Origin of the sequence: Bradyrhizobium sp., from assembly GCF_022844465.1 — a bacterium.
Taxonomy (GTDB): domain Bacteria; phylum Pseudomonadota; class Alphaproteobacteria; order Rhizobiales; family Xanthobacteraceae; genus Bradyrhizobium.
In genome coordinates, this window is the sequence record NZ_JALHLP010000002.1 from 224,846 (window position 1) to 337,062 (window position 112,217).

Genomic DNA, 112,217 nt, shown 5'->3' on the forward strand with positions numbered 1-112,217 from the left:
GGCCGCGCGCAGGCCTGGGGCGCCGGCGTGACGCAGCTCGAGAGCGCCGATACCACGCACATGACCGCGGCCGACGCGTTCGGCAACGTGGTCGCGACCACGCAGACCATCAACAATCTGTTCGGCGCCAGGATACTGATTCCGGGCCTTGGCACGGTGCCGAACAATTACATGAACCTGTATGATCCGCGTCCCGGACACGCGCTGTCGCTGGCGCCGGGCAAACGCGTCACCACCTCGATGTCGCCTGTCATGGCGCTGCGCGGCGGCAAGCTCGTCTATGCGCTCGGTCTGCCCGGCGGAAAGCGGATCTTTCCAAGCGCGATGCAGGCGCTGATCAATTTGATCGATCACGGTATGAGCCTGCAGGAGGCGGTGGAGGCGCCGCGGGTCTGGACCGAGGGCAACGCGCTCGAGGTCGAACTGGCGGTGCCGGAAAGCGTCCGCGCCAGGCTCGCCGCGATCGGCCACACCGTGCAGGCGGTGCCGACGGTCGCAGGGGGCATGAATGCGATCCAGTTTCATGCGGATGGGACGATGTCGGGCGCGGCCTGCTGGCGCGCCGACGGCACCCCGATCGGAATCGCCGGCGGCCTGGCGCGCGCCGGCGTGAGGTTCGGGTTGAGCTAGCTGCATCAAAGACGGTCATACCCGCGAAAGCGGGTATCCAGTACGCCACGGCCTATGGATATTGCCGCGAACGTCCCTGGAATACAGCGCCGGGTCGTGCCTACTTCCGCACGCAGATCACACGAACCACCGATGCTCTTGCGTCCGTCGATGCGCCTGACGTCTTGACGTCATGGGCTTTGAGGAAATTGCGCACGGTGTCTGCCGTCACCAGGACGGCCTGGGTCGCCGATCCCGTGTTCGCCGGCCCGGCCATTTGCGCCGGCTTCAGCAGCGCGACGCCGGCGAACTTGCCGTCGCCGTCGAGCGCGGCAGAACCGGAGAAGCCGGGCGTCGGCGCCGGCGAAAGCGCCACATCTTTGCCGCCGTCGAACTGGGCCACCGACGCCTTGACGCTGCTGACCGCGGCGCCGCCGCCCTGGCTCAGCGGATCGGCAATGCCGGTAAGGTCGAGCGCGGTTTTCGCGGCGTTGGTGGCGAGGTTGAGCGCCTTCAGCCCGCGTGCGCCATAGATGCGCAACAGCGCGAGTTCATGCGCCTTGTCCTCGGCGACGCGATCCGCGTTGCCAAAGCCTGCGATCGCGACCGCGAGGCAGCCGTCGGTGATCTGGCGGTCGGCAATGATCGCGCCGTCGTCGCTGACCACGATCCCGGTGCCGTATTCCACGGCCTTGCGTGGCGGCGGCCCCGCGGTTTGCACGGCAGCCGCAAACGGGTTGAACGCGCTCGACATCGCGATCACCACCGGCCCCACGGCAGTCTCGACCGCCGGGTCGTAGAGGATGGTGAGGATGCGAACCTCGTCGCCCCTGAGGGCGCCGCGCAGGTAGAACTTCTTCAGGCCCTGCAGACCGGACAGCACGAAGAAGTCGGGCTTGACCACGGTGTAGTCGATGCGGCGCCCGGCCTCCTTCTTCTCGCGCTCGGCGATCCCTGCCGTCGTGGCGTTGCTCTCCTTGCGCCGCTCCAACACGATCTGGACCGTTCCGGTCGCAGACGTCCATCTGGCGCCTTTGGCGTCGCTGGTCTGCTGCGGCGCCAGTTTGGTGGGGATGCCGAGCCGCGCGCCGCTGCCGGAGTCGGTGACGATCTTCCAGCCGACGCTCTCCTGCTTTCGCTTCGCGGTGTCGGCGAGCACCCCGCGCTCCTGCGGATTGAGCACGCCGGTTGGCTTGGCGCCGCGTCCTTTCTGGAATTCCTTGATGGCGGCGACCATGCGCGCGCTGGCGTCGCCCGTGATCGCGCCGTTGTACAGGCCGACCCAGGCGAGGTCCGACTGCAGCGCCAGTCGTTCGGCCTGGCCCATCGTATTCGCCGTTTCCTCCGGCTTTTGCAGCGCGGGACGGGCCGGCGCCGCCGGCTGCGCGGAGGCTCCCGCCACCGCCGCCACTACGCCTGCCATCACCAATGTTGCCGAAATCAGCGATCTCATGACATATCCAGCAGGATGCAGGCGTGGAATGGCGAAGGGGTCATTGACGTGCGCCCAATCAAGCACATCTGCTTGGTCGGCGACAGCCGCGCCCCGGTTCAGGGAATCTCGTTATCCCTCATCCTGAGGAGCCGCGAAGCGGCGTCTCGAAGGATGGCCGCGGGCGCGATCGGGGCCGCAGGGTTCGAGACGCGCGTTCCGCGCTCCTCACCATGAAGGTTTGATAGGGTGATGTCGGGGGAGAAAGAATTGCGACTATGCTGACGGTCGACGAACTTGAACGCTACGCCCGCCATATCGTGCTGCGCGAGGTCGGCGGCCCCGGCCAGGCCGCGCTGAAGCAGGCGTCGGTGCTGGTGGTCGGCGCCGGCGGCCTCGGCGCGCCGGCTCTGATGTATCTGGCGGCCGCCGGCGTCGGCACGCTCGGCGCCGTGGATGACGACATCGTCTCGCTGTCCAATCTGCAGCGCCAGATCATTCATGCAACGCCCGACATCGGACGGCGCAAGGTTGACAGCGCGGCCGAGCGGATTGGCGCGCTCAATCCCCACGTTCAATTCCAGACGCATGCGGTTCGCGTGGGCGCCACGAACGTGATGTCGCTGATCGCCGACTACGATCTCGTGCTCGACGGCTCCGACAATTTCGAAACCCGCTACCTGGTTTCCGACGCTTGTTTCTTCGCCGGCAAGCCGCTGATCTCGGCGGCGCTGGGCCAGTTCGACGGATCTCTGACCACGATTCGCGCCCATGAGCGTGGCGACGACGGCAAGTTCAATCCGACCTATCGCTGCCTGTTCCCCGAACCGCCGCCGCCGGGCACCGTGCCGGCCTGCGCCGAGGCCGGCGTGATGGGTGCGCTGGCGGGCATCCTGGGCTCGATGATGGCGCTGGAGGCGATCCGCGAAATCGTCGGCTTCGGCGAGAGTCTGGTCGGGCGGCTGGTGATGGTGGACGCCCGCGCGATGCGGTTCGAGACCTTGCGCTATGCGCGCGACCCGGCCAACCCGCTCAATGGCGATGCGCCCACGATCACCGATTTGAGCGGCTATGCGGCGTAGGGTCCCCCGCGTGGTTGCCCCCACCCCGGCCCTCCCCCGCAAGCGGGAGAGGGAGTCGTCCAGCGTTTGCGGGACGGACTGAACTTCAACCGCCAAACAAATCAGGCGATCGAGCGCAGCGGACGCCACGCGACGTGCTGCTCTCCCTCTCCCGCTTGCGGGGGAGGGTCGGGGTGGGGGTCTCGCCACGAGGGCAATCGCCGATAACAGGACGAGCTTTTTCCGCTCGCCCTCACCGCTTCTCGCTGTCCATGTGCGCCAGCAGCGCGTCCGGATAGCGCTTGCCGTCTCGCGCTCACAGCATGCTGGGCAGCACGCGGTCCGGCGGCTTGTGATTGTCGAGGAAGGTGCGGATGTTGATGATGACCTTCTCGCCCATCTCGACACGGCCTTCGATGGTGGCCGAGCCCATATGCGGCAGCAGCGTCGCCTTGCCGGCCCTGGCGAGGCGCACCAGCTTCGGGTTGACCGCGGGCTCGTGCTCGTAGACGTCGAGGCCGGCGCCGCCGATGTCGCCGCTCTCGATCAGCTTGATCAGCATGTCCTCGTCGATCACTTCGCCGCGGGCGGTGTTGACGATGTAGGCGTCTTTCCGAATGAGCTTGAGCCGCCGCGCCGATAGCAGATGGTAGGTCGCGGGCGTATGCGGACAATTCACCGAGATGATGTCCATCCGCGTCAGCATCTGGTCGAGGCTTTCCCAATAGGTCGCGCCCAGTTCTTCGGCGATGACAGGGGCCACCGGACGGCGGTTGTGGTAGTGGATCTGCAGGCCAAACGCGCGCGCCCGGCGCGCGACGGCTTGGCCGATGCGTCCCATGCCGATGATTCCGAGGCGCTTGCCGCCGATGCGATGGCCGAGCATCCAGGTCGGCGACCAGCCCGGCCAGTTCTTGCCTTCGGTCAGGATCGTCGCGCCCTCGATCAGCCGGCGCGGCACCGCAAGAATCAGCGCCATGGTCATGTCGGCGGTGTCTTCGGTCAAGACCTTCGGCGTATTGGTGACAGTGATGCCGCGCGCATGCGCAGCCGCAACGTCGATATTGTCGACGCCATTGCCGAAATTGGCGATCAGACGCAGCCTGCAGTCGGGATGCTTGAGGATGTCCTCGCTGATCACGTCGGTGACCGTCGGCACCAGCACGTCGGCGGTACGCGCGGCGTGGGCAATCTGCTCCGGCGTCATCGGCGTATCGTCAAGATTAAGCCTTGCGTCGAACAGCTCGCGCATCCGGGTCTCGATCGAGTCCGGCAGCTTGCGGGTGACGACGACGAGAGGCTTTTTCTTAACCGACATTCTCTGCTCTCACGCAGCGACGGCTCGCCGGAGCTCGCTGTTCAGACCTCGTTAACCCGGTTGTTCGACACTGCAGACGCCAAGCGGTCCCGGCGCCCCGCTGTTTCCTCAGGTAAGTTCTTGGGTTCCCAAATACTTGCCGCGGATGCTCAGCGGAAAATTCGGGTGTTCTTGTTCGCGACGTTCCGTCCTCTCTATCAGAAGGCCGGGCCAAGACAAGAACCCCTCGGAAACCACCATCCGGGGGTCCTAAAGCGCGGCGCAGGGGTCTGGGGTTTTTTGAGCGTCGGCAGACGGATTCAACCCGAAACATTCGGGTTGCGGGCATCTCGGCGGGAGACGGGTTGATGGCGTTGGGACGTGTGTGTTCGGTGGCGGTGCTGGCGGGTTGCTGGCTTGTCGCATCGGTCAGCACGGGGCTCTCCGCCAAGGATTCGGCCATCACCACCAGCGGCCTTCCGGTGCCGCGATATGTCAGCCTGAAATCGGACCATGTGAATGTCAGGGCCGGTCCAACCAAGGACAATGATGTTGCCTGGGTCTATACCCGCTCCGGCCTGCCGGTCGAGGTCACGGCCGAATTCGAGAACTGGCGCCGCGTCCGCGACTCCGAGGGCGCGGAGGGCTGGGTCTATCACTCGCTGTTGTCCGGCCGCCGCACCGCGGTCGTCACCATGAAGACCAAGGAAGAGCTGGCGCCGCTCTACGAGAGCGCCGATCCGAAGGGCGCCATCGCGGCCCGCCTGCAGGCCGGCGTCGTCGCCCAGGTCAAGAAATGCGCCGCGGGCTGGTGCCGCGTCACCGGCAACGGCTTTGACGGCTGGATCGAACAGCGGCGGCTCTGGGGCGTTTACGCCGACGAGAAGGTGGATTGACGCTGCAGCGTCATTCCGGGGCGATGCGTCAGCATCGAACCCGTAACCTCGAGATTCCCCGGTCCGCCATGGCGCACCTGAGGTTCACGCTCCGCGTGCCCCGGAATGACAATCCATTTTTCGGAAAAGTTCAGCGCTTCCGGCGCAGCCGCACGACCATGTCGATGCGCGCGATCTCGTAGCCTTCGGGCACCTCCGGCATCCGCGACAGCACCAGATGCGGATCGGGGATATCGACCAGTTCGTGGTTGTTCTCGAGATAGAAATGGTGGTGCGCCGTGACATTGGTGTCGAAATACGTCTTGGTGCCGTCGACCGAGACCTGACGCAGCAGGCCCGCGTCCGTGAGCTGATTGAGGGTGTTGTAGACGGTGGCAAGCGACACCGGAACCTTGGCGAGCGTCGCCTCCTCGTACAGCATTTCCGCGGTCAGGTGGCGGGCGCCCTTGCCGAACAGCAGCCATCCCAGCGCCATGCGCTGGCGGGTCGGCCGCAACCCGGCGGCCTGCAACATTTCGTTGACGTCGTGCCACGGACAGCCGGTCAGCGCCGGCTGATGCCCGGCAGCGCGCGCGGCATCGACGCCGTCGTCGTTCAAGGTTGAAGCTGGGTCGTTGATATCCACTGCGGCCACCGCGCTCCGGCAATAACTCTGCCTAATATAAAAGGAAATCAGTTAGATGCAAGTTTTTCGCAACTAGAACGAACCCAAGGTTACCAGGCGATCCCTCGTTGCAGAGGAATCGAGGCGCGAGAGCGCACCTTCTTGGCCATTTCGCGCGCTTTGCCGGGCCCGAAGCCCTATGTTAGACAATGCGAGGATCACATATGTGATTTTGGCGGGGGTTAAAGCCCTTGCGATCGAAAGCGCGTCTGCGTGCGGGGAAGCGTCCTCCCGCAGGTACTAATGGGTCCGGTTCGCTCCAAAGCGCTCCATCGGGACATCTCAGAGAGGCCGGATACCATGCTGGAACGTCGCAGCGGTTACGAATACGAGGATTTGCTGGCCTGCGGACGCGGTGAGATGTTTGGCCCCGGCAATGCGCAGTTGCCGCTGCCGCCGATGCTGATGTTCGACCGCATCACCGAAATTACCGAGAAGGGCGGCGAGTATGGCAAGGGCCTGATCCGGGCGGAACTCGATGTGAAGGCGGACCTCTGGTTTTTCGGCTGCCACTTCAAGAACGATCCGGTCATGCCGGGCTGTCTCGGCCTGGACGCCATGTGGCAAATGGTTGGTTTCTATCTCGGCTGGATCGGCGGCGAGGGGCGCGGCCGGGCGCTGGGGCTTGGTGAACTGAAGTTCTCCGGCCAGGTGCTGCCGAACGTCCGCAAGGTTGTGTACAACGTCGACATGAAACGCGTGATGCGCTCAAAGCTGGTGCTCGGCGTTGCCGACGGCTGGCTTTCCATGGACGGCGAGATTATCTATCGCGCGAAGGACCTGAAGGTCGGACTGTTCAAGCAGGGCTCCGAGCCCACCTGATCGGCGCGATCAAACACCGGCACACCTTCACACCAGAACCTATCCACACAAAACCTAACGGCAGGCGAGGCGATCATGAGGCGGGTTGTCATCACGGGGATGGGCATCGTCTCCTCCATCGGAAACAACACCCAGGAAGTACTGGCGAGCCTCCATGAGGCGCGATCCGGAATCACGCGCGCGGAAAAATACGCCGAGCTTGGCTTTCGCTCCCAGGTGCAGGGCGCCCCGACGCTCAATCCGGCCGAGGTCATCGACCGGCGCGCGATGCGGTTCCTTGGCGAGGGCGCGGCGTGGAACCACATCGCCATGGAGCAGGCGATCCAGGACTCCGGTCTGCAGCCTTCCGAAGTGTCCGACGTCCGCACCGGCATCATCATGGGCTCGGGCGGACCTTCCGCGCGCACCATCGTCGAAGCCGCCGACATCACCCGGACCAAGGGACCCAAACGCGTCGGGCCGTTCGCGGTGCCGAAGGCGATGTCGTCGACGGCATCGGCCACACTGGCGACCTGGTTCAAGATCAAGGGCGTGAACTATTCGATCTCGTCGGCCTGCGCCACCTCGAACCATTGCATCGGCAACGCCTATGAAACCATCCAGATCGGCAAGCAGGACGTGATCTTCGCCGGCGGCTGCGAGGAACTCGACTGGTCGCTTTCGGTGCTGTTCGACGCGATGGGCGCGATGTCCTCGAAATACAACGATACGCCCGCTACCGCTTCCCGCCCCTACGATGTCAGCCGCGACGGTTTCGTGATCGCCGGCGGCGCCGGCGTGGTGGTGCTGGAAGAACTCGAACACGCCCAGGCGCGCGGCGCGCGCATCTACGCCGAAGTGGTCGGCTACGGCGCGACCTCGGATGGCTACGACATGGTCGCTCCCTCGGGCGAAGGCGCCGAGCGCTGCATGCGCATGGCGATGGCGACCGTGAAGACGCCGGTCGACTACATCAATCCGCACGCGACCTCGACGCCGGCCGGTGATCCCCCGGAAATCGAGGCGATCCGAAAGGTGTTCGGCACCGGCGACAAGTGCCCGCCGATCTCGGCGACCAAGGCGCTGACCGGTCACTCGCTCGGCGCCACCGGCGTCCAGGAAGCGATCTATTCGCTGTTGATGATGAACAACGGCTTCATCTGCGAGAGCGCCAACATCACCGAGCTCGACCCTGTGTTCGCCGACATGCCGATCGTGCGCAAGCGCATCGACAACGCCAGGCTCGGCACCGTGCTGTCGAACTCCTTCGGCTTCGGCGGCACCAACGCGACGCTGGTGTTCAAGCGGATGGATGCTTGATCTTGCCTCGGTTGTTTTCGCGGGGCGGTATCGGCAGGTCGCCGATGGTGAGTTTGCAACGGTCCGAAACGGGGTAGGCATGATTATCGAACCGCGCGTGCGGGGCTTCATCTGCACGACGGCGCATCCTGTCGGCTGCGCCGCCAATGTCCGCGAGCAGATCGCTTACGTTCTCCGCCAGGGGCCCATTCCCGAGTGTCCCAAGCGCGTCGCCGTGCTGGGGTGTTCGACGGGGTACGGTCTGGCGAGCCGCATTGTCGCGACTTTCGCCGGAGGCGCGGAAACCATCGGCGTGTCGCTGGAGCGCGAGCCTTCGGCTACCAAGAGCGGCAGCGCCGGCTGGTACAACAACCGCGCCTTCGAGCTTGAGGCGAAGAAGATTGGACGCTCTCCTCTCACGCTCGAGGGCGACGCCTTCTCCAACGATTTGAAAAAAACCTTCATCGACCGTGTCCGCGAAAAGTTCGGACAGCTGGACCTGCTGGTCTACAGCATGGCTGCGCCGGTCCGCACCGACCCGGACACCGGCCAGACCTATCGCTCGGCGATCAAGCCGCTCGGCGTTCCCGTTGACATCAAGACCCTCAACACCGAGAGCGGCGAGGTCTTCGAGACCACCATTGCGCCGGCGAGTGAGGACGAAGCGGCCGCCACGGTCGCGGTAATGGGGGGCGAAGACTGGAAGCGCTGGATCGACCGGCTCGCCGACGCCGGCGTGCTGGCGCCGGGCTTCCGGACGCTGAACTACACCTATATCGGCAGCGAACTGACCTGGCCGATCTACTGGAAAGGCACGCTGGGTCGCGCCAAAGTCGATCTCGACCGCAAGGCGGCAGACATCCGAAGCCGGCTCGGCGCTGACTCGGCCCGCGTGGTGGCGCTGAAGGCGGTGGTCACCCAGGCGAGTTCGGCGATTCCGGTGGTGCCGCTTTATGGCACGGTGCTGTTCAAGGTCATGAAGCAACTCGGGCTCCACGAAGGCTGCATCGAACAGATCGATCGTCTGTTCCGGACGCGCCTTGGCCCGGGCGCCGAAGTCGACGAGGCGCAGCGCATCCGACTCGACGACCGGGAGCTCTCGCCGGAAGTCCAGGCCGAGGTGTTGCGACGGTGGCCGCTGCTATCAACCGAAACGCTCGGGGAACTGGCGGACCTTCCGGAATACCGGAGCCAGTTCCTGCGCCTGTTCGGATTTGGTATCGCCGGCGTCGACTACGCCAGGGACGTCGACCCCCGCGTCGTGACGGATTGAGCCGCTGGGAAACCACGCGTTCATGCGCGTCGGTCCGGCGATTTCCGCGCTGACGGTCCCGCCTTGTGCTCCTTGCGCAACGCATCGGCCGAGACGCAAACCACCTCGGAGATCTGCTTGAGCTGCCCGGCCAGCGGGCTTGTCTTGCGCCACACCATGCCGATCGTTCGCGCCGGTTGCGGGTTCCTGAAGCGCGCGACGCAGACCGGCGCCGATCGCGTCTCCACTGCGACTGCCATTTCCGGGATCAGAGTGACGCCGATGCCGGCGCCAACCATCTGAACGAGGGTCGACAGCGAACTGGCGTCCAGCACCTCCCGCGGCGGCGATGCTTGCATGTTGCAAAACGACAGCGCCTGATCGCGGAAGCAGTGCCCTTCCTCCAGCAGCAGCAGCCTCATTTCGCGCAGCGTCTCGTGGCTCGGCACCGGCATTCCCTTGTCCGCGCCCGGCCGGACCAGCAGGAAGTTCTCTGAAAAACATCTGACCTCGGTCAGCGACGGTTCGGACACCGGCAGCGCCACGATGGCGGTGTCGAGCCGGCCTTCCACGACTTCCTTGATCAGCCTCGGCGTCAGCGTCTCACGCACGTGAATGTCCAGCTCGGGATGCATGCGCGCGAGATTCTCGATGACCTTGGGCAGCAAATAGGGAGCAATCGTCGGAATCATACCGATGCGCAGCCGCCCCGCGAGCCGGTCCTGCGAGGCGCGCGCAAAGTCGCCGAGTTCGTCGACCGAGCGCAGGATCTCGCCGATGCGTTGGACGATCTCTTCCCCGAATTTCGTCAGCGTGACCTGCCGCGCGCTTCGCTCCAGCAGCACGCCGCCGAGGATTTGTTCCATTTCCTTGATCTGCATCGACAGGGCCGGCTGCGAAATTGAACATGACTCCGCCGCGCGCCCGAAATGGCGATGGCGTGCCAGCGCATCGAAGTAGCGAAGCTGTCTGAGCGTCGTCTGTATCATCAGATTATCTTATCCGATCGATCAAAAAAATCAACTTTACCTGATGGAAGGCTGTGATTAGATTGCGCCCAATCCGACAGGAACCATCAGGAGACGACCATGGACGATGTAACCAAATGCCCGTTCTCGGGCGGCGCGCGCCGACGCGGCAATCGCGACTGGTGGCCGGACGCGCTTGATATTTCGGTTCTTCACCAGCGGTCAACGCTGTCCGATCCGATGGGCAGGACGTTCGACTACGCCAAGGAATTCAAGTCGCTCGACCTCAATGCGGTGATCAAGGACCTGCATGCGTTGATGACGGACTCGCAGCCATGGTGGCCGGCGGACTTTGGGCACTATGGCGGCCTGATGATCCGCCTGGCGTGGCACAGCGCCGGGACCTACCGCACCACCGACGGCCGCGGCGGCGCCGGCGCGGGTCAGCAGCGCTTTGCGCCGCTGAACAGCTGGCCCGACAACGCCAACCTCGACAAGGCGCGCCGGCTGCTGTGGCCGATCAAGCAGAAGTATGGTCAAAAAATCTCGTGGGCCGACCTGATGGTTCTGGCGGGCAACGTCGCCCTGGAGTCGATGGGCTTCAAGACGTTTGGCTTTGCCGGCGGCCGCGCCGACGTCTGGGAGCCGGAAGAATTGTTCTGGGGTCCTGAGGGTACCTGGCTTGGCGACGAGCGCTACAGCGGCGAACGCCAGCTCGCGGAGCCGTTGGGCGCCGTGCAGATGGGCCTTATCTACGTCAATCCCGAGGGGCCGAACGGCAATCCGGACCCGCTCGCGGCGGCGAAGGACATCCGCGAAACCTTCTCCCGTATGGCGATGAACGACGAGGAAACCGTCGCCCTGATTGCCGGGGGCCATAGCTTCGGCAAGACCCATGGCGCCGGCGATCCGTCGCTGGTCGGCCCGGAACCGGAAAGCGGTGCGCTTGAAGACCAGGGCCTTGGCTGGAAGAGCAAGCATGGCACCGGTATCGGAGCCGACGCCATCACCGGCGGCCCGGAAGTCACCTGGACGCAGACGCCGACCAAGTGGAGCAACCTGTTCTTCAAGAACCTGTTCGAGAACGAATGGGAGCTGACCAAAAGCCCGGCCGGGGCAAAGCAATGGCGGGCCAAGAACGCCGAAGCGACGATTCCTGACGCCTTCGACAAGTCGAAGAAGCATGTACCGACCATGCTCACCACCGACCTGTCGCTGCGCTTTGATCCCGCCTACGAGAAGATCTCGCGGCGCTTCCACGAGCATCCGGACCAGTTCGCTGATGCCTTTGCGCGCGCCTGGTACAAGCTCACGCATCGCGACATGGGGCCCGTCGCGCGCTATCTCGGCCCGCTGGTGCCGAAGGAAACGCTGATCTGGCAGGACCCGATCCCGGCCGTGGATCACCCGCTGATCGGCGAGCAGGACATTGCCGCGCTGAAGGCGAAAATTCTCGCCTCCGGCCTCTCGGTTTCCCAGCTGGTCTCGACCGCGTGGGCGTCGGCATCGACGTTCCGCGGCTCTGACAAGCGCGGCGGTGCGAATGGCGCGCGTATTCGCCTGAGTCCCCAGAAGGACTGGGAGGTCAACCAGCCGGTCGAACTCAAGACGGTCCTGCAGAAGCTCGAAGCCATCCAGAAGGAGTTCGGCAAGAAGGTGTCGCTGGCCGACCTGATCGTGCTCGGCGGCTGCGCGGCGGTCGAAAAAGCCGCCGGGGATGCCGGCGTGAACGTCAAGGTCCCGTTCACGCCGGGACGCATGGATGCATCGCAGGATCAAACGGATGCGGAGTCCTTTGCCCCGCTCGAACCGCGCGCCGACGGCTTCCGCAACTACATCAACGGCAAGAAGCATCAGTTCATGAAGCCGGAGGAGGCGTTGGTGGACCGGGCGCAATTGCTGACGTTGACGGGGCCCGAGATGACGGTTCTCCTTGGCGGACTGCGTGTCCTTGGCGCCAATACGGCGAATTCCAAGCATGGCGTGTTTACCAACCGGCCCGAGAAGTTGACCAACGACTTCTTCGTCAACCTGCTCGACATGAGCGCGCAATGGCAGCCGGCCGGGGCCGAGGGAATCTACGAGGCGCGCGACCGCAAGACCAGCGCGGTCAAGTGGACCGGCACCCGCGTCGACCTGATTTTCGGTTCGCACTCGCAGCTCCGCGCCTTCGCGGAGGTCTATGCCTGTGCGGATTCGAAGGAGAAGTTCGCCCGGGACTTCGTGGCGGCATGGAACAAGGTGATGAACCTCGATCGCTTCGAACTCGCCTGAGCTCCACGACAGCACAAGACACAAAAAAGGGCGACCGAAAGGCCGCCCTTTTTCCTTGTCAGATCGCCTTTGAACACCTGGCGTTACACACCCAGTGTTCCCGTCTTCGCTGCGGCGTAGCGCTGCGCGACCTTGCTCCAGTTCACCGTGTTCCACCACGCCTTGAGATAGTCGGCGCGTCGGTTCTGGTAGTTGAGGTAATAGGCGTGCTCCCAGACGTCGTTGCCCATCAGCGCGCGCTTGCCGTCCATCATCGGATTATCCTGGTTCGGGCGGGTCTCGATCGCGAGCTTGCCGTCCTTGGCGACCGTGACGAACACCCAGCCGGAGCCGAACTGGCGCAAGCCGGCGGCGTTGAAGTCGTTCTGGAACTTCTCCATGCCGCCGAGATCGCGGTCGATCGCGGCCAGCACCTCGCCTTCGGGCTTGCCGCCGTTCGGGCCCATGATTTCCCAGAACATGGTGTGGTTGGCATGGCCGCCGAGGTTGTTGCGGACGGCGAATTTGACGCTCTCATCAAGCGCGTTCAGATTGCCGAGCACGTCCTGCACCGCCGCCGTTCCAAGCTGCGGATTGGTTTTGACAAGGTTGTTGAGGTTGGTGATGAAGGCCTGATGATGCCGGGTGTGATGAATCTCCATCGTCCTGGCGTCGATATGCGGCTCCAGCGCCGCCGTCGGGTAGGCCAGCGGTGGCAGCGTGAAGGGTCCGGTTGGTGCGGCCGCAGCAGGCGCGGGTGCCGCGGCTTGCGCGAAGCCGAGGCGCGGGGCCGCTGCGACGGCGGCGATGCTGGTTGCCGCAAGCATCAGATGGCGCCGGGACATGAATGACATCGATTTCTCCTTGGCTGTTGCTTCTTTATCTGTGACGTGACGATGGGCCGTGGGTCGCCGCACGCGGCCGCACAGCAAGCTACGACAAAAGGCTGGAGCCGGGTTTCGTTGCAGGGCTGCGGCGGAATAGCACAGGGCCTCCCGGTTCGAACTTCTACCGCGCGAGCAGCAAGAAGGGGCGACCTTTCAGCCGCCCCTCATTCACTTTCCGGCGATGGACTACTCGCCGGCTGCCTCGCGCGGGGCCGGGGCTTCCGCCTTCTGCTTCGCCTCGAGGTCCTCGCCGGTGGCCTGATCGACCACCTTCATCGACAACCGCGTCTTGCCGCGGTCGTCGAATCCGAGCAGCTTGACCTTGACCTTGTCGCCCTCTTTGACGACGTCGGAGGTCTTCTGCACGCGGTTGACCGCGAGCTGGCTGATGTGGACGAGGCCGTCCTTGGCGCCAAAGAAGTTCACGAACGCGCCGAACTCCATCACCTTGACCACGGTGCCCTCGTAGATCTGGCCGATCTCCGGGTCGGAGGCGATCGACTTGATCCACTTGATCGCGGCCTTCATCGCCTCCCCGTCGTTGGAAGCGACCTTCACGGTGCCGTCGTCGTCGATATTGACCTTGGCGCCGGTCTTCTCGACGATCTCGCGGATCACCTTGCCGCCGGTGCCGATCACTTCACGGATCTTGTCGGTCGCGATCTTGAAGGTCTCGATGCGCGGCGCGTATTCGCCGAGTTCGGCGCGGGCGTTGGTGAGCGCCTTGGCCATTTCGCCAAGGATGTGGATGCGCCCGTCCCTGGCCTGCCCGAGCGCGACCTTCATGATCTCCTCGGTGATACCCTCGATCTTGATATCCATCTGCAACGAAGTGATGCCCGCCTCTGTGCCGGCCACCTTGAAGTCCATGTCGCCGAGATGATCCTCGTCGCCGAGAATGTCGGACAGGACCGCAAAGCGCGAACCCTCCAGGATCAGGCCCATCGCGATGCCGGCGGTCGGCCGCTTCAACGGAACGCCCGCATCCATCAGCGCCAGCGACGCGCCGCACACCGAGGCCATCGACGACGAGCCGTTGGATTCGGTGATCTCGGAGACCACGCGCACCGTGTAAGGGAATTCGTGGTGCGGTGGCAGCACCGGATGGATCGCCCGCCATGCCAATTTGCCGTGGCCGATCTCGCGGCGCTTGGTGCCGCCGAGCCGGCCGGTTTCGCCTACCGAGTAGGGAGGGAAATTGTAGTGCAGCAGGAACGTCTCTTTATACGTTCCCGACAGCGCGTCGATATACTGCTCGTCTTCGCCGGTGCCGAGCGTGGTAACGACCATCGCCTGGGTTTCACCGCGGGTGAACAGCGCCGAACCGTGGGCGCGCGGCAGCACGCCGACTTCCGCGATGATGTTGCGCACGGTCTTGGGGTCGCGGCCGTCGATCCGCTTGCCGGTGTCGAGGATGTTCCAGCGAACGATCTTGGCCTCGAGCTCCTTGAACACGGCGGCGATCCGCAGCTTGTCGTATTTCGGCTCCTGCCCTTCCGGGAAGTAGTGGGCCATCACCTTTTCCTTGGCCTTGCCGACCGCGGCGTAGCGGTCCTGCTTGACCGGGATCGCGTAGGCGGCGCGCAGGTCGCGCTCGATCAGCTCGAGGATTTCCTTCTCCAGCACGCTTTCGTCGACGACCTTGACGTCGCGCGGCTCCCTGGCGGCTTTCTCGGCCAGTTCGATGATCGCCTTGATCACCGGCTGGAAGTGACGATGTCCGAACATCACGGCGCCGAGCATGATGTCCTCGTTGAGCTCCTTGGCTTCCGATTCCACCATCAGCACGGCGTCGGCGGTGCCGGCGACGACCAGGTCGAGCTGGGTCTCGACCATTTCGTCCAGCGTCGGATTGAGGACGTATTCGTCATTGATGAAGCCGACGCGGGCGGCGCCGATCGGACCCTTGAACGGCGCTCCCGATATCGTCAGCGCGGCCGACGAGGCGACCAGCGCCAGGATGTCGGGATCGTTCTCCATGTCGTGCGACAGCGTCGTCACGATCACCTGGGTTTCGTTGCGCCAGCCGTTCACGAACAAGGGACGGATCGGGCGGTCGATCAGGCGGGAAACCAGTGTTTCCTTTTCGGTCGGCCGTCCCTCGCGCTTGAAATAGCCGCCGGGAATGCGGCCCGCAGCATAGGTTTTCTCCTGATAATCGACGGTCAGCGGCAGGAAGTCGACGCCTTCGCGCGGTGTCTTGGCGGCGACGACGGTTGCGAGCACGATGGTCTCGCCATAGGTCGCCAGCACGGCGCCGTCGGCCTGGCGGGCGATCTTGCCGGTTTCCAGCCTGAGGGGACGTCCACCCCAGTCGATCTCTACGGAATGCTTATTGAACATTTCGGTTTCTTTCATGGGTTCCCGGGAGGGTGAAGCCTGGAAACACAAAGACCATGCGCAAGATTGCGGGACGCTGATCGCAATGGGCGATCAGCGGCCGGCGATCCTGCCATGGTCTTCATATTTCGGATGGCGTCCATCCTCTCGGCAGTCACGGGCACCTTGCCCTGCCCAGCGGCCGGATTGCCGCTGGACGTTGGCGAGCACGATCCTTTCGGGACGATGCTCTTGCACATGATCGTCTCCGAAAAATTCGGAGTCCGTTGCTTCGGAAAATCATGCGAAAACGCGCGCAAGCCGCGCGCGTGTATTATCAAATCAACGACGAATGTTGTGCTTCTCGAGCAGCGCCTTGTAACGCGCCTCGTCCTTCTTCTTGATGTAGTCGAGTAGGGAACGGCGCGTCGACACGAGCTTCAGGAGGCCGCGGCGCGAATGGTTGTCCTTCACGTGGGTCTTGAAATGGCCGGTGAGATTGTTGATGCGTTCCGACAGGATCGCAACCTGGACCTCGGGCGAGCCGGTGTCGCCGGCCTTGTTGGCATTGGTCTTGATGACTTCCGCTTTGCGTTCGGCGGTAATCGACATCGTCAAACTCTCTTGTTGCTGCGATCGGGACTGGCAGTCAGCCCGGTCAGGTTGAACACGCGCTTGGGGATGAGTTCGCCATTGCCAATTTCGGCGAGGGCCAGAAGCTGGCCTGCCACCGTGACATAGACTGTGCCGCTACTATTGGGCGCATCCCGTCCGCGCAACAAAACGGCCTGGCCCCGATGGAGCCTTGCCGCATCCGCCCGTGTGACGGCCAGCGCCGGGATGTCGTCCAGCGCGGTCTCAACGGGCAAAAGCGCGTCGGCGAGGCTGCCCTCGCCAGACGCGGCTCTATTGCATAAAGCCTCCAACTGTTCCAGCGGAATCATGTCCGCCTCCCGGAACGGGCCGACCATGGTCCGCCGCAGGGCGCAGATATGGCCGAAACAGCCCAGAATCCGGCCGATATCGCGGGCCAAGGCCCGAACATAGGTCCCCTTGCCGCACTCGGCTTCGAACACGGACTGGTTGGCATCCCAATGTTCCACAAGGGCCAACTCGTGAATCTCGACCGGGCGCGGCTTCAATTCGACGGTTTCGCCGTCCCGCGCCAGATCGTAGGCGCGCTCGCCGCGGACCTTGATCGCAGAGTACTGCGGCGGGATCTGCTCGATCAGGCCGGTGAAGCGCGGCAACAGGGCCCGGATCGCTTCCGCCGATGGCCTGAGGTCGCTGGTCCGGACCACCCGTCCCTCGGTATCGTCGGTGTCACGCTCCTCGCCCCAGGCCACGGTGAAGCGATAGCGCTTGCGGCCGTCCATCACGAAGGGAACCGTCTTGGTGGCCTCGCCCAGCGCGATCGGCAGTCCGCCGGACGCCAGCGGATCGAGCGTGCCGGCATGGCCCGCGCGCTTGGCCTGGAACAGGCGCTTGAGGATGGCGACCGCGTGCGTCGAGGTCATGCCGATCGGCTTGTCGAGCACCACCCAGCCGTGAACGTCGCGCCGGTCGCGCCGCGGCTGGTTGTTCTGGCGCGGCGGCTTGCCCTGGCGCGGGTCGTTGTTGACGCGGCGTTCACCATCGCCGGCGCGGCTCTTGCCATCGCCGGCGTGGCCCTTGCCGTCGCCCGCGCGGCGTTCGCCGTCGCCATTTCGCTCCGCAAGTATATTTATCTCAGCGTCGTGCGAATCGGCAGCTTCCTGCTCGATCGTGCCGTTGGTGGCGGGCGTTATCATCATTTGTCGTCCGAATCGGGTGCGAGGTCTCTCTGCACCGCAGGTGTTCGCAATAATTTCTCGATCCGTTCCGCTTCGTCGAATCGTTCGTCGGCGTGGAAGCGAAGATCAGGAGCAAATTTCAGGTTAACGCGGTGGGCGATCTCGCCGCGCAGGAACTTCTTGTGGCGTTCGAGCGCCGCGATCACGATCTCGATGTCGCGGCCACCGAGCGGCATGACGTAAATCGTCGCGAGCTTCAGGTCCGGCGACATCCGCACCTCGGCGACGGTGATGATGTGGCCTTCGAGGTCGGGGTCGTGGACGCTGCCTTGCGCCAGAATGTCGGCGACGGCATGGCGCACGGTCTCGCCGACGCGCAACTGGCGTTGCGATCCGCCGGGAGCGGAACCCTTGGTGTGATGGCGGGGCATGGTCCAAAATCCCGATTGTCGTCATCACCGCCAACTGCGGATGATCCAGTATGCCGCGCCAGAACGGAATGCGGTGACTGCTGGATGCCCCGCCTTCGCGGGGCATGACGGCTTGCTTTAGAAATTCCAGCCTCTTCGCAAGATTTGGACTTACAGAGAGCGCTGGATCGTCTCCACGCGATAACACTCGATGACGTCGCCGGCGCGCATGTCGCCGTAGTTCTCGAACGCCATGCCGCATTCCTGGCCGGACTGCACTTCCTTCACCTCGTCCTTGAAGCGCTTCAGCGTCGAGAGCTTGCCCTCATGGACGACGACGTTGTCGCGGATCAGGCGGACGTTGGCGCCGCGCTCCACGGTGCCGTCGGTGACGCGGCAGCCGGCGACCTTGCCGACCTTGGAAATGTTGAACACTTCCAGGATCTGGGCGTTGCCGAGCATGGTCTCGCGCAGCGTCGGCGCGAGCAGGCCGGACATCGCCTTTTTGATGTCGTCGACGAGATCGTAGATAATGTTGTAGTAGCGGATCTCGATGCCGTTGCGCTTGGCCGCGGCTGCGGCCTCCTTGTTGGCGCGCACCGAGAAGCCGATGATCGCGGCGTTGAAGCCTTCCGCCAGCGTGACGTCCGATTCCGAAATGCCGCCGACGCCGGCATGCAGGATACGGGCGGCGACTTCGTCGGTGCCGAGCTTTTCCAGCGACCCCAGGATGGCCTCGAGCGAGCCCTGCACGTCGGCCTTGATGATCAGCGGGAAATCCTTGCGGCCCGAGGTCTTGAGCTGCGACATCATCTGTTCGAGCGAGCCGCGCATGCCTGAAATCGAGGCGGCGGCGTTCTCGCGCTTGCGGTGGGCGCGATAGCTCGTCACCTGGCGGGCGCGGGCTTCGCTCTCGACCACGGCGAGGCGGTCGCCGGCTTCCGGCGGGCCGTTGAAGCCCAGCACCTCGACCGGGACCGACGGCCCGGCCTCGGCGATGGTTTCGCCCTGGTCGGAAATCAGGGCGCGGACACGCCCCATCTCGGCGCCGGCCACGACGATGTCGCCGACGCGCAGCGTTCCGCGCTGCACCAGCACGGTGGCGACCGGGCCGCGGCCGCGATCGAGCTTGGCTTCGATCACGGTGCCTTCGGCCGGCCGCTTCACGTTGGTCTTGAGATCGAGCAGTTCGGCCTGCAGCGCGATCATCTCCAGCAGCTTGTCGAGATTGGTCTTGTTCTTGGCGGAAACCTCGACGTCGACGACGTCGCCGCCGAGCGATTCGACCTGAACCTCGTACTGCAGCAGTTCGGTGCGCACGCGTTCCGGCTTCGCATCAGGCTTGTCGATCTTGTTGATCGCCACGATCATCGGCACCTTGGCCGCCTTGGCGTGGTTGATCGCCTCGATCGTTTGCGGCATGACGCCGTCGTCGGCCGCCACCACCAGGATCACGATATCGGTGACCTTGGCGCCGCGGGCGCGCATCGCGGTGAACGCGGCGTGGCCCGGCGTATCGATGAAGGTGATCTTCTTGCCGCTTTCCGGCGAGGTCACCTGATAGGCGCCGATATGCTGGGTGATACCGCCGGCCTCGCCGGAGACCACGTTGGCGTGGCGAAGCGCATCGAGCAGCGAGGTCTTGCCGTGGTCGACATGGCCCATCACGGTGACGACCGGCGAGCGCGGCTCGGTGTCCTCGGAATCCTCGACGACGTCGAACAGGCCCTCTTCAACGTCGGACGCGGCGACGCGCTTGACGGTGTGGCCCATTTCCTCGGCGATCAGCTGCGCGGTGTCGGCGTCGATCACGTCGGTGATCTTGTGCATCGCGCCCTGTTTCATCAGCAGGCGGATGACGTCGACCGCGCGCTCCGACATGCGGTTGGCGAGTTCCTGGATGTTGATGGCTTCCGGGATGACGACCTCGCGGATCAGCTTTTCTTTCGGTTCGTTGGAGGCGTGTCCCTTCAGGCGCTGGGTGCGGCGGCGGAACGAGGCGATCGAACGCTCGCGCACCTCGTCGGCGTTGAGCGCGGTGACCAGCGTCAGGCGGCCGCGCTCCTTCTGTGGCGCCGGCTTATGGGTGGTCTTGGGAGGCGTCGCGGGGCGCATGACGCCGCCGGGGCCGCGGCGGATCTGGCGTGGACCCTCGTCATCATCCGAACCGTCGGAGGCGACGCCGGGCGCGCGGGCGGGCGGCACTGCCGCCGGACGGCCGGCGGCGGGACGGCCGGCCGCGGGACGGGCCGAAGCCGGCGTCGCCGCCTCGGCCTCGCCGAATCGCTTCCTGGCCTCAAGCTCGGCCTTGCGCTTGGCTTCCTCTTCCTGCCGGTGGCGCTCTTCCTCGGCCTTGCGGCGGGCCTCGGCGGCTTCGCGTTCGGCCTGCTCGATGCCTTCCTTGCTGGACCGGCGCTTGGCCTCTTGCTCGGCCAGCCGCCGTTCCTCGACGTCGCGGATCTTGGCGTCGGCCAACGCGCTGGCGCGCGCGGAACGCTCGTCCTCCGTCAGGGTGCGCAGCACCACGCCGGAACCGCTGCGCGCCGCAGCGGGCGTCGCTGCGGGGCGGGCAAGGGGGGCTTTTGCGGGCGCCGCCTTGGCGACGACCGGCTCAGGCGCGCGGGTTTCGGTGGCGGCGGCATCGCCGCCGACACGGCGCTTGCCGCGCTTTTCCACCACAACCTGCTTGGTTCGGCCATGGCTGAAGCTCTGGCGGACGGTGCCCGTCTCGACGCGCGGCTTCAGCGTCAAGGTCTTGGTCGGGACACTCAAAGTCTTGTCGCCAGGCGTTTTCGTATCAACCATTCAGCAGTCCTAATCTCGTTGCATTGCGCGCATTCGCGCAGTCATTGAAGCAAGTCTTCGCAAGCAGTCTTCGTTAGTCAGAAATTCCGGCCGCCACCTTCGGTCTTGTCGTCGTCGGCCATCCGGTATCGAACCAGGGTCTGGCAGCGCGACAGGAACGTCTTGCTCGCCGGGCCCGCGAGCAGCGCAGCATGTATCACATTTGACCGGCCCAGTGCCAAATCCAATTCTGCGGACGTTAAAGGGCTAACAATCGCTAAATCCGCCGATTCAGCAATATTTCGGCTCCTTTGCCGGGCGATCGCGTCCAATTTTCGGATTCCGTCGGCCGCGCCGTCGGAAGCGTGGATCAGGGCCTGGGCTTTGCCCTGTTCGAGGATGCCCTCAACCTTGCTGAAGCCGGAAACCACCTGACCCGCCTTGGCGGCCATCGCCAGCGCCTCGGTCACGCTGCGGACCAGCAAGGCCTCGGTATCGGCGGGCAGGGTCGCCGCGACGCGGACGTCGCGCTTGAACCCCTTGCTGAACTGGTGACGCCGCACCGCTTCCGCAACGGTCCGGCGCGACGCCGAGATCCAGAGGCCGCGACCGGGCAGCTTGCGCTTCAGGTCGGGGATCACCTCGCCCTGAGGGGAGACGACGAACCGGATCAGTTCGTCTATGCCGCGCACCTCGCGGCTGACCGCGCACATCCGCGCGGTCGCAGACCTTTCGGTCCGCGGCCCATTGTCGAGATCGGGGTCAGCCACTGCAAGCATGCGCTGGGCGTTGCTCCTAACATTCGCGCGGGTTGCTGGCGCGAAACCGGCTATTGTTGTTGCGGAACACCTGAGGCTTACGCCGTCTGGTCTTCGGGGGCCTCGGCCAACTCAGGCTTGGCAAGGTCCGCTTCGGTGACCCAGCCGGCGATGACACGGGCCTGCATGATCATGCGCTCGGCATCGTCGCGCGAAACCTCGTTGGCGTCGAGGATTCCCGGGTGCTTGGTCGGCTCGCCGCCTTCCTTGCGCTCGGTCCAGCCGACCAGATCGTCGGTCGCGCAGCCGGCCAGATCCTCGACCGTCTTGATGTCGTTCTCGCCGAACTTCACCAGCATTTTCGAGGTGACGCCTGGCACATCCTTCATGGCGTCATCCACACCGAGTTCCTTGCGCTTGTTCTCCAGCTCGGTCTCGAGCTGTTCAAGATATTCCCTGGCCCGGTTCTGCAGCTCGTTGGCGGTTTCGTCGTCGAAACCCTCGATGCCGGCGAGTTCCTTGACGTCGACCAGTGCAAGTTCCTCGACCGAGGTGAAACCTTCCGACGCCAGCAACTGGCCGACAACCTCGTCGACGTTCAGCGCTTCCATGAACACCCGCGTGGAGTTCTCGAAGTCGGCCTGGCGGCGCTCGGATTCTTCCTGTTCGGTAAGGATGTCGATATCCCAGCCGGTCAGCTGCGAGGCGAGGCGCACGTTCTGGCCGCGGCGGCCGATCGCCAGCGACAGCTGGTTGTTGGTGTCGGGGACGACCACCTCGATCCGCTCGCGGTCCTCGTCGATCACGACCTTGGCGACTTCGGCGGGCGCCAGCGCATTGACGACGAAGGTCGCGATGTCGGGCGACCATGGAATGATGTCGATCTTCTCGCCCTGCAGCTCGTTGACCACCGCCTGCACGCGCGAGCCGCGCATACCGACGCAGGCGCCGACCGGATCGACCGAGGAATCCCTGGAAATCACCCCGATCTTCGCGCGCGAGCCGGGATCGCGGGCCACCGCCTTGATCTCGACGATGCCGTCATAGATTTCCGGGACTTCCTGCGCGAACAGCTTGGCCATGAACTGCGGATGGGTGCGCGAGAGGAAAATCTGCGGGCCGCGGGTTTCGCGCCGCACGTCGAAGATATACGCGCGAACGCGATCGCCGTTGCGGAACACCTCGCGCGGCAGCATTTCGTCACGGCGCACGATGGCTTCGCCGCGGCCGAGATCGACGATCACGCTGCCATATTCGACGCGCTTGACGACGCCATTGACGATGTCGCCGATGCGGTCCTTGAACTCCTGGTATTGCCGGTCACGTTCGGCCTCGCGCACCTTCTGCACGATCACCTGCTTGGCGGATTGCGCGGCGATGCGGCCATATTCCAGCGGCGGCAAGGTATCGGCGATGGTGTCGCCGACCTGGGCGCCGGGATTGGCGCGCTGCGCATCCGCCAGCGAAATCTGGTTCGACGAGTTCTCGACCTGGTCGACCACCAGCATGTGGCGCGACAGCCGAAGTTCGCCCTTTTTGGCGTCGATCTCGGCGTGAACGTCGGTCTCGCTGCCGTAGCGGGCGCGCGCCGCCTTGGCGATGGCGTCTTCCATCGCCGCGATCACGATGCCTCGGTCGATCGACTTCTCGCGGGCGACGGCGTCCGCGATCTGCAGCAGTTCGAGTTTATTGGCGCTGACTGCCATGGCCTAGTCTCCTTCGGTAGGATCGATATCACCCCTGCGCAGTCTTTCTGCGGCGAGGCGGTGTTTCTTGGTATTCGTCGGTTCCGGCCTGGTGCCGGGCCTAGTACCGGGTTTCGGCCTCGGCTTGTTGCTCTTGGCCGGGTCGCTTTTCCTGGCGTGCGGCGGCGGTGGCGGCGCCAGCCCCAGATTCTGTTTGAGCGCGCGCTCGGCGGCCTTGCCGCGCCGCATCGATTCCGCAATCAGCTCGTCGGTCAGAACCAGGCGCGCATCGGCGATGTCTTCCATCACCAGCAGCACCTCGGCATCTTCGCCTTCGCGTATGTCGTCGCGATGCAGCCGCACGGTGTCGCCCTCGCAGCCGGCGAGAAGCCCGCGGAAACGCTTGCGGCCCTGATGGGCGACCGCCATTTCGACCTTCACGAGATGGCCGGTGTAGCGCTCGAAGTCGGAACGGCGCACCAGCGGGCGATCGATGCCCGGCGAGGATATCTCCAGCCGGTAGGCGCGGTCGATCGGGTCGGCGACATCGAGCACCGGCGACAGCGCCCGCGAGATCGCCTCGCAATCCTCGATCTGCATGGTTCCATCGGGCCGCTCGGCCATGATCTGCACGGTGCAGCCGTATTCGCCCGAAATCTTGATCCGGACCAGCCGGTAGCCCATGCCCTGCAACACCGGTCCGGCGACCGCCGACACCCGCGCCGCCGCGCCGGGCTCGACAACGAGCCGGGGCTCGGCCAACAGGTCGACATCCTCTGAAGCAGCAGTTGGATCGGTCATGTCGAGGGTCAAGAGAGTTTTTCTAGCCTGGGTTGAAGCCGGATCACCACCGCGATCCGGCCGGTTAGCTGAACCGCACCCGAAGCCGTTTCGGACCGGGCTCGTTCAGGTAACAAAAAAGAGCGGGTCCCGGGGGGCCCACTCTCAATACGCGATCGTATGAGAACCATAAGTTGCCGTGGATATAGCGGTTTTTCAGCAATCCGACAAGGCCTGCGATCCCATTAACGGCAATTTTGCCGCGCCTTGACCTAACCCTTCCTTCACCAACGCCGCCTAGATTGGGTCAAAACCAGCAGAATGGCCGGTTTGGACGGGCTAATGACACCAGCGCCATCGCTAATCCCTGAGCTTGACGAAATTGTCGGCCGTGGCGACCCCAAGCGCCGCAACGATGCCGTGCGCCGCATCAGCGAACTGTATCTGCAGGGTGCGGCGAGCTTCACTTCCGACCATGTCTCCCTGTTCGACGAAGTCCTGACCAGCCTTGTCCCACACGCCGAAGTCACATCGCGCGCCGAACTGGCCGAGCGGTTGTCGGTTCTGGAGAACGCGCCGCGCGGCCTTGTCGGCCAACTGGCGCAGGAAGACGAAATTGCAGTTGCCGGTCCGCTGCTGCGCCGGTCCACCGTCATCGATGAACAGATGCTGGTCGAAATCGCCGCTGCCAAGGGCCAGGATCATCTGCTGGCCATGGCCGAGCGGCCGACGCTATCGTCCGAGGTTACCGACGTCCTTGTCAGCCGCGGCGACCGCGCCGTGGTGCGCCGCACCGCCGGCAATGCCGGCGCCAACTTCTCCGCGGGCGGCTATTCGAGCCTGATCCAGCGCGCGGGCCAGGATGGCGTACTGACGATCAGACTCGGCCAGCGTGACGATCTCTCTTCGGAACAATTGAAGGATCTTCTGGGCGGTTCGATCGACATCGTCCGCCGCCGCCTGGTCAAGGTGGTGAAACCCGAGCGGCAGGCCGAGATCAAGCAGGCAATGGCCGATATCACCGGCGTGAAGGGATGGGCTTTGAGCCGCGACTTTTCGCTGGCGCAGCGAACGGTCCTGAAGCTGGGCCGCGAGGGCTCGCTCGGCGAAGGCGCGTTGCTCAACTTTGCCAAGGCCTTCAAATACGAAGAGGCGGTAGCCACGCTCGCGGCGATGAGCGGCGTCGAGATCGAAACCCTTGATCGCCTGATCAGCGGCGAGCGCGACGACGCGATCCTGATCGCCGGCAAGGCCAGCGGTCTGGAATGGGCGACCGTGCGCGCGCTGATCCTGCTTCGGGCCGGACCGAACCGGACGGTTTCCCCGCTCGATATCGAAAACGCGCGGGTCAACTTCGTCCGTCTGATGCCCGCGACCGCCAAGCGCATCGCCGGCTTCTGGAAAACCCACCCGTCGGTCTGACGGCTGCGGTCGCAAATGGCTCCCTATCGTCAAGGCGTCGCGCTATCATCGGCGCCGAAGACATTGCGTTTGGCGAAACCGGGTCGGTGGCAGGGCGGGAGAGGAACAAATGCTGACGGATGCTCAGGTTCATGCGTATGCCGCCGAGATCAGCGACAATGGATTCGCCATCATCGAGAACGCGGCGAGCCGCGAACTGGTCGAAGGCCTGAAGGCCGCGCTGGAGCGTACCGAGCGTGAACACGGTCTTGGTCCGGCCCGCACGTCGTTCGAAGGCTTCAAGACCGTCCGCATCAATAATCTGCTCACCTATGACGAGCTGTTCTGGGAAGTGCCGCTGCACGAAAACGTGCTGCCGGTCGTGGAACGGATGCTCGACCACGAGTGCCTGCTGTCGTCGTTCTGCTCGCTGGTGCTTGGCCCCGGCCAGGAGGCGCAGCCGATCCACGAGGACACCCAGTTGATCCCGCTGCCGCGGCCGCATATCCCGATCACGATCAACGCGATCTGGGCGCTGTCGGATTTCCGGGAAGACAACGGCGCGACCCGGATTGTTCCGGCCAGTCACAAATATCTGTCCGCGCCCGAATACGGCAAGGAGTATGACACGGTGGCCGCAACAATGAAGGCCGGCAGCGTGATGCTGTTCGACAGCGCGCTGTGGCACGGCGGCGGCGCCAATACCAGCGAGGCCAGGCGCTTCGCCTTTTCCTGCGCCTATTGCTGGGGATGGATGCGCCAGCAGGAGAACCTGCAGCTCGGCATTCCCCGGGAAACCGCGCGGCGCTTCCCGCGGCGCCTGCAAGAACTATGCGGCTACAGCGTCTACCGGGGACAGTTCGGCCACATCGACAACCACGACCCGATCGAACTACTGGGGCGCGAACGCGGCAAACGCATGGTGTGGGAGGCGACCGACGCGAAGAAAGCGAAGATGGCGGAAGCGAAGGAATGACTGCTAGCCGTTCCGCCGAAACCGCAGATACGTCGCCACGCGCCCTTCGCGCTCGGCTTTTCGGCCGTAGCGCGTCATGGTGTAGCCGTCCCACGGTTGTCGCCAGTCGGCGGCGCGTTCGGCGGTCCAGAGAAAGTCGGAGCTGCGCATCAGGTGCGCCAGCGTCCAGGCGCAGTAGTCGTCGATATCGCTGACAAAGCGGAATTCGCCGCCGGGCTTGAGGATGCGCGCCATCGCCGTCACCGTGGCGTCCTGCACGAAGCGTCGCTTCCAGTGTCGGCGCTTCGGCCAGGGATCGGGGTGGATCAGGTCGATCCGCGCCAGCGATTGCGGCGGCGCCCAGGCCAGAATTTCGGCGGCGTCGCCGGCGAACAGGCGGATGTTGGCGAGGTTGTCGGCCTCGATCTGGGCCAGGATCTTGGCCATGCCGTTGACATAGGGCTCGCAGCCGATGAATCCGGTGCCGGGAAAGGCGCGCGCCTCGGCGATCAGGTGCTCGCCGCCGCCGAATCCGATTTCGAGCCTGACATCGGCGACGCCGCCATCGAACAGATCGGCGAGACGGCCCGGTGCGGGGGTTCCGATATCGAGCGCCAGATGCGGCAGCAGATTTTCGATCAGGTCGGCCTGGTGATTGCGGAGCTTGTGGCCCTTGCGGCGGCCGAAGAACGAGCCGCGCGCGGCCACGGAGGCGTCCCGATCCGGCGGCGCGCCCCGATTTTCCGGCTGGTCGGGCGCCGCCATCATCGCATCGTCCGCTTCGCGGTGCGCCGTCGGATCACCACCAGCAACGCCGTTGCCGCAAGCACGGCGGCCGGAATGTCGCCAAGACGGGCGTAGATCGTCGGCGGCAGGGCCGCGGGCAGGCTGGCGTCCAGCACGCCCTCGATGCCGAGTCCCAGTTGCGCGACGATGCGCCCCGAGGGATCGATGACCGCGGAGATGCCGGTGTTGGCGGCGCGAACCACCGGCAGACCTTGCTCGACGGCGCGCAGCCGCGCCTGCTGCAGGTGCTGGTAGGGGCCGGTCGAGTTTCCGAACCAGCCGTCATTGGTCAGGTTGACGATCCAGCCCGGACGATCCCCGCGCGCCGCGACAGCGCCCGGGAAGATCGTCTCGTAGCAGATCAGCGGTAACGCGCGCGGCGCCTGCGGTATCTCCAGCGCACGCCGTCGCTCGCCGGGAATGAACCCGCCCTGCACCTTGGTCAGCTGCACGAAGCCAAGCTTTTCCATCCAGTCCTGGAACGGCAGGTATTCGCCGAACGGCACCAGGTGAAGCTTGTCGTAAACCGACAGCACGCTGCCGTCGTGGTCGATGAGATAGATCGAGTTGTAGGCGCGGGTGACGCGGGCGCCGGGCGGCCCGTCGGGCGCGCGCACCGAGCCGGTCATCAGTACCGTCCCCCTGGGCAGCAGCTCGGCGATCTGCGCCATCGCGTCGGCTTCGCGGGTCAGGAAGAAAGGGAACGCCGATTCCGGCCAGATCAGAATCTGCGCGTCGCGCACGCCCGTGGATTGCGGCCCCGAAGCGCGGTCGGACAACGCGAGGTATTTCTGCATCACCTCCGCCTTGGCGGCGTAATTGAATTTGACGTCCTGCTGCAGGTTGGGCTGCATGATGCGCAGCTTGACCGCGGTCATCGCCGTGGGCTGCAGCGACAGCCGGACAACGCCGTAGATCGCCATCGCCGCCAGCAGCAACAGCGCCAATGCCGGCGCGATCCAGGGCTTGCGCCCGCGCGAGCTGCCGTCGATCAGCACGGCCGGACTGGCGAAGATCGCAACGCTGAACAGCGTCATGCCCCACAGCCCGATCAGCGAGGCGGTCTGCGCCAGCGCCAGCGGCTCCGACAGCGCGTAGCCGAACGCGTTCCACGGAAATCCCGTCAGCAGGTGGCCGCGCAGCCATTCGCTGATCGTCAGGCCGATCGCGAGCGACAGCACGCGCGTCGCATCGCGGGTCCAGATCAGGCGCGCGAGCGCGAAGCCGGTCGCCGTGAACAAGGCGAGGTAGGCCGGCAGGCCCAATACCGCGAACGGCATCAGCCAGGCGAACGTCGGTGCATCGACCAGGAAGGCGTTGCCGGTCCAGTAGAGCCCGGGAACGAAATAACCGAGCCCGAACCAGAAGCCGGACATCGCGGCGGCAGGGGCGCCGCGCCACTTTCCGGCCGCCGCGCCGTCGATCAGCCAGACCACGACCGGAAAGGCCACGAACAGCGCTGGCCATGCATTGAACGGCGCCATCGACAACGCTGCCAGCGCGCCCGCCGCCAGCGCGATCGCCGCGCGCTTCCATCCCCAGGCGAGGATGATCGAAAGACCGGCGCCCCGGAGCCTGCTGGTGATCACTGCGAGCCGGCTCCATCGCCCGGGGCCGGCGGCGCATTGTCATTGGCTTGAGGCGCGTTGGGGTCTGGTGCCGGCTCGCGACGGCGGCCTTCGCGCAGCGTGCGCGCCGCGGGACGCTCCTTGCGGATGGCGATGCGCAGGCGTTTGACCCGCCGCGGGTCGGCGTCGAGCACTTCAATCTCGAAATGGCCTGGACCGGCGATGACCTCGCCGCGCACCGGCAGGCGGCCGACCTGCGCCACCAGGTAGCCGCCCAGTGTCGCGACTTCCTCGCCGGCCTCGCCGGTGACGAATTCCTCGCCGATCAGCGTTCGGGCGTCCTCGAGAGAGGCGCGGGCATCGGCGATGAACGAATTGTCCGACTGCCGCACGATCGCGGGCGGCTCGTCGCTGTCGTGCTCGTCGTCGATCTCGCCGACGATTTGCTCGACGATGTCCTCGATCGACACCAGCCCGTCGGTGCCGCCATACTCGTCCACGACCAGTGCCAGATGGATGCGCGAGGCCTGCATCTGCGCCAGCAGGTCGATCGCCCGCATCGACGGCGGCACATACAGCAGCTTGCGGATGATGTTGGCGTCCGCCAGCGGCAATGCGAGGTCGACCGCGCGCAGGTCGAGGCCCGCCGGGAACGGTTTCTTGCGCTTGGGCTTGCCGGTGTCTCCGATGCGCGCCTTCGCGGTCATGAACGCCAGCAGGTCGCGGATGTGGACGATGCCCTCGGGGTCGTCGAGGGTTTCGTTGTAGACCACGAGGCGCGAATGCGCCGCGCTTTCGAACAGGCTCATCAATTCGCCGAGAGGGATGTCCCGCCTGACCGCGACGATGTCGGCGCGATGCACCATGACGTCGGCAATGCGCCGCTCGTGCAGGCCGAGGATGTTGCGCAGCATGGTGCGCTCGATGGCGGAAAAACCGACGTCGTCCGGAGTGGAGGTGTCGAGCACGACCTGAAGATCGTCGCGGACCGACCCCGGCTTCCAGCCGAACAGGGTGCGGATCGCCCGCAACAGCCAGTTGTCGGCGGCCGGCCGCAGCACCTCGCCATCCTGCACCACCACGGGCAGGTTGCGGGTGTCGCGCGGGTTTTCCTGGGTCGGCTCGGAGTCCGGCATCTCAGTCCACCCGCTCGCGATTTTCATGCAAATCTCGACCCGCATACGGGTCGGGAATGCCGATCTGCGCGAGGATCTTCCGCTCCAGATCCTCCATGGCTTCGGCTTCGTCGTCGGTTTCGTGGTCGTAGCCGATCAGGTGCAGGAAGCCGTGGATCGCAAGATGGCTGAGGTGATGGTCGAACGGCTTCTGCTCGTCGTCGGCCTCCTTGCGCGTGATCTCGTAGGCGATGGCGATGTCGCCGAGCATCCGCGGCGCCTCCGCGGCCGCCCCCCTGCCGGTCGGCTGCAGCGCCGGAAACGACAGCACGTTGGTCGCCTTGTCGATGCCGCGCCAGTTGTTGTTCAGGGTGCGGATCCCGCGGTCGTCGGTGAGCATGATCGCCAGTTCGGCGTCGCCGACATCGGCGTCGGCGATTTCAGCCGCGGCGGCGATCGCGCGATGGATCACTGCCTCGGCGTCCGACTCGGTCTGCCAAACGTCGGCGACGACGAGAACTTCGGTGACGGGAAGGGCGGACGACACGGGCGTTCCAGGCCTTTGCATGGCATTACCAGGGTTGCCGCCGGGGCCTGCCCGCGGCGGGCCCGCGGTCGAAGGGTACACGGTCAAGGTTTGCCGGTTGCGGGTTTTTGCGGCAATCCCTCATAGGCGGCGACGATCCTCGCCACCAGTTCATGGCGGATGACGTCCTCGGCGGTGAATTTGACCTGCGCGATGCCCTCGACGCCGTCGAGCAGCCTGACGGCCTCGGCAAGTCCCGAGGCCTGTCCGGGCGGCAGGTCGACCTGCGTGGGATCGCCGGTGATGATCATGCGGCTGTTCTCGCCGAGCCGGGTCAGGAACATCTTCATCTGCATCGTCGTGGTGTTCTGGGCTTCGTCGAGGATGATGACGGCGTTGGTCAGCGTGCGGCCGCGCATGAACGCCAGCGGCGCGATCTCGATTTCGCCGGCCTGCAGCGCCCGCTCGACGATCCGCGAGTCCATCAGGTCGTACAGCGCGTCGTAGATCGGGCGCAGATAGGGATCGACCTTTTCGCGCAGGTCGCCGGGCAGGAAGCCGAGGCGCTCGCCGGCTTCGACCGCGGGCCGCGACAGGATGATGCGGTCGACTTCCTTGCGCTCGAACAATTGCGCGGCGTGCGCGACCGCCAGCCAGGTCTTGCCGGTGCCGGCGGGGCCGACGCCGAACACCAGTTCGTGGCGCTTCAACGCGCGGATGTAGCAATCCTGCGCGGCGGTGCGCGCCCGCACCGGGCGCTTGCGCAGATTGATGGTCTCGAACGCGGTCTTGGCGGCCTTGGGGTCGAACTCGAACAGCGAGCCCTGCGCCAGCACCGCGCGGATCGCCCCTTCGACATCGCCCTGCGCCAGGTCCTGTCCCTGCGTCGCCTGCAAATAAAGCGTTTCCAGCACCCGCCGCGCGGCGTCGCAGCCGTCGCGCGAGCCGGCGATGCTGATGTGGTTGCCGCGTGAATCGACGACGACGCCGAGTCGCCGTTCGATCAGCGCCAGGTTCTGGCCGTAGGGGCCGACCAGCGCGGAAGCGGCGCGGTTGTCGTCGAAGTCGATGACGACCTGGGTCTCGGGCGGGATCTGCATGTCGCGGTCAAACTTGCGGCTGGGAGCGAGCGAAGGCGAATCCGATGCGCTTTTTGGCAAGGGTTCAGGCTCCCATGATCGTCTGAGAAGATATGCTCAATTCAGGCGTATCGGTCATCGGCGAGCGTGCAGTCGCCATTGGCCGCGCGGCGAGTTGGCCGAGCAGGCTGTATCGCTCCAGGCTCTCGATCCTGACCGGCAGCACCTGTCCGATGATGTCAGGCGAGGCGAACACATGCGCGGGCTGAAGGTAGCCGGTGCGGCCGACGATCTGGCCGGGGTTGCGGGCCGCGCGTTCGAACAGCACATCGACGGTATTGCCAATCATCGCCTTGTTGAAGGCCGATTGCTGGCTGTCGATCAATTCCTGGAGTTGCACCAATCGCTCGTCCATCTCTGCCGCTGACACCGTCTCCCGCATGTCCGCCGCCGGCGTGCCCGGCCGCGGCGAATACTTGAACGAATAAGCCGCAGCGTATCCGATTTGCGAGACCAGCGCGAGGGTCGCGGCAAATTCTTCCGCGGTTTCGCCGGGGAAGCCGACGATAAAATCCGATGAAAACGCAATGCCTTGCCGCGCGTCGCGAAAACGGTCGATGACGCGGCGATAATCATCGGCGGTATGCTTGCGGTTCATGGCAGCCAGGATTCGGTCTGAGCCGGATTGCACCGGAAGGTGCACGAACGGCATCAGCGCGGGGAGATCGCGGTGGGCCGATACAAGCGAATCGTCGACGTCGCGGGGGTGGCTGGTCGAATAGCGCAACCGCGCGATGCCGTCGATTTCGGCGAGGCGGTGCAGCAGCCGGCCGAGCGGCCAGCTTCGGCCGTCCGGCCCCTCGCCGTGATAGGCGTTGACGTTCTGCCCGATCAGGGTGATCTCGCGGACGCCATTGTCGGCCAGCCGCGCCACGTCGTCGATGATCCTGGCCACCGGGCGCGAGACTTCCGCGCCGCGCGTATAGGGCACCACGCAGAAGGTGCAGAACTTGTCGCAACCTTCCTGCACGGTGACAAAGGCGGAGATGCCGCGGGCCCGAATCGCGTCCGGTTCGGGGTTTGGCAGGAAGCCGAACTTGTCGGCGGCGGGGAATTCGGTCTCGATCGCGCGGCCTTGGCTTTTCGCCCGCTCCAGCAGTTGCGGCAGATGATGATAGCTCTGCGGCCCGACCACGACGTCCACGACCGGCGCGCGGCGGATGATCTCCTCGCCCTCGGCCTGCGCGACGCAGCCGGCGACCGCGATCCGCATCTGGCGACCCTGGCGCGCCGCCGTTTCCTTGGCCACGCGCAGCCGTCCGAGTTCGGAGTAGACTTTTTCAGAGGCCTTTTCGCGGATATGGCAGGTGTTGAGGATCACCAGGTCCGCATCCTCGGCGCTGGCTGTCTCGACAAAACCCTCCGGCGCCAGCGTGTCCACCATGCGTTGCGCATCGTAGACGTTCATCTGGCAGCCATAGGACTTGATATGCAGCTTGCGCGGCGGCTTCATGGAACCCGGGTGGTGTGGAATGGCGCCTTTGCGGCGTAGAGGTCAGATATAGCCTAAAGCCGCGAAAATCCAGCATGATACGGGCCGTCATTCCGGGGCGCGAAGCGAATCCGGAATCTCGAGATTCCGGGTTCGATGCTGTCGCATCGCCCCGGAATGACGGGTGAAGAGGGCTAGTTCACGCTTGCGCCCCGATCCGCTCGATCAACCCTGGCAATTGCCGCATGTCGTCGAAGACGGCGGTGGCCCCGGCCGCGCTCAGCAACCCGGCATGGCCCGCCTGGCAATGGCTGCCGCCGTGAAACCCGAGCACGGTCATCCCGGCCGCGCGGCCGCCGGTGACGCCAGGCACGCTGTCCTCGATCACGAGGCAGCGTTGTGGACGAGCTTTCATCTGCTCGGCGGCGAACAGGAATAGATCCGGGGCCGGCTTGCCGCGTTGGACCTGCGTGGCTGAGAAAATATGCGGCGCGAGCAGATCGTAGAGCCCTGCACAGGTCAGGCCGTGGCTGATCTTTTCCGGCGTCCCACTAGACGCCACGCATCGGGGCAGGCCAGTCGCGGCAATCGCATCGCCGACGAACGGAATGGCTGAAAGCTCGCTCGCATAGCGTTGCAAGGCGGCTTGTTTCATCTGCGCTTCAAAATCGTCCGGCAGCTTCCGGCCCATTTCGCATTCTATCGCCAGCCGGGCCTCGCGGTCGGAGACGCCAAGGAAACGCGTCAGCACCTGTTCGGCCGTGATCGGATAGCCGTGATGCGTGAGCGTCTCCGCATGCGCGCGGCATGAAATGACTTCGCTGTCGACCAGCACGCCGTCGCAATCGAAAATGATGAGGTCGAAGGCCTGCCGGGTGTTCTGAAGCGGTACCTGCACGCGGTTCAGGATTTCTCGTCGTCGAGCGGGACGCAATACAGTTCCAGCCGGTGATCGACCAGCCGGTAGCCGAGCTTGCGGGCTATCTCGGCCTGCAATTTCTCGATCTCCTCGGAGGTGAACTCGATCACCTTGCCGTCACGCAGGTTGATCAGATGGTCGTGGTGGCTGTCGGGCATCTGCTCGTAGCGCGCCCGGCCCTCGCGGAAGTCGTGTCGCTCGATGATCCCGGCGTCCTCGAACAGTTTGACGGTGCGATACACCGTCGAGATCGATATCTTGTCGTCGACCGCGACACAGCGGCGGTACAGCTCCTCGACGTCGGGATGATCAGCAGAATTCGCCAGCACGCGCGCGATGACGCGGCGCTGTTCGGTCATGCGCATGCCGGTGGCGGCGCAGCGCGCCTCGATGCCGGTATTCTTGTGCGCAGGCGAAGACTTGAGTGCGGGCATGGTTTGCAGGCCTTGGAACGGCGGGTCGGGGTTGTTGTGCCACCGCGCGCAGATTACGACAAGTCGCGCCGCATCAGAAGCGCGTTCAATTGCTCGCCGCCGGGCTGCTGGTAATAGCGTTCCCGGCGGCCAACGACGGCGAATCCGGCCGATTCGTACAGCCTCCGCGCCGGCTGATTGTTTTCCTCGACCTCAAGGAAGACGCGGCGCACGCCGCGCCCGGCAAGATGGCCCATATGGGTCAGCAGCAGGTTGCGCGACAGGCCGCGGCCACGCTGGGCCGCATCAATGGCGATCGACAATAGCTCGGCCTCGTCGGCGGCCAGCCGCGACACCGCAAAGCCGATGATATGGCGTCCCGATCTCAGCCGATGAACCAAGGTGTTGCGCTCGCCAAGCATCGCCTCGAATTCGGCTTCGCCCCAGCCACGATGAAACGATGCGCCATGCAGTTGCGCCAGCCGCGCCGCGTCGCGCAGGCCCGCCGGCTCGACCACGGCGGTGCCGCCGCCCCACCATCTGGCGAGCCACGCCGTCATAATGCGGGCGCCGCGACGGGCAGCGGGTTGGTTGACGGCCTGGCGTCGGGTGCGCGCAGGTAATAGGGCCGCGCCGGCGCCGTCTTTGGATCGACCGCTGCGCCGAGCCACGCCACCCAGGCGATGTCGGGCGCGGGCAGGGGGTCGATCCTGACCGGCGGTGGCGCGTCGGCCGGCCAGCGGTCGGCCAGAATTCCGGCGGCGTTGCCGACCAGATGCGGCGCACCGAAGCGAAAAGCTGCCAGCGCCTCGGCAACCGGCGCGAGCTTTGGCGCGATCAGTGAACTGCCGTCGCCGCCCACCACCTGGAAATAAACGTGGTCGTGCCGCGCGTCGATTGCGGAGATGACCGGCGATCCGGCATTCTCGCCGACGGCGGGGGCGGCAAAGGCGGTCAGCGTCGTCAGCCCGACCACCGGCTTGCCGGCGGCGAGCGCAAGGCCGCGGGCGGCGGAAAGGCCGACCCGCAATCCGGTGAAGCTGCCGGGGCCGGTCGTCACCGCGATTCGATCCAGCGCCGCGAAGGAAGCGCCCGACGCCTGCATCACCCGCGCGATCAGCGGCATCAGCGCCTCGGCGTGACCCCGCTTCATCGCCTGCGATTCTTCGGCCAGCAGGCGGTTTGCGTCGGTGTCGAGCACGGCCGCCGCGCAGGCGTCGAGCGCCGTATCGATAGCGAGGATAAGCATCGACAAAGCCTATAGCCCATTCCAGCGCGGCCGACACAGCTTTGCGTGGGGAGAGCACGGCATTTATCGGCGGCGCGCAAATCCACCGAGGGGATCGGCGAGTTTGCCGGACAGGACGACAAAAAAGGAGGGTTGGCCGGGCCTACATCGGCCGGACTTCGACCACGTCCGGCACGAAGTGCTTCAGCAGGTTCTGGATGCCGTGCTGCAGCGTCGCCGTCGACGACGGGCAGCCGGCGCAGGCGCCCTTCATGTTCAGATAGACGACGCCGTCCTTGAAGCCGCGGAAGGTGATGTCGCCGCCGTCATTGGCGACCGCCGGCCGCACCCGCGTCTCGATCAGGTCCTTGATGGTCGCGACCGTGTCGGCGTCGGCCTCGTTGTAGAATTCCTCTTCCTCGTCTGCCGCCTCGTCATTGCCGGCCGCCCCGTCCGCCAGCAGCGGTACGCCCGACATATAGTGCTCCATGATGGCGCCGAGGATGGCGGGCTTCAGGTGCTGCCAGTCGCCGTCGGCCTTGGTCACGGTGACGAAATCCGCGCCGTAGAACACGCTGGTGACGCCGGCGACCCCGAACAGCCGTTCGGCGAGCGGGGAGCGGGCGGCCGCCTCGCGGTTGGCGAATTCCATCGTGCCGGTGTCGAGCACGGTTCGGCCGGGAATGAACTTGAGGGTGGCGGGGTTCGGCGTGGCTTCGGTCTGTATGAACATTGGCTTTCTTCTCCGGCGTCGCCGGTTCAAGGCCGGCGCGGTGAGCTTCTCTTAGCAGATGGCGACGGCCAACGCACGGTCAAGGGACGAAAATGCAGGGCATTCCCAAGCGAAGCCGCCTGCCGGTTAGCGTCGGGAAACGCGTCAAATGGTTAAGACAGGCCGTCGATGTCGGCGTCGCTGAGGTCGCCGGGGACGATGGTGACGGGAATCGGGAACGCGCCGGCGGCCTGGGCGATCATAGTGATCAGCGGGCCGGGCCCCTCCGGGCCCGGATTGGCCGCCAGCACCAGCATCGCGATATCGACGTCCCCCTCGATTACGTCGAGCATCTGGGCGGTCGGATCGCCCTCGCGGATCACCCGCTCCGGCGTAATCGCGGTGATCCCGTTGGCGCGGCCCGACGCGCGATCGAGGGCCTCGTTGGCGGCCTCCACCGCCTCGGCGCGCATGATGTCGGCGACCCCCAGCCATTGCTGGTTCTGGTCCTCGATCTCGATGATGCGCAGCATCACCACGCCGCCGCCCACCCTGATCGCCCAGCGGCTGGCGTAATAGACCGCGCGGTCCCATTCGGCGGTGTCGTCAACGATCACGAGGCATTTTGGGGTGTGGCCGGCCTCGTAGCTTCGCCGCTGGGTGGTCATGCATGTTCCGGTGCTGCGCCAAACCGCCGCATGCTGCCACGTCGCGGCCGGCTTCGACAAGCGGCGTCGCGGTTCCCCTACCTAGCGTTCTCAAATGCGCCGCTCAGGTCTTGCGGATGAAGCCGATGATGTCCTTGGCCGCGTTCATGGTTTCGGCGGCGATCGCGCGCGCGCGCTCGGCGCCGTCGATCAGGATGGCGTCGACATGGCCGGGGTCGGCGACCAGCCGCTTCATTTCCGAGGCGATCGGCGCCAGTGTGGTGACGCACAATTCCACCAGCGCGCTCTTGAAGCCGGAGAACTGCCCGCCGCCGAACTCGCCGAGCACACCGGCCTTGCTGCGCCCGGAAAGGGCGGCATAGATGCCGACGAGATTGTCAGCCTCGGGTCTGGTCTCGAGGCCCTTCTCTTCCGACGGCAGCGGTTCCGGATCGGTTTTTGCCTTGCGGATCTTCTGCGCGATGGTGTCGGCGTCGTCGGTGAGGTTGATCCGCGAATTGTCCGAGGAATCCGATTTCGACATTTTCTTGGTGCCGTCGCGCAACGACATCACCCGCGTCGCCGGCCCGGTGATCAGCGGCTCCGGCAACGGGAAGAACAAGCCATCGTTGAAGCCTTGGCCGCGGATCGAATCGGCGAAGTCGTTGTTGAACTTCTGCGCGATGTCGCGTGACAGCTCCAGGTGCTGCTTCTGGTCCTCGCCGACAGGCACATGGGTCGCGCGATAGACCAGGATGTCGGCCGCCATCAGCACCGGATAATCGTACAGCCCGACCGAGGCGTTCTCGCGGTCCTTGCCGGCCTTGTCCTTGAACTGGGTCATGCGGTTGAGCCAGCCGATCCGGGCCACGCAGTTAAATAGCCAGGTCAGCTCGGCGTGCTCGTGAACCTGGCTCTGGTTGAACACGATGTGCTTTTTCGGGTCGATGCCGGCGGCGATGAAGGCAGCCGTCACCTCGCGGGTGTTGCGCGCAAGCTCGGCCGGGCCGCCCCAGACGTCGATGCCGTGCGTGATCGCGTGCATGTCGACGACGCAATAGACGCAGTTGTGGGTTTCCTGCAGCTTGACGAAGTTGACGATCGCGCCGAGGTAGTTGCCGAGATGCAGATTGCCGGTCGGCTGGACGCCGGAAAATACCCGTTCAACAAAAGCCATTGTCAGCTTCCCGAGGATGCCTGTTTCGCGCCGTCGTTTGCCACGCAGCGGCTATCTGCGCAAGGCGACAGGCTTGTTTTGTCTGACGGCATCAATCGCCTCGCGCCAGCCGGTGACGCCGAAAAGCCGCAGCAGCAGGCCGTAAGCGGCGATCCCCGCCAATACCAGGATCAGCAGCAAGACGGTCTGCACGAGGCTGTGCGTAGCCGTTGCGGGCACCAGGATCAACCGCGCGGCACACCACAGCAGCGCGCCCATGGCGAGCGCCGCCAGAGCGATCCGCGGCAGCCGCCGCCGCGCCGCGGCGTCGAGCGAAACACTGGCGGTCTCGACGCGGCCGCGCATCAGGCTGAACGCCATGCTCCAGGCGCCCAGCGCAACCGCGGCGGCAACGCCGTCGGCGCCGAACCAGTGGCCGAGCAGGAAGGCCAGCGCCATCGCCAGCACCACGCCCTTCAGCGTCGCCAGCATCGGCGTGCGCGTGTCGCCGCGCGCGAACAGTGCCGGCGACAGCGCCTTCACCAGCACATGCGCCGGCAGGCCAAGCGCCAGCCAGGCCAGCGCGCTGGCGGTATTCTTGGTGTCGGCGGCGGTGAAGGCGCCATGCTCGAACAACAGCCGCACGATCGGCTCGGCCAGCAGGATCAGGCCGATCGTCGCCGGCAGCGCCAGCCCGGCGCCAAGTTCGAGGCCGCGCGACTGCGCATGCGCCATCGCCGCGCGGTCGCCTTCCTGCAGCGCGCGCGACATCTGCGGAATCAACACCGCGCCGATGGCGGCGCCGACCATGCCGAGCGGCAGCTCGACCAGCCGGCTGGCGAAATACAGCCACGATACCGCCGACGGCGATGCCGAGGCGATGATCGCGCCCGCCACCATCAACAGCTGCGGCGCGCCCGAGGCCAGCATGCCCGGCGCCGCCTTGCCGAGAAAGCCGCGCATCCCGGCGTCGAACGAAATCCGCAACGGCGACGCGATGCCGCGGCCCTGGCCCAGCGCCAGCACCGCAAGTTGCAGCAGGCCGGCGATGCCGACGGTGGCGGCGATCACAAGTCCTGCGTCGGCTGCGCCTTGCGGAAACATCAGCAAGCCGGCCATCACCGCGATCAGCGCCAGATTGAACAGCAGCGGCGAGAACGCGGTCAGAACGAACTTCCCTTGCACGTTCAGCAGCGCCATCATGACCGTCACCGGCCCGGCAAAGGCGACATACGGCAGCATCAGCCGCGCATTGTCGACCGCGAGCTGCAGCGCCTCGCGGCCGGCAAATCCCGGCGCCAGCGCGGTGATCACCAGCGGCATCGCCAGCGCCAGCAGCGCGGTGGCTGCGATCAGCACGGTGCTGACGGTGCCCAGCACGCGGCCGGCGAACGCCGCGGCTGCATCGGCGCCGTCGCTGGCGCGCGCGCGCAACCAGGCCGGCGCCAGCGCTGCGCTCAGCCCGCCCTCGGTCAGGTTGCGCCGCACGACATTGACCAGCTGATACGCCGCCAGGAACGCATCCGCGACCGGCCCTGCGCCCAGCAGCGCCGCGACCAGTGAATCGCGCGCGACGCCTAACAGCCGCGAGGCCAGCGTTCCCGAAGATACCGTGAGGTAGGCGCGAATCATGGCCGGGTTCTATACCACCCGCCTCGGAAACGAGTCCCTCCTTCGTCAGGCCCGGGCATGACGCGTTCGTGGCTATCGCCCATCCCGCTCGCCTTGCTGGCGCGGGGCCGATCTGGTAGGCCGCAGGCCTTGCCGGCCGCCCGCGGCCCCTTCCCCAACGCCGCAAACAGGACGGATGATGGCTGACGCAAAATACGATGTTCTCGGAATCGGCAACGCGATCTTCGACGTGCTGGGGCAGGCCGACGAGGGCTTTCTGGTCCGCCACGGCATGACCAAGGGTGGCATGGCGCTGATCGACGAGGCCCGCGCCGCCGCTATCTATAAAGACATGGGCCCGGCAACCGAGATGAGCGGCGGCTCGGCCGCCAACACCATCGTCGGAACCGCGAGCTTCGGCGCCCGCACCGCCTTCATCGGCAAGGTCAGGGACGACCAGATCGGCGGCCTCTACAGCCACGACATCCGCGCCGCCGGCGTCGCCTTCGCGACCAAGGCCGCAGCCGGTGGCCCCGCCACCGGCTGCTCCTACATCCTGGTGACGCCGGACGGCGAGCGCACCATGAACACCTATCTCGGCGCCGCGCAGGAGCTTGGCCCCGCCGACATCGACGAGAACCTGGTCGCGGCCTCGCGCATCGTCTATCTCGAAGGCTATCTCTGGGATCCCGCGAACGCCAAGCAGGCCTTCGTCAAGGCCGCCACCATCGCGCACGGCGCCGGCCGCCAGGTGGCGCTGACCCTGTCGGATTCGTTCTGCGTCGATCGCTACCGCGACGAGTTTCTCGACCTGATGCGAAAACGCACCGTCGATCTCGTGTTCGCCAACGAGGCCGAACTGCATGCGCTGTACCAGACCTCGGATTTCGACACTGCGCTCACGCAATTGCGCGCTGACACCAAACTCGGTGTCGTCACCCGCAGCGAAAAGGGCTGCGTGGTGGCGTCCGCCGAGCGCGTCGTCGCGGTGCCGGCGTTCCCGATTGAAAAACTCGTCGACACCACAGGCGCCGGCGACCTGTTCGCCGCCGGCTTCCTGTTCGGCCTGGTGCGCAACGCCGGCCATGAGGCGGCCGGCCGGCTGGGCGCGCTGGCGGCAGCCGAGGTGATCCAGCACATCGGCGCCCGGCCGCAGGTGTCGCTGAAGGAATTGGCGGGGCAGCACGGGCTGCCGGTGTAGGGGTGGGGGCGAGACGACCGTCCAATCGTCATGCCCGGGCTTGACCCGGGCATCCACGTCTCGGCCTTTCCCTCGATCGCGAAACATTATCGGCGGACCTCGCGACGACAGAGTGCTTCGTTTTCCCCGCGAGATCTGCTATGCAACCTGCGAGACGCTTCTTTTTGAGCGGCAGCCCAATTCGTTCGGCTTGCCGGGCCGCGCGCCGCGCTGACCAGGAAACCATGCCGCGCCTGGAGGCCTAAAGATGCGACGACTGATCTCGGCGATTGCTTTCGGCGTTCTTCTCACCGCCAGTGCAAAGGCATCCTGCGTCTGTCGCTGCGTCGATGGAGAAATGCAGCCGCTCTGTAGCAGCTCGATCGATCTGCCGCCGATCTGCCCGCTGACGATCTGCCCGCTGACGCCGCTATCCATCGCGCCGATTCCGCCGCTGCAATTGCCGCCGCTCGGCACTTCGCAATGCGAGCAACGGCAGGTTCTCAATCCGGCGACGCGGCGATATGAGTGGCGCAGCATCTGCAATTAGGCGATCCCCCCAATCACTGATTTGCCCGACGTGGCAATCCGGCTTTCCCTGCGCCCTCTTGATTCAAGAGGGCCGACGAAAGAAAGCAGTCCTCGGGCGAAATGCGCCGCGAGATTGCGAAGGTGTGTTCGGTCGTCCCATCCGTTCAGTCGTCATCACCCGCGAAAGCGGGTGATCCAGTATTCCAGAGACGCTGATGATTCAGCCGATAAGCCGCGGCGTACTGGATCGCCGGTCAAGCCGGGCGATGACGACCTGAGTTTCCGCGCAACGAGATGCTCGCCTTGTTCACGCCGTCTTCGCCGCCTGCAGTCCGAGCTTCGCCTCCACCGCCTCGCGCATCAGGAACTTCTGGACCTTGCCGGTCACCGTCATCGGAAACTCCTCGACGAATTCGATGTAGCGCGGGATCTTGTTGTGGGCGATCTGGCCGTGGCAGAAGGCGCGGACTTCTTCGGGCGTGAGCGCCTCGCCGGGCCGGGTCCGGATCCAGGCGCAGAGCTCCTCGCCGTAGCGGTCATCTGCGACGCCGAAGATCTGCACGTCCTGGATCTTCGGATGGCGGTAGAGGAATTCCTCGATCTCGCGCGGATAGAGGTTCTCGCCGCCGCGGATCACCATGTCCTTGATCCGGCCGACGATGTTGCAATAGCCTTCGGCGTCGATCACGGCGATGTCGCCGGTGTGCATCCAGCGCCCGGCGTCGATCACGTCGGCGGTCTTCTCAGGCTCGTCCCAATAGCCCAGCATGACGCTGTAGCCGCGGGTGCAGAGTTCGCCGCGCATCCCGCGCGGCACCACGCGCCCCTCGGGATCGACGACCTTGACCTCGACATGGGGATGGACGCGCCCGACGGTGGAGACGCGCCGCTCCAGCGGCTCGTCGGTGGCGCTCTGGAAACTCACCGGCGAGGTTTCGGTCATGCCATAGGCGATGGTCACCTCGCCCATGTTCATCGCGCTGTTGACGCGCTTCATCACCTCGACCGGGCAGGGCGCGCCGGCCATGATGCCGGTGCGCAGCGACTTCAGATCGAACCGCGCGAACTCGGGATGATCGAGTTCGGCGATGAACATCGTCGGCACGCCGTAGAGCGCCGTGCATTTCTCCCGCTCGACGGTCTCAAGCGTCGCCAAGGGATCAAAGCCCTCGCCGGGATAGACCATGGCCGCGCCGAGCGTGACGGCGGCGAGGTTGCCCATCACCATGCCGAAGCAGTGATAGAGCGGCACCGGAATGCAGATGCGGTCGCGCTCGGTCAGGCGCATCGCGCGGCCGACGAAATAGCCGTTGTTGAGGATGTTGTGATGCGTCAGCGTCACCCCCTTGGGCGAACCCGTGGTGCCGCTGGTGAATTGAATGTTGACGGCGTCGTCGAACTGCAGCGTGGCGGCGAGTTCGGCAAGCTGCTCGCGGTGCCGCGGCCCGCCCATGCCGGCCACGTCAGCGAAGGCGATTGTGCCGGGGCATTTCGGCCCGCCGATCTGGATGATCGCGCGCAGCTGCGGCAACCGAGCCGCCCGCAATTCGCCGGGGAGCGATTTCGCCAGCTCCGGCAGCAGCGTGTTCAGCATCGCCATATAGTCGGAAGTCTTGAACGCGGTCGCCGTGACCAGCGCCGCGCAGCCGACCTTGCCGAGCGCGAATTCGAGCTCGCTGAGGCGATAGGCCGGGTTGATGGTGACGAGGATCAGCCCGGCCTTGGCGGCGGCGAATTGCGTCAGCGTCCATTCCGGCCGGTTCAGCGACCAGATCCCGATCCGCGCGCCGCGTTCGAGGCCGAGAGCGAGAAACCCCGCCGCCAGCGCATCGACGCGTTCGGCAAATTCCCGCCAGGTCCAGCGCACGCCGTGGCTCGGCGATATCAGCGCCTCGCGATCGCCCCAGCGCGCCGCCGCCTGATCGAGGCAGCGCCCGATGGTGTCGCCCAAGAGCGGCGCGTCGGCGACGCCGCAGACGTAGCTGCTCGCAGTTTCCGTCACGTGTATTCCTCCATGTGCGGTTCCTTCTCCCTCGCCCCGCGCTTGCGGGGAGAGGGCTGGGGTGAGGGGCGGTCGCCACACAGGGACTCGCGGAGACGCCCCCTCACCCGGCGCTGCGCGCCGACCTCTCCCCGCAAGCGGGGCGAGGTGACCGAACGCCGGCGTGCAATGACGGCCTCCAGCCGATCTCCCTACGCCGCCTTCTGCCCGGCATCCAGCCCGGCATAGACCGCGCGCTCGAAGCCGGCGAACGCCTCCAGGCATTTGCCGTCGGCGAACGGCAACAGCTGCATCAGGATCACGCCGGCGACGTTGCGCGCGGGGTCGATCCAGAAATAGGTGTTGGCGAGGCCGGCCCAGGCCAGGCTGCCGGCGCTGCGGCCCTCCGGCGTTCTGGCGGTAGTGATCAGGAAGGAGAGCCCCCACTTCTTGACCATGTCGGGATAGAGATCGACGTCGTTAGTATAGACCGGCGCCACCGTGGTCATCTTGCCCATGCTGAGCTCGCCGATGTTGTTCTGGCTCATCAGCGCCACCGTCTCCGGCTTCAGCACCTGGTTGCCATTGCCGCGGCCCTTGTTGAGGATCATCTGGGTGAACTTGATGTAGTCGGCCGCGGTGCCGTAGAGGCCGCCGCCGCCCATGTGGAATTCCGGGTTCTGCTCCAGCTCGAACGGGATCGATGCCAGCGACCCGTCTTCGCCGCGCGCATGCATGCCGACCAGCCGCTGGCGCATCTGATCCGTGATCTTGAAGCCGGTGTCGTTCATGCCGAGCGGGGCCAGCAGATGGTCGCGCAGATAGGCGTCGAGCCGCTGGCCGCTGACGGCTTCGACCGCCTTGCCGACGAAGTCGATGTTGGTGCCGTATTCCCAGCGCGTGCCGGGGTCGCTCATGAGCGGCGTCTTCAGCGCCGCGTTCTGGCAGGTGGTGATGGCCGGGGTTCCGGTCTTCTCCAGATATTGCGCGCAGTCGCCGTTCCACATGTTGTAGGCGAAGCCGGCGGTGTGGGTCATCAATTGCCGCAGCGTGATCGGCTTCTTCGCCGCGCGCAGCTTCGGCTCGCCCTTGGCGTCAAACCCTTCCAGCACCTGCGGGGCGGCCAGATCGGGCAGCAGTTTTCCGATCGGCTCATCGAGCGCGAGCTTGCCCTGCTCGACGAGTTGCATGCCCGCCGCGGTGGTGATCGCCTTGGTCATGGAGGCGATCCAGAACACGCTGTCGGCGGTCATGGCATCGCCCCTGGCGAGGTCGCGCTTGCCGAACGCGCCCTGATAAATCACCTCGTTTCCGGTCGCTGCCATCGCCACCACGCCGGGGAGTTCCCCGGCCTCGCATTTCTGACGCAGAATTTGGTCGATCTGGGCTTTGCCTTGCATGGGTCACCTCCCGCTGTGTCTTGTTATGTTATGAAGCGCGGCGATCTTCTCTCCGCCGGGCGCGTCCCGCAAGCACTTGTAAAATTGCGCGGGCGAGGTCGCGATCTCGTGATCAATCCGCGGAGTGGGTCGGTCGCGCGACGCAAAATGGCAACACTGCGCCACAATTCGCGGTGGATGCGCGGCATTGTCGATGACCGTCCCGGCCGTTCCACGGTAACGTTGATTCCATAGAGATTCCCGATGCGGCTGTTTTTTCGGTAACGCGTTCATATTTCAGCCTAAACGATGCCTGCGGGCGGCATGATTGACCGACATGGTTGGCGCCCTGAACGTTTGCGAGGACGGTGCGATGATTTCGACCTGGAGCGATTGGAAGCGGTATCCCCGGCTTGGACGCAGCGAGAACATCGAGGCGCCGATCGGCCCCGGCCTGTTTGAAGTCCGCTATGCCGGAAGCGGCGCGCTGCACTCGTTTGAGGCGGTGGACAACGTCGCGCAGGCGTTGGCCCAGCTCCCGGTCGGTTCCAAGTCATGGTTCGGCCGCCGCGAGACGGCGCAATCGCCTGACCTCGAGTACCGGACCTGCGCGACGTCCTCGAAGGCCGATGCCAAGGCCGCCGCCCAGCGCATGATCGGACGTCGCGAAACCTACATGAGCGGCGCTGCCTGAACAGGTGCAGTCATTCCGGGGCGATGCGAAAGCATCGAACCCGGAATCTCGAGATTCCCCGGTGCGCAATTGCGCACCTGAGGTCTGGTGCTGGCGCACCATCCCGGAATGACGGGGCCTCAACTTAGCTTGAAGCGCCCCCGCGTCAGCAGCCGATGCATTGCCGGCGGTTTGGGCCTATACTCAGATCAACCCCTGAGAAAATCCGAGGAGTGACGCCATGAACCCGCCCGTTGCCGCCCGCGCTTCGCAATCCCAGCCCTCGCTGCGCGATCGCCTCAAGGATCCCTCGCTGCTGCGCGACCGCTGCTACATCGACGGCGCCTGGGTCGGCACGCCGTCGCGCCCGGTTACCAATCCCGTCAACGGGATCGAACTCGCCAAGGTGCCGGCTTTGAGCACGGCGGAAGCGACCCAGGCGGTGGATGCCGCCGAGCGGGCGTTTCCGGCCTGGGCCAGGCTCACCGCCAAGCAGCGTTCCAACATCCTGCGCAAATGGTTCGACCTGATCATCGCCAACCGCGAGGATCTGGCCCTGATCCTGACGTCAGAACAGGGCAAGCCGCTGGCAGAGGCGCTCGGCGAGGTCGATATCGGCGGCGCCTATGTCGAATTTTTCGCCGAGGAAGCCCGCCGCGTCTATGGCGAAACCATTCCGACCCAGCGGCCGGACGCCCGCCTGCTCGCGATCAAGCAGCCGATCGGCGTCTGCGGCGCCATCACGCCGTGGAATTTCCCGTGCTCGATGATCACCCGAAAAGTCTCGCCGGCGCTCGCCGCGGGCTGCACGGTGGTGCTCAAGCCCGCCAATGAAACGCCGCTGACCGCGCTGGCGCTTGTGGCGCTCGCGGAGAAGGCCGGCGTACCCAAGGGCGTGTTCAACATCCTGACCGGCAATTCGTCCGCGATCGGCAAGGTGTTGTGCGAACATCCCGCGGTGCGCTTCATCGGCTTCACCGGCTCGACCGAGGTCGGCAAGATTCTGTACCAGCAGGCCGCCGTCGGGGTGAAGAAGCTTGGCCTCGAACTCGGCGGCAACGCGCCCTTCGTGGTGTTCGACGACGCCGATATCGACGCCGCGGTCGAGGGCGCGATGGTCTCGAAGTACCGCAACATGGGTCAGACCTGCGTCTGCGCCAACCGCCTCTACGCCCAGGACAAAATCTACGACGAGTTCGTCGAGAAGCTGTCTAGGAAGGTGGCGGCGATGAAGATCGGGGACGGCACGGAAGCCGGCGTGGTGCAGGGACCCCTGATCAACATGGAGGCGGTCGACAAGGTCGAGAAGCACATCGCGAACGCGGTCAAGGGCGGCGCGAAAATCGTCACCGGCGGCAAGCGTCATGCGCTCGGCGGCAGCTTCTTCGAGCCGACGGTGCTTTCGAATGTGAAGCCGGACGCGCTGGTGGCGCATGAGGAAACCTTCGGGCCGCTGGCGCCGGTGTTTCGGTTCAAGGACGAGGCCGAGGTGATCGCGATGTGCAACAACTCGCCGTTCGGCCTTGCGTCCTATTTCTACTCGCGCGATCTCGGCCGGGTCTGGCGCGTCGCCGAGGCGCTGGAGTCCGGCATGGTCGGCGTCAACACCGGCCTGATCACCACCGAAGTCGCCCCCTTCGGCGGGGTGAAGGAGAGCGGCCTTGGCCGCGAAGGCTCGCATCACGGCATGGAGGAATATGTCGAGATCAAATACGTGATGATGGCGGGGATATAGGCGACGTCTTGCAGATGAGGTAATGGGCCGGACGCCGGATGGCTGCGCGGCGTTATTGAATTGACGCAGGTCAAAAGGCCGCGCCGGCCAAGGGCTATTGTTTATAAAGAAGAAGCCATTTGGGGCCGCTGCCCCATGCTAGGCGAACCGAAGGTGTTGAACGGGACCCATTCTGCGCCGAACGAGAGGGAACTGCTCTCCCGATTCTGGCAGAGCGCGTCCGGATTCTGGCGAGGCCGGTCGGCGTGGCGGGCATGGTTCCTGGTCGCCGCGCTGGTCGCAACCATCCTGCTGCAACTGATCACGCAATACCGGCTGAATTACTGGAACCGGGATTTTTTCGACGCCATCGGGGCGAAGGATCAGGCCGGGCTCTGGACCCAGGCGATGCGGTTCGTGCCGCTGGCCGCGGCCAGCCTCGCTTTGGCGATCTTTTCGGTATGGGCGCGCATGACGCTGCAGCGCCGCTGGCGGGAATGGCTCAGCAATCGTCTCTATGATTACTGGCTGCATGATGATCGCTATAAGCGGCTCAGGTTTGTTTCGGGCGATTATCAGGCGCCGGAATACCGCATCGCCGAGGACGCCCGGATCGCAACCGACTTTCCGGTTGATCTCATGCTTGGGCTGCTTTCGTCGCTGCTGACAGCGGTGACGTTCATCGGCGTCCTGTGGTCCGTGGGAGACGGCGTGGCCATCGAACTCGGCGGGTTCGCGCTCTCCATCCCCGGTTACCTCGTCTTCGCCGTCATCGCATATTCAGCGATGCTTTCGGCCTCGATCTTCCTCATCGCCGGCCACCTGACGCGGGTGATCGAGGAAAACAAGCGGGCCGAAGCCGAGCTGCGGTCGATTGGAACGCATTTGCGCGAGAGCGGTGAGGGGATCGCGGAGTCTGATCACAAGGACGCGCGTCACACGATCGGCGCCGCGCTGAAGGCGGTGATCGCGATCTGGCGGATCTATTGCTGGCAGTTGATGCGGATGACGCTTGTCACCCATTCCGGTACTTTGGTTACGCCGATCGTCGGCCTGCTGCTGTGCATGCCGAAATATCTCGCCGGCAGCATGAGCCTCGGGGAGGTGGTCCAGGCCGCCGCGGCCTTTGTCGTGGTGCAGTCCGCGTTCAACTGGTTCACCGATAATTACGCCCGCCTTGCGGAATGGGCCGCCTCCGCCAACCGCGTAGCCTCGCTGCTCCTTGCGCTGGATCGGGTCGATCGTGCGGACGGAACGTCGGCGCGCGCCGGCGGATGACGCGGCTCCGACGGGCCCGGTCAGTCCCGAACGGCCTCGCTCGCGAACGCGCCGTGGCGGCCGATACCGGAGGCGAATCGCGCCGCGCCGGACAGCGTCTCGCCCGAGGCGATCACCGCCAGCCCGCCGCGCATTTCCTCGGCGATGGCCTCTTCCTCGCCGAGGTCCCATTGCCGCAGCGCCGACAGCCGGTCGGCGCGCAGGCAGGTTTGCGGAAAGCGGGCGATGTCCCTGGCGAGCCCAATCGCCTGCGCGCGAGCCTCGCCCTTGGGCACGAGGCGATTGGCTAACCCCATGCGCAGGGCTTCCGCACCACCGACCGGGCGTCCGGTGAGGATCAGGTCGATGGCCTGCGAATGGCCGATCAGCCGCGGCAGGCGAATCGTGCCCAGATCGATCAGCGGTACGCCGAAGCGGCGGCAGAAGATACCGAAGGTGGCGTCCTCGGCGACCACGCGCATGTCGGCCCACAGCGCCAGTTCCATGCCGCCGGCTACCGCAAAGCCTTCGACCGCCGCGATCACGGGCTTCGAGAGCCGCAGCCGGCTCGGTCCCATCGGCGCAATCGAATCATGGCCGCCGATCTCGCGCTTCTTGTTGGGATCGCCCGATGCCACCGCCTTGAGGTCGGCGCCGGCGCAGAAGTAACCGCCGATGCCCGTGAACACGGCGACGGACGCCGCCTCGTCGGCGTCAAAGGCGAGGAACGCGTCATACAGCTCGCGCGCGGTCGCGCCGTCGACGGCGTTGCGGCAATGCGGACGGTTGATGGAGACGATGGTCACCGGGCCATCGCGTTCGACGAGTACGGCATCGGCGTCGGTCATGGGGCGCTCCGATTGTTTTCGCCAGCGAGTTTCGCACCAGACCGATGTGCACGGCAATCCCGTATCCATGCGTCAATGCGAGCGAAGCGAAGCAATCCATGTCGGCGCAGGGGAAGGAATGGATTGCTTCGCTTCGCTCGCAAAGACGAGGTTAGACCTTCAGATCATCCCCCGTCACCCGCCGATAGGCTTCGAGGTAGCGCTTGCTGGTGGCGGCTACCACGCTCTCAGGCAGTGGCGGCGGCGGGGCGTCGCCGTTCCAGCGGCCGGCGCGGCGCTCGGCGTCGAGATAGTCGCGCAGTGGCTGCTTGTCGAAGCTCGGCTGCGGCTGGCCCGGCTGGTAGACGTCGGCGGCCCAGAACCGCGAACTGTCGGGGGTCATCACCTCGTCGATCAGGATGATACGGCCGTCGCTGTCGCGGCCGAACTCGAACTTGGTGTCGGCGATGATGATGCCCCGCTTGCGCGCGGTCTGTTCGCCGAACGCATAGATCGCGCGCGCCATGCGCTCGAGCTTCTCCGCGACCTCGTCCCCCAACAGCTGGCGCACCCGCGCCACCGTGATGTTCTCGTCGTGCCCGGTCTCGGCCTTGGTCGCCGGGCTGAAAATCGCGGGCTCGAGCTTCTGGCTTTCGACCAGTCCGGGTTTCAGCTTCTCGCCGGCCAGCGTGCCGGACGCAGAATATTCCTTCCAGGCCGAGCCCGAGATATAGCCGCGGATCACGCATTCGACCGGGAATACCGTGGTACGCCGGCACAGCATCGCGCGGCCCGCAATGTCGGCGCGGTGAGGCTTCAGTGCGGGCGCCTCGCGAATGATGTCGTCGGCATCGGCGCTGATCATGTGGTGCGGCGTTACGCCCCCGAGTTGGCGGAACCACCAGGCGCTGATCTGTGTCAGTACCGCGCCCTTCATCGGGATGGTCTCGGCCATCACCACGTCGAAAGCGCTGATGCGGTCGGTGGTAAGCAGCAGCACGCGGTCGTCGCCGACGGCATAGATGTCGCGGACCTTGCCGCGGCCGATCCGTGGCAAGGGCAAGTCGCTGGCGTGCATCGCGTTCATCCAGTCAGGCTTTCGGGCGGGTGGGCCGGCGCGGGCGCGCATGAGGATGCGCAGCCATAGCTCACTCCGGCAGCGGAATGAACTCGTGTTCCTGCGGAACCGCGGCAAAGCGCCCGGTTTTCCAGTCCTGTTTGGCCTGCTCGATCCGCTCCTTGCTGGAGGAGACGAAATTCCACCAGATGTGACGCGGGCCTTCCAGCGCGTCGCCGCCGAGGAACATCATCCGGGTCGGCTTGAGCGCCCTGACGGTGATGCGGTCGCCGGGGCGGAAAATCAAAAGGCGCGGCCCCTCGTAGCGTTCGTTGGCGATCTCGATCTCGCCCTCAATCAGGTAGATCGCGCGCTCCTCATGGTCGGGGTCGAGCGGCACCGAGGTTCCGGCCTGCGCGGTCACCTCGGTATAGAACCAGGGCGACACCATACTGACCGGGGACTTCACCCCGAAAGACGCGCCCGCGATAATGCGCGCCGTAAAGCCGTTGTCCTGCACGGTCGGCAGGCTCTCTGCCGCATAATGCTGGAACGACGGCGCGATTTCCTCGGAGCCGGCCGGCAGCGCGATCCAGCTTTGCAGGCCCAGCATCTTCTGTCCGTCGCGCCGCTGCACGTCGGGCGTGCGTTCGGAATGCGCGATACCGCGTCCCGCCGTCATCAGGTTCATGGCGCCGGGCTGAATCTCCTGGATGTTGCCCTCGCTGTCGCGGTGCAGGATGCTGCCGTCGAACAGGTAGGTGACGGTGGCAAGCCCGATATGTGGATGCGGCCGCACGTCCATGCCCTTGCCGGCCATGAACTGCACCGGGCCGAAATGATCGAAGAAGATGAACGGGCCGACCATCTGCCGCTTGCCGTGCGGCAGCGCGCGCCGCACCGCAAAGCCGTCGCCGAGATCGCGGGTGCGCGGCACGATCACAAGATCGAGCGCGTCGCAGGATTGGGGATCGCCGAGCACGGGATCGTTCGAGGGTTGCCAACTCATGGGGGCTCCGGGAAGTTTACGGCGATCATAGCGGGTGTTGTTGCACTGAGTCGTCGTGCCCGGGGTTGTCCCGGGCATCCACGTCTTCTATGCCGACAAGGAAATAAGACGTGGATGGCCGGGTCAAGCCCGGCCACGACGTGAATGACAAACCGTGATCGAGGAAACCGATGATCGCTCCGCTCAGGCCCGGCGTCAGAATTCCGCAAGCCAATGGCCCCGTGATCGAGACCGAGCGGCTGCTGCTGCGGCCCTGGCAGGGGTGCGACATCGCGCCTTATGCCGCGATGCTGTCGGATCCCGGCACCGCGCGCTTCATCACGGTGGACGGCAAGCCGGTCGTTGACGAAATGATAGGCTGGCGGCATGCGGCGGTGATGGCGGGACACTGGGTCCTGCACGGCGTCGGCATGTTCGTGGTCGAGGAGAAATCCTCCGGCAAGTTCGCCGGGCGGGTCGGGCCGTGGTCGCCGCCCGGCTGGCCTGGCTTTGAAGTCGGTTGGGGCATCGCCCGCGAATTTCGCGGCAAGGGTTATGCCGTCGAGGCGGCGCGGGCCTCGATCGATTGGGCATTTGCGACCTTCGACGTCGATCGAATCGTCCACAGCATCGATCGTGAAAACACCGCCTCGCAGGGTGTGGCGCGCCGGCTCGGGGCAAGCAAAGCTGACGAGGTGGAATTGTTCGGCCACCTCGCCGATGTCTGGGTCACTTCGAGGGCGACATGGCGGGGATAGAGCTCCGGGCCGCTACTGCCGCCCGAGTTGCGTCGCCTGCGAGACCCGATCAAACCGTTCCAGCGACAGGATCGCGTCGGCGAACTGATCGGCGCGATTGTTGAGCACCGGGCGGGCCAGCGTGAGGAATTTCTGCTGCATCGCCTGCGCGTCCGGAAACGAATTCGGCTCGCCGGAGGGATCGGGATAAAGCCGCTCATGCACGCCGTCCTCCGTTGTGATGGAGACGCGCGCGCCAAAGGGGTGGGTGCGGCCGATCTCCAGGCGATCGTCCTGCACCACATCGAACTTGTCGGCGAGCGCATTCACCGCGGCATCGCCGAGCCGATCGTAATCGTCCCAGCCGAACCGGCCCTGGTCGAGCGCCAGCGCGCCGGTGAAGAACATCGAGAACTGCCCGCCGACGATCGAGGTCGGATGGCGCTTGGTGGCGGCATCTCCCGTGAGCGTGATGCCGTTGCGGTGCAGGCCGATCTCGACGCGCCTGATCTGGTCCGGCGTCAGATTGTGCTCGCGACGCATCGCGATCAGCGCGTCGAGCGCGGCATGGGTATAGCGGCAGCTCGGGTAAGGCTTTACGCCGATCTTGAGCGTCTCGTAGATCTTGCCGAGCCCGGCGATCGCCTTGTCCGGATGCGCGTCGTCGCTGTAGCCGACCAAGAGGCCATGCTTGCCCTCGACCGATTCGCTCGAGCCGACAAAGTTGTTGCGGGCGAGCGTGGCGGCGATGACCCCGTTCATCGCAGCCGCCCCGACCTGGTAGCGCTTGTTCCAGGCGCCGTTGACCAGGAACTGCAGCGAGCCCGCAGCCTGGCTGCCGGAAACGCCGAAGGCGGATATGATCTGGTCCTTTGACAGCCCGAGCAGCTTGCCCGCTGCGGCAGCGGCGCCGTAGGTTCCGGCCGTCGCGGTCGGATGAAATCCGCGCGCATAATGCGAGGTCGGATCGAGCGCGTTGCCGAGCCGGCAGCACACTTCGTAGCCGGCCACGATCGCGGTCAGCACGTCGCGGCCGGAGGCGCCGACCATCTCGCCGACCGCAAACGCCGCCGGCACCACCGGCGCGCTCGGATGTAGCGAGGAGTCCGCATGCGTATCGTCGAAATCAAGGGAGTGGCCGAGCGCGCCGTTCAGGAGCGCGGCGACCGCGGGGGTCCAGGTCTTGGCATCGCCGAACACGGTGGAATCGCCCTTGCCGTCGAGCGCCAGCGCCTCCAGCATCTTGAGCAGCGCGGGCGTCGATTCCGCGTCGCGACGCGCCCGGATCGTGCTGCCGAGGAAATCCAGCGTCAGCACCTTGGCGCGCGCCAGGACCTCCGGCGGGATGTCGTCGAACCTGAGGTCGGCGACATAGGCTGCGAGCGTTGCGGTTTCGTTGGCCACGGCGTTGTCCCTCATTTCCTCGTCGTTACGAGCAAGGCGAAGCAAATCGACTACACCAGCGATGGTCCTGATGGATTGCTTCGTCGTTGATTTTGGTACGACCGCCTCCTGGTCTCGTCAACATCAGTTACGGCGGGTCAGCCCCCTGCTTTTCATGCGCCAGATCAGGAGATCGACGCGGTCCTGGCCGAAGAACGGCTCGTTCTCGAACACGAAGGTCGGCACCCCCCAATGGCCCGATGCGGCGTGGGCCTGCTCATTGTCGGCAATGATCCGCTCGTAGCGGTCGGGATCAGCGCTGACGGCCGCGTCCATGGCGGCCAGATCGAAGCCCGCTTCCGTCGCCGCCTTGGCCAGGTGATCACCCTCGTTCCAACCCGAGACACTGCCGTCCCACAGCACCCTGCCGATGGCGTAGGCCAATGGCAGCGCGCGCCCCTCGGCCTGCGCGGCAGCCGCCAGCCGGGTCAGGCGGTGGATGTAGGGCTGGTGCTCGGCGACATCGAGCGTGGTCATGTCCTGCACGATGGGGTCAGGCCGCGGAAAGCGGAACGGGATGTTCTCGTGCTCGGCGACACGGCGCGCGTCCAGCACGACGTAGCGGGCGAACTGCGGATTGGCGCGCTTGAAGAAGCCGGGCACGCGCACCGCCAGCGGATAGACCGCTCGCAGATTGACGTTCACATCATAGTCGCCGGCCATCCGCGTCGCCCTGGGTAGTGCAATGTAACTGTAGGGGCTGCGAAACGAGAAGAACAAATCGACGGACAGTGTCATGGGCGGCCCCATCGTACGGGAAGGCCTCCGAGCTTGTCATTGCGCGCCTGGCGACGCAATCCAGCGGATCGCGCGGGAGCATGGATCGCTTGCCTGCATGCTGGCCTCGGCATGATGTTCAGCCCGCGACCTGACGTAGCAGGGCCGCCACGATCCGCCGATGAAACGGCAGGATGATTGCGAGATAGGTCCGGCCAAGCCGGTTGTGCGTCCTGACCAGTGTTGTCGCGGTGACTTGCCGGACGCCGCCGGACGTCGTCACGTCCACCACGACGCGAAAATCCAGATGGCGGTCGTTAAAGCCGGCGACGAGGCGATCGGGCGTCTGGCTCACGACCGGAAATATACCGATCATGTCCATTGTCATGTCCTCCGGCGCGGCCGGGCTTGCCCCCGACGTTTTCAACCCCAGCGGCGACACCAGGATATTGCGCAGCGACAACAGCGCCTCGGCCCATCGCGGTTGACGCGCCATCATTCGCTCCGCCGCGCGCCGGGCATCGAGTTCGCAATCGCCGACCTCGATGCGGAAGGCGTCAGCGAACTGCGCTCCGGTCAGCAGCGCGTCGGCATCAACGGCAGGTGCTACCTCGCGGACGGTCATTGGGAGGCGAGCCTGCCTGCCAGCAGGCGGAAGCGGAGCAGGAGAAGAACGGCATAGGAAGCGGTTCCGACCGACAGCCCGATCCAGACGCCGACCGCGCCCCAAGGCGTCTGGAAACCAAGCCACCAGGCGCTGGTGAAGCCGGTCAGCCAGTAGCTGAGGGTGGCGAACAACAGCGGTATCCGCGTGTCGTTCATGCCGCGTAGCGCGCCGGCGGCGACGGTCTGGATGCCGTCGGCGATGAAGAAGGTCGATCCCACCAGCAGCAGCGTCGCGGAGAGCGCCGCGGCGGCATCGGTGCTTGCGCCGAGGAAAATCGCGGCGATCCCGAAGCGGCCCATGATCACGGCGAGCGTGAGGATGGCGACAAGCACGATGCCGAGCCAGATGGCGACATAGCCCGCGCGACGGACCGCACCGGCGTCGCCGCGGCCAATCGCATGGCCGACCCGCACGGTGGCGGCCATGCCGATGCCGAACGGCACCATGAAAAGGATGGCGGCGACCTGCAGCGCGATCTGGTGCGCGGCCAGCGCCGTCGTGCTGATCACGCCCATCAGCAGGCCGGCGGCGCCGAACAGGCCGTATTCCAGCAGGAACGAGAGCGAGATCGGCGCGCCGATGACGATGAGCCGCCGCATCAGCGGCCAGTCGACGCGCCAGAAACGGCCGAGCACCTGATATTTCCGGAACGGGCGGCGACGCACGGCAAACCACAGGCCGGCCAGGAAGGTGCCGAGATTGACGATCGAGGTCGCCAGGCCGGCGCCGAACAGGCCGAGTTCCGGCAGGCCGTGCGCTCCATACAGCAGGAGATAGACCAGCACCGCATTGGCCGGAATCGCCGCCAGGGTGATCCACAGGATCGGCTCGGGGCGGTGGATCGCGCTCATGAAGCCGCGGAGGGCCATGAACCACAACGCGGGCAGGATGCTCCAGGACAGGCCATGCAGATATTCCTGCGCGAGCCGGGCAGCCGTCGGCGCCTGGCCGAGCTGGAGCAGGATTGGCTCGCCGAAGAACGAAAACGCCATCATCGGCAGCGAGATCAGAAGCGCCGCCCACATGCCGACCCGGAGCGAGCGCCGGATCAAGCGCGGATCGCGCGCCCCGAAGGCCTGCGCCGCCAGCGGCGCCACCGCCGATACCAGCCCCATGCCGAAGGTGAAGCTGACAAAGAACACGGTATGCGCCAGCGCGGCCGCGGCCATCGCCTCACTGCCGAGGCGGCCGATCAAGGCGATGTCGGTCGTCATCATCGCGATCTGGCCGAGCTGCGTCAGCGCGATGGGGACGGCGAGCCGAAGGGTCTCGGTCAGCTCGATGGCGAGGTGATGTCTCGGCGCCGTCACGGCGCCGGCCGGCCCTTGCTGGATTCTATCGAGAATTGTCATGTGACGACATTGGCATGGCCGGAGGACGAAATCGTGACGGCCCGATCCAGACCACAACTTCATCGAATTCTACAAACACATTCGGGCACCGTCGCTCTGACCAAGGAAACAACACCGTGCATACTGTTACAACATCGCTGATCGCCATCGCCATGATGGCGGGTACGTCAGCCTTGGCGCAAACGCCTGAGCGCGTTCGCATCGGATCCTTCACCCTGGACGTCGCCGAAGTTACGATTGGTCGGTTCCGTGCCTTCGCCAGCGCAACCGGTCTGACCACGGTGGCCGAGCGGGAGGGCGGCGGCTTCGACTTCTCGGCGGGCTGGACGCGCCGTCGCGGGTGGAGCTATCAGCGGCCGCAAGGTGAGCCGGGCGCAGACAGCGAACCTGCGGTCCATGTCTCCTGGCATGAGGCGAGCGCCTACTGCGCCCATGCCGGCGGACGGTTGCCGTCAATGGCGGAATGGCGAAGCGCCGCCTACACCGAGCAGCGCGACCAGCCGACGGACGGGTTCGTCAAGGGTCGCACCTATGCCTATCCCGTTGGCGACCAGCCTGACGGCATGAACAACAACCGCCGCGCCCATGTGGCGGTCGGAACCACCCGGCGCGGCGTCAATGGCCTCTACGACATGGGCGCCAATGTCTGGGAGTGGACCGCCGACCGGCGCGGCGATGACGCGCTCACCGCCGGTGGCTCCTGGTGGTACGGCCCGGAGCAATCGCGCGCGGATGCTGCGCAGTGGAAGGCCGCCAACTTCTTCGCGGTCTATGTCGGCTTTCGCTGCGCCTATGACGCGGCACCCGGCTGAGCTGACCCTCCCCGGAAAGGCGGCCGACGAGCCCGCCGACAACTCGTTCTTCGACCGCGGCCTGGAGCTTCATTGTTGCCGCAATAGCAAGTTCAGGCGCTTCGCGCCCGCTCCGGCACACGGGTGATCTTTGCACCGAGCGCATTGAGCCGCTCCTCGATGCGCTCGTAGCCGCGCTCGATCTGGTCGGCGTTGTTGATGGTCGAGGTGCCTTCGGCGGCGACCGCCGCCAGCAGCATGGCCATGCCGGCGCGGATGTCGGGCGAGGTCATCGGCGCGCCGCGCAGCCGGCTCGGTCCCGCCACGATCGCCCGATGCGGATCGCACAGCACGATCCGGGCGCCCATCGAGATCAGCTTGTCGACGAAGAACATCCGCGACTCGAACATCTTCTCGAACATCAGGATCACGCCGTCGCACTGCGTGGCGGTGACGATGGCGATCGACATCAGGTCGGCCGGGAACGCCGGCCACGGCTGGTCCTCGAGTTTGGGCACGTGGCCGCCGAAATCGTCCTGGATTTTCATGGTCTGGCCCGATGGCACCACCAGGTCATCGCCATCGACGCTGCAGACGATGCCAAGCCGTTCAAAGCCCATCCGGATCGATCGCAAATGCCCGACGCCGGCCCGCGCGATCCGCAGCGGCGAGCGCGTCACCGCGGCGAGCCCGATCAGCGAGCCGACCTCGATATGGTCGGGCTGGATGGCGTAGCGCGCGCCGCCGAGCGTCGCCGGGCCGTGCACGATGATGGTGTTGGTGCCGATGCCCTCGATCTTTGCGCCAAGCGCGACGAGGAAATGCGCGAGATCCTGCACATGGGGCTCGGAGGCGGCGTTTCGCAGATAAGTGACGCCGTGGGCGCCGACCGCCGCCACCAGCGCGTTCTCGGTGGCGGTGACGCTGGGCTCGTCGAGGAAGACGTCGGCGCCCTTCAGCTTCGCGGCGCGGAAGACCAGCCGGTCCGTCGCGGTAACGGTGGCGCCGAGCTGCTCGAAGGCCAGAAAATGCGTGTCCAGCCGCCGCCGGCCGATGACGTCGCCGCCGGGCGGCGGCAGCGCCACCTCGCCGCAACGGGCCAGTAGCGGTCCTGCCAGCAGGATCGAGGCCCTGATCCGCGCGCACAGCTCGGGATCGAGATCGGCGGCGCGGACGTCCCTGGCGTGGATTGCCAGCGTGTTGCGCGCCTTCCATTCGGCGGATGCGCCGACCGAGCGGATCAGTTCGACCAGCGTCTCGGTGTCGCGGATCCGCGGCACGTTTTCCAGCGTGACCGGATGTTCGGTGAGCAGGGCGGCGGCGATGATCGGCAGCGCGGCGTTCTTGTTGCCGGACGGCTCGATGGTGCCCGAGAGCCGGTGGCCGCCTTCAACGATGTACTGAATGGGAGGCACGGGCGCTCGGTGCCTCACACGTCGACATTGGCGCTGAGCGAGTTGTCCTGGATGAATTCGCGGCGCGGCTCGACCACGTCACCCATCAGCTTGGTGAAGATGTCGTCGGCCTCGTCGACCTCCTTGATCTTGACCTGCAGCAACGAGCGTTCGTTGGTGTCGAGCGTGGTTTCCCAGAGCTGGCTGGGGTTCATCTCGCCGAGGCCTTTGTAACGCTGCAATGAAACGCCCTTGCGGCCGGCGTCGGTCACCGCCTCGAACAGGCTGACCGGCCCGTGGATCGCCGTCTCCGAATCCTTGCGGCGCAACAGGCCGGGCTTCGGATAGGCCTCCTGCAGCCTTGCCGCGTAGTCATCGAGCTTGCGCGCATCCGCCGAGCCGAGCAGGGCGTCGTCGATAACAGCGACATCCTTGACGCCGCGGACGGTGCGCTCGAACGAGAAGCCTTCGCCCTCGCTGAAGCGCCCGATCCAGCCGCGCTCCACCTCGTCGGCCAGCGCATCGAGGCGCCTGGCGATGTAGTCGGCGGCCGCATTGGCGGTGGCGACATCGCTGGTGATCTTCGGGCTCAGCACGCCGGCGATCGCGGCCTGTTCGACCACCTTGCGGTTATAGCGGCTGTGCAGATTGCCGAGAATGCCGCGGATGATGCGCGCGTCCTCCACCAGCGACAGCAGGTCGCGACCGGCGCGCTCGGAGCCCGACGCAGGCTTGAACACGCAGTCATCGAGGCCGGTTGCGATCAAATAGTCTTCCAGCGCGCGCTCGTCCTTCAGGTACTGTTCGGACTTGCCGCGCGTCACCTTGTAGAGCGGCGGCTGGGCGATATAGAGGTGGCCGCGGTCGATCAGCTCGCGCATCTGGCGATAGAAGAACGTCAGCAGCAGGGTGCGGATATGGGCGCCGTCGACGTCGGCGTCGGTCATCACGATGATCTTGTGGTAGCGCAGCTTGTCAGCCGAGAAATCGTCGCTGATGCCGGTGCCGAGCGCGGTGATCAGCGTGCCGATCTGTTCGCTGGACAGCATCTTGTCGGTGCGGACCCGCTCGACATTGAGGATCTTGCCGCGCAGCGGCAGCACCGCCTGGAATTCGCGGTTGCGGCCCATCTTGGCGCTGCCGCCGGCCGAGTCGCCCTCGACGATGAACAGTTCGGATTTGGCGGGGTCCTTTTCCTGGCAGTCGGCGAGCTTGCCGGGCAGCGAGGCGTGGCCGAGCGGGCTCTTGCGGGTCAGCTCGCGGGCCTTGCGGGCGGCTTCGCGCGCGGCGGCCGCCTGGATCACCTTGCCGACGATGACTTTCGCTTCGCTCGGATGTTCCTCGAACCACGCCGCCAGCGCCTCGTTGAGGACGTTCTCGACCACCGGGCGCACTTCCGAGGACACCAGCTTGTCCTTGGTCTGCGAGGAGAATTTCGGGTCCGGCACCTTGACCGAGAGCACGGCCGTAAGACCCTCGCGGCAATCGTCGCCGGTCAGCGCGATCTTCTCCTTTTTCGCGTTGGCCTCGGCATAGCCGTTGACCTGGCGCGTCAACGCGCCGCGGAAGCCGGCGAGATGGGTGCCGCCGTCACGCTGCGGGATGTTGTTGGTGAAGCACAGCACGTTCTCGTGGTAGCTGTCGTTCCACCACAGCGCCGCCTCGACGGCGATATCGTTCAATTCGGCGCGGACCATGATCGGGGAAGGCACGATCGCCTTCTTGTTGCGGTCGAGATATTTGACGAATTCCTCGACGCCGCCGTCGTAACGCATCGCCTCGCGCTTCTCCACCGCGTGGCGCATGTCGGAGAGCACGATATTGACGCCGGAGTTCAGAAACGCGAGCTCGCGCAGGCGATGCTCCAGCGTCGCGAAGTCATACTCGATGTTGGTGAACGTCTCGGTGGAGGCAAGGAAGGTCACCTCGGTGCCGCGCTTGCCGTTGGCGTCGCCGACGACCTTGAGCGGGGCCACCGCGTCGCCATGGGCGAACTCGATGTAATGCTCCTTGCCGTCGCGCCAGACCCGTAGCTTCAACTTGCTGGACAGCGCGTTGACCACGGAGACGCCGACGCCGTGCAGGCCGCCGGAAACCTTGTAGGAATTCTGGTCGAACTTTCCGCCCGCGTGCAGCTGGGTCATGATGACCTCGGCCGCGGAAATGCCCTCGCCCTTGTGAATGTCGACCGGAATGCCGCGACCGTCGTCGCGCACCGTCACCGAGCCGTCTGCATTGAGCACGACTTCGACCGCGGTGGCATGACCCGCGAGCGCTTCGTCGATCGCGTTGTCGACGACCTCGTAGACCATGTGATGCAGGCCGGACCCGTCATCGGTATCGCCGATATACATCCCCGGCCGCTTGCGCACGGCGTCGAGACCCTTCAACACCCGGATCGATTCCGCGCCATACTCGATGGGAACGGGATGGTTGGTGTCGGCAGGGGTCTGCCGGGCAGGTTCTGTCATGTGAGGCCTTCGAGGGTGTCCCGAATCAGCTGCGCAGCATGAGGCGCTGATTGATCCATTTGTGCCATGAAAGAGGCATTGCGCCTAGCCCAATCTCTCTATCAGTAACTTGTTGATTAGATGATAATTTTTATCGCTATTTCAAGCTGCCGAAAGGCCGATTTCAAGGGTTTGTAAAAGCCCGATTCGGAGCCTCTTTTCTGGCCCCCGAATGGCCGGCTTCTTTATGTCTTGTGCGCCAGCATGGTGCCTCGACCGCGGGCCGGCGCGACGCTTGCGGGTCCGCGGTCAGGGAGCCAAGACGCGGCGGCTGACCTGGCCGGCGTCCACGTCGAAAATCTCGCCGCCGGCGCCGATGTCGGCGAATGCGGCGGGGTCGGCGCCGGTCATCCAGACCTGCGCGCCGAGACCGGCCAGTTCGTCGAACAGCGCCTTGCGCCTGGCAGGATCAAGATGCGCCACGACTTCGTCGAGCAGCAGCAACGGCACGATGCCGGTCGTTTCGGCCACCAGGGCGGCGTGAGCCAGCACCAGCCCGATCAGCAGCGCCTTCTGCTCGCCGGTAGAGGCGTCGCGCGCCGGCATGTTCTTTGGCGCGTAGATCACCTGCAAGTCGGTGAGGTGAGGGCCGTCCAGCGTGCGACCGGCCGCGGCGTCGCGGGCGCGGCTGGCGCGCAGGATTTCGCGGTAGCGATCCTCGACCGCCGTTGCCGGTTCATTGACCAGCGCGTTTTCCATCCAGCCGTCCAGCATGATCTGCGCCGACGGGAAGGCGGAAGCCGCGCCGCGCTGGCGCAGCATGGCGGCAAGCTTGGTCACGGTCTGGCCGCGGGTGGCGGCTACGGCCACGGCCAGTTCGGCGGTTTCGCGCTCGATGGCGCCGCACCAATGGTCGTCGTAATTGCGCACCTCAAGCAGGCGGTTGCGCGAGCGCAGCGAGCGCTCCAGCGCCGAGACCCGGCTGGAATGTTCGCTGTCGATCGCCAGCACCAGCCGGTCGAAGAAGCGCCGGCGTTCGGAAGCGGCGCCGAGGAACAGCCCGTCCATCGAAGGCGTCAGCCACACCATGCGCAGATGATCGCCGAACGCCGTTGCCGAACTCACCGTCTCGCGGTCGATCCGGCAGCGCCGGCCTGACGCGGCCGCCTCGGTGCCCGGCGCGTCGATGCCGGTTCCGAGCGTGGCGAGCCCGAGCGCGCCCTCAACCTCGGCCGATACCGCCCAGGAGCCGTCGCCCTGATTGTCGGCGACATCCTCCATCGTCGCGCGCCGCAGGCCGCGTCCCGGCGAGAGAAATGATATCGCCTCCAAGCAATTGGTCTTGCCGGCGCCGTTCGGGCCCACCAGCACGATGACAGCGCCCGATGCCTGCACGCTCGCCGCCCGGTAATTGCGAAAATGCGTGAGGGACAGGCGGTGGATGCGGGCGGGGGTCATAAGGAGCGTCGGTCTTTTCTTCCCCTCTCCCCTTGTGGGAGAGGGTGGCGCCTCACGAAGGGAGGCGACGGGTGAGGGGTATCTTACCGCCCGGCAAGCTTTGCGAATATATCCTCCAGAACGGCAGAAGGTTGTTGCAGGCCGTCATTGTTCCAGTACCGCTCGATTCGAAAACCCTCCGCCACAAGGATGGAATCCCGTGCCGCATCACGAACAGACGATGCGTGCTGACTCCCATCAATTTCGATGACAATGCGTTTCTCGAAGCAGACAAAATCGAGAATGAAGTTTCGGAACGGGACTTGCCGACGGAATTTGAAACGCGCGAGCCGCCGGTCGCGAAGCAATCGCCACATCGCCAGTTCCGCATCAGTAGGCTCGTGGCGCATTTTCTTTGCGAAGCCGCGGATGCGTTTGGCCACGGGTCTATGGTTTGGTGCCTGCGGCGCGAACCCCTCACCCGTCGCCGAACTTCGTTCGGCGCCACCCTCTCCCACAAGGGGAGAGGGGCAATCACGGTCTTGTTCGCGCGAAATCGTCACACCCGCATCGGCATCAGCACGTAGAGCGCGCCCTTGTGGTCCTTGTCCTGCACCAGCGTCGGCGAGCCGGGGTCGGCCAGGCGCAGCACCGCGACTTCGCCTTCGATCTGAGCGGCGATGTCGAGCAGATAGCGCGAGTTGAATCCGATATCGAGCGCCTCGGCGGCATATTCGACCTCGAGCTCCTCGGTGGCGCTGCCGGAATCCGGATTGGTCACCGACAGCACCAGCTTTCCGGGAGACAGCGCCAGCTTCACCGCCCGCCCGCGCTCGCTGGAAATGGTCGAGACGCGATCGACGGCGGCCTCGAAATCCTTCTTGTCGACGATCAGTTCCTTGTCGTTGTTCTGCGGGATGACACGGCCGTAATCCGGAAACGTGCCGTCGATCAGTTTCGAGGTCAGCACCACATGGCCGATGGTGAAGCGGATCTTGCCTTGCGACAACTCGATCGAGACTTCGGCCTGGTTGTCCTCGATCAGCCGCTGTACCTCGCCGACGGTCTTGCGCGGCACGATCACGCCGGGCATGCCGGCCGCGCCGCCGGGCAGCGCCAGGTCGATCTGGGCCAGGCGATGTCCGTCGGTGGCTACCCCACGCAAGGTTGCAGCCTTGGTGCTGCCGGCCGTGTGCAGATAGATGCCGTTGAGGTAGTAGCGGGTTTCTTCGGTCGAGATCGCAAATTGCGTGCGGTCGATCAGGCGCTTGACGTCGGCCGCAGGCAGCGAGAACGAATGCGTCATGTCGCCGGCGGCGAGATCCGGGAAGTCGCTCTCAGGGAGGGTTTGGAGCGTGAAGCGCGAACGGCCGGCCCGGATCGCCAGCACCGAGCGGTCGCCGTCGGCTTCGAGAACGATCTGCGCGCCATCGGGCAGTTTGCGCACGATGTCGTAAAACATATGCGCCGGAACGGTGGTGGAGCCGCCGGTCGCGGTTTCCGCCGCCAGCGTCTCGGTCACCTCGAGGTCGAGGTCGGTTGCCTTGAGCGAAAGCCGGGCGCTTTCGGCACGGACCAGGACGTTGCCAAGGATCGGGATGGTGTTGCGGCGCTCGACCACGCGGTGGACGTGGCCAAGCGACTTCAGCAGTTGCGCGCGTTCGACGGTGACCTTCATTGCAATACCCGCCAGATCCCAAGATGGAAAGGCCGGGCGGCCCGTAAAGGCAGCGCCGCGGCCATGGAGACCCCGAAAAGCCGGATCAACGTCGGATTTGATCAAACCCAAGGGGGGACCGCAAGTTGGCGCGGATGGCCCGCCGGTGCAAGGGAGCAGGTCCCCGTTCCCCCACTTTTGGCGCAGAAAATGCCAAAAGCGGTCCTCCCCCCCGCGCGAGTTGCGCGAGGGGATGCGGCGAAATCAGCCTATTTCGGCGGGGTCATTCCTGCAGCTGCCGCTTCAGCGAGTCGACTTCCTCGGACAGCGCCGTATCCCTGGCGACCAGGCCCTCGATCTTGCGCACGGCGTGCAGCACCGTGGTGTGGTCGCGTCCGCCGAAGCGGCGGCCGATTTCCGGCAGTGAGCGCAGCGTCAGCGTCTTCGCCAGATACATCGCGACCTGGCGCGGTCGCACCACGTTTGCGGTGCGCCGGGACGACAGCAGGTCCGAGCGGCTCACATTGTATTGCCGGGCCACGACCCTCTGGATGTCTTCGATCTTGATCCGCTTGGGCTCCTGCGGCCGGATCAGGTCGCGGACCTCGCGCTCGGCCATTTCCAGCGTCACCGGCTGGGCGTTGAGCTTGGAATGGGCCAGCAGGCGGTTGATCGCGCCTTCGAGATCGCGGCCATTATGGGTGATGGTGCGGGCCAGATAATCCAGCACGGTTTCCGGCACGTCGAAACTGGCATGATGCGCGCGGGCGGCCGCCACCCGCGACTTCAGGATTCCGAGCCGCAGTTCTTCGCCGAGCGAGCCCATCTCGACGACGAGGCCGCCGGCCAGCCGCGATCGAACGCGGTCGTCGAGGCTTTCCAGATCGGACGGCGGGCGGTCGGCGGCAATGACCACCTGGCGCCCGGCATCGATCAGCGCGTTCAGCGTGTGACAGAACTCGGCCTGGGTCGATTTGCCCTGCAGGAACTGCAGATCGTCGATCACCAGCACGTCGATGCCGCGCAGGGCTTCCTTGAAGGCCAGCGCCGTCTGCGTCTTCAGCGCGGCGACGAAGCCGTACATGAATTTCTCGGCGGTGAGATAGAGCACCTTGCGTTCATTCCCGGAATTACCGGCCCACGTCACCGCCTGCAAGAGATGGGTTTTGCCAAGGCCGACGCCGGCGTGGATGTAGAGCGGGTTGAACATGACGGGATCGCCGCGACGCCCTTCGGCGACCTGACGCGCCGCCGCGTGCGCTAGCGTGTTGGAGCGGCCCATGACGAAACTGGCGAAGGTCAGACGCGGATCCAGCGGCGAGCCGCCGAGGGCGTCATGGTTCGCAGACACCGGCGCGGTCGCGACCGCGCGCAATTCAGGCGCAGGCCGGCCGTCGGCACGCTCAACGCGGCGCTGCTCGGCCGGCGCGGCTTCTTTTGCGGGCGGAGCGCATCGCATCGCGGTGCGCACCGTCAGGTCGATTCGATGCACTTCCGGCATCTCCGCCTGCCAGCAGGTCAGAACCCGGTCGGCGTAATGCGCCTGGATCCAGCTCTTGAGGAACCGGGTCGGAACCGAAAGCTGGACGCTTTCGTCTTGTACGCCCTCCAGGTCCATGCGCGCAAACCAGCTGGTATAGACGTCCTCTCCGACACTTGTCCGCAACCGTCCCTTCACCCGTGACCAGCGATCTTGTTCGGTATTTTTCATCGTCTGCAAACTTCTCTAAAAGAGTAAAGGTGCCACGCGAACGCATCATGCAGAATCCCTGCCGGACGTGACCGCGAAGCCGGGCTCCAGGCGCGATCCAGCGTCCGGCGAAAACGCCGTTGCTCAAATCGATGTCTGGATAATTGCGAGGCTTCCGCGAGGTCAGCGCTTACTCGACGGTCTTTCCGGAGCACGCGTGGGAGGCGGACTGCAAACGAGGATGAGGGGCGCCGATGTGGTTTCCGTAGAAATGTGCGTGTCGGATGCCGCGATGATTCCGTAAAGCATACTACCTCCCCCACTCACCGCGAAAGCGCGCGTTGAGCTATCAGATCGTAAGTGTTTCCAAAGCCAGTCCGCCGCCACCAAACATCAAATATGTCCGGCGCTGCCGCCGCCGCGTAACCCCAGTCTGTCGCCTTCAACACGTCCGCGAGCTGCGCGTTCCCATTGAGTGTCGTTGCTGTCGGCAATTTCTTGCTCCTTCAATCCAAGCGAGCGAAACGTGATCGTCGCGCCAGGAATTCAGACAGAAAGATACCATCCCCATATCGCTATGAGTTATCAACCTCGCACCGCTTGGAAAGCGTCGCCAACGCGCACACCGCCGCCGATTTGCACGTCCGCTCTTGGGTCTCAAACCGCGCTGGTCAGAAGAGCCTCGAGCGTCGCGAACGACTAAGGAATACACCACGGGTGATTTCTGACAATCGGTGATTCGAGATTGACGCGTGACTCTTCGAAGGTGTTGCAACGCTGCACCGGGGAAGCCCAACACCAAGTTTTTGAATAGGCATGCAGAATCGCAGGCAGTAAGCTTTCATGACAACTTATGCTGCAGTCGCAAAAAAATTTATGAAACCGTTACAATCGCGGTCGGTCGGACCCGTTTTCAAACCGCTTGCACTCGCTATGGGAGTAAGTGACTAGCAGCACGAAGTTTTTCGGAATTGTTTTTCAGGGTAACTCCCGCGCCGCTGCCGCAGACGGAATCCGCTGACACGCTTCGCCGATCCGGTCGGCGCTCCTGCTCCTCGCAAATGCGCATAGCAGCGCCGGTGCAACATGACTGCACTCCGAATAAAAACGGACCAAAGGAGGCCCGACGCGAAGCAGGGCTCCCAGCGAAGATGCGATTGCAACAGGCGACAAAGAAAAAGCCCGGCGAGGCCGGGCTTTGGACGTATGGCGATTGGCTCGGAGTTACTTCGCGAGCTTCGCGATCTGATGGGTCAGGCGCGAGACCTTCCGGCTCGCATTGTTCTTGTGAATGATGTTTCGCTGCGCGGCCTGCATCAATTCCGGCTCCGCCTGCGCCATCGCCTTCAGTGCTGCATCGCGGTCGCCGCTCTTGATCGCCTCCTCAACGGTGCGAACAGCGCCCCGCATCTGGGTGCGACGCGACTTGTTCACGATGGTGCGGCGGGCAATCTTGCGAGTCGCCTTCTTGGCAGAAGTGGTATTGGCCATGTCTCAACTATCCTTCGGCTGTCGTCGCCCGGGTGGTCGGCTTGAGCGCGCCGGCCGTTTCAAACTTCGTGATCGACGTAGGTTGCGTTTTTCCAGCTTGTTCTTGAGGATGCCATGGTCGGGAGCCAAGATGCTTCCCTGGCGGCGCGGCTCAAAGAACAGCGGCGGCGGGATTGCGCCCGCCGCCATTGGGGTTCTTATAGAGGGCAGGTCCGGCACCGTCAACGCTTTCGACCTCGTCAGAACGGCGGTAATGGCGGCCGAAACGCCGCATAAAGCGCTGGCAAGGTTGAATTTCCGGCATGCCCCCGGTATTGGCTGACGCCTCGTGGCGACTACTTGGATAGGGTGAAGCATGATCCGCGGTTTCTTCCGGCTGATTGGCCTGCTGCTGCTGGCCGGCGGATTTGTTTTCATGGTCTACGACGGCGCTCGTTTCGTCGCCGATCAAGTCCTGCGTTTCACCCGGTTTGGCCAGTTCTGGAATGACATCCATCAATCCAGCCAGCTGGCGTTTCGGACCTGGGTGGAGGGCGCCGCGCCCTGGCTCTGGAACGGGATCGTCAAGGTGCTGCTGGACCAACCGGTGTTTGCCGTGCTGGGCGTGGCAGGCATCCTGCTGATGCTGCTGTTTAGGCCGCGCAAGCCGCTGATCGGCTATTCCAGGGACTGACCAAGATGGTTTGGCGGGGATGGCGCAACGGGCTGCCGCATCCGGCGTAAGGAGCGTATATATATAAGGTCATATATAAGAGTATGTCAGTGCAACCGGCGACTCGGCCGATATCCCGCCCGGAGGTGTCTTATGTTCTTCATGCGCAAAACCACTGCGTTACCGAGCCGCGCCGAAGCGCTGCCGGGTCGCGCCACCCCGATCGCCACGGCCGCCACCCACTTCGTCAACGGCCGCAAACTACAGCCACCCTATCCCGCAGGACTTGAGCAGGCAGTGTTCGGGCTGGGTTGCTTCTGGGGCGCGGAGCGCAAGTTCTGGGAACTGGGCGAGGGCATCCATGTGACTGCCGTCGGTTATGGCGGCGGGCATACCCCCAATCCGACCTACGAAGAGGTTTGCTCGGGCGGCACAGGTCACACCGAGGCGGTGCTGGTCGTGTTCGATCCGAAGAAAATCTCCTATGAGCAGCTGCTGAGGACATTCTGGGAAAACCACAACCCGACGCAGGGCATGCGCCAGGGCAACGACGTCGGCACCCAATATCGCTCGGCAATCTACACCTTTGGTGATGCGCAGCGCAAAGCCGCCGATGCCTCGAAAGCGATGTACCAGAAGGCGCTGGCTGCCAAGGGTCTCGGTGTTATCACCACCGAGATTGCGCCTTCGACCGAGTTCTATTTCGCAGAGGACTATCATCAGCAGTATCTCGCCAAGAATCCGGCGGGCTATTGCGGTTTGGGCGGAACGGGCGTGTCATGCCCGGTCGGCTTCGGCGTTACCGCCTGATCGCAATACCGTCGCGGTTTGAAGTTGGGTCGGCCCAGAGCCAAAACCATTTGTTAACCATACCCGGTGCAAGATTGGAGCTGTCTCGGCTTGAGGGATGACTCCGGTGCGGCCTGCGTGCGCGTTTCGATTGCCGATCACTGCGATCATGACGGCGCTCGCGTTGTCGGGATGCATGCGCACGACCGGTCCGGTGGCGACAGCAACAAGAGGCGACCTCGATTCGATCGCTTATGGCCACCCACATGGTCAGCCGTCTCAGCCTGACGGCGGCGCCGCCGGCGTTCCTCACTCCGCCTTTGCGTCGGCATCGCGAAGAACGCCTGGCGGTGTTGCCGCGCCCATAACCCATGCTGCAGCTGCGCCGGCGCGCTCCGACGCGGCCTATCACCTGGATGCCGGCGACAAGCTTCGCGTGATGGTCTATGGTCAGGACGGCCTTACCAATACCTATGCGATCGATGCCGCCGGCTCGATCACCATGCCGCTGATCGGCTCACTGCCGGCGCGCGGGCGCACCACGGCGGGACTGGCGGCAGAGATTGGCGCCAGGCTGCGTCGCGGCTTCATCAGGGATCCGTCGGTCGCGGTAGAGATCGAAGCATACCGTCCATTCTTCATCCTCGGCGAGGTCGCCGCACCAGGGCAATATCCGTACGTGCCCAACATGACGGTCGAGAGCGCGGTCGCCATTGCCGGCGGCTTCTCGCCGCGCGCACGCCGCGACCGCGTCACGGTCACCCACGCCGATGCGTCGGGAACCGCGCGCCTGGTGGTTCCGCCGGGGGCGCCAATCAGCCCCGGCGACACCGTGCTGGTCGGCGAGCGCTGGTTCTAGCCGGGGGCCAATCCCGGGATCGTCCCGGGTTGCGATGAATCAGCGCTATCGGGTTGCAGCGCACGAAACCATGTTCCAAGCCACGCCCGAGCGATGTAGAACGCCGTCTCTATCGAGGCGCGCCGGCCTGTCGGTCAAGTGCCTGCAATCCGGAGAACGACCATGAACCGTCATTTGCCGATCAACCTGGCGCGAGCGCCTGCGGCCGCCCGGCTCGCCATTGCCGTCACGATGTTGCTGTGCGCGTTGTCGCATCCGGTATCGGCGCAGTCCTATCCGGATCGGCGAATAACATTTGTGGTGCCCTATCCTGCGGGTGGAGCCACCGACGTCTCGGCCCGTCTGCTTGCCAACAAGCTTTCGGAAGCGTGGAAGCAAACCGTCGTCGTGGAAAACAAGTCCGGCGGCGGCGGGGTGGTCGGCAATGATTTCGTCGCAAAGGCGGCGCCCGATGGCTATACCGTGCTGATCGCCATCACCCAGATCATCCAGGCGCCAAGCCTGGTTTCGAAGCTTCCCTACGACGTCTTCAAGGATCTCGCGCCGGTTACCCAGGTCGCACTATCGACTGTCGTACTGACGGTTCCCGAGGCGCAGCCGGTCAAGTCGGTCAAGGAACTGGTCGATCTCGCCAAGGCCAATCCTGGTAAATTGCCGTATGGCAGCTTCGGCAACGCGACGACGTCCCATCTCTATGGCGAGTTGCTGAAGAAGGTGGCGAATATCGACATGATCCACGTTCCCTATCGTGGCTCGGCGCCGCTGCTGAACGATTTGCTCGGCAATACGGTGACGGCCGCTTTCGTCGATCTGACCACGGCCGGCGCTCAAATCAACGCAGGCAAGGTCAGGGCGCTGGCGATCGGCGGCGAAAAGCGCCGGACCCAGTTGCCCAACGTGCCGACGCTTGCCGAACTCGGTTACAAGGGATTCGAGGCGGAAGGCTGGGTCGGCATCTTCGTGCCGGCCGCGACTCCCAAGGACATCGTCGCGAAACTTTCCTCGGAGCTGGCCCGCATTATCGCCTCACCCGAGGGCGTCGCGGGGCTTGAGGCGCTCAGTCTCATGCCCGTCGGCGGAACGGCGGAAATGTTCGAGGCCGCGCTCCGCCGCGATCACGCGCGCTGGGCGGATGTCGTCAAGGCGGTCGGCGTCAAGGGCGAGTGAAGCAGGCCGCCGATCCCGGGCTTGCGCCTCGCGCATCTCCGAATGACGGCGGAGAGCGTTATTTTCCTAGATGCCTGGCCAGGAATGCCAGGCTGCGCGGCCAGGCGATGTCGGCGCTCGCCTTGTCGTAGCTCGCCCGTTCGTCGCAGTGAAAGCCGTGCTGGGCGCCGGGATAGACGTGGATTTCGACATCGGGTCGCTTGGCCCTGATGGTCTCGACATCGCCCAGCGGTATGCCCGCGTCCTTTTCGCCGAAATGAAGCTGTGTCGGAACGCTCGGCTTGTCGTCGGCGAAGCGAACCACCGCACCGCCATAATAACCGACGGCCGCCGACAGGCCCGACAATTTGGTTGCCGCGGCGTAGGCAATGCTGCCGCCGAGGCAGAAGCCGATGATGCCGACCGGTCCGATATCCTTCACCGCGTCGATCGCAGCCTTTGTATCCCGCAGCATCGCGTCCCAATCTGGATTGGCGATGAATTTGCGGGCCGTCGCGATCTCGTTCGGGGAATAGCCGCACTGGAAATCGGGCTGCATGCGGTCGAAGATCGACGGCGCGATTACGGCGTAGCCCTCGCTCGCCAGGCGGTCGCACACCGCGCGGATGTGGTGGTTGACGCCAAAAATCTCCTGGATCACTACGATGGCCGCCTTGGGCTGACGTGGAGGATCGACACGATAACCGCCCAGTTTGAAACCATCCGAAGCCGTCAGCCTGATATACTGTCCCATGGATCATCCGTTCGTGTTCGAGGGTTGCTGGAAGTCGGTGATGCGAAGAGGGGCGAAGCGGTTGCTATTGCCACATCCAATTGTGGCCCCAGTCGCCTTTCCAGCCGGCAAGCCTGCCGTTGCGAAACTGGAGATAGAGCCGGTCCTTCCTGAAGAACAATCCGCTGCCGCCGATGTTGCGGAACGCGAGGTAGATTTCTTCGCCCCGTCGGCCGCCGACGTAGTTGAGCGGCGTACCCAGCGCCCGCGCGGCGTCTTCCGCTTCCATGCCGAATGCCAGCGGTGTGGTGTTCGACAGCGTCGCGGTGAGGGGAGGCAGCAGATGACCGCCGGCCGGGGTAGGGTGCTGCGCGCCGGCCTGGGTGATCGCGATCAGCGCCAGGATAACTCCGCCGAATATTCTCATGACGCCGCCTTTGCCGGCGGCATGGTTTGCAAACCGTTGAGGAACGGCAGCACGGCGTCGATGAAGGGCTGCGGCTGGTCGATGTTGACGGCGTGACCGGCGGCCGCGATCACCACCTTGCGGGCGCCGGGAATCTTGGCTGCCATATAGTCGGATGCGGCCAGGAACGGCGTGTCGTCGGCGCCGACGACGACCAGCGACGGCACCTTGATATCGGGCAAGGATTCGATCACGCGGGCGTCGCGCTGGGTCAGCATGCCGCGCGCTGCGCGCGCCAGCCCCGACGCATCGCGGTGAGAGACGCTGGATCGCTCCCGGCTGGCCGATTTCAGCACTTCAAGCCCCTCGCGCTCGAAGCGGTCGCCGGTCTCATAGGCCCGCTTGTTCCAGGCCTCGCGGGCTTCGTCCTTCTTGAACCCCGGGCCGGTGTCGATGATCAGCAGCGCGCGGACGCGGTCGGGATGGGCGCGGTAGAATGCCAGCGACATGTAACCGCCCAGGGAAAGCCCGCCGACGATCGCCTTGTCGGCGCCGACGGTGTCGAGCAGCGCCGCCACGTCGCCAACGGTCAGCGCTTCGCTATAGGCTGAAGGATCATCGGGGTAGTCGGACTGGCCGTGGCCGCGCATATCCCACAACACGAGCTTGTGATGTTTCGACAGGGCGGCGATCTGACCCTGCCACATGGCCGAGGTCGACGAATAGCCGTGCGTCAACAACAGCGGCGGGCCGGAGCCGTGGACCTCGTAATAGATGTTGACCCCGTCGCGATTGACTGTCGGCATTGCGATTTCCCGGTGCGGTGATGCGTTGTTTCGGCGTGGCTGCGCCATCCTAGCCCGATACGTTCGCCGATGGGAATTGCCGAAACGGGCCTGCCTCATCGAGACCGGGTGAAAAGGCCGCGCCAAATCCTGCCGCAACGGACAAGCATGGCGTCTGGATGATGCTTACGGCCGAACCCGGTCGCATTGGTGGCGGTAACCGCCGTCGATGGGACGGCGGGCCTGATCAACAAAACCCTAATGTTGCCGGTAATCGGTCGTTCACGATACCCCTTAAGCTGTATGGAACGGTTAATCCGGTAGCCTTGGCCTCAGGTCGCCACCGTACGTCCTGGGGTCACATGACATCCGCAATCAAAGAGACACCGACCAAACGCCGGCTGCTGCTGGCCTCGGATAGAAGCGACCAAAGCAGCGAACTGGCCGGCATCCTGCGGACCGTGGGGCAGGTCGACACCATCGCGACCTCGGACATTCCGGACCGGCCGACGCGCGATCTCGCGGGGATCGTGGTCGACATCAACCTGCGCTCGACCGAGAGCGTGCAGGTCGTGCGCAACAGGTTGCGGGCCGATGCCTACCGCGAGGTGCCGCGGCTGTTCGTGCTGGCCGACGCTCTGCATCATGGGTCGATGCAGGCCTGGGCGCTCGGCGCGACCGATACGATCGCGAGGCCGTTCGACGCGCAGGGTATTCTGCAGCGGATACGCGCCGCGTTTCCCGACAGCGACGGTTACGACGAGAGCGATCGCGGTAAGACCCTGAACAGGGGCGTCGAGGCGGCGCATGCCGTCATGGTCAAGATTTTCGAGCGGCTCCCGGCCGGCGCTCCCCTGAAATTCTCGGACATCACCGAAGCCGAGAACCGGATACTCAAAGCGATCAAGCATTCGTCGTTGCGGGAATGGTTGACCGCGGTCGGCTGCCATCACACCGGAAGCTACCGCCACTGCCTGTTCGTCACCGGCTTTGCGGTGGGCTACGCGCAGCATCTGGGCATGCGCGATCACGACCAGCGCCGCCTGGCCCGCGCGGCGTTGCTGCACGACGTCGGCAAGGCGTTCATTCCGGTGGCGATCCTCGACAAGCCGGGCGCGCTGTCCCACGAGGAAATGGAGCAGATGCGCCAGCACCCTCGCCTTGGCTTTGATGCGCTGGCGGCGCAAGGCGGTTTTCCACCCGAAATGCTCGACGTGGTGCTGCACCACCATGAATTTCTCGACGGCACCGGCTATCCTGACGGACTGCGCGGCAAGCAGATCAGCGACATCGTGCGCATGATCACGATCGCGGACATCTACGCGGCGCTGGTCGAGCAGCGCGCTTACCGGCTGCCGTTCACCCACTCCCGGGCCTTCGCCTTGATGGAAGAGATGAGCGACAAGCTCGACCAGCACCTGCTGCACGCGTTTCGCCCGGTCGCGCTCGGACACTACTGAGCTTTTGAAGCGTTCGGAGCCTGCACGTCGTTACGCGGATCGATCAGGCGAAGCTGGCTCCTTCAATTTCCTGCTGTCATCCCAGCATCTTTCGCAGTTCGGCCTTCGCCACCTTTTCCAGCGTCGAGCGTGGCATGTCGTCGACGAGGTGAATTTCGCGCGGCACCTTGAAGTCCGCCAGCGCCGCGCGGCAGGCCGCCATCACGGTGTCGTGCAGGTCGGCCGGCGCGCCGGCCACCCCGGCGTGCGGGATGATGAAGACGACGGGCACCTCGTCCAGCATCGGATGCTTCTTGGCCACCACCGCGGCCTCGCGCACGCCGGGCAGCACCGCGATCACCTGCTCGATTTCGGAGGCCGCGACATTCTCGCCGCCGACCTTCAGCATGTCCTTGGCGCGGTCGCCGAACCGGATGAAGCCGTTTTCCAGCAGCGTGACGCGGTCGCCGGTGATGAAATAGCCGTGCTCGTCGAAGCTGTCGCGCGTGGCTGTTTCATTGTGGAGGTATTCCGCGAACAGCGACAGGCCGGGGATGCCCTTGATCAGGAGGTTGCCGGTGCCGCCGACCGGCGTCGCCGCGCCGTCGTCTTCAATGACGCGGATCTGATATTCCGGCGCGGCGCGGCCGATCGACATCGGCGTATTCGGCTGGTCGACCTCGCCGACGATGCCGTGCGTGATGGTCTCGGTCATCCCCCACCAGCCGATCATCTTGATGCCGAAGGCGGCAAACGGCGGCGGCTCCGAGACCGCGGTGCCCCAGAGCCGGAACTTGTGATTGTCGGGGATTTCGTGTTCCAGCAGCGCCTTCATGCAGAAGGGTATGGTCGAGGTCCAGGTGCAGCCGTGCGCCAGCGCAACGTTCCAGAACCGGCTGGCGGAAAACCGCGGCTGGATCACGCAGGACCCGCCCACCCATAGCGTCGCCAGCATCGAATAGGCCAGCGCATTGGTGTGAAACAGTGGCAGATAGGTTTGATGCACGTCGCCGGCATGCAGGTCCTCATGCGCGGCGTTGATCTTGGCGCCCCATAGCGCGTTGGCATGCGTCCATAGCACCGCCTTTGGCCGTGACGTGGTGCCCGAAGTATATTGCACGCTGCATGGCGCGGCGGGATCGATCGCGCGGTGCGGCCGGTCGGCGCTGTCGCCGAACAAGGCTTCGAAGCTTTCGCCGCGCGGCACAGGCTGCGCGGGCGCGACGCCGGCGTCATGCGAAATCACCGCGATCCAGCGCAGGCCACGGCAATGGGCCGCGACCAACCCGGCATAGGCGGGCTGGGTGATGGCGGCCACCGCGCCGCAATGACCGGCAAAGTATTCCATTTCCGCCGCGGCCGAGCGTGTGTTGGTGGTGACCGCGATCGCACCGAGTTCGACGCAGGCAAACCAGGCCAGCATGGCCTCGATGCAATTGTCGAGATGGATCAGCACATACTCGCCGGGCCTGACGCCGCGCCGGACCAGGCCGGCGGAAAGCCGGCCGACGTGCTCGTGAAATTCGCCGTAAGTCCAGCTCCGTCCCCGGCCCTCGAACGGCTCCCAGATCAGGAACGGATGGTTGCGGCGGCTCTCCGCGCGCATCCGCAGCAGCCATGGCACGTCGAGGCCGGCGAATGGTCCGACGACGCCCGGCGCGGTCTGTGAAATGGGCATGGTTCTCTCCCGTGCAGATCTATCGTCTGCCTTGATCTTGCTTGGGAGCAGTTCTGCCACTGGATGACGCGAGGAGCAAATCGGGAATTGCGGACGGGATTCTCTCCGCGTCATTGCTTCGTCGCTAGCGCTCCTCGCAATGACGGGGAGGGTGGGCTAACCTCCGCCATACTCATACGACGAAATCTCAATCAGGCTGCCGTCGGGATCGCGGCAGTAGACCGAACGCAGCGTGCCGCGGGCGCCCTGCTTGGCGACCGGGCCTTCTTCGATCGCGACGCCGTTGGCCTTCAGGTGGGCCACCACCTGATCCGGCGTGCTCGATGTCAGAAAGCACAGATCGTCGCTTCCCGCGGTTTCGTGGTCCGCCGTGAACCACTCGACCTTGTCAGCGTCGCGCGGCCGCACGTTGATCTTCTGGTTGCCGAACAGCAGCGAGGTCCGCGGCGTCTTGCCCCCGCCGGGATCGAACACCCTGACTTCCATGCCCAGGGTCTTCCGGTACCAATCGGCGGAACGCGCCACGTCGGCGACGTTGATGACGATATGATCGAGCGCGGTAACCTTGACAGGCATATCTTGTCCTTCTGTCGCAATCGGCGCGACGCTGTAGCACTGGCCGCATCGGCGCTTGTTTGTTACAACCTCGCCCTGTTCCGTTCAATGCAACCGCATAGAAATGGACCGGGCGCTGGACCCGGCCGCCAAGGAGAAGCTTTCATGATTTCTCGCCGCACCCTGATCTGCCTGGCCGCGATCGGCCTTTCCACCGCCGCGCCGCTCGGCGGTGCTTCGGCGCAGGACTATCCGACCAGGCCGGTGCGCTGGGTCGTCGGCTATCCCCCCGGCGGGGCGACCGACATCATCGCGCGGTTGCTCGGACAGCGGCTGTCGGAGCGGCTCGGCCAGCAATTCGTGATCGAGAACAAGCCCGGCGCCGGCAACAACATCGCCACCGAGTCGGTGATCAACGCCGAGCCCGACGGCTACACCCTGCTGCTGGTCAATCCTGCGAACTACATCAACGCCTCGCTCTACGCCAATCTGAAGTTCAACGTCATTCGCGACATCGCGCCGGTCGCCGCCTTCAACCGCGTGCCGAACGTGATGACGGTCAATAAGGACGTGCCGGCCAAGACGGTCGCCGAGTTCATCGCCTATGTGAAGGCCAATCCCGGCAAGGTGAACCTGGCGTCCTCGGGCAACGGCACCTCGGTGCATCTGTCCGGCGAAATGTTCATGGCGATGTCCGGCGCCAAGATGCAGCACGTGCCCTATCGCGGCGCGGCGCCCGCGATCACCGACCTGCTTGGCGGCCAGGTGCAGCTGATTTTCGACAACATGCCCTCCATCCTCCAGCATGTCCGCGCCGGCTCGGTCCGGGCGCTGGCCGTCACCAGCACGGCGCGGTCGTCGCTGTTGCCTGACGTGCCGGTTCTCGCCGACACCATTCCGGGCTTCGAGGCCAGCGCACTGTTCGGCATGGGCGTCCCGAAGAACACGCCGAAGGCGATCATCGACAAGCTGAACAAGGAGGTTAACGCGGTGCTCGCCGAGCCCGCGATCAAGGCGCGCCTGGTCGACCTTGGTGGCGAACCGCTGATCGGTCCGCCGGAAGCGTTCGCTGCAATGATCGCAGCCGAAACCGAGAAGTGGCGGAAAGTCATCGAGGAAGCCAAGGTCGAGAAAGTACAGTGATCTTCCTCACGGAACTCTGGCGCGCCTCCGGTGTTTCTATGGCTGTTTGCGACGCGGCTGTCGTGTCGCGTGAAGGAGATCGATGATGCGTAATGCAATGTTGGCGGCATTGGCGCTGGCAGCGGCCACGGTCGCGGGCAGCTCGCCTGCGGCGGCCTATGATTATCCCTATTGCCTCCAGGGCCGGGGCATCGGCATTCCCGGCGAGTGCGCGTACAGCACGTATGCCCAGTGCATGGCGTCGGCGTCCGGCCGGGCCCTTTATTGCAACGTTAATCCGCGCGTGGCGTTCGGACCGCCACAACAGCGGCGGGTGCGCCCCCACTGGGAGTATTGATCGGCGTTTCGGCCGTGGCGCGGGTTGACACGACCCGAGCCACGGCCAGACTGCGGACATGCGCATCACGCTTGTCCACGCCCTCAAGCATTCGATTGCACCGATCGAAGCCTCGTTCGCCCGGTTCTGGCCGGACGCGCGACTGATGAATCTGCTGGACGACAGCCTGTCGGCCGATCTCGCGCGCGACGGCGGGCTTTCGGATGCCATGACAGCGCGCTTCCTCGGGCTCGGCCGCTACGCCGCCGGCACCGGCGCAGATGCGATCCTGTTCACCTGCTCGGCGTTCGGTCCCTGCATCGAGGCGGTCGCGCGCGCACACGCGCCGATGCCGGTACTGAAGCCAAACGAGGCGATGATCGAGCAGGCTGCCGCACGTGGCCGCAAGGTCGGCCTGCTGTCGACATTCGCGCCGACGCTGGTCTCGATGCCGCTGGAATTTCCGGCCTCGGTCCAGGTCATTCCGAAGCTGGCAGAAGGCGCGCTCGCCGCGCTCGACCGCGGCGACCGCGCCACCCATGACCGGCTGGTGGTGGAGGCATCGCGGCAGCTGCGTGATTGCGACCTGATCGCGCTCGCCCAGTACAGCATGGCGCCTGCAGCGGAAATGGTCGCCGAGGCGACCGGGCTCACGGTGCTGACCACGCCGGACAGCGCGGTGCTGAAGCTGAAAAAAATGCTCGGCGCTTAAGGCTGAATTTCTTTCTTCGCGGCGGGCTTTTTCACGGGCTTCTTGGCCGCTTCCTCAGTCGCGTTCCTGATCGCGCGCGCGTAACTGTCGGCGGCGTTGTGGGCCGAGTTTTGCAGCCGCTTGGCGGCGGCCGCGCCGAGCGCCATCGTGCTTTTCGCGATCAGCCGGTACTGGTCTCGCGACGCCTTGTCCTTGGCCTTGGCGGCGCGTGCCATGATCTGGTCGCGCCGCTTCTTGACGGCGGCCATCAGGCTCTTGTTCTGCGCCTTGGCGATTTGCCGGATGACGGCGTCGAGATCGGCTTCAGCCATGATGGATCACTCTTGATGGATCGCGGTTGTGATGGATCACGCTTGCGGCGCCGCTGCGACGGTTGTTGATCTCGTTAGTTGCTGGCTGTTGGCGTTCGCAGTCTTGTAACGACTTGGCGCACCCGACACGATTCGAACGTGTGACCTTTGCCTTCGGAGGGCAACGCTCTATCCAGCTGAGCTACGGGTGCAACGGGGGTTCATTTAGCCGATTGGCCGGGTGGCGGCAACGGCCAGTTGGGGGCTTCGACCTGCGTAGCACGACCTGACGTGGTGACCCGCCTGACCGGTGATCGAATCTCCCGCCCGCGATGAATCGTGGGCAGAAGACCAATCCTTCCGGTCGGGAAGTTTCGAGGCATCTCGCTCGGTTTCGCTGAAGTCCCGCCTGAAGCGTCCTCAGCAGCGGCCCTGCTTCCAGAGGCCGGGAGGGCAGCCGCGTCCACGCCAGCCAACCTTGCGGCCCCGGCTCCATCCAAAGGCCTTGTGGCCGCCACCGCGTTTCCAGCCATGGCCGCGGCCACGTCCGTGCCCGCCCTTGATCTCGATCGTATCCGACGCCAATGCGGCGTTGAGAGTTCGCGTGTCGATGCCCGAGGGAAGCGCCGATGCCTGCGTCGCGAACCCGAGCGGCAACGTGACTAACAGTCCGAACAGAAGTTTCTTCATGTTGGCTCTCTTTCCATGGGTGGGGCTGTCGTCAACAGGAGTGCGCCGCGAAGGTTCCGGCGAGATGGATATCGCAAGGCTCTTAGAGGCCAATCTGGGCCTCAATGCGCCCGATGCCGGAAGCCGGCTCAACCGAGCTCGCGGCAACGGCCGGACAGGGCTTGAAACGGCTTATATCGCTCGCCGCACGCCCCGCGCAGCGCTAACATGGCGGGTGAAATCGAACCTGATGTCGCCAATGAGTGAACCTAGTCCGACGCTTGGGTGGGGAAACGTGATGGAGGACTTCGCGCTGCTGCGAACGCTCAGTCCGGAGCAGCGGCTGAAGGCCTTCAACGCCATGGTTCGTCAGGACCTCGTGCGCGGCGAGATGCTGGTCGCGCAGGGCGGCCCGTCGAACGCCCTGTTCATGGTGCTGCATGGCGCGCTGGCGGTGCGCCGCAGCGGCGACGTCGAGCCGCTCGCCGAGCTTCGCGCCGGCGAACTGGTGGGCGAAATCGGCTTCTTCGCCAATATCCCGCGCACCGCCGACGTGATCGCCATTCGCGACACCAGCGTCATGGTGCTGACCCGCGCGGCCTACCAGAAGCTCGCCGAGGAAGCGCCCGCCGTCGTCGAGGCGCTGCTGGCGGCGCTGGCGCGGCGGTTCGCCAGGGAAACCGCGCGGCTGACGCCGGTGCGCGCGCTGCCGAAGGCGCGGACGGTGGCCTTGATCGAGGGTGGTTTCGAACCGTTACCGGCCGCGTTCGATTCCCGGATGCGCGAGGGCCTGGCCGCGGTCGGCGCCGAGATCGTCGATTCCGCGCGGCTGCGGGCGATGTTTCCCCGGCGCGAACTCGATGCGCCCGAGGTCACCGAGTGGCTCAACAAGCTCGAGCACGTCGCCCCGCTGGTGGTTTACCTCGCCGGGCGCGAGGCCTCGGTGTGGGCGCGCAAGGCGGTGCGCCAGGCCGACATGGTGGTGCTCGCCTGCCGCGGCGAGGCGCCCGCGGGGGCGTTGACGGAGCTCGAAGCGTTCGCCTGCGAAGTTCATCCGGCGGCGGCGCGGCGTCTTGTTCGCGTTCACGACCAGCGCCGCGGCGAAGTCAGCGGCACCGCGGCCTGGCTGGCGCGGCTGCCGGTCTTCATGCACCACCATGTTGCGCTGGAAGACCAGCTCGACATCGACAGCCTGATCCGGTTCCTGTCCGGCCGGGCCATCGGGTTCGTCGCCGCCGGCGGCGGCAGCCTTGGCACGGCGCATGTCGGAATCTACAAGGCGTTTCGCGAGCGCGGCGCGATGTTCGACATCTTTGTCGGCACCAGCGTCGGCTCGGCGATGGCGGCGGGGTTCGCCAAGAACCTTGAGGCCGAACATCTCGAACAGGGCACCCACGAGATCTTCGTCCGCAGCCGCAGCCTGCGGCGGCCGACCTGGCCGCGCTATTCGCTGCTGGACCACAAGGCGTTCGATCGCGCGCTGGCCGAGCAATATGGCCGCGACTGCCGGATCGAGGATTGCTGGCGGCCGTTCGCGGCGGTCGCAACCAATCTTTCGACCCATAATCTCGAATTGATCCGCACCGGCCTGCTCTGGCAGGCGGTGCGCGCCTCGAGCGCGATCCCCGGGCTGTTGCCGCCGTTCTACACGAGCGAGGGCGCGATGCTGGTCGATGGCTGCCTGATCGACAACGTCCCGCTGGCGCCGATGCATCAGCTCAAGAGCGGGCCCAACCTGGTCGTGCATTTCGGCGAGCCGGCGGCCGAGATGTTCGATGTCGACTACGACGCGCTGCCCGGACGGCTTGAGCTGATCGCGGCGATGCTGACCCCGTTCCGCAAGAAGTTGCTGCCGGCGGCGCCGAGCGCGGTCAACGTGTTGTGGCGCAGCCTGGTGGCGCACCAGCGCTACGATACGCTGCCGGCCGGGCCTTCCGACGCGGTGATGCGGCCGCCGGTGCCCGACGGCATCGACGTGACGGATTTCGACCTCCATACCGAGATTTTCGACGCGTCCTACCTGTGGGCCCGGCAGGCCATCACGGCGCTGGAGGCGGCGGGCCATCCGGCCATCGCGGCGATACTCGCCACCGGAAATTCGGCGCCAGGCCGGACGCACCGTGTCGCCGAAACGCCGCACCATGCACTGTCCGGCTGAGTTTGGCAGGGCGTCGGGACGCCGGCCAGGCGACGTGACACGGAGCCTGGGATGAATAGACGACGGCGGCGGCAGGAAACGCCGGTTCGCCGCGCCAAAAAACTGATCCGTTGTCGTCAATTGATGCTAGTCTTCGCCCGTTGATCTTCTCGCCATCGATGGGGACGTGCGATGTATAAGAAGGTTCTTCTGGCCTATGACGGCTCGGTCGAGGGCCGGCGCGCGTTGCGGGAGGGCGCGAAACTCGCGCAGCTCTGCGGCGCCGAGGTTTTCCTGCTGGCGGTGGTCGAGGTTTCCTCGATCATGACGCCCGAGGCCGGGTTGACGATCCCGATCGAACTGCAAACCGAAGACTACAGGTCGATCCTGAACGAGGGCGCCGAGCGCCTCAGGGCGCTGGGGTTCTCGCCGACCTCGCGATTGGAGGTCGGCGACGCCGGGCAGAAGATTGCCGAGGTCGCCGAGGAAATCGGCGCGCATCTGGTCGTGGTCGGGCATCGCCCGCAGGGGACGCTGGCGCGCTGGTTCGGTTCGATCGGCAGCTATCTCGTCAAGCGCCTGCGCTGCAGCGTGCTGGTGGCGCAGACCGAGATCAGCGATGCCGAGTTCGAGCGCTTGAAGCCGCCGGCCGAGCAGGCGGCCTTGCGCTAAGCCGCCTGTTGACCTCGCCGCCGGCTATGCCGGCACGATGATCTTGCCGATCGGCCAAAGCGCTATTCCGGCGAGCTTCAGGTGCGCCCAGGCAAAGGGAATCCCGACAATCGTCACGGCCAGCACGACCGCCGTGACGACATGCCCGAGCGCCAGCCACCATCCCGCCAGCACCAGCCAGATGATGTTGCCGATCAGGCCGAGCGGTCCGGTGCCGATGTCTTCCTGCCCGGTATAGGCGTCGCGCGCCACCGCCGTGAAGCCGAACGGGAATAAAGTGTAGGCGGCGATGTTGAAAGCGGCGCGCGCCCAGGGAATCCCGATGATCGTGATCGCCATGACGACGGCGGCGACCAGCCAGCCGAACGCCATCCACGCGCCGCCAAGCACGATCCAGAGGATGTTGAGCAGCAGCGAGACCGGTGACATGGCTGTTTTCCCCATCTTTGGCCAAGGAGACGGCCAAGGCACTGCCAAGGCAACACATAAAGTTCGAAGCCGTTCCGGACGGCCTCGGGCCGAACCCGATTGCCGTGCGCCCGATAGAAGCTAGACTGCTTTCCAGCACGATCAAGTGACAGGCGTTCACAAGGAGAAGCGTTCATGCGTCCGCTCGAATTCGGCTGGTATCTGCCCACGCATGGCGACACAACGGCCTATGGCCTGGCCGAGGCGCAGATCCCGGGTTCGCGCGAATTGTGCGAGCGCGTGGTGGCGGCGGCGGAAAAGGCCGGATTCGAGTATTTGCTGATCCCGGTCGGCTCGGTGTGCTGGGAGGCATGGATCACCGGCGCGTTCATGGCGGCGCGTTCGTCCAGCATCAAGCCGCTGATCGCGGCGCGGCCCGGCTACATCAATCCGGTGCTGCTCGCCAAGATGATCGCGACCTTCGACCAGATGTCGGGCGGCCGCATCTGCATCAACCTGATCGCCGGCCAGAACGAGAGCGAGGTCGAAGGCGAGGGCGTGCGCTATCCCAAGGAGGAGCGCTACGAACTGATGGAGGAGGAAGTCTCGATCCTCAAGGCACTGTGGACCGCGCGCGGCCCCGTGAATTTCCAGGGCAAGTATCACACGCTGTCCGGCGCCCACATCAAGCCGCGCCCGCTTCAGCAGCCGTTTCCAAGATTCTACCTCGGCGGCGGCTCGCGCCAGGCCTGGGAATTGTCGGCCAGACATTCCGACGTGCATCTGTTCTGGGGCGATCTGCCGGACAGGATCGCTTCGAACATTGCCGATATCAGGCAGATGGCGCGGGCGCATGGCCGCGAAAACGATATCGGCTTCGGCATGCGGCTGCAGGTGATCTGCCGCGAGAATGAAGCCGACGCGTGGGCCGCCGCCGATCAACTGGTGCGCCACGCCACCGAGCGGCAGAAGCAGGAGATCAAGACGCTATACACCAGGTCGGAGGCGAACCGGCGGGTGCAGGAACTCGCCCGCGAGCATGGCGATCTCCTGCTGCCGCATTTGTGGACCGGCATCACCAAGGTCCGCCCCGGCGCCGGCATCGCCGTGGTCGGCAATCCCGCGCAATGCGCCGACACGCTGCAGCGGTTCATCGACGCCGGCTGCCATTCCTTCTGCCTGTCCGGCTATCTGCATGACGAGGAGGCCGAGCGTTTCGGCCGCCTGGTTCGCCCGATCCTGGCCGAAAACAACCGCGGCCGGTGGGCGGCGGCTTGACGATCGCACCAATGGGAGGAGAAGTCCCGATGCCCGCGCGCCTGCTTGTCGCCCTCACCATCATCTCGCTGGCGCTGCAAACCGGCATCGCTCGCGCCGACGCCATCGACGGCGAGTGGTGCAGCACCGACGGCATGCGGATGTCGATCAGCGGCGAAAAGATCACGACGCCGGGCGGCAACAGCATCCTGGGCAATTACAGCCGTCACGCCTTTGACTACGTCGTGCCGGCAGGCGAGCGCGGTTCGGGCGAAATCGTCAGCATCATCCTGCGCAGCGAATACCTCGCGATGTCGCGCCAGGGTGCGGTTGATGGTCCGCTGCGGGAGTGGCGGCGCTGCAAGGAATCCATCAGCTGAGGCCGCAACGCGCCAGGTTGTTCCTTTGACACCGGGCGATCAACAAAAGGGAAGAGCACATGGGACGGTTGGACGGCAAGGTGGCGGTCATTACCGGCGCGACCAGCGGCATCGGATGGCACACCGCGGAAATCTTCGTCGCCGAGGGCGCCAGGGTCGTGATCGCCGGGCGGCGCGCGCCGGAAGGCGAGGCGCTGGCCAAAAAACTCGGGCCGGCCTGCATCTTTCGCCAGACCGACGTTACGGTCGAGGCGCAGGTCCGGGCGCTGATCGCGCTGTCGGTGGAGAAATTCGGCCGTATCGACTGCCTGTTCAACAACGCCGGCGGCCCGGCGCAGACCGGCGGCATCGAGCGCCTTGAGGTCGAGCGCTTCGACGCCGCGATGGCAACGCTGGTGCGCAGCGTGATGCTCGGCATGAAACACGCAGCCCCTCATATGCGCAAGCAGGGTTCGGGCAGCATTATCAACAACGGCAGCATCGCCGGCCGGCTGGCCGGGTTTTCGTCGTCGATGGTCTACAGCGCGGCCAAAGCCGCCGTCATCCACCTGACCAAATGCGTGGCGATGGAGCTTGGCGAATCCAATATCCGCGTCAATTCGATTTCGCCCGGCGCGATCGCCACCGGCATCTTCGGCAAGGCGCTCGGCCTGTCGGTGGAGGCCGCCGAAAAAACCCCGGCGGTGATGCGCGAGGTCTACAAGGCGGCGCAGCCGATTCCGCGCGCCGGACTGCCGGAAGACATCGCGCACGCCGCGGTGTTTCTCGCCAGCGACGAATCCTCCTTCGTCAACGGCCACGATCTGGTGGTCGACGGCGCGATGACCGGCGGCCGCAACTGGAGCCAGCAGCAGCAAGGCTATGTCGCCCTGCGCAAGGCGTTCGACCAGGGCGCGGGGTAGGCGGTAGCCCGTCATTGCGAGCGAAGCGAAGCAATCCATGCGGCTAGAAAGAAAGAGTGGATTGCTTCGTCGCTTCGCTCCTCGCAATGACGGCTAAACATTGAATTGGGTAAGGAGACACGCAAATGTCTGCAACATTCCGCGCGTCGCCGCTAACCGAAGCCGTCCGTTTTACCTTGTCGTGATGACCGGCCTGGCCTGCGCCTTCACACCGGCTTCAGCACCACCCGCAGGCCGTCGCGCGGCTTCGGGATCGGCCAGATCTGCCAGTCGGGCTTGTAGCCGGGCTCGAGCGAGACGCTGAGATTCTGCAGGAAGTGCCGCGCGAAACATTTTGCCTGCATGTAGGCGAAGTGCAGGCCAAGGCACATGTGCGCGCCGCCGCCATATGGCACCCAGGCGAAGCGATGGCGGTTGCGTTGCGCCTCGTCGGTGAAGCGCAGCGGATCGAATTTCTCGGGCTCGGACCAGATATCAGGCATGTGATGGGTGAACAGCGGATTGATGCCCACCATGCTGCCGGCGGGGATCGCGTAGCCCTTGAAGGTAAAGTCCCGGATCGCCCGTCGTGGCATCGACGGCACCGGCGGCTTCAGCCGCAGCGCCTCCTTGAACGCCATCTCGGTCAGCGGCATCGCCTCGAGATTGTCGAAGCTGGTGGGTGCGCTCGGCGCCAGGCCAAGGCCGGAAACCTCGTCGCGCAGCTTCTGCTGCCACTCCGGATGGGCGGCCAGTTCGCCCACGAACGACGTCAGCGAAGAAGTCAGCGTGTCGTGCGCCGCCATCATCAGGAAGCTCATGTGGTCGACGATGTCCTGGGTAGAGAGCAGCGCGCCGTCTTCATGGGTGGCGTGGCAAAGCTGCGAAAATAAATCATCGCCGCCGCCCTTGGCGCGGCGGATCGGGATCTGCTCGGAGAAATAGGCGACGATGCGCTTGCGGCCGCGGACGCCGCGCGCCATCGGCGTACCCGGCAGCGGCTTTCGGATCACCGCGACGGAAGCGGCGACCATGTCGACAAAGGCGTTGGTGATTTCGTCCACCTCCGGGCCGAGGCCGGCGCCGAGAAAGGAGGTCGCCGCGAGGTCGAGCGTGAGCTGTTTCATCGCGGGATAGAACAGCATCGGCCCAGGCGCTGCCTTCCACTGCGCCACCCGCGCGGCAATGCCGGTATCGAGCTCACCGAGATAGGATTTCATCGGGCCGGACTTGAATGCCACCGACAGCGCCCGCCGGTGCAGCCGATGCTCCTCGAAGTCGAGCAGCATCAGCCCGCGCGGAAACAGCAGCCCTAGAATCCGTCCCCAGCCGAGCGTCGAGGAAAACTGCTTGGCCTGGTCGAACAGCACCAACTCGTTGGCCTCCGGCCCGAGCAGAACAATGCTGGTTTCGCCGAACAAATGGCTGCGATAGACCAGGCCGTATTTCTTCGACTGCCGTTCGACCTGCCCCTTGGGGTCGGCGAGCACCTCCAGCGTCTTGCCGATCAACGGCCAGCCCTCGTCGCCTGGAATATGGGTCAGCGAATTGCGCCGTGGCGGGGTGAAACTGTAGACGGGGGAAGCAATACTCTGCATCGACATGGCGATTGCTCCGGGTGGGCGGCGGAATCGCTGATATTATCCACCGTGCTGCCGGTTTTGTCGCGGCCTGAATCCGGCCGGGTCGCTCTCGGCATGGTCCGGACTGGTAAACAACCCGTTGTTTCATCGTCGCAAAAACGGCGCGGAATCATCCGCGCCGTTCAGAAGTTCTTTTTCCGGCGGGTTTCTTCACGCCTTGCGCTTGGCGGCTTCCTTCTGCAGGTCCGGCGCGTTGATGGTCGGGATCGCCACCCGGCCGGGGCCCGTCAGCGGCAGCGCCGCGGCGGCCTTTTCGTTTTCCATGATCTTGGCCATCACCGCCTGGCCCGCGCGCTCGAACACCGCGCGGTTCTCGATCAGGAATTTTTGCGACTCGCGCAGTCCTTTCATGTAGCCGTTGATTTCGGGGATGACGTAGCGCGCAACCATGTCCCAGCTGCGGCGGGTATTTTCCGGGTTGGCCCAGTCATGCACGAAGCCGATGATGGTGCCGACGCCGCCCGAGACCTGCATCAGGTTCTTGATGGTCCTGACAAGGTCGTCAGGCGTGCCGATGGTGGAGGCGGCGTTCTCGCCGCCGGCGGTCTTCTCGATCGCATCCTCCGGCGAGGAGAACGGCTCTACTCCCGGCCGTTGCAGCGTGCGGACCGTATACTCGTTGTGCCAGCGCATCAGGCCGGGGCCGGCCTCGCGGTAGGCCTGTTCACGGGTCTCGGCGATATGCCAGCTCAGCAGCACGCGCCAGTCGGCGCGGCTCACGGTAGTGCCGGCCTTCTTGGCGGCGTCCTCGGCAAAGCCCCATTGCGTCGGCAGCGCCATCAGGCCCTGCGTCGACATCGAACCGAGCGAGATGATGCCGATGCCGTATTTGCCGGCGAGCGTCATGCCCGACGGCGAAATCTGCGACGCCACCACGCACGGCATCTCCTCCTGCAGCGGCAATAGCTGCAGCGCGGCGTCGTTCATGGTGAACCAGTCGCTCTTGGCGGTGACGCGCTCGCCCCTGAACAGCCGGCGGATGATCGCGAGCGCCTCGTCCTGGCGGTCGCGCTGCGTCATCGGGTCGATGTTGAGCGTGTGCGCGTCGGAGGCCAGCGCGCCCGGCCCCGACCCGAAGATGGCGCGGCCGCCGGTCATCCAGTCGAGCTGCACCATGCGCTGCGCGACATTGTAGGGGTGGTGGTAGGGCAGCGAGATCACGCCGGTGCCGAGCTTGATGCGCTTGGTGCGTTCGCCGGCGGCGGCCAGGAACATCTCCGGCGAGGCGATCATTTCCCAACCCGAGGAATGGTGCTCGCCGCACCAGAATTCGTCGAAGCCGAGGCTGTCGATCTGCTCGACGAAATCAAGGTCGCGGCGGAATTGCAGCAGCGGATTCTCGCCGATCGGGTGATGCGGGGCCAGGAAGGCTCCGAATTTCAGGCGCGCCATGGGGGTGTTCTCTCCGGATTTATTGTTGAATTTATTGTTTTCTGGAATTGCTCGGGTCGCACGCTACGGGGTGGGCAGGGGCAAGGCAATGCTCGGAACCCCGCCGCCAGCGCATGGTTGCCGCGCGCGGTTGGCCGACTTGCCGTTGGCTTTGCTTGAGCGCCTTGTCATTCAATCAGGCTTCGCGAAACGCGCGTCGGGGTCGCATGGATCGCTAGCTGTCTCGGCTTTCATGGCGGTCATGGTTGAGTGAGGCATCAACTAGAGCGGCGTCGATCAGATGCCCGTCCTCCGCAAATGCCGGCCGGACGATCCTGCGAGTCGAATCAATTGTCACGTCCCGATTAACAAGTTTAAGTCAACGGAAAAAATTTGATTGTGGGGAAAGACAGCGTGCGACCTTTTTATCTTGCAGTGCAGCAACTATCTATTCCGAGTGGCGTTATCGATTGTAACCTGCCCGGAGTCGCCAATTGTCCCTCTACAACAACGTTGAGTTCCTGCGCCATTTGCCGAAATTGAACGGCTTCAGCGGGTTCGCAAGCCAAGGGCGCGACGCCTCGTCCGCGGAATCCAGCCCGCTGGTCGAATCGAGCGGGTTCGGCACCAATCCCGGCGCGCTCCGGATGCTCACCTTCGTGCCGGACCAGCTGCCGCACGGGTCGGCGCTGGTGGTGGTGCTGCACGGATGCCGCCAGACCGCCGCCGGTTACGATGTCGGCACCGGCTGGTCGACGCTCGCCAGGCGCTACGGCTTTGCGCTGCTGATGCCGGAGCAGCAGGCCGCCAACAACGCCAACACCTGTTTCAACTGGTTCAATCCGGGCGATGCCGCGCGCGGCAGGGGCGAAGCCGCGTCGATTCGTCAGATGATCGCGCGCATGGTCGCGCAACACAAGATCGATCCGGCCCGGATCTATGTGACGGGGCTCTCCGCCGGCGGCGCCATGACCTCAGTCGTGCTCGCGACCTATCCCGAAGTATTCGCGGGCGGCGCGATCATCGCCGGCTTGCCGTTCGGTATCGCCAGCAATGTCCGGGAAGCTTTGGGCGGCATGATGCGGTCGACGTCGCTTCCCGCCGATGAATTGGGCAACCGTGTGCGCAAGGCCTCGAAGCACCGGGGGCCCTGGCCGAAGGTCTCGGTGTGGCACGGCAGCGCCGATCGCACGGTGAACCCGGGCAACGCCGACGAGATCGTCAAGCAGTGGCTCGATGTTCACGGCCTGCCGCCCGAGCCGATGTCGACCGGGGAGGTGGATGGCCATCCGCGCGCGGTGTGGTGGAATGCAGACGGCGAAACCGTCGTTGAATCCTACACCATCACCGACATGGCGCATGGCACGCCGCTGGGACTGGCCGGCAGTGACGAGCCCTATGGCGCCGAAGGCGCGTTCCTGATCGAGGCCGGGATATCGTCGTCCTATCACATCGCAAGTTTCTTCGGCCTGACCGGGCGGCTTGCCGAAACGGCAGCGCCGGTGGCCAAGGCGTCGACGGAACCATCGGCGGCGACGGAATCGCTGCGCTCCGCCGATCTGACCGCCACGCTCTGGTCGCGGGCCCACAAGCCGGTTCGTCAGACCCAGCCGGTGGCGCCGCAGCCCAGGCGTCGGGGCATCGATGTTAGCGACGTCATCACCCGGGCATTGACGGCGGCAGGATTGATGAAGTAGCCGCGCGCCGCGGTCAGCTCACATTTCGCCGGTGATGAACGGGTTGGTAATCCGCTCTTGGCCGATGCTGGAGCCGGCGCCATGGCCACAGATGAAGCCGACATCGTCGCCAAGCGGCAGCAGCTTCTCCTTGATCGAACTGATCAGCGTGGCGTGGCTCCCGCCGGGCAGGTCGGTGCGTCCGACCGAGCCGTTGAACAGCACGTCGCCGACATGGGCGAAGCGCAATTCCCTGTTGAAAAACACCACGCTGCCGGGCGAATGGCCGGGGCAATGCAGGATCTCGAAGGTCAACTCGCCGATCGAGACCTGATCGCCCTCGTCGAGCCAGCGGTCGGGGCCGAAATCGCGCACGCCGGTCATGCCGAAGCGTTCGCCGCTGCTGACGACATTGTCGAGCAGGAATTTATCGGCGATATGCGGGCCTTCGATCTTGACCTGCAGGGCGTCGCGCAGCTCCGCGGCGCCCCCGACATGGTCGATATGCCCGTGCGTCAGCCAGATCTTCTCGACCGACACGCCGGCCTGTGCGATCGCTTCGAGGATCTTGGGCACGTCGCCGCCGGGGTCGATCACCACGGCCTTCTTGCTCGGCTCGTGCCAGATGATGGTGCAGTTCTGCTCGAACAGCGTCACCGGCACGATCATCGCGCCGGCCTTGGCCTGGGTGTCTGCTGGCTGGGTCATGGCCGCAGATTGCCGATTTTTTGCCGGCCGCCAAGCGAAAGATGCGCGCATCTGGGGCCGAGCCGGACATGCCTCTTGCCGCCCGATTGATCGGGTTCCCGCGGACGCTTGCCATCCTGTCCATGGTGCCGGCAACGCCGTAATCGGGTAGGCTGGACGGATGGAATCGCCCGCCCGCCAGATCAGCCTCGTCCCCGCGCCCGACCGCCGCCAGTCAGAGACGGCGCTGGCGATCGCGCGCGGCGCCGCGCGGCTGTTGCGCTCGCTGGGATTTGCCTGCGTCAGCGAGCTGCCGCTGCCCTCGGGTCGGCGCGCCGATCTGGTGGCGCTGAACGAGCGCGGCGAAATCTGGATCATCGAGATCAAGTCATCGTTGGAGGATTTGCGCGCCGACCAGAAATGGCAGGACTACCGGATGCATTGCGACCGGCTGTTCTTTGCCTTCACGCGAGATCTGCCCTGCGAGATTTTCCCCGGCGATACCGGTCTGATCGTCGCCGACGCCTATGGCGCCCACCTGCATTGCGAGGCGCCCGAGCATCGGCTGCCGGCGGCGACGCGCAAGGCGATGACGGTGCGCTTTGCGATCGCCGCCGCCCAGCGCATCAACCGCCTGGTCGACCCGCAGGGCCACGGGGAGATTTAGGAAACCGATGGCTGCCCCTCATCCTGAAGGAATGCCTCACCGTGGCGCGCGCTTCGCCAAAATCCGCTGCAGGGTTCGGCGGTGCATGTTCAGCCGCCGCGCGGTCTCCGAGACGTTGCGGTTGCACATCTCGTAGATGCGCTGGATGTGTTCCCATCGCACCCGGTCCGCCGACATCGGGTTCGACGGCAGTTCGGATTTCTCGCTGCCACTGGCAAGCAGGGCTGCGACCACGTCGTCGGCGTCGGCGGGCTTGGACAGATAGTCCACCGCGCCCATCTTCACCGCGGTCACGGCGGTAGCAATGTTGCCATAGCCGGTCAGCACGATCGCGCGCGCTTCGGGGCGCTTGCGCTTCAGCGCCGACACCACGTCGAGCCCGTTGCCGTCGCCAAGCCGCAGATCCACCACGGCAAACGCCGGCGCGGACTTGTTGATCTGCGCCAGGCCGTCGGAGACACTGTCGCACGACGTCACCGCGAAGCCGCGGGCCGCCATCGCCCGCGACAGCCGCTCCAGGAACGGCTTGTCGTCCTCCACGATCAGGAGCGAACGGTCGGCGTGATCATCCAGTTCGGTGATGGCGTTCAAGGCCGGTTATCCCCTGTTCAAGTGTAGCTGATATGGCGTGGCGACATGGTTCTGCCAAGGCTGCGAATGGGACCAATCGGTCCGCTTTCAAAGGGTCCATGGCACTGCTTCAGTCGGCCGGTCCGGCGGTGCTTTCTTCTCCCTCGAAGCGCACGCGCGGCCAAACGATGCGGACCACGGCGCCGTGATCGGGAAAAGTCCGGTTGGTGAATGATACCTTGGCGCCGGTCCGCTCCAGCAGGGTGCGGGCGATGAACACGCCAAGACCGAGGCCCGCGCGCGGCCTTTGGGCCTCATCGGCGCCGCGCCGTCGCGACAAATAAGGCTCGCCGATCCGCTTCAGCAGGTCGGGGGCGATGCCCGGTCCATCGTCGGCAATGACGATTTCGACGGTATCGGCATTCCACCACGCGTTCACTTCCACCCTTTTCCGCGCAAAATCGACGGCGTTTTCCAGGATGTTGCCGACGCCATACAGGATCGCCGGATTGCGCGCGCCGACCGGTTCGCGCGTAGCTGCGACAGCAAGCCGCACCTTGATCTCGATGCCGAAATCGCGGTGCGGCGCCACCGTCTCCTCGATCAGCGTCGACAGCGGCATGCGGTCGAACGGCGCGCCTGAAGCGGAAAGCTGGGTGATCTTGGCCAGGATGTCGCGGCAACGCTGCGCCTGTTCACGCAGGGTCTTGAGGTCGGCGGTCAGCTGGTCGTCGCCTTTGACGGATTTCTCCAGCTCGCGTGAGATCAGGAAGATCGTCGACAGCGGGGTGCCGAGTTCATGCGCGGCGGCGGCGGCCAGGCCGTCGATCTGGGTCAGGTGCTGCTCGCGGGTCAACACCAGCTCGGTCGCGGCGAGCGCATCGGAAAGCTTGCGCGCTTCCTCCGCGGCCTGGAACGCGTAGAGGCTGGTGACGCCGATGGTCAGCAGGATTGAGGTCCAGACGCCGAGCAGGTAGATCGGCGGCAGCACCAGCGGTTCGTCACCCTCCCACGGCAGCGGCAGATGAAAATAGACCAGCGCCGAGGCGCAGCCGACCGCCAGCAGGCCGAGCGCGACCGTCAGCCGGATCGGCAGCACCGTCGCCGAAATCAGGACCGGGCCGAGGAACAGGAAGGAAAACGGGTTCTGCAGCCCGCCGGTCAGGAATAGCAGTGCGGCGAGTTCGACGATGTTGAGCGCCAGCAAGCCGGCCACAAATACCGGTTCCAGCCGTCGCATCGGGTTGAAGGCGATCTGCAGCGCGAGATTGAGCAGCGCCGAAACCGCGACGATGGCGACGCAGGCGACAACGGGAACTTCGAATTCCAGCCCCTGCGCGACGATGAAGATCGCCATGAGCTGGCCCAAGGCCGCCAGCCAGCGCAGCCGCAGGATCGTATCCAGACGGACATAGCGACCAGGATGGCGGAAATCGGAGGCAGCGACGTCGGTCATGGCATCATTCTAGCCGTGAGGGCGCGCGATCACAAATTGGCGAGGTTTCTCCGCCGATCCCTGATGCTCAAGGCCGGGCGCGAGGCGCGGCTTGCGATATCCTCCGCGATGCCGCAATGAACGGTCCGAAATGGTTAACAGCGACATCACGCCGGCCCCATCGCCCGCGGCCGATAGGGCCGCGATCGACGTTGCGCATCTGACAAAAGTCTACAAGACCACGCGCGCCGTCGACGACGTGTCGTTTCGGATCAAGCGCGGCAGCGTTACCGGCCTGCTCGGCGGCAATGGCGCCGGCAAGACCACGACCATCGCCATGATCATGGGGCTGGTGTTGCCGACTTCGGGCTGCATCCGGGTGCTCGGCCATGCGATGCCGGAAGAAGGTCCGAAGGTGCTGGGCCGGATGAACTTCGAAAGTCCCTATGTCGACATGCCGATGCGGCTTACGGTGCGGCAGAATCTCACCATTTTCGGTCGGCTCTATGCGGTGGCCAATGTCGGCGAGCGGATCGCGCAGCTCGCCGCCGACCTCGACCTCAACGACTTCCTCGATCGCGCCAACGGCAAGCTGTCCGCCGGGCAGAAGACCCGCGTCGCGCTGGCAAAGGCGCTGATCAACCAGCCCGAACTGCTGCTGCTCGACGAGCCGACCGCTTCCCTCGACCCAGATACTGCCGATTGGGTGCGGCAGCATCTGCTCGACTATCGCAGCACCCACGACGCCACCATCCTGCTGGCGTCGCACAACATGCTGGAGGTGGAGCGGCTGTGCGACCGCGTCATCATCATGAAGCGCGGGCGCGTCGAGGACGACGACAGCCCCGACCAGATCATGGCGCGCTACAACCGCGCCACGCTGGAAGAAGTGTTCCTCGACGTCGCGCGCGGGCGGGCGCCGGTGGCGGAGACGTCATGAGCGAGGTTGCCGTGCATCGCGGGAGCTCGGCGCGCCGCATCCAGGCGATGGTGTTGCGCTACTGGTACCTGCTGATGTCGTCCTGGCCGCGGCTGCTGGAACTGGTCTACTGGCCGGCGCTGCAGATCATCACCTGGGGGTTCCTGCAGACCTACCTTACCCAGACCTCCGGGTTCTTTGCGCGCGCCGGCGGCTCGCTGATCGGCGCCGTGATCCTGTGGGACATCCTGTTCCGCGGCCAGCTCGGACTTTCGATCTCGTTTCTCGAGGAGATGTGGGCGCGCAATCTCGGCAACCTGATGATGAGTCCGCTGCGGCCGATCGAGTTCCTGATCTCGCTGATGATCATGAGCCTGATCCGGCTCGCGATCGGCGTGATTCCGATGACGCTGCTGGCGCTGGTGTTCTTTGACTTCAACTTCTTCGCGATCGGACTGCCGCTGATCGCTTTCTTCTGCAACCTGATCTTCACCAGCTGGTCGATCGGGATTTTCGTTTCGGGTCTGGTGCTGCGCAACGGACTGGGCGCCGAGAGCATCGTGTGGACGCTGATGTTCGGCCTGATGCCGCTCGCCTGCGTCTATTATCCGGTCGCCGTGCTGCCGGGCTGGTTGCAGTACCTGGCATGGACGCTGCCGCCGACCTATGTGTTCGAGGGCATGCGCGCGCTGTTGATCGACGGGGTGTTCCGGAGCGACCTGATGGTCTACTCGCTCGTCATCAACGCGGTGCTGCTGGCCGCCTCGTTTGCGATCTTCCTGGCGCTCTTGCGCAGCGCCAAGCGCCATGGGTCGCTGCTCGGCGGCGGCGAATAGGCCAGTTCCAGTGTTTTTACGGTCATTTCGCTTGAATTTGGGGTGTATACCGCCCCCCGCGCATTGACGCTTAATTACCCTTTCGGCAGTATGCTGCGGCGCAAAACAGGGATCAAAGATAGATGCCGATTGGTGAATTTGGCGGCGCACCGCCACTGGTGGCCGAAGGCAGTCCGGCGCTCACGACGCCGATGTATTGGATGTACGAAATGGGCCATGCGTCGCTCAATCCGGCGCGTGCCGTGACCGACGCCACCAAGATCCTGTTTCAAAATCCGCTTAATCCCTGGTCGCACACCGAATTCGGCAAATCGATCGCCGCGGCCTGCGAATTGTTCGAGCGCACCACGCGTCGTTACGGCAAGCCCGAATGGGGTCTCGATACCACGGAAGTCAACGGCGTTCGCACGCCGGTCGAAATCCGCTCGATCTGGGAAAAGCCGTTCTGCCGGTTGCTGCACTTCGATCGCAAGCTGACGCGGCCCCTGCGCAACCCGCAGCCGCGGGTGCTGATCGTGGCGCCGATGTCCGGTCACTACGCCACGCTGTTGCGCGGAACGGTCGACGCTTTCCTGCCGAGCCACGAAGTCTACATCACCGACTGGACCGACGCGCGGATGGTGCCGGTCACCGAGGGCCGCTTCGACCTCGAGGACTATGTCGACTATGTGATCGAGATGCTGCATGTGCTCGGCGGCAACATGCATGTGGTCGCGGTGTGCCAGCCATCGGTGCCCGTGCTCGCCGCGGTCTCGGTGATGGAAGCGGCCCGCGATCCCTTTGTGCCGGTGTCGATGACGCTGATGGGCGGCCCGATCGACACCAGGCGCAACCCGACCGCGGTCAACAACCTCGCTGCCGAGCGCGGCATCGAATGGTTCCGCAACCATGTCATCACCAAGGTGCCGTTTCCGCATCCCGGCATGATGCGCGACGTCTATCCGGGCTTCCTGCAGCTGTCGGGCTTCATCAGCATGAATTTCGACCGCCACAGCGACGCCCACAAGCGCCTGTTCAGCAACCTGGTGAAGGGTGACGGCGATCTGGTCGACAAGCATCGCGAGTTTTACGACGAGTATCTCGCGGTGATGGATCTGACCGCGGAATATTACCTGCAGACGGTCGATGTCGTGTTCGTCAAGCACGCGCTGCCGAAGGGCGAGATGACCCATCGCGGCAAGCCCGTCGATCCATCGAAGATCCGGCGCGTCGCGCTGATGACGGTGGAAGGCGAGAACGACGACATCTCCGGTCTCGGGCAAACCGAAGCGACGCATGCGCTTTGCTCGTCGATTCCCGATCATCGCCGCGTGCATTACGTGCAAAAAGGCGTTGGGCATTACGGCGTGTTCAACGGTTCACGGTTTCGATCTGAAATCGTGCCGCGCATCTCCGATTTCATGATGTCTGCGGCGACTGCAAAGCCGACATTGGTAGCTGCGGCGGAATAGCCCGCGCCGGCCGTCCGGTTGCCTCGATCGATAAGATGCTGACGAGACTGACAGAAATACAGATTCGCGCCTGATTCAAAGAATGAACCCAGATTCGATTTTTGGCAGTGCCTCAAGGCGCCAAACCAGCCCAAAAATTTCCCTCCCAACCACAGCCGGTAGGGGTAATTTGCCTAAAACCCCCTGTATATTGGGCAAATGATTTGTTTTTGCGCGGAGAGATTTCATTGGCGGCGGATATGGCAGAATTCAGGGGAACTCTTGCTCCCCGGACTGTCAGACATGGCTACGCGCGCGCTCCTGTATCGGCGGCCTGCCGAACCCGCGACTCTATTGGTCAAGCACGGCTCGCAATTCTTTGCGATTCGGCTGCGCCGGCATCGCCGCGCGCGTCGTTACACGCTGCGCATTCATCCGACCGACCGCGAGGCGATCCTGACCATGCCGCCGCGCGGCACGCTTGCTGAAGCCAAGGAATTTGCGCGGCTTCACGGTGGCTGGATCGCCGCGCGTCTCGGCCGCCTGCCCAAGGCGGCGCCGTTTCAGGCCGGCACCGTGCTGCCGCTGCGCGGCATGCCGCACCGGATCGTGCATCGCGCCGGCGAGCGCGGCACGGTGTGGACGGAGATCCGCGACAGCGGCGAGAAGATTCTGTGTGTTGCCGGCGGCGACGAGCACATGGAGCGGCGCGTGCACGACTTTCTCAAGCGTGAAGCGCGCAAGGAATTGCACAAGGCGTCGCTGGCCTACGCCGCAGACCTTGGCGTCAAGGTCAAGCGGGTTTCGATTCGCGATCAGTCGAGCCGCTGGGGTTCATGCACCTCGGCTGGATCGTTGTCGTTTTCCTGGCGTCTGATTCTCGCGCCGCCCTACGTGCTGGACTATCTCGCCGCGCACGAGGTCGCGCACCTCGTCGAGATGAATCATTCGGCGAGGTTCTGGCGGGTGGTCGGCCGGGTATGCGGCCATGTCGAGCGCGCCAAGCGCTGGCTCGACACCCATGGCAACGACCTGCATCGCTACGGCATCCAGGATTAGGCCCTCTATCCGGCGCTTGGCGATCCCCCTAGCGCCCGAACAGCCGATCCACCAGCCAGCCATCCAGACCCGCCGCCGGCTCCGGACGTGCGGAGGACGGCGCCGACGTTCGCGTCGGCGGCGGCCGATGGCCGCTCTCAGCGACGACCGGCGCGAGCGGGGCTGGCGTCCGTCCCGATGAAGCCGGCGCGCTGATGTGCGAGGCGGCTTGCGTCAGGTTCGACAGCCCCCAGCCCGCCTGTGCAATCGGCAAACCCGCCGCCGGCAGGCCCTGGTGGGCCGCGCGCATGAAGCGGGTCCAGATCGTCACCGGCAAGCCGCTGCCGCTTGCCTTGCGGGTTGGTGAATTGTCGTCATTGCCGAGCCAGACTCCGGTGACGAGGTTGGCGGTGTAGCCGATGAACCAGGCATCGCGGAAATCCTGGCTGGTGCCGGTCTTGCCGGCAGCGATCCAGCCGGGAACCTCGGTCTTGCGGGCGGTGCCCGACAGCAGCGTCTCCCGCAACATGGTGTTCATGGCCGCGGCATGGCGCGGGTCGATCACCTGGCCGGGCCGATCGGGGGGCCGCGCGTACAGCAGCTTGCCGTCCTGGGTGCGGATCCTGGTCACGACATGCGGCGAAACGCCGAGCCCGCCATTGGCGAACGGCGCGTAGGCGCCCACCAGTTCGGTGAGCGAAACTTCGGAAGTCCCCAGTGCGAGCGAGGCGTTGGGCTCGAGTTTCGAGGAAATGCCGAGGCGGTGCGCGGCGCGAACCACGTTCTTTGGCCCGACCTCCATCCCCAGCCGCACCGCTACAGTGTTGAGCGAATTCGCCAGCGCCTGCGTCAGCGTCACCGCGCCAAAATACTCGTGGGTGTAGTTCTCGGGTCGCCAGCCCTTGATGTCGAGCGGCGCATCCAGCCGGGTTGTTTCCGGCGTCAGCCCAGCCTCGATCGCGGTCAGATAGACAAACGGCTTGAACGCCGAGCCGGGCTGGCGTCGGGCGGTGACCGCGCGGTTGTACTGGCTCTCGGCGTAGTTCCGGCCACCGACCATGGCCCGCACCGAGCCGTCAGGCGTCATCGCCACCAGCGCACCCTGGCTGACGTTGAACCTGACGCTCTTGGCGGCGAGTTCGTCGATGATGGCGGCTTCCGCCACCTTTTGCAGCTTCGGATCGATCGTGGTCTCGACCACGATGTTCTGGTCGATCTGGCCGACGAGGTCGTCGAGCACCTCGCCGATCCAGTCGGCGACGTAGTTGATGGTGCCGGCGTCGACCGGCTTCACATGGTAGGACGGATGCCCGGTCGAGGCTTTCGCCTGCGCTTGGGAAATGAACTTGGCCTCCGCCATCGCCGCCAGCACCAGCCGGGCGCGCTGCTCGGCGCCCTCCGGATTGCGGTTCGGCGCCAGCCGCGACGGCGACTTGACCAGGCCCGCCAGCATCGCGGCCTCCGCCAGGGTTACGTTTTTCGCCGACTTGCCGAAATAGCGCTGGGATGCCGCCTCGACGCCGTAGGCGCCGGACCCGAAATAGACGCGGTTCAGATAGAGCTCGAGGATTTCGTTCTTGGAATGCTTGCGCTCCAGCCACAGCGCCAGCTCGGCCTCCTGCAGCTTTCGCATCATGGTGCGTTCCTGGGTCAGGAACAGGTTCTTGGCGAGCTGCTGGGTCAGCGTCGATCCGCCCTGCGAGACCCCGCGGTGCAGCACATTGGCGAGCGCGGCGCGCGCGATGCCGACGGGGTCGACGCCGTAATGCGAATAGAAGCGGCGGTCTTCGATGGCGATGAAGGCCTTCGGCAGGTGGGGCGGCAGCTCCTTCAGCGCGACATTGGCGCCGGGCATTTCGCCGCGCGTGGTCAGCACGCTGCCGTCGAGGCCGACGATCTGGATCGTCGGCGGTCGCTTCGGAATTTCCAGCGAATGGATCGCTGGCAGGTGGGCGCCGACCCAGACCACGACGCCGACAAAGGCGATCACGGCCCACAGGCCGAACACCGCGCCCCAGTATAGCAGGCGGCCGAGGCGGATCCGACGCGATCTTGCGCGACGCCTTGCGCCGCTGCGACCCGCGCGCGGCTTGCGCTCGCGCGCCGGCTCGTCGTCGTCCTCGTCTTCGGGCCTGGGCTTTTGCGCCGGTTTCCTCGGCTTGTCGTCGGCGACCTGGACGCGGTCGGCAGGCGACAGTCGCAGGTCCGCCAGCGCTGCCGGAAGCCCGAACAGCGGCTCCTTGCGTCCGCCGCTCCTTTTCCGTCCCCACGCCATGCCAAACGCCGCTCACGCCCTTCCGACGCACGCTAGCGCGGGCAGTTTAAGGGTCGGTTAAGGAGAGGTTAATCCGGGATTAGGAGGTGCGGCGGCGCGTGGTAGAAAGAAAGCGGTGCGGGCGAACGCCCGTCGCGCGATTGACGCGGGGGTGGAGTCCGCGTCGCGTTGCGATAGCGCGTCCACGGCAAAAAGACAGGTACCAGGTTAAAGCTGGACGAGGAGAAAGCGATGGGTCACATCGATCCGACCAGGGAAGTATTCGCGCAATTCCGGGCCAATGACCGGCCGGGCCCGATCCACATGCTCAACCTGGTCCGGCTGCGCGCGCAGGCGGCCTATCCCGATGGCCGCAAGGCGACGGGCGCGGAAGCCTATGCGGCCTATGGCAGGGAAAGCGCGCCGGTCTTCGCGCGGCTGGGCGGCCGGATCGTGTGGCAGGGGCGGTTCGAGCTGATGCTGATCGGGCCCGCGGACGAGCGCTGGGACCATTGCTTCATCGCCGAGTATCCAAGTGTCGCGGCGTTTGCGGAGATGATCCGCGATCCGCTCTACCGCGAGGCGGTCAAGCACCGCCAGGCCGCGGTCGAGGATTCGCGCCTGATCCGGCATGCCGTGCTGCCGGTGGGAAACGCATTCGGCGAGATTCCGGCGTAAGGGCGGCGCTGGCGCCGCCCTCGAAGCGGGAGCGCGTGATCCCGGCGCTTGCCGTTGAGCCTCGTCATCTGAACCTGCGTGGAGACTGAAAGCGGCTTAAGCCGCCGGCTGCGCGACGTCGTCCTCGCTGGCCAGCAGATGCAGCAGCGCGCTCTTGATCGCAGCCTGCCGCGTCGGCGCCGTGATCTGCGCGCCCAGCAGGTCGGTGACGTAGAACACGTCGCGGGCGCGCTCGCCAAAGGTTGCGACATGGGCGGAGGCAATGTTGAGGTTCAGCTTCGAGATCGCGGTGGTGAGCTGGTACAGCAGGCCGGGGCGGTCGAGGCCGGACACCTCGATCACGGTGTAGCGGTCCGACCACTGGTTGTTGATGGTGACTTCCGGCTCGACCACGAAGGCGCGCATCTTGCCGCGGTTGGCGGCCTTGCGCGCCACCGCCTCGGGCAGGCGCAATTTGCCTCCGAGCACCTGCTCGATCATTTCGCCGATGCGGGTGGCGCGGCGTCCCTCGTCCTCGTCGCGGTCGTACTCCCTGGAGATCGCGATGGTGTCGAGCGCGCGGCCGTCGGTGGTGGTGTAGATTTGCGCGTCGACGATGTTGGCGCCGGCGGAAGCGCAGGCGCCCGCGATGATCGACAGCAGCCAGGGGTGGTCGATCGCAAGTATCGTCAGTTCGGTGACGGCGCGCGCCTCGTCGAAGCCGACATTGATCGAAAGCTGGTGTCCGGCCTGTTCGCTGGCCCGGAGAAACCGCGCATGGCGGATCTTGTGCGCAAGATCGACCTTGAGCCAGTAGGCAGGATAATGCCGCCCGATATAGGCGTTGAGCTCCCGCTCCGGCCATTCGGTAAAGGCGGCGCGGAACTCGGCCTGCGCCACGGCGATCCGCTGCGCCCGGTTCACTTCGGAGAAGCCGCCGGTCAGCACCGGCTCGGTTTCGTAATACAGCGTGCGCAGCAATTGCGCCTTCCAGCCGTTCCACACCCCGGGACCGACGCCACGGATATCGGCGGTGGTCAGGATGGTCAGGAGCTTCATCTGCTCGACGGACTGCACGACGGTGGCGAAATTCTCGATCGTCTTGCGATCGGAAAGATCGCGCGATTGCGCCACGGTGGACATCGTCAAATGCTGCTCGATCAGCCACGCCACCGTTTCGGTGTCGGCGACGCTGAAGCCGAGCCGCGGGCACAGCCGCCGCGCAACCCTGGCGCCCGCGATCGAGTGATCCTCGGGACGACCCTTGGCGATGTCGTGCAGCAGCGTGCTGATGTAGATTACCGCGCGATGATCGGGGCGGATCTTGCGGAACAGGTCGCTGGCGACCGCGAATTCGTCGTTGCCGCCGCGTTCGATCTCCTGCAGGTGGCCGATGCAGCGGATCAGGTGCTCGTCCACCGTATAGTGGTGGTACATGTTGAACTGCATCATCGACACGATCTTGCCGAAGGCGCGAATGAAGTGGCCGAGCACGCCGGTTTCGTTCATGCGCCGCAACACGTTCTCGGCGTTGTCGGAGGTCAGGATTTCCAGGAACAGCCGGTTGGCTTCGGGGTTTTCCCGAAGCTGGGTATCGATCAGCCTCAGCGAACGCGTCACCGTCCGCATCGCGTCGGGATGGAAGGCGAGGCTGTTCTTCTGCGCCAGCCGGAAAATCCTGATCAGGTTGACCGGGTCATGCTTGAAGACGTCGGGAGCGGCGAGGTTGATGCGGTTGTTGTCGATGATGAAGTCGTCGCTGTCGGGCACGCGCCGCCGCTGGGCGGCCGGCCGCAGCCGCGCCACCACGCGGCTCAACACTGGCGCAGGCTTGGCCTGTTCCTCCTCCAGCTTCGCGCACAGGATCGCGGTGAGGTCGCCGACGGCCTTGGCGATCAGGAAGTAATGCTTCATGAAGCGTTCGACGTCCTGCATGCCGGGATGCGAGGTGTAGCCAAGCCGGACCGCGATCTCGCGCTGCAGGTCGAACGACAGTCGCTCCTCGGCGCGGCCGGAAACGAAATGCAGGTTGCAGCGGACCGACCAGAGGAAGTCGGCGCAGCGGCGAAAGGTGCGGTATTCCTGGGCGTCGAACACGCCGCGCCCGACCAGTTCGTCGGTCTCGCGCACGCGGTAGACATATTTTGCGATCCAGAACAGCGTGTGCAGGTCGCGCAAGCCGCCCTTGCCATCCTTGACGTTGGGCTCGACCAGGTAGCGTGATTGCCCGGCGCGGCGATGACGATCCTCGCGTTCGGCGAGCTTGGCGGTGACGAAATCGGAAGCAGTTCCCTGCACCACGTCCCTGTCGAACCGCGCGAGCAGTTCGTCATAAAGCGGTTGGTCGCCGGTCAGGAAGCGCGTCTCGAGGATCGCGGTGCGGATCGTCATGTCGCCGCGCGCCTGCCGGATCGATTCGTCGACCGAGCGCGTGGCGTGGCCGACCTTCAGCCCCATGTCCCAAAGGCAGTAGAGGATGGCTTCCGCGACCTGTTCGCCCCAGGCGGTCTGCTTGTAGGGCAGGATGAACAACAGGTCGATGTCGGATTCCGGCGCCATCAGGCCGCGGCCGTAGCCGCCGGTCGCGACCACGGCCATGCGTTCGGCGCCGGAGGGGATGTGCGAGCGATAGAGATGCCGCGTGGCGGCGGAATAAAGGATGCGGATGATCTCGTCCTGCATGAAGCACAGCCGCTCGGCGCAGCGGCGGCCGTGGCGGTCCCTCAGCAGCACCGCCTGCGCGGTGGCGCGCGCGGCGATCATCTCGCCCTTGAGCAATTGCGCCAGCGCCGAACGAAACACGTCCTCGCGGCCGGCGTGTTTTTCGGCGAGCGCATCGACCGCGGCGGTAATCCGCGCGGTATCGAAACGCTCATCCGCCCCGGAGCGGGCCTCGGTCACGACGCTGTCCATGGTCTCCCCGATATCGGACGGCGCGCGGCCTGTCACGGGTGATTGCAAGCCGGATCGAGGCTAGGCCGCGGCCGGGCCGAATTCCAGCCCCAACCTGTTGAAAAGGCCGGTGTTCATAAAGACGGACGCGCGGCCGGCGGAAAGCCGGTGGTGACACCGGCTCGATCGCCGACTATATCCGATGCATCACCAAAGTGGGGAGAAGACGATGGACGCCGCCGAACTCCGCGCAATGCAAGCTCCGATCAAGGAACGCTATAAGTCGGACCCCTCGGCCGCGGTCATCACCCTCAAGGCCAGGGGCTCGATCGATCGTGAAGGCATCGCCTGCAAGGTCGAGACCGGCCGCGCGCTGGCGGTGGCCGGCCTGCACAAGGGGACCGGCGGCTCCGGGCTCGAACTCTGTTCGGGCGACATGTTGCTGGAGGCGCTGGTGGCCTGCGCCGGCGTGACGCTGAAGTCGGTCGCCACCGCGATCGAAGTACCGCTCCGCAGCGGCAACGTCATCGCCGAGGGTGATCTGGACTTCCGCGGCACGCTCGGGATCGACAAGGAGGCTCCGGTCGGTTTCGCCGAGATCCGCCTGCGCTTCGAGGTTGGAACCGACGCGCCGCAGGACAAGCTCGACCTGCTGCTGAAACTCACCGAGCGCTATTGCGTGGTCTATCAAACCATCAGGAACGGGCCGACGGTGTCGGTGTCGATGAAGCGGGTGTGAGGAACAGCGGCTCGACGTCGCCGCTGCGAACGCAGGGGCCCATAGCCACCGGCGTCGATGGGTGCGGAAGGTATCTCAGCTCACCGCTTGAAATCGAGAGGCAGCGACGTGGGTTCCTGCGTTCGCAGGAACGACAAATAAATGTCCCCTGAACTCGCCTTCGGGCTGACGCTTGGCCTGCGCATGGCGATCACGGCGGCGTTCGTGGTGACCGCCTCCATCGTCACCGAACGATCGGGTCCGGTGATCGGCGCGCTGGTGGCGACGCTGCCGATTTCGGCGGGGCCGTCCTACGTCTTCCTGGCGCTCGACCATGACGCGGCTTTCATCGCCGAGGCGGCGCTCGCCAGCCTTCCGATCAACGCCGCCACGATCCTGCTCGCGCTGGTCTATGTCGTGCTGGCGCAGCGCCACGGCGCGCTGCTCAGTTGCGTGGTGGCGGTGGCAGCATGGCTGATGCTCGCCGCCTGCATTCGCTCGATGCAGTGGTCATTGGCCGGCGGCTTGATCGCGAACGCGATTGTCTTTGCCGCCTGCGTGCCGCTGCTCGCCCGCTACCGCCACGCCAAAATGCCGCCGATCCGGCGGCGCTGGTACGACATTCCGCTGCGGGCCTCGCTGGTGGCAACATTGGTGGCGACCGTGGTCACGCTGTCGGGCTGGGTCGGCCCCAAGGTGAGCGGCATGATCGCGCTGTTCCCAGTGGTTTTCACCTCGATGATGCTGATCCTGCACCCGCGCATCGGCGGCCCGCCAACCGCGGCCGTGCTCGCCAACAGCGCCTGGGGGTTGATCGGACTCGGCATCGCCCTGTCGGTGCTGCACGTGGCGGCGCTTCGGTTTGACTCGGCAATCGGGTTGAGCCTGGCGCTGGCGACGTGCGTCGGCTGGAATCTCGGCCTGTGGTGGATCGGGCGAAGGAAGAGGGCTGCGCCGTGATGCCGTCATTCCGGGATGGTGCGCTAGCACCAGACCTCAGATGCGCAATTGCGCATCGGGGAATCTCGAGATTCCGGGTTCGATGCGGACGCATCGCCCGGGAATGATGGCATCAAGTTCACCTCTTCGGCAGCTTCGCCTTCAGCGCATACAAGGCCTCCAGCGCCTCGCGCGGCGACATCTCGTCGGGATGAAGCGCCTTCACCGCTTCCATCAATATCTCGGCCGGGCCCGGCGGCGCGGCTTCCGCGGCGGCGCGGGAGGGGACGGCGAACAGCGGCAGATCGTCGGCGAGCGCGCGCGCGGTCTGGCCGCGGTCCTGCGCCTCGAGCTTGGCCAGCACCGACTTGGCGCGCGCGATCACCGCCGGCGGGAGCCCGGCGAGCTTCGCGACCTGGATGCCGTAGGAACGGTCGGCCGAGCCGGGCAGCACCTCGTGCAGGAACACGACGTCGCCCTGCCACTCCTTGACCCGCACGGTGGCGTTGAACATCCGCGGCAGCCTGGCCGAGAGCGCGGTCAGTTCGTGATAATGCGTGGCAAACAGCGCCCGGCAGCGGTTGGTCTCGTGCAGATGCTCGATCGCGGCCCAGGCGATCGACAGGCCGTCGAAGGTCGCAGTCCCCCGGCCGATCTCGTCCAGGATCACCAGCGAGCGCTCGCTGGCCTGGTTGAGGATCACCGCGGTCTCCACCATCTCGACCATGAAGGTGGAACGTCCGCGCGCAAGATCATCCGCCGCGCCGACGCGGCTGAACAGGCGATCGACGACGCCGATCCGCGCCCGCGACGCGGGCACATAGGCGCCGATCTGCGCCATCAGCGCGATCAGCGCGTTCTGGCGCAGGAAGGTCGATTTGCCCGCCATGTTGGGGCCGGTGATCAGCCAGATCTGGCCGGACTTCTGGCCGGGGCCGGGGGAGAGATCGCAGGCGTTGGCGATGAAGGGCTGGCCGTCGCGCTTCAACGCCTGTTCGACCACCGGATGCCGGCCGCCTTCCACGGCAAAGCCGAGCGAGGCATCGACCTCGGGCCGCACGTAATTGTCGTCGACCGCGAGCTTCGCCAGCGCGGTCGCGACGTCCAGCAGCGCGAAGGCGTGCGCCGCGGCGCGCAGATCGTCGCTCGCTGCCAGCGCCATGACGCAGAGCCGCTCGAAGATTTCCAGCTCCAGTCCGAGTGCGCGGTCGCCGGCATTGGCGATCTTGGCCTCGATCTCGCCGAGTTCGGCGGTGGTGAATCGAACCTGGCCGGCCAGGGTCTGGCGATGGATAAAGGTGGCGTTCAAGGGCGGCGTCATCAGCCGGTCGCCGTGCTGCGCGGTGACTTCGACGAAATAGCCTAGCACGTTGTTGTGGCGGATCTTGAGCGCCTTGATGGAGGTCACCTCGGCGTAGCGCGCCTGCATCGCCGCGACCACGAGACGGGAGGCGTCGCGCAGATTCCGGCTCTCGTCGAGGGCCGTTTCATAGTCTTGGCGGACGAAGCCGCCGTCGCGCTTGACCAGCGGCAGTTGTTCGGCGAGCGCGCGGGCGAACTCGCGCGCGAGGTCGCGCGACGGACGCCGCAGCGCTTCCATCACGGCAGCGATCTCAGGCGGCGGAGCTTCGAGCCGCGCCAGCCGCGCCAGCGCCTGGTCCGCGGCGAGGATGCCGTCGCGCAGCCCGGCAAGGTCGCGCGGCCCGCCGCGTCCGACCGAAAGCCGCGCCAGCGCCCGCGACATGTCGGGCGCGGCGCGCAGCGTGGCTCTGACATCCTCGCATGCCGCGCTATCGGCGACGAACGCCGCAACCGCATCCAGCCGCCGCGCGATTGCTGCGCTGTCGGTGAGGGGGGCCGCCAGACGTTGCGCCAGCAGCCGCGATCCCGCCGAAGTCACCGTCCGGTCGATCGCATCGAGCAGCGATCCGCGCCGCTCGCCCGAAAGCGTGCGCGTCAGTTCGAGGTTGGCACGCGTGGCCGGGTCGATCGCCATAGTGGTGCCGGCGGCTTCGTGCGACGGCGGCGACAGCGGCGGGCGCTTGCCGACCTGGGTGCGGTCGACATAGGTGACGGCGGCGGCCGCGGCCGTCGCCTCCAGCCGCGACATGGCGGCGAGGCCGTCCATGGTCGCGACCGCGAAGTAGTCGCACAGCCGGCGCTCCGCGGTGGCGCCATCAAAGACGTCGCGGGTCAGCGGCGTCACCGCCGGCAGTTCGCGCAGCAGCGGCGCGAGGTCATGATCGCCGTACAGCGCGTCGGTGACGATGACCTCGTTGGGGTTGATGCGCGCCAGGGTCGCCGCCAGTTCCGCGGTGGCGCATTCCGTCACCATGAATTCGGCGGTGGAAATGTCGATCCAGGCAAGTCCGATGCGGTCGCCGCCGGAAGAGGCGCGGGCGCGCGCGATCGCCAGCAGGTAGTTGTTGGTTCGGGCATCCAGGAGCGTGTCTTCGGTCAGCGTGCCCGGCGTCACCAGCCGGACCACGCCGCGGGCCACCACGCTCTTGTTGCCGCGGGCTCGCGCCGCGGCCGGATTCTCGGTCTGCTCGCACACCGCGACGCGATGCCCGGCGTTGATCAAGCGGTGCAGATAGTCCTCGGAGCGCTCCACCGGCACGCCGCACATCGGGATGTCCATGCCCTGGTGCTTGCCGCGCTTGGTCAGCACGATGCCGAGCGTCCTGGCGGCGATTTCGGCGTCCTCGAAAAAAAGCTCGTAGAAATCGCCCATTCGGTAGAACAGCAGCAGGCCTGGATGGGCGGCCTTGATCTCAAGGTACTGTTCCATCATCGGCGTGACGCGCGTAGCGGCGTCCGCGGTGGGCGCGGCTTCGGGAGGCACCGGAACTGGGATGGATTGCTGGATCGTCATTTCAGGCGGCACGCTACAAAATTTCGACGGCGCGGTCCTATCGGTTTGCAGCCGGAATCCACGTTTTCCCCCGTCGTCCCGGCCTTGAGCCGGGACCCATACGCCGCGGCCTCACGGCGGAACAACGGTAACAAATACCTTCCAAACAACTGCTGCTACGGAGTATGGGTCCCGGCTCAAGGCCAGGACGACGGGTGTCAATTGACCTGCCGCGGGCGCGCTCCTAAAACTCGCTCTCAATTACACGAGGGCGCGCGTGCAAAGCCAAGGCACGACGTCCAGGGAGAGATTCAATGCGTGATGTGTTTATCTGTGATGCTGTCCGGACCCCGATCGGCCGCTTTGGCGGCGCCCTTGCCAAGGTGCGCGCCGACGATCTCGCCGCCGTCCCGATCAAGGCGCTGATGGCCAGGCATCCAGGACTCGATTGGTCTGAGGTCGACGAGGTGTTTTTCGGCTGCGCCAACCAGGCCGGCGAAGACAACCGCAACGTCGCGCGCATGGCGCTGTTGCTGGCGGGGATGCCGGACACGGTTCCCGGCCAGACGCTCAACCGGCTCTGCGCGTCCGGCCTTGATGCGGTCGGCGCCGCGGGGCGGGCGATCAGGTCGGGCGAGATCGATTTCGCGATTGCCGGCGGCGTCGAGTCGATGACGCGCGCCCCGTTCGTGATGGGCAAGGCGCCGGAAGCGTTCGCGCGCTCGGCCGAGATCTACGACACGACGATCGGCTGGCGCTTCATCAATCCGTTGATGAAGGCGCAGTATGGCGTCGATGCGATGCCGGAGACCGGCGAGAACGTCGCCGAGGAGTACCAGGTGTCGCGCGCCGACCAGGACGCGTTCGCGATCCGCTCGCAGCAGCGCGCCGGCGCCGCCATCGCCTCGGGCTATTTCGCCGAGGAGATCACGCCGGTGTCGGTGCCGGGCGGCAAGGCCGGCCCGGTCAATGTCGACAAGGACGAACATCCGCGCCCCGAAACCACGCTCGAAGGCTTGTCGAAACTGAAGCCGATCGTGCGCAACCCCGGCACGGTGACGGCCGGCAACGCGTCCGGCGTCAACGACGGCGCGGCGGCGATGATCCTGGCGTCCGAAGCCGCGGTAAAGAAGCACGGGCTGACGCCGCGGGCGCGCATCCTCGGGCTGGCGTCGGCGGCGGTGCCGCCGCGCATCATGGGCATCGGCCCGGTGCCGGCGACCCGCAAGCTGATGGCGCGTCTCGGCATCAAGATCAGCGATTTCGATCTGATCGAACTCAACGAAGCCTTCGCCTCGCAGGGCATCGCCTGCCTGCGGCAACTCGGCGTCACGGACGACGCCGACTTCGTCAACCCGCATGGCGGCGCAATCGCGCTCGGCCATCCGCTCGGCATGAGCGGCGCGCGGCTGGCGTTGACGGCGGTGCACGGCATGGAGAAGCGCGGCGGCAAGCTCGCGCTCGCCACCATGTGCGTCGGCGTCGGCCAGGGCGTTGCGGTCGCGATCGAAAAGCTGAACTGATGCTTGGCGCCCGGAACGACGGTTTCGGATGAGGATTGGACCATGACCCTGATCTACCCGGTCTCAAGCCTGGCGGCGCATCCGCCGCGGCTGTCGCCCGCCTACAAGAGCACGCTGAAGCGTTCGCCATCGAAGCCGCTGATCCCGATGCGGCATACGCTGTCGGAACTGACCGGGCCGGTCTATGGCCACGAGGCGGTGCGCGAGAACGACCACGACCTCACGCTCCAGCACAAGGGCGAGCCGATCGGCGAGCGGATCATCGTGCATGGCCACATCCTCGATGAGGACGGCCGCGGCGTGCCCAATGCGCTGGTGGAACTGTGGCAGGCCAATTCCTGCGGGCGCTATGTGCATGTGGTCGATCAGCACCCTGCGCCGCTGGATCCGAACTTTACCGGCGCGGGCCGCGCGCAGTCGGATGCGCAGGGCTATTACCGTTTCGTCACCATCAAGCCCGGCGCCTATCCCTGGGGCAATCACCACAACGCCTGGCGCCCGGCGCATATCCACTTCTCGGTGTTCGGACACGCCTTCGTCTCGCGGCTGGTGACGCAGATGTATTTCCCCGGCGATCCGCTGTTTCCGTTCGATCCGATCTTCAACTCGGTTACCGACGAGAAAGCGCGCAACCGCATGATTTCGTCGTTCGATCTGGAGAACACCAGGCCGGACTGGGCGCTGTGCTACCGCTTCAACATTGTGCTGCGCGGCCGCAACGCCACGCCGATGGAGAACAGCTAAGTGCAACGGACCAAGCCAGACGGGATCACCCCTTCGCAGACCGTGGGTCCGTATTTCGCCTACGGCCTGACCTCGAACGGCAAGTACGACTGGAACGACGCCTTCAGCAACAACCTGCTGACGCCGGACGTGACCGGCGAGCGCATTCGCGTCGTGGGCACGGTGTTCGACGGCGACGGTTCGCCGGTGCCGGATTGCATGCTGGAGATCTGGCAGGCCGATGCGCAAGGGCGCTTCTCCGACCCGCAGGACAAGCGCGCGTTGCCGAACTCGTCGTTCAAGGGGTTCGGCCGTATCGGAACCGACGCGAATGGCGGCTATTTCTTCGACACCGTCAAGCCGGGCCCGGTCCCAGATTCCGACGGCAAGCCGCAGGCGCCGCACATCATGATTGCGATCTATGCGCGCGGCATGCTGCTGCATCTCTATTCGCGGATCTATTTCGACGGCGAGGCCGCCAACGCGGCCGATTCCGCGCTGGCGCTGGTGCCGGCCGATCGCCGCGCCACGTTGATTGCGACGCGGCAGCCGGGCGCCGGCAACGCGGTCTATCGTTTCGACATCCGCCTGCAGGGCGACAACGAGACCGTTTTCTTCGAGGTCTGACCGGGGTCGGCGCGGCGGACCGGCGTCAGGTCTCTGGTTGGCGCGGGGCATGGACGATGACGGAAGCTCGATCCTCGGGCGGCAAACTCTTTCTGGCCGGATTAATCGGCGCACCGATCGCGCAGTCGGCGGCGCCGGCCATGCATCAGCGGGCCGCCGACGCGCTCGGCGTTCGCTGCCACTATCGACTGATCGAGATCGCAAACGCCGATGCGGCGACCCTGCGCGCGCTGCTCGATGAGGTCAGGCGCGACGGTTTCGCCGGCGTGAACGTCACTTTCCCTTACAAGGAAGCGATACTGCCGTTGCTGGACGCGCTGTCGCCGGACGCCCAAGCCATCGGTGCGGTCAACACCGTCGTCGTGCGCCACAGGCGGCTGATCGGCTACAACACCGACACCACGGGCTTCGAGCGTGCAATTGGCGACCTGGTCGCCGCCTCCGATCGCGGCGCGGTCGCGCTGATCGGCGCCGGCGGCGTCGGCAAGGCCATCGCCTTCGCGCTCGCCAATCTCGGCGTCGCCGAACTCAGCCTGTTCGATTCCGACCGCGGCAAGGCCGGGCAACTGGCGGCACGATTGCGCGGCCGCCTGGCGACGCGCGTTGCCGATGATGTCGAGGACGCGCTGCGGGGCGCCGTCGGCGTGGTCAATGCGACGCCGGTTGGAATGCTGCCGGACCGGAACATGGCCGTGCCGGCGGCGCTGCTGCATCGTGGGCTTTGGGTGGCCGACGCCGTCTATACGCCGCTGTGGACCCCGTTGCTGTCGGCGGCCAAGGCAAGAGGCTGCAGCGTCATGACCGGTCGCGATCTCGCGGTCTATCAGGCCGCCGACGCCTTCGAACTATTCACAGGCCTGAAGCCGCCGGTCGCCGTGATCGGAAACGCATTCGACGCCGTGATGGCAACACGCTACGCTGACGTGAAGCCGGGAAACAACCCGTCCGGTCAAGGGGAGGCAGGCAATGCGCGGAGCGGGATTTCTGGCCATCTGGAGTGACGTCGCGCAGCAGGACCTCGTCGATTATCGCCACTGGCTGACGCGCGAGCACACGACGGAGCGCGTGACCACCAGGGGCTTCCTGGCGTCACGGGTTTTCCAGGCGGTGCGTGCAGATATCAACCGGTTCTTCATTCTATACGAACTCGAGGCGCCTGAGGTGCTCGACGCACCCGCCTATCTCGCGCGTCTAAATGCGCCTACGCCGTGGTCGCAACGGATCATGCCCAGACTGGGCAACTTCGTTCGGGGCGGCGGCACCATCTTGGCTCGCGCCGGACGCGGCGAGGGCGCCGTCGTTGCTCCGGTCCGCCTCGAGCGCCTGCCGGAACAGCCGCAGCGCCTGGCCGATGGACTTGCCGGCGTCGATGGAATTGCCGCGGTCCAGATTGGCGCGACCGACCTCGCGCGCACTTCGGTGCAGACGGTCGAAAAGGGAATGCGAAATCGCGATGTCGTCTTCGCGGGCATTCTTTTGATCGAGGCCCTCGACGAGGTTTCTCTTTCCAACGCCATCCGGAGAGCTTCCGAGATCGCCCCCGTCGGGCTCGGCAATCTCGCCAATCCGGAAATCTATCGTTCCATCTTCGCGCTCGATGCGCGTTTGGCCACCTGACGGCCTCGCCCTGCTTCCGGGACCGCGTCGACGCAGCCGTAACGAGACCTGCGCGGGGCCTACTCGATGATGGCGCGTTCCGGCGCGGCTGACTGCGCCCGCAGCGCGGCCTTGGTCGAACCGATCATGATCGCGAGCGGGATCGCGCAGGCGGTGAAGATCATCACCATCTGATAGTCGTACGAGAACGCGATGATCTGTGCCTGCGCCTTCAGCATCACGTCCGCCATGGCGCGGCCTTTGTCGGTCGCCATGTCGATCATGCCGCGCACCTCGGGCATCTGCA

104 protein-coding genes and 1 tRNA gene (2 of these 105 running past the window's edge) are annotated in these 112,217 nt (G+C 65.4%); 44 read left to right on the plus strand and 61 right to left on the minus strand.

Annotation, left to right across the window (positions count from 1 at the left end; all coding sequences use genetic code 11):
* Window positions 1–630, plus strand: the final stretch of a protein-coding gene (gene ggt / locus Q0D31_RS07320) for a gamma-glutamyltransferase (RefSeq protein WP_291847646.1). The gene continues 1,050 nt to the left of window position 1, outside the view; only the last 630 of its 1,680 coding nucleotides appear in the window; its start codon lies off the left edge, out of view; the stop codon is at window positions 628–630.
* Window positions 631–730: 100 nt separating this feature from the next.
* On the opposite strand, the gene Q0D31_RS07325 is transcribed toward ggt, so the two are convergent.
* Window positions 731–2,062 carry a serine protease gene (locus Q0D31_RS07325; RefSeq protein ID WP_291847649.1) on the minus strand — a complete coding sequence of 444 codons (1,332 nt, stop codon included), beginning with the start codon at window positions 2,060–2,062 and terminating at the stop codon, window positions 731–733.
* A gap of 257 nt (window positions 2,063–2,319) precedes the next feature.
* Here Q0D31_RS07325 and moeB point away from each other — a divergent pair, with 257 nt between their 5' ends.
* Complete coding sequence (moeB, locus tag Q0D31_RS07330; RefSeq protein WP_291847652.1) at window positions 2,320–3,123, plus strand: molybdopterin-synthase adenylyltransferase MoeB; 804 nt, start codon at window positions 2,320–2,322, stop codon at window positions 3,121–3,123.
* A 295-nt stretch (window positions 3,124–3,418) separates the two neighbouring features.
* Here moeB and Q0D31_RS07335 read toward each other — a convergent pair whose 3' ends face one another.
* Window positions 3,419–4,420 carry a D-glycerate dehydrogenase gene (locus Q0D31_RS07335; protein WP_291847656.1) on the minus strand — a complete coding sequence of 334 codons (1,002 nt, stop codon included), beginning with the start codon at window positions 4,418–4,420 and terminating at the stop codon, window positions 3,419–3,421.
* 347 nt (window positions 4,421–4,767) lie between these two features.
* Here Q0D31_RS07335 and Q0D31_RS07340 point away from each other — a divergent pair, with 347 nt between their 5' ends.
* Window positions 4,768–5,295, plus strand: a complete 528-nt coding sequence (locus Q0D31_RS07340) for an SH3 domain-containing protein (protein WP_291847659.1) — start codon at window positions 4,768–4,770, stop codon at window positions 5,293–5,295.
* A 130-nt stretch (window positions 5,296–5,425) separates the two neighbouring features.
* On the opposite strand, the gene irrA is transcribed toward Q0D31_RS07340, so the two are convergent.
* The gene (gene irrA / locus Q0D31_RS07345; protein ID WP_291847662.1) at window positions 5,426–5,893 is read right to left on the minus strand and encodes an iron response transcriptional regulator IrrA; all 468 of its coding nucleotides are present in this window, start codon (window positions 5,891–5,893) and stop codon (window positions 5,426–5,428) included.
* Window positions 5,894–6,259: 366 nt separating this feature from the next.
* Between irrA and fabA the strand changes: the two genes are divergently transcribed.
* From fabA to fabV, 3 genes are all read left to right on the plus strand, one after another.
* Window positions 6,260–6,781 (plus strand): bifunctional 3-hydroxydecanoyl-ACP dehydratase/trans-2-decenoyl-ACP isomerase, encoded by a 522-nt coding sequence (gene fabA / locus Q0D31_RS07350; RefSeq protein WP_291847665.1) that lies wholly within the window; start codon window positions 6,260–6,262, stop codon window positions 6,779–6,781.
* A 75-nt stretch (window positions 6,782–6,856) separates the two neighbouring features.
* Entirely contained in the window at window positions 6,857–8,080 is a 1,224-nt protein-coding gene (gene fabB, locus Q0D31_RS07355; RefSeq protein ID WP_291847668.1) for a beta-ketoacyl-ACP synthase I, read from the plus strand.
* A gap of 79 nt (window positions 8,081–8,159) precedes the next feature.
* On the plus strand, window positions 8,160–9,332 hold the full coding sequence (gene fabV / locus Q0D31_RS07360; protein ID WP_291847671.1) for an enoyl-ACP reductase FabV: 1,173 nt from the start codon (window positions 8,160–8,162) through the stop codon (window positions 9,330–9,332).
* A 20-nt stretch (window positions 9,333–9,352) separates the two neighbouring features.
* Here the strand turns inward: fabV and Q0D31_RS07365 are convergent, their stop codons facing one another.
* The gene (locus Q0D31_RS07365) at window positions 9,353–10,300 is read right to left on the minus strand and encodes a LysR substrate-binding domain-containing protein (RefSeq protein ID WP_291847674.1); all 948 of its coding nucleotides are present in this window, start codon (window positions 10,298–10,300) and stop codon (window positions 9,353–9,355) included.
* 99 nt (window positions 10,301–10,399) lie between these two features.
* On the opposite strand from Q0D31_RS07365, the gene katG reads away from it, so the two are divergent.
* Entirely contained in the window at window positions 10,400–12,553 is a 2,154-nt protein-coding gene (gene katG / locus Q0D31_RS07370; protein ID WP_291847677.1) for a catalase/peroxidase HPI, read from the plus strand.
* Between the two features lie 83 nt (window positions 12,554–12,636).
* Here katG and Q0D31_RS07375 read toward each other — a convergent pair whose 3' ends face one another.
* From Q0D31_RS07375 to rimP, 9 genes are all read right to left on the minus strand, one after another.
* On the minus strand, window positions 12,637–13,386 hold the full coding sequence (locus Q0D31_RS07375; protein ID WP_291847680.1) for a superoxide dismutase: 750 nt from the start codon (window positions 13,384–13,386) through the stop codon (window positions 12,637–12,639).
* Between the two features lie 219 nt (window positions 13,387–13,605).
* Window positions 13,606–15,762 (minus strand): polyribonucleotide nucleotidyltransferase, encoded by a 2,157-nt coding sequence (gene pnp, locus Q0D31_RS07380; protein WP_291848154.1) that lies wholly within the window; start codon window positions 15,760–15,762, stop codon window positions 13,606–13,608.
* Between the two features lie 318 nt (window positions 15,763–16,080).
* Window positions 16,081–16,350 carry a 30S ribosomal protein S15 gene (gene rpsO, locus Q0D31_RS07385; protein WP_079540211.1) on the minus strand — a complete coding sequence of 90 codons (270 nt, stop codon included), beginning with the start codon at window positions 16,348–16,350 and terminating at the stop codon, window positions 16,081–16,083.
* A 2-nt stretch (window positions 16,351–16,352) separates the two neighbouring features.
* Entirely contained in the window at window positions 16,353–17,531 is a 1,179-nt protein-coding gene (gene truB / locus Q0D31_RS07390; RefSeq protein ID WP_291847693.1) for a tRNA pseudouridine(55) synthase TruB, read from the minus strand.
* Window positions 17,528–17,941 carry a 30S ribosome-binding factor RbfA gene (rbfA, locus tag Q0D31_RS07395; RefSeq protein WP_291847696.1) on the minus strand — a complete coding sequence of 138 codons (414 nt, stop codon included), beginning with the start codon at window positions 17,939–17,941 and terminating at the stop codon, window positions 17,528–17,530. The genes truB and rbfA overlap by 4 nt, the downstream gene beginning before the upstream one ends.
* Window positions 17,942–18,091: 150 nt before the next feature.
* Window positions 18,092–20,725 (minus strand): translation initiation factor IF-2, encoded by a 2,634-nt coding sequence (infB, locus tag Q0D31_RS07400; protein WP_291847699.1) that lies wholly within the window; start codon window positions 20,723–20,725, stop codon window positions 18,092–18,094.
* A 77-nt stretch (window positions 20,726–20,802) separates the two neighbouring features.
* A complete protein-coding gene (locus tag Q0D31_RS07405) occupies window positions 20,803–21,483 on the minus strand; it encodes an RNA-binding protein (protein WP_291847702.1) in 681 nt (226 codons plus the stop codon).
* A gap of 77 nt (window positions 21,484–21,560) precedes the next feature.
* Window positions 21,561–23,168 (minus strand): transcription termination factor NusA, encoded by a 1,608-nt coding sequence (nusA, locus tag Q0D31_RS07410; RefSeq protein WP_291847703.1) that lies wholly within the window; start codon window positions 23,166–23,168, stop codon window positions 21,561–21,563.
* 3 nt (window positions 23,169–23,171) lie between these two features.
* On the minus strand, window positions 23,172–23,948 hold the full coding sequence (gene rimP / locus Q0D31_RS07415) for a ribosome maturation factor RimP (RefSeq protein WP_291847706.1): 777 nt from the start codon (window positions 23,946–23,948) through the stop codon (window positions 23,172–23,174).
* A gap of 321 nt (window positions 23,949–24,269) precedes the next feature.
* On the opposite strand from rimP, the gene Q0D31_RS07420 reads away from it, so the two are divergent.
* Together Q0D31_RS07420 and Q0D31_RS07425 are read left to right on the plus strand one after the other, a co-directional pair.
* On the plus strand, window positions 24,270–25,349 hold the full coding sequence (locus tag Q0D31_RS07420) for a DUF2336 domain-containing protein (RefSeq protein ID WP_291847709.1): 1,080 nt from the start codon (window positions 24,270–24,272) through the stop codon (window positions 25,347–25,349).
* 109 nt (window positions 25,350–25,458) lie between these two features.
* Window positions 25,459–26,304 carry a phytanoyl-CoA dioxygenase family protein gene (locus Q0D31_RS07425; protein ID WP_291847713.1) on the plus strand — a complete coding sequence of 282 codons (846 nt, stop codon included), beginning with the start codon at window positions 25,459–25,461 and terminating at the stop codon, window positions 26,302–26,304.
* A gap of 3 nt (window positions 26,305–26,307) precedes the next feature.
* On the opposite strand, the gene trmB is transcribed toward Q0D31_RS07425, so the two are convergent.
* The 14 genes from trmB to murJ all read right to left on the minus strand — a co-directional run bounded on the left by trmB (window position 26,308) and on the right by murJ (window position 39,556).
* Window positions 26,308–27,048: a tRNA (guanosine(46)-N7)-methyltransferase TrmB gene (gene trmB, locus Q0D31_RS07430; RefSeq protein ID WP_291848157.1), complete on the minus strand. Its 741-nt coding sequence runs from the start codon at window positions 27,046–27,048 to the stop codon at window positions 26,308–26,310.
* Window positions 27,048–28,655, minus strand: a complete 1,608-nt coding sequence (gene lnt / locus Q0D31_RS07435; RefSeq protein WP_291848160.1) for an apolipoprotein N-acyltransferase — start codon at window positions 28,653–28,655, stop codon at window positions 27,048–27,050. The genes trmB and lnt overlap by 1 nt, the downstream gene beginning before the upstream one ends.
* On the minus strand, window positions 28,655–29,800 hold the full coding sequence (locus tag Q0D31_RS07440; RefSeq protein WP_291847716.1) for a hemolysin family protein: 1,146 nt from the start codon (window positions 29,798–29,800) through the stop codon (window positions 28,655–28,657). Before Q0D31_RS07440 ends, lnt begins: the two co-directional genes overlap by 1 nt.
* Complete coding sequence (gene ybeY, locus Q0D31_RS07445; protein ID WP_291847719.1) at window positions 29,775–30,299, minus strand: rRNA maturation RNase YbeY; 525 nt, start codon at window positions 30,297–30,299, stop codon at window positions 29,775–29,777. Before ybeY ends, Q0D31_RS07440 begins: the two co-directional genes overlap by 26 nt.
* A gap of 83 nt (window positions 30,300–30,382) precedes the next feature.
* Window positions 30,383–31,438, minus strand: a complete 1,056-nt coding sequence (locus Q0D31_RS07450) for a PhoH family protein (protein WP_291847721.1) — start codon at window positions 31,436–31,438, stop codon at window positions 30,383–30,385.
* 4 nt (window positions 31,439–31,442) lie between these two features.
* Window positions 31,443–32,870: a tRNA (N6-isopentenyl adenosine(37)-C2)-methylthiotransferase MiaB gene (gene miaB / locus Q0D31_RS07455; protein ID WP_291847724.1), complete on the minus strand. Its 1,428-nt coding sequence runs from the start codon at window positions 32,868–32,870 to the stop codon at window positions 31,443–31,445.
* 178 nt (window positions 32,871–33,048) lie between these two features.
* On the minus strand, window positions 33,049–33,747 hold the full coding sequence (locus Q0D31_RS07460) for an HAD family hydrolase (protein ID WP_291847727.1): 699 nt from the start codon (window positions 33,745–33,747) through the stop codon (window positions 33,049–33,051).
* Window positions 33,748–33,752: 5 nt separating this feature from the next.
* The gene (locus Q0D31_RS07465; RefSeq protein WP_291847729.1) at window positions 33,753–34,202 is read right to left on the minus strand and encodes a Fur family transcriptional regulator; all 450 of its coding nucleotides are present in this window, start codon (window positions 34,200–34,202) and stop codon (window positions 33,753–33,755) included.
* A gap of 53 nt (window positions 34,203–34,255) precedes the next feature.
* Window positions 34,256–34,741: a ribosomal protein S18-alanine N-acetyltransferase gene (gene rimI / locus Q0D31_RS07470; protein ID WP_291847732.1), complete on the minus strand. Its 486-nt coding sequence runs from the start codon at window positions 34,739–34,741 to the stop codon at window positions 34,256–34,258.
* Window positions 34,738–35,430, minus strand: coding sequence for a tRNA (adenosine(37)-N6)-threonylcarbamoyltransferase complex dimerization subunit type 1 TsaB (tsaB, locus tag Q0D31_RS07475; protein ID WP_291847735.1), 693 nt, complete (start codon window positions 35,428–35,430; stop codon window positions 34,738–34,740). The genes rimI and tsaB overlap by 4 nt, the downstream gene beginning before the upstream one ends.
* Before the next feature lie 142 nt (window positions 35,431–35,572).
* Window positions 35,573–36,142 carry a NifU family protein gene (locus tag Q0D31_RS07480; protein WP_291847738.1) on the minus strand — a complete coding sequence of 190 codons (570 nt, stop codon included), beginning with the start codon at window positions 36,140–36,142 and terminating at the stop codon, window positions 35,573–35,575.
* Window positions 36,143–36,294: 152 nt separating this feature from the next.
* Complete coding sequence (locus Q0D31_RS07485) at window positions 36,295–36,789, minus strand: universal stress protein (RefSeq protein WP_291847740.1); 495 nt, start codon at window positions 36,787–36,789, stop codon at window positions 36,295–36,297.
* Window positions 36,790–36,892: 103 nt separating this feature from the next.
* A complete protein-coding gene (gene trpS / locus Q0D31_RS07490) occupies window positions 36,893–37,945 on the minus strand; it encodes a tryptophan--tRNA ligase (protein ID WP_291847743.1) in 1,053 nt (350 codons plus the stop codon).
* Between the two features lie 51 nt (window positions 37,946–37,996).
* Window positions 37,997–39,556 carry a murein biosynthesis integral membrane protein MurJ gene (gene murJ, locus Q0D31_RS07495; RefSeq protein WP_291847746.1) on the minus strand — a complete coding sequence of 520 codons (1,560 nt, stop codon included), beginning with the start codon at window positions 39,554–39,556 and terminating at the stop codon, window positions 37,997–37,999.
* Between the two features lie 178 nt (window positions 39,557–39,734).
* On the opposite strand from murJ, the gene Q0D31_RS07500 reads away from it, so the two are divergent.
* Both Q0D31_RS07500 and Q0D31_RS07505 read left to right on the plus strand, forming a co-directional pair.
* Window positions 39,735–40,736 carry an adenosine kinase gene (locus tag Q0D31_RS07500; RefSeq protein ID WP_291847749.1) on the plus strand — a complete coding sequence of 334 codons (1,002 nt, stop codon included), beginning with the start codon at window positions 39,735–39,737 and terminating at the stop codon, window positions 40,734–40,736.
* Between the two features lie 247 nt (window positions 40,737–40,983).
* The gene (locus Q0D31_RS07505; protein ID WP_291847751.1) at window positions 40,984–41,265 is read left to right on the plus strand and encodes a hypothetical protein; all 282 of its coding nucleotides are present in this window, start codon (window positions 40,984–40,986) and stop codon (window positions 41,263–41,265) included.
* Window positions 41,266–41,553: 288 nt separating this feature from the next.
* On the opposite strand, the gene Q0D31_RS07510 is transcribed toward Q0D31_RS07505, so the two are convergent.
* Window positions 41,554–43,248 carry an AMP-binding protein gene (locus Q0D31_RS07510; protein ID WP_291847754.1) on the minus strand — a complete coding sequence of 565 codons (1,695 nt, stop codon included), beginning with the start codon at window positions 43,246–43,248 and terminating at the stop codon, window positions 41,554–41,556.
* A gap of 191 nt (window positions 43,249–43,439) precedes the next feature.
* A complete protein-coding gene (locus Q0D31_RS07515) occupies window positions 43,440–44,627 on the minus strand; it encodes a serine hydrolase domain-containing protein (RefSeq protein WP_291847757.1) in 1,188 nt (395 codons plus the stop codon).
* Window positions 44,628–44,979: 352 nt separating this feature from the next.
* Here Q0D31_RS07515 and Q0D31_RS07520 point away from each other — a divergent pair, with 352 nt between their 5' ends.
* The 3 genes from Q0D31_RS07520 to Q0D31_RS07530 all read left to right on the plus strand — a co-directional run bounded on the left by Q0D31_RS07520 (window position 44,980) and on the right by Q0D31_RS07530 (window position 48,271).
* On the plus strand, window positions 44,980–45,300 hold the full coding sequence (locus Q0D31_RS07520) for a hypothetical protein (protein WP_291848163.1): 321 nt from the start codon (window positions 44,980–44,982) through the stop codon (window positions 45,298–45,300).
* Window positions 45,301–45,520: 220 nt separating this feature from the next.
* A complete protein-coding gene (locus tag Q0D31_RS07525) occupies window positions 45,521–47,014 on the plus strand; it encodes an NAD-dependent succinate-semialdehyde dehydrogenase (RefSeq protein WP_291847760.1) in 1,494 nt (497 codons plus the stop codon).
* Window positions 47,015–47,149: 135 nt separating this feature from the next.
* Window positions 47,150–48,271 carry an SbmA/BacA-like family transporter gene (locus Q0D31_RS07530; protein ID WP_291847763.1) on the plus strand — a complete coding sequence of 374 codons (1,122 nt, stop codon included), beginning with the start codon at window positions 47,150–47,152 and terminating at the stop codon, window positions 48,269–48,271.
* A gap of 20 nt (window positions 48,272–48,291) precedes the next feature.
* On the opposite strand, the gene Q0D31_RS07535 is transcribed toward Q0D31_RS07530, so the two are convergent.
* The 3 genes from Q0D31_RS07535 to Q0D31_RS07545 form a co-directional block, all read right to left on the minus strand.
* A complete protein-coding gene (locus Q0D31_RS07535) occupies window positions 48,292–49,098 on the minus strand; it encodes a crotonase/enoyl-CoA hydratase family protein (RefSeq protein WP_291847766.1) in 807 nt (268 codons plus the stop codon).
* 151 nt (window positions 49,099–49,249) lie between these two features.
* Entirely contained in the window at window positions 49,250–50,164 is a 915-nt protein-coding gene (locus Q0D31_RS07540) for a phosphoribosylaminoimidazolesuccinocarboxamide synthase (RefSeq protein ID WP_291847769.1), read from the minus strand.
* 61 nt (window positions 50,165–50,225) lie between these two features.
* Window positions 50,226–51,143, minus strand: a complete 918-nt coding sequence (locus tag Q0D31_RS07545; RefSeq protein WP_291847772.1) for a pirin family protein — start codon at window positions 51,141–51,143, stop codon at window positions 50,226–50,228.
* A 170-nt stretch (window positions 51,144–51,313) separates the two neighbouring features.
* Here Q0D31_RS07545 and Q0D31_RS07550 point away from each other — a divergent pair, with 170 nt between their 5' ends.
* Window positions 51,314–51,880: a GNAT family N-acetyltransferase gene (locus Q0D31_RS07550; protein ID WP_291847775.1), complete on the plus strand. Its 567-nt coding sequence runs from the start codon at window positions 51,314–51,316 to the stop codon at window positions 51,878–51,880.
* 12 nt (window positions 51,881–51,892) lie between these two features.
* On the opposite strand, the gene Q0D31_RS07555 is transcribed toward Q0D31_RS07550, so the two are convergent.
* The 4 genes from Q0D31_RS07555 to Q0D31_RS07570 form a co-directional block, all read right to left on the minus strand.
* Window positions 51,893–53,263, minus strand: coding sequence for an MmgE/PrpD family protein (locus tag Q0D31_RS07555; protein WP_291847778.1), 1,371 nt, complete (start codon window positions 53,261–53,263; stop codon window positions 51,893–51,895).
* Window positions 53,264–53,386: 123 nt separating this feature from the next.
* A complete protein-coding gene (locus Q0D31_RS07560) occupies window positions 53,387–54,040 on the minus strand; it encodes a DsbA family protein (RefSeq protein WP_291847781.1) in 654 nt (217 codons plus the stop codon).
* Between the two features lie 118 nt (window positions 54,041–54,158).
* On the minus strand, window positions 54,159–54,644 hold the full coding sequence (locus Q0D31_RS07565; protein ID WP_291847784.1) for a DUF2867 domain-containing protein: 486 nt from the start codon (window positions 54,642–54,644) through the stop codon (window positions 54,159–54,161).
* Window positions 54,641–56,038 (minus strand): MATE family efflux transporter, encoded by a 1,398-nt coding sequence (locus tag Q0D31_RS07570; protein ID WP_291847787.1) that lies wholly within the window; start codon window positions 56,036–56,038, stop codon window positions 54,641–54,643. Before Q0D31_RS07570 ends, Q0D31_RS07565 begins: the two co-directional genes overlap by 4 nt.
* Window positions 56,039–56,154: 116 nt before the next feature.
* Between Q0D31_RS07570 and Q0D31_RS07575 the strand changes: the two genes are divergently transcribed.
* The gene (locus Q0D31_RS07575) at window positions 56,155–56,850 is read left to right on the plus strand and encodes a formylglycine-generating enzyme family protein (RefSeq protein WP_291847791.1); all 696 of its coding nucleotides are present in this window, start codon (window positions 56,155–56,157) and stop codon (window positions 56,848–56,850) included.
* Between the two features lie 92 nt (window positions 56,851–56,942).
* On the opposite strand, the gene murA is transcribed toward Q0D31_RS07575, so the two are convergent.
* The 7 genes from murA to rpsT form a co-directional block, all read right to left on the minus strand.
* A complete protein-coding gene (gene murA, locus Q0D31_RS07580; protein ID WP_291847795.1) occupies window positions 56,943–58,244 on the minus strand; it encodes a UDP-N-acetylglucosamine 1-carboxyvinyltransferase in 1,302 nt (433 codons plus the stop codon).
* Window positions 58,245–58,258: 14 nt separating this feature from the next.
* Complete coding sequence (gyrB, locus tag Q0D31_RS07585; protein WP_291847798.1) at window positions 58,259–60,694, minus strand: DNA topoisomerase (ATP-hydrolyzing) subunit B; 2,436 nt, start codon at window positions 60,692–60,694, stop codon at window positions 58,259–58,261.
* 288 nt (window positions 60,695–60,982) lie between these two features.
* Window positions 60,983–62,131: a DNA replication/repair protein RecF gene (gene recF, locus Q0D31_RS07590; RefSeq protein WP_291847802.1), complete on the minus strand. Its 1,149-nt coding sequence runs from the start codon at window positions 62,129–62,131 to the stop codon at window positions 60,983–60,985.
* A gap of 83 nt (window positions 62,132–62,214) precedes the next feature.
* Window positions 62,215–62,553, minus strand: coding sequence for an endonuclease domain-containing protein (locus tag Q0D31_RS07595; RefSeq protein ID WP_291847805.1), 339 nt, complete (start codon window positions 62,551–62,553; stop codon window positions 62,215–62,217).
* Window positions 62,554–62,669: 116 nt separating this feature from the next.
* Window positions 62,670–63,788, minus strand: coding sequence for a DNA polymerase III subunit beta (gene dnaN, locus Q0D31_RS07600; protein WP_291847808.1), 1,119 nt, complete (start codon window positions 63,786–63,788; stop codon window positions 62,670–62,672).
* Window positions 63,789–64,050: 262 nt separating this feature from the next.
* Window positions 64,051–65,478, minus strand: a complete 1,428-nt coding sequence (gene dnaA, locus Q0D31_RS07605) for a chromosomal replication initiator protein DnaA (protein ID WP_291847810.1) — start codon at window positions 65,476–65,478, stop codon at window positions 64,051–64,053.
* A 1,203-nt stretch (window positions 65,479–66,681) separates the two neighbouring features.
* Window positions 66,682–66,948 (minus strand): 30S ribosomal protein S20, encoded by a 267-nt coding sequence (gene rpsT, locus Q0D31_RS07610; protein WP_291847813.1) that lies wholly within the window; start codon window positions 66,946–66,948, stop codon window positions 66,682–66,684.
* Here rpsT and Q0D31_RS07615 point away from each other — a divergent pair.
* The 5 genes from Q0D31_RS07615 to Q0D31_RS07635 all read left to right on the plus strand — a co-directional run bounded on the left by Q0D31_RS07615 (window position 66,947) and on the right by Q0D31_RS07635 (window position 70,415).
* Window positions 66,947–67,270 (plus strand): hypothetical protein, encoded by a 324-nt coding sequence (locus Q0D31_RS07615; RefSeq protein ID WP_291847816.1) that lies wholly within the window; start codon window positions 66,947–66,949, stop codon window positions 67,268–67,270. The genes rpsT and Q0D31_RS07615 overlap by 2 nt on opposite strands.
* A 33-nt stretch (window positions 67,271–67,303) precedes the next feature.
* Window positions 67,304–67,621, plus strand: a complete 318-nt coding sequence (locus tag Q0D31_RS07620) for a hypothetical protein (RefSeq protein ID WP_291847819.1) — start codon at window positions 67,304–67,306, stop codon at window positions 67,619–67,621.
* A gap of 132 nt (window positions 67,622–67,753) precedes the next feature.
* Window positions 67,754–68,410, plus strand: coding sequence for a peptide-methionine (S)-S-oxide reductase MsrA (gene msrA, locus Q0D31_RS07625; RefSeq protein ID WP_291847822.1), 657 nt, complete (start codon window positions 67,754–67,756; stop codon window positions 68,408–68,410).
* Window positions 68,411–68,507: 97 nt separating this feature from the next.
* Window positions 68,508–69,248, plus strand: coding sequence for a polysaccharide biosynthesis/export family protein (locus Q0D31_RS07630; protein ID WP_291847824.1), 741 nt, complete (start codon window positions 68,508–68,510; stop codon window positions 69,246–69,248).
* Window positions 69,249–69,410: 162 nt separating this feature from the next.
* On the plus strand, window positions 69,411–70,415 hold the full coding sequence (locus Q0D31_RS07635) for a tripartite tricarboxylate transporter substrate binding protein (protein ID WP_291847827.1): 1,005 nt from the start codon (window positions 69,411–69,413) through the stop codon (window positions 70,413–70,415).
* Window positions 70,416–70,473: 58 nt separating this feature from the next.
* Here Q0D31_RS07635 and Q0D31_RS07640 read toward each other — a convergent pair whose 3' ends face one another.
* The 3 genes from Q0D31_RS07640 to Q0D31_RS07650 form a co-directional block, all read right to left on the minus strand.
* Entirely contained in the window at window positions 70,474–71,148 is a 675-nt protein-coding gene (locus Q0D31_RS07640) for a dienelactone hydrolase family protein (protein WP_291847830.1), read from the minus strand.
* 64 nt (window positions 71,149–71,212) lie between these two features.
* Window positions 71,213–71,554 (minus strand): hypothetical protein, encoded by a 342-nt coding sequence (locus Q0D31_RS07645; protein WP_291847833.1) that lies wholly within the window; start codon window positions 71,552–71,554, stop codon window positions 71,213–71,215.
* Window positions 71,551–72,339, minus strand: a complete 789-nt coding sequence (locus Q0D31_RS07650) for an alpha/beta fold hydrolase (protein WP_291847837.1) — start codon at window positions 72,337–72,339, stop codon at window positions 71,551–71,553. The genes Q0D31_RS07645 and Q0D31_RS07650 overlap by 4 nt, the downstream gene beginning before the upstream one ends.
* Before the next feature lie 341 nt (window positions 72,340–72,680).
* On the opposite strand from Q0D31_RS07650, the gene Q0D31_RS07655 reads away from it, so the two are divergent.
* On the plus strand, window positions 72,681–73,778 hold the full coding sequence (locus Q0D31_RS07655; RefSeq protein ID WP_291847840.1) for an HD domain-containing phosphohydrolase: 1,098 nt from the start codon (window positions 72,681–72,683) through the stop codon (window positions 73,776–73,778).
* A 76-nt stretch (window positions 73,779–73,854) separates the two neighbouring features.
* On the opposite strand, the gene Q0D31_RS07660 is transcribed toward Q0D31_RS07655, so the two are convergent.
* Together Q0D31_RS07660 and Q0D31_RS07665 are read right to left on the minus strand one after the other, a co-directional pair.
* Window positions 73,855–75,435, minus strand: coding sequence for an AMP-binding protein (locus Q0D31_RS07660; RefSeq protein WP_291847843.1), 1,581 nt, complete (start codon window positions 75,433–75,435; stop codon window positions 73,855–73,857).
* 156 nt (window positions 75,436–75,591) lie between these two features.
* Window positions 75,592–76,011 carry a VOC family protein gene (locus tag Q0D31_RS07665; RefSeq protein WP_291847846.1) on the minus strand — a complete coding sequence of 140 codons (420 nt, stop codon included), beginning with the start codon at window positions 76,009–76,011 and terminating at the stop codon, window positions 75,592–75,594.
* Between the two features lie 144 nt (window positions 76,012–76,155).
* Here Q0D31_RS07665 and Q0D31_RS07670 point away from each other — a divergent pair, with 144 nt between their 5' ends.
* From Q0D31_RS07670 to Q0D31_RS07680, 3 genes are all read left to right on the plus strand, one after another.
* On the plus strand, window positions 76,156–77,133 hold the full coding sequence (locus Q0D31_RS07670; protein ID WP_291847849.1) for a tripartite tricarboxylate transporter substrate binding protein: 978 nt from the start codon (window positions 76,156–76,158) through the stop codon (window positions 77,131–77,133).
* Window positions 77,134–77,230: 97 nt separating this feature from the next.
* Entirely contained in the window at window positions 77,231–77,470 is a 240-nt protein-coding gene (locus Q0D31_RS07675) for a DUF3551 domain-containing protein (protein WP_366518507.1), read from the plus strand.
* A gap of 58 nt (window positions 77,471–77,528) precedes the next feature.
* Window positions 77,529–78,161, plus strand: a complete 633-nt coding sequence (locus tag Q0D31_RS07680) for an aspartate/glutamate racemase family protein (RefSeq protein WP_291847855.1) — start codon at window positions 77,529–77,531, stop codon at window positions 78,159–78,161.
* On the opposite strand, the gene Q0D31_RS07685 is transcribed toward Q0D31_RS07680, so the two are convergent.
* The 3 genes from Q0D31_RS07685 to Q0D31_RS07695 form a co-directional block, all read right to left on the minus strand.
* Window positions 78,158–78,472 carry a hypothetical protein gene (locus Q0D31_RS07685; protein WP_291847858.1) on the minus strand — a complete coding sequence of 105 codons (315 nt, stop codon included), beginning with the start codon at window positions 78,470–78,472 and terminating at the stop codon, window positions 78,158–78,160. The two genes, Q0D31_RS07680 and Q0D31_RS07685, sit on opposite strands and share 4 nt — an antisense overlap.
* 114 nt (window positions 78,473–78,586) lie before the next feature.
* A tRNA-Arg gene (locus tag Q0D31_RS07690) sits at window positions 78,587–78,663 on the minus strand.
* A gap of 208 nt (window positions 78,664–78,871) precedes the next feature.
* Window positions 78,872–79,141 carry a hypothetical protein gene (locus Q0D31_RS07695; RefSeq protein WP_291847861.1) on the minus strand — a complete coding sequence of 90 codons (270 nt, stop codon included), beginning with the start codon at window positions 79,139–79,141 and terminating at the stop codon, window positions 78,872–78,874.
* Between the two features lie 238 nt (window positions 79,142–79,379).
* Here Q0D31_RS07695 and Q0D31_RS07700 point away from each other — a divergent pair, with 238 nt between their 5' ends.
* Complete coding sequence (locus tag Q0D31_RS07700; protein ID WP_291847864.1) at window positions 79,380–81,278, plus strand: patatin-like phospholipase family protein; 1,899 nt, start codon at window positions 79,380–79,382, stop codon at window positions 81,276–81,278.
* A 171-nt stretch (window positions 81,279–81,449) separates the two neighbouring features.
* Window positions 81,450–81,929, plus strand: a complete 480-nt coding sequence (locus tag Q0D31_RS07705) for a universal stress protein (protein ID WP_291847867.1) — start codon at window positions 81,450–81,452, stop codon at window positions 81,927–81,929.
* A gap of 24 nt (window positions 81,930–81,953) precedes the next feature.
* On the opposite strand, the gene Q0D31_RS07710 is transcribed toward Q0D31_RS07705, so the two are convergent.
* Window positions 81,954–82,358: a YccF domain-containing protein gene (locus Q0D31_RS07710; RefSeq protein WP_291847870.1), complete on the minus strand. Its 405-nt coding sequence runs from the start codon at window positions 82,356–82,358 to the stop codon at window positions 81,954–81,956.
* Between the two features lie 174 nt (window positions 82,359–82,532).
* Between Q0D31_RS07710 and Q0D31_RS07715 the strand changes: the two genes are divergently transcribed.
* Genes Q0D31_RS07715 through Q0D31_RS07725 form a run of 3 tightly spaced genes read left to right on the plus strand, consistent with a single transcriptional unit; the run spans window position 82,533 to window position 84,876 of the window.
* Window positions 82,533–83,615 (plus strand): LLM class flavin-dependent oxidoreductase, encoded by a 1,083-nt coding sequence (locus Q0D31_RS07715; RefSeq protein ID WP_291847873.1) that lies wholly within the window; start codon window positions 82,533–82,535, stop codon window positions 83,613–83,615.
* Window positions 83,616–83,644: 29 nt separating this feature from the next.
* Window positions 83,645–83,974 (plus strand): hypothetical protein, encoded by a 330-nt coding sequence (locus Q0D31_RS07720; RefSeq protein WP_291847876.1) that lies wholly within the window; start codon window positions 83,645–83,647, stop codon window positions 83,972–83,974.
* A gap of 59 nt (window positions 83,975–84,033) precedes the next feature.
* Window positions 84,034–84,876, plus strand: coding sequence for a glucose 1-dehydrogenase (locus tag Q0D31_RS07725; RefSeq protein ID WP_291847879.1), 843 nt, complete (start codon window positions 84,034–84,036; stop codon window positions 84,874–84,876).
* Window positions 84,877–85,082: 206 nt separating this feature from the next.
* On the opposite strand, the gene Q0D31_RS07730 is transcribed toward Q0D31_RS07725, so the two are convergent.
* Together Q0D31_RS07730 and Q0D31_RS07735 are read right to left on the minus strand one after the other, a co-directional pair.
* Window positions 85,083–86,459: a cytochrome P450 gene (locus Q0D31_RS07730; RefSeq protein WP_291847883.1), complete on the minus strand. Its 1,377-nt coding sequence runs from the start codon at window positions 86,457–86,459 to the stop codon at window positions 85,083–85,085.
* Window positions 86,460–86,648: 189 nt separating this feature from the next.
* Window positions 86,649–87,890, minus strand: coding sequence for an LLM class flavin-dependent oxidoreductase (locus Q0D31_RS07735; RefSeq protein ID WP_291847885.1), 1,242 nt, complete (start codon window positions 87,888–87,890; stop codon window positions 86,649–86,651).
* 473 nt (window positions 87,891–88,363) lie between these two features.
* Here Q0D31_RS07735 and Q0D31_RS07740 point away from each other — a divergent pair, with 473 nt between their 5' ends.
* Complete coding sequence (locus Q0D31_RS07740) at window positions 88,364–89,566, plus strand: PHB depolymerase family esterase (RefSeq protein WP_291847887.1); 1,203 nt, start codon at window positions 88,364–88,366, stop codon at window positions 89,564–89,566.
* Between the two features lie 18 nt (window positions 89,567–89,584).
* Here the strand turns inward: Q0D31_RS07740 and Q0D31_RS07745 are convergent, their stop codons facing one another.
* On the minus strand, window positions 89,585–90,253 hold the full coding sequence (locus tag Q0D31_RS07745) for an MBL fold metallo-hydrolase (protein WP_291847889.1): 669 nt from the start codon (window positions 90,251–90,253) through the stop codon (window positions 89,585–89,587).
* 160 nt (window positions 90,254–90,413) lie between these two features.
* Between Q0D31_RS07745 and Q0D31_RS07750 the strand changes: the two genes are divergently transcribed.
* Window positions 90,414–90,899: an MmcB family DNA repair protein gene (locus Q0D31_RS07750; protein ID WP_291847891.1), complete on the plus strand. Its 486-nt coding sequence runs from the start codon at window positions 90,414–90,416 to the stop codon at window positions 90,897–90,899.
* A 36-nt stretch (window positions 90,900–90,935) separates the two neighbouring features.
* Here Q0D31_RS07750 and Q0D31_RS07755 read toward each other — a convergent pair whose 3' ends face one another.
* Together Q0D31_RS07755 and Q0D31_RS07760 are read right to left on the minus strand one after the other, a co-directional pair.
* The gene (locus tag Q0D31_RS07755) at window positions 90,936–91,490 is read right to left on the minus strand and encodes an ActR/PrrA/RegA family redox response regulator transcription factor (RefSeq protein ID WP_291847894.1); all 555 of its coding nucleotides are present in this window, start codon (window positions 91,488–91,490) and stop codon (window positions 90,936–90,938) included.
* Between the two features lie 109 nt (window positions 91,491–91,599).
* A complete protein-coding gene (locus Q0D31_RS07760) occupies window positions 91,600–92,925 on the minus strand; it encodes an ActS/PrrB/RegB family redox-sensitive histidine kinase (RefSeq protein ID WP_291847897.1) in 1,326 nt (441 codons plus the stop codon).
* 130 nt (window positions 92,926–93,055) lie between these two features.
* Here Q0D31_RS07760 and Q0D31_RS07765 point away from each other — a divergent pair, with 130 nt between their 5' ends.
* The 4 genes from Q0D31_RS07765 to Q0D31_RS07780 all read left to right on the plus strand — a co-directional run bounded on the left by Q0D31_RS07765 (window position 93,056) and on the right by Q0D31_RS07780 (window position 97,148).
* Window positions 93,056–93,844: an ABC transporter ATP-binding protein gene (locus tag Q0D31_RS07765; RefSeq protein ID WP_291847900.1), complete on the plus strand. Its 789-nt coding sequence runs from the start codon at window positions 93,056–93,058 to the stop codon at window positions 93,842–93,844.
* Window positions 93,841–94,659 carry an ABC transporter permease gene (locus tag Q0D31_RS07770; protein WP_291847903.1) on the plus strand — a complete coding sequence of 273 codons (819 nt, stop codon included), beginning with the start codon at window positions 93,841–93,843 and terminating at the stop codon, window positions 94,657–94,659. Before Q0D31_RS07765 ends, Q0D31_RS07770 begins: the two co-directional genes overlap by 4 nt.
* 122 nt (window positions 94,660–94,781) lie before the next feature.
* Window positions 94,782–96,110 carry a polyhydroxyalkanoate depolymerase gene (phaZ, locus tag Q0D31_RS07775; RefSeq protein WP_291847906.1) on the plus strand — a complete coding sequence of 443 codons (1,329 nt, stop codon included), beginning with the start codon at window positions 94,782–94,784 and terminating at the stop codon, window positions 96,108–96,110.
* A gap of 198 nt (window positions 96,111–96,308) precedes the next feature.
* On the plus strand, window positions 96,309–97,148 hold the full coding sequence (locus tag Q0D31_RS07780) for a SprT family zinc-dependent metalloprotease (protein ID WP_291847909.1): 840 nt from the start codon (window positions 96,309–96,311) through the stop codon (window positions 97,146–97,148).
* 28 nt (window positions 97,149–97,176) lie between these two features.
* Here Q0D31_RS07780 and Q0D31_RS07785 read toward each other — a convergent pair whose 3' ends face one another.
* Entirely contained in the window at window positions 97,177–99,402 is a 2,226-nt protein-coding gene (locus Q0D31_RS07785) for a penicillin-binding protein 1A (protein ID WP_291847912.1), read from the minus strand.
* 231 nt (window positions 99,403–99,633) lie between these two features.
* Here Q0D31_RS07785 and Q0D31_RS07790 point away from each other — a divergent pair, with 231 nt between their 5' ends.
* Complete coding sequence (locus Q0D31_RS07790; protein WP_291847915.1) at window positions 99,634–100,059, plus strand: DUF1330 domain-containing protein; 426 nt, start codon at window positions 99,634–99,636, stop codon at window positions 100,057–100,059.
* Window positions 100,060–100,155: 96 nt separating this feature from the next.
* Here Q0D31_RS07790 and Q0D31_RS07795 read toward each other — a convergent pair whose 3' ends face one another.
* Window positions 100,156–102,951, minus strand: coding sequence for a [protein-PII] uridylyltransferase (locus Q0D31_RS07795; protein WP_291848166.1), 2,796 nt, complete (start codon window positions 102,949–102,951; stop codon window positions 100,156–100,158).
* Between the two features lie 208 nt (window positions 102,952–103,159).
* Here Q0D31_RS07795 and Q0D31_RS07800 point away from each other — a divergent pair, with 208 nt between their 5' ends.
* Window positions 103,160–103,669: an OsmC family protein gene (locus Q0D31_RS07800; RefSeq protein ID WP_291847918.1), complete on the plus strand. Its 510-nt coding sequence runs from the start codon at window positions 103,160–103,162 to the stop codon at window positions 103,667–103,669.
* Between the two features lie 141 nt (window positions 103,670–103,810).
* The gene (locus Q0D31_RS07805) at window positions 103,811–104,608 is read left to right on the plus strand and encodes a hypothetical protein (RefSeq protein WP_291847921.1); all 798 of its coding nucleotides are present in this window, start codon (window positions 103,811–103,813) and stop codon (window positions 104,606–104,608) included.
* A gap of 118 nt (window positions 104,609–104,726) precedes the next feature.
* On the opposite strand, the gene mutS is transcribed toward Q0D31_RS07805, so the two are convergent.
* Entirely contained in the window at window positions 104,727–107,462 is a 2,736-nt protein-coding gene (gene mutS, locus Q0D31_RS07810) for a DNA mismatch repair protein MutS (protein WP_291848169.1), read from the minus strand.
* 293 nt (window positions 107,463–107,755) lie between these two features.
* Here mutS and pcaF point away from each other — a divergent pair, with 293 nt between their 5' ends.
* Genes pcaF through Q0D31_RS07835 form a run of 5 tightly spaced genes read left to right on the plus strand, consistent with a single transcriptional unit; the run spans window position 107,756 to window position 111,931 of the window.
* Complete coding sequence (gene pcaF, locus Q0D31_RS07815) at window positions 107,756–108,964, plus strand: 3-oxoadipyl-CoA thiolase (RefSeq protein WP_291847924.1); 1,209 nt, start codon at window positions 107,756–107,758, stop codon at window positions 108,962–108,964.
* 42 nt (window positions 108,965–109,006) lie between these two features.
* Window positions 109,007–109,708, plus strand: a complete 702-nt coding sequence (pcaH, locus tag Q0D31_RS07820) for a protocatechuate 3,4-dioxygenase subunit beta (RefSeq protein WP_291847927.1) — start codon at window positions 109,007–109,009, stop codon at window positions 109,706–109,708.
* Window positions 109,709–110,314, plus strand: a complete 606-nt coding sequence (gene pcaG / locus Q0D31_RS07825; protein ID WP_291847930.1) for a protocatechuate 3,4-dioxygenase subunit alpha — start codon at window positions 109,709–109,711, stop codon at window positions 110,312–110,314.
* A 56-nt stretch (window positions 110,315–110,370) separates the two neighbouring features.
* Window positions 110,371–111,315, plus strand: a complete 945-nt coding sequence (locus tag Q0D31_RS07830; protein WP_291847933.1) for a shikimate dehydrogenase — start codon at window positions 110,371–110,373, stop codon at window positions 111,313–111,315.
* Window positions 111,281–111,931, plus strand: coding sequence for a hypothetical protein (locus Q0D31_RS07835; protein WP_291847936.1), 651 nt, complete (start codon window positions 111,281–111,283; stop codon window positions 111,929–111,931). The genes Q0D31_RS07830 and Q0D31_RS07835 overlap by 35 nt, the downstream gene beginning before the upstream one ends.
* Before the next feature lie 59 nt (window positions 111,932–111,990).
* On the opposite strand, the gene Q0D31_RS07840 is transcribed toward Q0D31_RS07835, so the two are convergent.
* Window positions 111,991–112,217, minus strand: partial view of an MDR family MFS transporter gene (locus Q0D31_RS07840; RefSeq protein ID WP_291847940.1) — the final stretch only. It continues 1,333 nt past the right edge of the window; only the last 227 of its 1,560 coding nucleotides appear in the window; its start codon lies beyond the right edge, outside the window; it ends in the stop codon at window positions 111,991–111,993.

Excerpts from the sequence above, each read along its gene's own strand:
- Q0D31_RS07325 (WP_291847649.1), bottom strand. The coding sequence starts at position 2,062 with ATGAGATCGCTGATTTCGGCAACATTGGTGATGGCAGGCGTAGTGGCG.
- moeB (WP_291847652.1), top strand. The coding sequence starts at position 2,320 with ATGCTGACGGTCGACGAACTTGAACGCTACGCCCGCCATATCGTGCTG.
- Q0D31_RS07335 (WP_291847656.1), bottom strand. The coding sequence starts at position 4,420 with ATGTCGGTTAAGAAAAAGCCTCTCGTCGTCGTCACCCGCAAGCTGCCG.
- Q0D31_RS07340 (WP_291847659.1), top strand. The coding sequence starts at position 4,768 with ATGGCGTTGGGACGTGTGTGTTCGGTGGCGGTGCTGGCGGGTTGCTGG.
- fabA (WP_291847665.1), top strand. The coding sequence starts at position 6,260 with ATGCTGGAACGTCGCAGCGGTTACGAATACGAGGATTTGCTGGCCTGC.
- fabB (WP_291847668.1), top strand. The coding sequence starts at position 6,857 with ATGAGGCGGGTTGTCATCACGGGGATGGGCATCGTCTCCTCCATCGGA.
- fabV (WP_291847671.1), top strand. The coding sequence starts at position 8,160 with ATGATTATCGAACCGCGCGTGCGGGGCTTCATCTGCACGACGGCGCAT.
- Q0D31_RS07365 (WP_291847674.1), bottom strand. The coding sequence starts at position 10,300 with ATGATACAGACGACGCTCAGACAGCTTCGCTACTTCGATGCGCTGGCA.
- katG (WP_291847677.1), top strand. The coding sequence starts at position 10,400 with ATGGACGATGTAACCAAATGCCCGTTCTCGGGCGGCGCGCGCCGACGC.
- Q0D31_RS07375 (WP_291847680.1), bottom strand. The coding sequence starts at position 13,386 with ATGTCATTCATGTCCCGGCGCCATCTGATGCTTGCGGCAACCAGCATC.
- pnp (WP_291848154.1), bottom strand. The coding sequence starts at position 15,762 with ATGTTCAATAAGCATTCCGTAGAGATCGACTGGGGTGGACGTCCCCTC.
- rpsO (WP_079540211.1), bottom strand. The coding sequence starts at position 16,350 with ATGTCGATTACCGCCGAACGCAAAGCGGAAGTCATCAAGACCAATGCC.
- truB (WP_291847693.1), bottom strand. The coding sequence starts at position 17,531 with ATGATGATAACGCCCGCCACCAACGGCACGATCGAGCAGGAAGCTGCC.
- rbfA (WP_291847696.1), bottom strand. The coding sequence starts at position 17,941 with ATGCCCCGCCATCACACCAAGGGTTCCGCTCCCGGCGGATCGCAACGC.
- infB (WP_291847699.1), bottom strand. The coding sequence starts at position 20,725 with ATGGTTGATACGAAAACGCCTGGCGACAAGACTTTGAGTGTCCCGACC.
- Q0D31_RS07405 (WP_291847702.1), bottom strand. The coding sequence starts at position 21,483 with ATGCTTGCAGTGGCTGACCCCGATCTCGACAATGGGCCGCGGACCGAA.
- nusA (WP_291847703.1), bottom strand. The coding sequence starts at position 23,168 with ATGGCAGTCAGCGCCAATAAACTCGAACTGCTGCAGATCGCGGACGCC.
- rimP (WP_291847706.1), bottom strand. The coding sequence starts at position 23,948 with ATGACCGATCCAACTGCTGCTTCAGAGGATGTCGACCTGTTGGCCGAG.
- Q0D31_RS07420 (WP_291847709.1), top strand. The coding sequence starts at position 24,270 with ATGACACCAGCGCCATCGCTAATCCCTGAGCTTGACGAAATTGTCGGC.
- Q0D31_RS07425 (WP_291847713.1), top strand. The coding sequence starts at position 25,459 with ATGCTGACGGATGCTCAGGTTCATGCGTATGCCGCCGAGATCAGCGAC.
- trmB (WP_291848157.1), bottom strand. The coding sequence starts at position 27,048 with ATGGCGGCGCCCGACCAGCCGGAAAATCGGGGCGCGCCGCCGGATCGG.
- Q0D31_RS07440 (WP_291847716.1), bottom strand. The coding sequence starts at position 29,800 with ATGAAAATCGCGAGCGGGTGGACTGAGATGCCGGACTCCGAGCCGACC.
- miaB (WP_291847724.1), bottom strand. The coding sequence starts at position 32,870 with ATGAAGCCGCCGCGCAAGCTGCATATCAAGTCCTATGGCTGCCAGATG.
- Q0D31_RS07465 (WP_291847729.1), bottom strand. The coding sequence starts at position 34,202 with ATGCCCGCACTCAAGTCTTCGCCTGCGCACAAGAATACCGGCATCGAG.
- rimI (WP_291847732.1), bottom strand. The coding sequence starts at position 34,741 with ATGACGGCGTGGCTCGCCAGATGGTGGGGCGGCGGCACCGCCGTGGTC.
- tsaB (WP_291847735.1), bottom strand. The coding sequence starts at position 35,430 with ATGCTTATCCTCGCTATCGATACGGCGCTCGACGCCTGCGCGGCGGCC.
- Q0D31_RS07480 (WP_291847738.1), bottom strand. The coding sequence starts at position 36,142 with ATGTTCATACAGACCGAAGCCACGCCGAACCCCGCCACCCTCAAGTTC.
- Q0D31_RS07485 (WP_291847740.1), bottom strand. The coding sequence starts at position 36,789 with ATGACCACCCAGCGGCGAAGCTACGAGGCCGGCCACACCCCAAAATGC.
- trpS (WP_291847743.1), bottom strand. The coding sequence starts at position 37,945 with ATGGCTTTTGTTGAACGGGTATTTTCCGGCGTCCAGCCGACCGGCAAT.
- murJ (WP_291847746.1), bottom strand. The coding sequence starts at position 39,556 with ATGATTCGCGCCTACCTCACGGTATCTTCGGGAACGCTGGCCTCGCGG.
- Q0D31_RS07500 (WP_291847749.1), top strand. The coding sequence starts at position 39,735 with ATGGCTGACGCAAAATACGATGTTCTCGGAATCGGCAACGCGATCTTC.
- Q0D31_RS07505 (WP_291847751.1), top strand. The coding sequence starts at position 40,984 with ATGCGACGACTGATCTCGGCGATTGCTTTCGGCGTTCTTCTCACCGCC.
- Q0D31_RS07515 (WP_291847757.1), bottom strand. The coding sequence starts at position 44,627 with ATGCAAGGCAAAGCCCAGATCGACCAAATTCTGCGTCAGAAATGCGAG.
- Q0D31_RS07520 (WP_291848163.1), top strand. The coding sequence starts at position 44,980 with ATGATTTCGACCTGGAGCGATTGGAAGCGGTATCCCCGGCTTGGACGC.
- Q0D31_RS07525 (WP_291847760.1), top strand. The coding sequence starts at position 45,521 with ATGAACCCGCCCGTTGCCGCCCGCGCTTCGCAATCCCAGCCCTCGCTG.
- Q0D31_RS07530 (WP_291847763.1), top strand. The coding sequence starts at position 47,150 with ATGCTAGGCGAACCGAAGGTGTTGAACGGGACCCATTCTGCGCCGAAC.
- Q0D31_RS07535 (WP_291847766.1), bottom strand. The coding sequence starts at position 49,098 with ATGACCGACGCCGATGCCGTACTCGTCGAACGCGATGGCCCGGTGACC.
- Q0D31_RS07540 (WP_291847769.1), bottom strand. The coding sequence starts at position 50,164 with ATGAACGCGATGCACGCCAGCGACTTGCCCTTGCCACGGATCGGCCGC.
- Q0D31_RS07545 (WP_291847772.1), bottom strand. The coding sequence starts at position 51,143 with ATGAGTTGGCAACCCTCGAACGATCCCGTGCTCGGCGATCCCCAATCC.
- Q0D31_RS07550 (WP_291847775.1), top strand. The coding sequence starts at position 51,314 with ATGATCGCTCCGCTCAGGCCCGGCGTCAGAATTCCGCAAGCCAATGGC.
- Q0D31_RS07560 (WP_291847781.1), bottom strand. The coding sequence starts at position 54,040 with ATGACACTGTCCGTCGATTTGTTCTTCTCGTTTCGCAGCCCCTACAGT.
- Q0D31_RS07565 (WP_291847784.1), bottom strand. The coding sequence starts at position 54,644 with ATGACCGTCCGCGAGGTAGCACCTGCCGTTGATGCCGACGCGCTGCTG.
- Q0D31_RS07570 (WP_291847787.1), bottom strand. The coding sequence starts at position 56,038 with ATGACAATTCTCGATAGAATCCAGCAAGGGCCGGCCGGCGCCGTGACG.
- gyrB (WP_291847798.1), bottom strand. The coding sequence starts at position 60,694 with ATGACAGAACCTGCCCGGCAGACCCCTGCCGACACCAACCATCCCGTT.
- recF (WP_291847802.1), bottom strand. The coding sequence starts at position 62,131 with ATGACCCCCGCCCGCATCCACCGCCTGTCCCTCACGCATTTTCGCAAT.
- dnaN (WP_291847808.1), bottom strand. The coding sequence starts at position 63,788 with ATGAAGGTCACCGTCGAACGCGCGCAACTGCTGAAGTCGCTTGGCCAC.
- dnaA (WP_291847810.1), bottom strand. The coding sequence starts at position 65,478 with ATGAAAAATACCGAACAAGATCGCTGGTCACGGGTGAAGGGACGGTTG.
- Q0D31_RS07615 (WP_291847816.1), top strand. The coding sequence starts at position 66,947 with ATGTCTCAACTATCCTTCGGCTGTCGTCGCCCGGGTGGTCGGCTTGAG.
- rpsT (WP_291847813.1), bottom strand. The coding sequence starts at position 66,948 with ATGGCCAATACCACTTCTGCCAAGAAGGCGACTCGCAAGATTGCCCGC.
- Q0D31_RS07620 (WP_291847819.1), top strand. The coding sequence starts at position 67,304 with ATGATCCGCGGTTTCTTCCGGCTGATTGGCCTGCTGCTGCTGGCCGGC.
- msrA (WP_291847822.1), top strand. The coding sequence starts at position 67,754 with ATGTTCTTCATGCGCAAAACCACTGCGTTACCGAGCCGCGCCGAAGCG.
- Q0D31_RS07630 (WP_291847824.1), top strand. The coding sequence starts at position 68,508 with ATGACTCCGGTGCGGCCTGCGTGCGCGTTTCGATTGCCGATCACTGCG.
- Q0D31_RS07635 (WP_291847827.1), top strand. The coding sequence starts at position 69,411 with ATGAACCGTCATTTGCCGATCAACCTGGCGCGAGCGCCTGCGGCCGCC.
- Q0D31_RS07640 (WP_291847830.1), bottom strand. The coding sequence starts at position 71,148 with ATGGGACAGTATATCAGGCTGACGGCTTCGGATGGTTTCAAACTGGGC.
- Q0D31_RS07645 (WP_291847833.1), bottom strand. The coding sequence starts at position 71,554 with ATGAGAATATTCGGCGGAGTTATCCTGGCGCTGATCGCGATCACCCAG.
- Q0D31_RS07650 (WP_291847837.1), bottom strand. The coding sequence starts at position 72,339 with ATGCCGACAGTCAATCGCGACGGGGTCAACATCTATTACGAGGTCCAC.
- Q0D31_RS07655 (WP_291847840.1), top strand. The coding sequence starts at position 72,681 with ATGACATCCGCAATCAAAGAGACACCGACCAAACGCCGGCTGCTGCTG.
- Q0D31_RS07660 (WP_291847843.1), bottom strand. The coding sequence starts at position 75,435 with ATGCCCATTTCACAGACCGCGCCGGGCGTCGTCGGACCATTCGCCGGC.
- Q0D31_RS07665 (WP_291847846.1), bottom strand. The coding sequence starts at position 76,011 with ATGCCTGTCAAGGTTACCGCGCTCGATCATATCGTCATCAACGTCGCC.
- Q0D31_RS07670 (WP_291847849.1), top strand. The coding sequence starts at position 76,156 with ATGATTTCTCGCCGCACCCTGATCTGCCTGGCCGCGATCGGCCTTTCC.
- Q0D31_RS07675 (WP_366518507.1), top strand. The coding sequence starts at position 77,231 with ATGTTGGCGGCATTGGCGCTGGCAGCGGCCACGGTCGCGGGCAGCTCG.
- Q0D31_RS07680 (WP_291847855.1), top strand. The coding sequence starts at position 77,529 with ATGCGCATCACGCTTGTCCACGCCCTCAAGCATTCGATTGCACCGATC.
- Q0D31_RS07685 (WP_291847858.1), bottom strand. The coding sequence starts at position 78,472 with ATGGCTGAAGCCGATCTCGACGCCGTCATCCGGCAAATCGCCAAGGCG.
- Q0D31_RS07695 (WP_291847861.1), bottom strand. The coding sequence starts at position 79,141 with ATGAAGAAACTTCTGTTCGGACTGTTAGTCACGTTGCCGCTCGGGTTC.
- Q0D31_RS07700 (WP_291847864.1), top strand. The coding sequence starts at position 79,380 with ATGAGTGAACCTAGTCCGACGCTTGGGTGGGGAAACGTGATGGAGGAC.
- Q0D31_RS07705 (WP_291847867.1), top strand. The coding sequence starts at position 81,450 with ATGTATAAGAAGGTTCTTCTGGCCTATGACGGCTCGGTCGAGGGCCGG.
- Q0D31_RS07710 (WP_291847870.1), bottom strand. The coding sequence starts at position 82,358 with ATGTCACCGGTCTCGCTGCTGCTCAACATCCTCTGGATCGTGCTTGGC.
- Q0D31_RS07715 (WP_291847873.1), top strand. The coding sequence starts at position 82,533 with ATGCGTCCGCTCGAATTCGGCTGGTATCTGCCCACGCATGGCGACACA.
- Q0D31_RS07720 (WP_291847876.1), top strand. The coding sequence starts at position 83,645 with ATGCCCGCGCGCCTGCTTGTCGCCCTCACCATCATCTCGCTGGCGCTG.
- Q0D31_RS07725 (WP_291847879.1), top strand. The coding sequence starts at position 84,034 with ATGGGACGGTTGGACGGCAAGGTGGCGGTCATTACCGGCGCGACCAGC.
- Q0D31_RS07730 (WP_291847883.1), bottom strand. The coding sequence starts at position 86,459 with ATGTCGATGCAGAGTATTGCTTCCCCCGTCTACAGTTTCACCCCGCCA.
- Q0D31_RS07735 (WP_291847885.1), bottom strand. The coding sequence starts at position 87,890 with ATGGCGCGCCTGAAATTCGGAGCCTTCCTGGCCCCGCATCACCCGATC.
- Q0D31_RS07745 (WP_291847889.1), bottom strand. The coding sequence starts at position 90,253 with ATGACCCAGCCAGCAGACACCCAGGCCAAGGCCGGCGCGATGATCGTG.
- Q0D31_RS07750 (WP_291847891.1), top strand. The coding sequence starts at position 90,414 with ATGGAATCGCCCGCCCGCCAGATCAGCCTCGTCCCCGCGCCCGACCGC.
- Q0D31_RS07760 (WP_291847897.1), bottom strand. The coding sequence starts at position 92,925 with ATGACCGACGTCGCTGCCTCCGATTTCCGCCATCCTGGTCGCTATGTC.
- Q0D31_RS07765 (WP_291847900.1), top strand. The coding sequence starts at position 93,056 with ATGGTTAACAGCGACATCACGCCGGCCCCATCGCCCGCGGCCGATAGG.
- Q0D31_RS07770 (WP_291847903.1), top strand. The coding sequence starts at position 93,841 with ATGAGCGAGGTTGCCGTGCATCGCGGGAGCTCGGCGCGCCGCATCCAG.
- phaZ (WP_291847906.1), top strand. The coding sequence starts at position 94,782 with ATGCCGATTGGTGAATTTGGCGGCGCACCGCCACTGGTGGCCGAAGGC.
- Q0D31_RS07780 (WP_291847909.1), top strand. The coding sequence starts at position 96,309 with ATGATTTGTTTTTGCGCGGAGAGATTTCATTGGCGGCGGATATGGCAG.
- Q0D31_RS07785 (WP_291847912.1), bottom strand. The coding sequence starts at position 99,402 with ATGGCGTGGGGACGGAAAAGGAGCGGCGGACGCAAGGAGCCGCTGTTC.
- Q0D31_RS07790 (WP_291847915.1), top strand. The coding sequence starts at position 99,634 with ATGGGTCACATCGATCCGACCAGGGAAGTATTCGCGCAATTCCGGGCC.
- Q0D31_RS07795 (WP_291848166.1), bottom strand. The coding sequence starts at position 102,951 with ATGGACAGCGTCGTGACCGAGGCCCGCTCCGGGGCGGATGAGCGTTTC.
- Q0D31_RS07800 (WP_291847918.1), top strand. The coding sequence starts at position 103,160 with ATGGACGCCGCCGAACTCCGCGCAATGCAAGCTCCGATCAAGGAACGC.
- Q0D31_RS07805 (WP_291847921.1), top strand. The coding sequence starts at position 103,811 with ATGTCCCCTGAACTCGCCTTCGGGCTGACGCTTGGCCTGCGCATGGCG.
- mutS (WP_291848169.1), bottom strand. The coding sequence starts at position 107,462 with ATGACGATCCAGCAATCCATCCCAGTTCCGGTGCCTCCCGAAGCCGCG.
- pcaF (WP_291847924.1), top strand. The coding sequence starts at position 107,756 with ATGCGTGATGTGTTTATCTGTGATGCTGTCCGGACCCCGATCGGCCGC.
- pcaH (WP_291847927.1), top strand. The coding sequence starts at position 109,007 with ATGACCCTGATCTACCCGGTCTCAAGCCTGGCGGCGCATCCGCCGCGG.
- Q0D31_RS07830 (WP_291847933.1), top strand. The coding sequence starts at position 110,371 with ATGACGGAAGCTCGATCCTCGGGCGGCAAACTCTTTCTGGCCGGATTA.
- Q0D31_RS07835 (WP_291847936.1), top strand. The coding sequence starts at position 111,281 with ATGCGCGGAGCGGGATTTCTGGCCATCTGGAGTGACGTCGCGCAGCAG.